This window comes from Arcticibacter tournemirensis (assembly GCF_006716645.1).
Taxonomy (GTDB): domain Bacteria; phylum Bacteroidota; class Bacteroidia; order Sphingobacteriales; family Sphingobacteriaceae; genus Arcticibacter; species Arcticibacter tournemirensis.
Genome location: NZ_VFPL01000001.1, coordinates 1,325,464 through 1,440,806 on the forward strand (window position 1 = coordinate 1,325,464; position 115,343 = coordinate 1,440,806).

Below are 115,343 nucleotides of genomic sequence, written 5' to 3' on the forward strand. Positions count from 1 at the left end.
GATCACTGGTGTGGAGCATCTTTCTGAGGTTATTTAACGCATACCGCATACGGCCTAAGGCTGTATTGATACTTACCTGTGTGACATCGGCAATATCTTTAAAGCTCATGTCGCCATAGTGGCGCATTATCAATACTTCTTTCTGTTCTGCCGGAAGCATCTGGATCATCTTTCGCAAATCCTTATGGGTTTGCTCGCGAACCATCCGCTCCTCGGTACTTTCATCGTGGAAACCAAGAACATCAAAAATGTCAAAGCCGTCGCCGTTTGTGATGAGCGGTGTGCGTTTGTCTTTCCGGAAGTAGTCGATCACCAGGTTGTGCGCAATACGCAGAACCCATGGAAGAAACTTTCCTTCTTCGTTATACTTCCCTGTCTTTAATGTTTTGATTACCTTGATAAAGGTATCCTGAAAGATGTCTTCTGCCAGGTACTGGTCTTTAACCAGCATATAAATAGATGTATAAATTTTGGATTTGTGTCTGTTTATTAGCTCTTCCAAACCCGCCTCGTGACCAGCAACATATAAATGTATCAGTTCCTGGTCATTCTTCCCTTGAAGTTTCATAGGACTCCTCTCTTTTTAATTCCCTTTAATTATTCGTGTAAAAAGTATTAAGTAGAGATTTCTCCAAATATTTTCTCCTGTTTGCTTGGGTTACTGTGTGTGTAAAACTAATTAATATCAAATATAATTAAATATTATAATTGATGCAACATTTTTTATTACAAGTGTCGGGTATCAAGTATCAGGTATCAAGTATCAGGTATCAAGTATCGGGTATCGGGTATCGAGTATCAGGTATCAGGTAGCAAGATGCTGACAGGGGAGTTTCTTAATGATTTATGGATTGTGTCTTGATACTTGATACTTGTGTCCTGCTACTTGTGTCTTGATACTTGCTACTTGTGTCTTGATACTGAATTTCTATTCCCTAACTTTGCTTTTGATGACAGAAGCAGAAAGAGATCCGAAAAAATATATTATCATTAAAGGTGCGCGCGTTCATAATCTGAAGAACATCGATGTTGCCATACCGAAAAACAAGTTAGTTGTGATAACGGGAATGTCGGGTTCGGGAAAGTCATCCCTTGCCTTTGATACGTTATATGCTGAAGGGCAGCGACGTTATGTAGAAAGCCTTTCATCCTATGCCCGCCAGTTTATGGGCAGGATGAATAAGCCTGAAGTTGATTATATCAAGGGAATTGCTCCGGCCATCGCCATCGAGCAAAAGGTTATTACCAGCAATCCCAGGTCGACTGTGGGGACATCTACCGAAATCTATGATTATCTCAAACTTCTTTTTTCGCGGATAGGCCGTACTTATTCTCCTGTCTCGGGAGGTGAAGTGAAGCGTGATACCGTAAGTTCTGTTGTGAATTTTGTGTCGTCGCTGCCCGAGGGTACCTCTGTAACAATTATTTGTCCGCTGCATCCTCATAATAACCGTACTCTAAAGGAAGAGCTCGCGGTGTTGCTGCAAAAGGGGTTTCTAAGGGTATACCTGGATGACCACCTTTCTAAAATCGAAGACCTGCTGGAGGATGAATCGTTGAAAGATGGAAAGCTAAGTGACGACGGAAAACTGAAGATTATAGTGGATCGTATTTCCGTAAGCCAGGACGACGAGACTTTAAGCCGCGTAGCTGATTCTGTGCAAACTGCTTTTTTTGAGGGCAGAGGTGATTGCCTTGTGGAGGAGAATGGAAATACCCATGTTTTTTGTGATCGCTTCGAGCTGGATGGTATTCGGTTTGAAGAGCCTTCGCCTAACTTTTTTAGTTTTAATAATCCTTATGGCGCCTGTAAGCGTTGCGAAGGGTATGGCAAGGTAATAGGGATCGATGAAGACCTTGTAATTCCGGATAAAAGCAAGTCGGTTTACGATGGCGCAGTAGCCCCCTGGAGAGGCGAGAAGATGAGGACGTGGCTGGATGAGTTGCTGAAGCACGCCCTGAAGTTCGATTTTCCGGTACACCGGGCGTATAATCAGCTGACCGAAGAGCAGCGTAGATTGTTGTGGACAGGAAATAAATGGTTCAGAGGTCTTGATGACTTTTTTCTGGAACTCGAATCACAAACATATAAGATACAGTATCGCGTGATGCTTTCGCGTTACAGGGGAAAGACGAACTGTCCGGAATGTAAAGGGAGTCGTCTTCGGCAAGATGCATCCTATGTAAAAGTAGGAGGACGTTCAATTATAGATATTGTGCTGATGCCTTTGGATTCGGCTCTTGATTTTTTTAGTTCGCTGGATCTTTCGGAGAACGAGACGAAGATTGCAAAGCGACTTCTTACTGAAATCACTAACAGAATAAAGTTTTTGAACGATGTTGGGCTTAGTTATTTAACACTTAACAGGCTTTCCAACACGCTGTCGGGAGGTGAATCGCAGCGGATTAATCTGGCTACTTCTCTTGGGAGTTCTCTTGTAGGTTCTGTTTATGTCCTTGATGAGCCGAGTATCGGCCTTCATCCACGTGATACCCATCGATTAATAGGAGTCCTTAAATCGCTAAGAGATGCGGGCAATACTGTGCTAGTGGTGGAGCATGAGGAAGAAATGATGAAGTCGGCCGACCATTTGATTGATATCGGTCCAGCAGCCGGGACTCATGGCGGAGAACTTGTTTTTACAGGTAATTATGAGCAGATCGTAAAGGATGAGACCAGTCTCACCGGCAAATATCTAAGTGGCAGGGAGATGATAGACGTGCCTTCGGGAAGGCGAAAATGGACAGACTTTATCGAGGTAAAAGGCGCCAGGGAAAATAATCTTAAAAATATTGATGTGAAGTTTCCGCTGAACGTCCTTACCTGCGTCACGGGCGTTTCGGGGTCGGGAAAAACTTCATTGGTGAAGCGGATCCTTCAGCCTGCCTTACAGAAAGCTATAGGGAATTATTCGGGAGAGCAGACCGGCGCTTACGATTCTATTGATGGAAGTTACAATAGAGTGGAGCAGATCGAACTGGTAGATCAGAACCCGATAGGACGTTCATCCCGTTCTAATCCTGTTACTTATGTGAAAGCCTGGGATGATATACGTAATTTGTTTGCTTCGCAGTCGGCGGCTAAAGCTGCTGGGTTGAAACCTTCGGCATTTTCGTTTAATGTTGAAGGCGGACGTTGTGATACCTGCCAGGGGGAAGGTGAGGTGAAAATTGAAATGCAGTTCATGGCCGACATTTATCTTCCCTGTGAATCATGCGGAGGCAAGCGTTTTAAACAGCCTGTCCTGGATGTTGAGTATCATGAGAAAAATGTTGCCGATATTCTGTCGATGACTATTGAGGAGGCGCTGGATTTCTTTAAGGATGAACCGAAGATAATCGGTAAGATTCAGCCGTTGGCGGATGTGGGGCTTGGATATGTTAAACTGGGCCAGTCGTCAAATACCCTTTCAGGAGGGGAAGCGCAGCGTATTAAACTGGCTTCGTTCCTAATCAGGGGAAATAACGCCAATAAAACACTTTTCATTTTTGATGAACCTACAACGGGTTTACATTTTCACGATATCAAAAAATTGCTGAAATCGTTTGATGCCTTGCTTGATCAGGGTAATACGATCATTGTAATTGAACACAATGTAGATGTGATCAAATGTTCCGACTGGATTATTGACATTGGTCCCGAAGGGGGGGATAAAGGAGGCAACCTGGTTTTTGAGGGGATACCTGAAGCTTTGGTGAAGGTTCCCGAATCATATACCGGGAGTTTCTTGAAAAGTACGCTTGCTGGGAAGGGCTAGGCTGTCATTTTAAACCAATATTGTTTATTTTGTGTTATAGATTTTATTTAATTCTGCGATAATTAACCAATGACAAAACTAAACCTCGATCAACAGGAAGCTGAATTTCTAGATCAAACCATTACTCACTGGGAAGCAGAGGGCTTAATTACCGCAGATATTGCGACCCAGCTACGGTCGTCTTATGATATTAAGCAGTTCGACTGGAGGCGACTAGCGCAGTATTCATTCTGGATAGCACTTGCCTGTGGCCTGATTGCTGTTGCATCACTGGTTATTGACGACGCGATCATTAACCTTCTGCAAAAGCTTTACGACACCCCGGATATTGTGATCAGTATGATTGCTGCAGGGCTCGCTTCGTGGTTTTATTATTATGGGCAGAAGCAGAAGGACAAACATCCTGAAAGGCTGTTCAGTAATGAAGCAACCGTTTTTACGGGGGTATTGTTTACGGCTATCAGTATCGCTTTCCTTGGAAAGGCTCTTGACAACGGATCGGGACATTTTTCTATACTCTTCCTGATTTCGGTTTTTGTATACGGCATATTGGCGTTTAAATTTAAGTCGAAGCTTATATGGGCTTTCGCCCTTATCTCATTTGGAAGCTGGTTCGGAACGGAAACGGGATATCAAACTCAGTGGAGCAATTACTTCCTGGGAATGAACTATCCTTTGCGCTTTGTTTTCTTTGGCAGCTTGCTTACTGCAGTGGGCTTGTTTCTTGAAAAGTGGCGGCGATTGCCTGATTTTAATACGCTTACCTATATAATAGGACTGTTCTATCTTTTTATTTCACTGTGGCTGCTTTCTATCTTTGGCAATTTTGGAGATATAGAAGACTGGATTAAGGTAAAGCAAACGAATCTGTTCTATTGGGGAATCGTCTCGGCGGTGGTTTCTCTTGGTTTTATGATCTATGGACTTAAGGGAAAAGATGCTCTCGCTCGTGAATTCGGAATAACATTTCTTCTAATTAATATTTACACCCGCTATGTTGAGTATCTGTGGGACATCACTGATAAGGCTGTTTTCTTTGGGGTTCTGGCCATCTCTTTCTGGCTTATCGGTCGCAAAGCCGAGAAAATCTGGAATCTGAGGAGCTAAGTATTTAGTATCAGGTATCTAGTATCAGGTATCAAGAGACGCGATGCAAGAGCCAAGAAAAAGGACTTAAAAAGTGTAATGTTTGGCTTCATATTGAGTATATGAAGCCGGAGGAAATCGTTTCAAATATGCGGGATGTCGACCATCCCGCATATTTGAAACGTCTTAACCCACTTCTGGTACTACCTTTGACTTCGTTAAACATCCACAAAAAAACATGAACAATACATCTCGAATTCACATGGGGGAGATCGTTGAAAAGCAAGTGCGTCTCAGCATGGTTAGCATCACGGAAGTGTCGAAAAGCTTAAATGTTAACCGTAGAACCTTATATAATTGGTTTTCGAAGCCGGTAATTCCTGCGCCTGTTATTCTCAATATCGGAGAATGTATAGGCTATGATTTTTCAACTCTGATTCCTCAGATAGCCGAAAGTAAAGCTCTTTTTACTCCCCGGCCGGGTATAGGGTATCCCAGAGAGGAAGAGAGCGCGTATAAAATGAAATACTTACATTTGCTGGAGAAGTATAACCTGGCGCTCGAAGAGCTCCGGGTATACCGATTTAGTACCTGATGAAATGCTTTTATACCTTGGAATCATTGCCTTACTGTTTACCGTATGTACTGTATTGATTTTTATTCTCACTAGATCCCGTCAAAATACATTTCTGCTTCTTTTCTTAGCCGCAATATTTTTACATGGGCTTGCTATTCTGGCGGACACAGGAATTCCGATTGTTTTGCTGTACGGCCCGTTTATATTTCTTGCTCTGGAGGAATACAGGAAGAGAAAAATCTTGCCTTTAAAGCTATTCAAACACAGTATTCCTTTCGTTTTTTTCTCCCTGTGGTATTTCATCCTGCATACCTTTATTGTTTCGGGCTTGGCCGAGGAGAAAATTCTGGTGTCTTATTATGCTTTATACTTCTTTTCGATGCCTGTATCACTGATCGCCTATGGTGTTTATTGCTTAAGAAGGCGGCTTGAAAAACAAAATGCATTCGAGGTATTGATAGATCAGTTATCGATCATTGAGATTATCGAGGGAGTCTTGATTCTGGTTATGTTTGCGGATTTCCTTTCTCTGCTTCCCGAATTAGGTTTTAATCTCCGGTGGATTGTACTAACTATGTTGGTTGCTTCAGCTGGCCTGATATTGCGATTTTTGATTTATTCGTATAGAAAAGCACGTATAAAGGGAAGTGAAAAGTGGCAAGAACCGGTAATTCCACCACTGCAAGAAAGAATAAAAGCATACAAAGGGTCTATGCCCGAGTTGCGCCTTCTGGAGGCTTACGAGCGGCAGTTAAGGGAATACTTTGAGCGTTCAAAAGCTTTTCTCAATCCTGGCCTCACTGCTGGCATGGTGGCAGCTGAACTCGGAATGCCGAAGCATCATTTTTCGGTGCTCCTTAATGTTTACATTGGCAGAAGCTTTTACAATTTGGTTGCGTATTACCGGATCTTATATGCAATGGAGCTGATTGCTGGCAGCGAATCGTCGTTGAGCATAGAAGCGTTGGCTAACGAGTGTGGATTTAATTCGAAGACTTCGTTTAACCGGTATTTCAGAGAATTCACAGGGTTTAATCCTTCTGAATTTAAGGGGTATCTCGATGGCCCGGATATGGAGGTCGCAATATGATTCTTGCAATTATTATTACAGGGAGTACACTGTCTGCGTGTTCTCTTTGCCTGTTTTTCCTGCTGGACAGTAGGAATAATTTTTATCGATTGTGCAGGGCCTTTCTTGTGTTTATCCTGATTCACTTCCTGCACGTATTAGTATGTGAGCTTTTTTTTAATAGTCCCGATAAACGATATATTGACTGGGCTGCTCCATATGCGTTGTTATACGGCCCTTTTCTGTTTGCAGCTCAACATACCGACAGAGGAAGGTTGAAAAATAGGGCTGGTCTTCTATTACAGATTCTGCCTTTTTTGATCTTTTCTGTGTTGTATATACTTCTTATCTGCCTTCCTGAGTACAGGCACGTCTATCTTCGCGACCATAAAATATGGCTTTTTCGTGTGATCAAGGTATCTTTTCTTGTCTATGCCTTCTTTGTTATTTTTCAGGGAACCAAAGTGAGACGCTTATTGAGCCTTTTCGCGATCATTCTTGCAACGCTAAGCCTGATTTTCATATCAGCGGCGCAGGTATCGTCACCGGGCCTGGGGCCGTATCGCTTTCTCTGGTCGAGGATAGTGATATACCTGGTTATGACCGGTGTGGTTGTCGTTTTGTTCAGGCATGGTTTGCTGACAATTTCGCAACACATAGCGCAAAAAAGGAAGGGGGAGATCCCTCGCCAAACGGCGGAGAATGGAGAACCCGCGTATCAGAAGTCGATATTGCCGGAGGATGTAATGGAGAGATATTATGAACGATTGAAGGATGCTATGGAGACAGATCAAGCTTTTCTGGATCAGGAGCTTTCCCTGGAGGGACTTGCTTCGAAACTTAAAATGCCCAGGCATCATCTGACTCAACTACTGAGTGTCTATCTCGATACCAATTTTTATCAGTTCGTTAATACGTACAGGGTGAATTATGCCTGCGATCTTATTAAATCTGGTGGTGAAGTTAAATCTCTTGAAGATATAGGGCTTCAAAGCGGTTTTAACTCTAAAACCTCTTTTAACCGGTACTTTAGAAACCAGACAGGTTGCACTCCATCAGAGTTCAGGAAGAGGCACAAAGGAAGTTGATATAGCAGGACCGTATCAAAAGAAAGCTACCTTGATAATGTGTATGACAGCGAGGATGAAGAAGATGACGGAGATGCTTCTGTTGATGATCTTCGTGCTGAGATCAAATTTTTCCTGGATATACCGGGCAAAATAAGCAAAAAGAGAGAGGGAGAGAAAGGCTCCTAATCCAGCACCTATAGAAAACAGTTCTATTCCGGGGCCTTCAGTTGTAATCCAATGCTGCGAAATGAGGTAGGTGCCTCCGATCATCCAGAAAGGGATCTGCATAGGATTGAAAATGCCCAGTATGATGCCATATCTTATACTGTCGCGGCGTTTGAACTCAACGTGCTTTGGATGTGTAGAAGCGTGCCAGCTGAAATATCCCATTATAAGAAACACAGCGATCAGAAGATAGTCGATGATGTACAGCCAATTCTTGTGCATGGCGAACCATTCGGCGAAGCGCATCAGAATATATGTAAATATGGTGTCGACTACTGCAAATGTAGTTGTGAAATACAAAGCCTGCTTTATTCCACGGTTTACAGAAATATGAACAGTTGTAAGGTTAATATTACCCGGAGGAATATATCCCAGGAAGTTCATAAGCACTGCGACAAGGAAGGTGAGAAGGAGCATTTCTGAGTTATTGGTTATGAATTGTGAGTTATGAATTAGGGATTATGGGTTATGAATTATGGGGTATGAATTTTACAAAAAAAACTTATAACTCATATCTTATAACTCATAACTAACTAACTACTTACCGCTATTTCATAATTAATTTCAACTCCTCCGGCGGCTAACATATCATGAACGGAGCAATACTTTTTTACGGCCAGCTCAGCCGCTTTTTCTGCTTTAGCTTGATCAACATTGCCGCTTAGCTTAAATTTCATGTGGATTTTGGTAAAAACAGCGGGTATTGCGTCTGCACGCTCGCCTTCAACTGATACGGAAAAGTCCTGAATTTCCTGGCGTTGTTTTTTGAGGATCTGTATAAGATCCAAAGCGCTGCATGATCCGAGGGCCATCAGTACGAGTTCCATAGGGCGTACCCCTTGTCCTTCGCCACCGAGTTCGGGAGAGCCTTCGATGTGAACGTTAATGCTTCCTGATCCTGCGGCTTCAAAATGAACAGCCTCGTTAATGCGGTTTAATTCTATCTTCATTAGCTATTTTGAATTGTCTAAGGCTTGCTTTATATCAGCAATAATGTCTTCAGTATCTTCCAGTCCGACGGAAATGCGTATAGAGCCGGGATATATTCCCAGGTTTTCGCGTTCTGCTTCCGTTAGCTTTGAATGCGTTGTTGAACTGGGATGTGTTGCTATTGATCGCGAATCGCCTAAATTGGAGGTTATAAGGATCATCTTCAACGCGTCAAGGAAGCGTTTAGCTCTCTCAAAACCGCCTCTTACAATGAAAGTAACGATGCCGCCTCCCTGTTTCATTTGTTTCTTTGCCAGCTCATACTGCGGATGGGAGGGCAGATGAGGATACCGTACTATCTCCACTTCGGGGTGTCCTTCAAGCATTTCAGCAAGCTGAAGCGCGCTGCTGCAATGCCTGTCCATCCGGATGGTAAGCGTTTCCAGACTTTTGGAAAAGATCCAGGCATTAAAGGCCGACATCGCCGGGCCTGTGTGGCGAATAAAGAACATCAGCTCTTTTATCAGATCAGCCCGGCCTGCTACGATGCCTCCTAAAACGCGTCCCTGTCCATCCATATACTTGGTGGCTGAATGGCAAACCAGGTCTATTCCATAAGGAATAGGTTTCTGAAGGTATGGGGTAGCAAAGCAATTATCCACGTTCAGAATAATATGCGGGTATTTCTTTTTGAAGCCACCCAGCCATTCAAGGTCTACAAGTTCGAGTCCTGGATTGGAAGGGGTTTCCAGAAAGATCATCTTTGTTTCAGGCCTTATTGCAGCTTCCCATTCTTCCGGTTTTAATGCATCTACATAAGTATAGGTGATGCCCCATCTTGGAAATAGCTGATTCAGCAACTGGTGCGTTGATCCAAATACAGAACGGCAGGATATTATGTGATCTCCACTTTTCAGCAGACCTGCCGTCGATGCAAATACTGCCGCCATCCCTGATGCAAAGGCTAGTCCCGCTTCAGCGCCTTCTAGGTCGCATACTTTATTGATGAGCTCTGTTGTATTTGGGTTAGAATAACGGGAGTATACATTTCCTGCTTCTTCTTCAGCGAAAATTGCACGTCCTTGTTCTGCATCATCAAAAATAAAACTCGAAGTGAGATAAAGGGGAACAGAGTGCTCACGGTGCTGGCTGCGTTCAGCCTGATTGCGAATTAATCTGGATTGTTCGTTCATTATAGTATAGAATCAGATGTCAGATATCAGAGACCAGAGAGAATATTTATCTGTATGAGTATACCTGAGCTGATGAAAAGTATCTGTATTAATTATTGCAAATATAATGAATAGATTTATTTTGACGGGATTAAAGCCATCCGATAATAAAGGTTATGATACTTTTGAGACTCACCAGTATTACAATTATTCCCACGGCAAGCATAATGGATTTAGCAGATATTTTATTTGCAACCCTTGCTGCGATGGGAGAAGCAATTGCGCTGCCTAGAATAAGCCCCCCAATGGCTTCCCAATGAAGGCCCTTCAACATTGTGATAAATGTTAATGAGCTCATAAATGCCACGAAAAATCGTGATAGTTTCACCGATCCAAGTGAAAAGCGTGCATGGCGTCCGCCGGCAATAAGTGATGAAAGTACGATGGAGCCCCAGCCGCCACCTCCCACGGCATCAACGAAGCCGCCAAAAAGACCAAGTCCTCTTATGTTCGTGATCTTTTTTTGCCGTGTTTTTTTTCTTGCTGTGAGGTTCAGCGCTTTGCGGAGTATCACCGCTCCGAGGATCAGGGTATATACGGAAACAACCGGCTTTGTGTACATGCTGTAGTGCTCCAGCGACGACAGAAGATAGGCGCCGGCCATAGCTCCTACAATTCCCGGAATTACGAGCATTTTAAAAAGCTTTATATTTACATTCCCCATCCGGTAGTGCATTACCCCGGCGATGCCGTTGCTAAGAATTTCGGAGAGGTGTACCGCTGTACTTGCCGAAGCAGGAGGTATTCCCATCGAGAGACTGAAAGTAGTAGAGGTGACCCCATACGACATTCCGATAGCTCCGTCGATCATTGCGAAAATAAATCCTGCCACCAGAAAATAGTAGAACATGTGCGGAATTTCTTCGAAGCGTGCCTTAAAGGACGGAACGAAATTCCAGAGAAGGATGAATGCAATTGTAATAACTGATAAAGAAAAAAGCCAGAACAGCCACTTCTGACCGGCAGACTTTGGCGGTTCCTCTAAAGATAAAATCTCTCCGGTAACTTCTTCCTCCTTTGATGGTATTTCCATGTACGTTGGATAACAGAATCTTAAAGTATTTCTAAAGGGAGCAAATATACAAAGTGTTGGAGTGGAAAGTTGAAGGTTGAAAGTTGAAAGTTGCGATTGCAGGTTGAAAGTTGGGTTGAAGGTTGCGTGGGGAAAGAAAAGAAGTATAAGTACAAAGTAGTGGAAAGCATAAAGGCGAAAGCAGAAAGCTTAAAGTTGGTGAAAACGAAACAAACTGAGTGATGAATGCTTACGGTTGAAAGCTAATTGCCAATTATCCGAAATAATCCATTACCGACTTCTTGTCTCTCGAAATCTGTGCCCGAAGCTCGTCGAGCCCGTTGAACTTCATGTCGCCGCGAACAAAGTGATGGAAATGGAGCCTCAATGTTTTGCCGTAGATCTCTTCGTCGAAGTCGAAAATGTTCACCTCTATGTTGCGCAACATGCCGTTAATAGTAGGACGGTTGCCGATGTAGGCCATTCCCTTCCATTCGTTGCCGGTGGTGCCGAACTGTGCTACCTCAATGGTGGCAGCGTAAATTCCATCGGCAGGAATCAGTTTATACGCTTCTTCAACAAGGAGATTTGCTGTCGGGTAGCCTATTTTGCGCCCTATCTGATCTCCTTTGATTACTTTTCCTGTGAGATGAAAAGGGTAGCCGAGGAAGTCGGCCGCCGTTTTAACGTCGCCATGGAGGAGGGCCTCCCGTACTTTTGTAGAACTTACCGCTACGTCGTGTATGTCTTGTTCTGCGATTTTCTCGATTTCATAATTGTACACCGATGAATAATGTTGCAGAAGAGCGAAATTTCCCGCGCGATCTTTGCCGAAACGGTGGTCGTATCCTATGATGATTTTCCTGATCCCTATTCTTTCTATCAGGATCTGTTCGATATAGCTCTCAGGAGAAAGATTAGAAAAGTCGCGTGTAAAGGGGGTAATGATCAGGTGATCAACACCCAGGCTTTCTATTAGTTCAGTTTTCTCCTGTATGGTGGTTATCAGTTTGAGGCTTTCGTCTTCAGGATGGAGAATCATCCTGGGATGAGGGAAAAACGTAAGAATAACGCTCTCTCCTTTCATATTTCTGGCGTCTTCGACCAGCCGGGAGATAATTTTACGATGCCCGATATGCACACCATCGAAAGTTCCGATAGTAGCGACTGCATTGTTTGATTTCTGAAATTCGTTGAGATGTTTGTATACTTTCATTTTGCCGCTGCAAAATTACTAAAGCTGTGTTGATAACTCTTTTTCTTTCTTACTTCTGATATGGCCTACGAGTTCCATGACTTCGTAAGCATCTTCGCTTTTGAAGTCGCCGCTGCGGGTGCGTCTGAGTCGCGATAGGTAGGCGCCATTGTTGAGCGCCTTGCCGAAATCATGAATGAGGGAACGAATGTAGGTACCCTTACTGCACACTACCCTGAAATCAATCTCGGGCAGTGCTATCCTGGTTATCTCAAAAGTATCTATGGTAATACTGCGGGCCCGAAGTTCCACAGTTTCGCCCCGGCGAGCCTTATGATATAGTCGTTCGCCCTCAATTTTCACGGCTGAATGCGCCGGAGGGAATTGTTCTATTGCTCCCCGGAAGTTTGTGCATGCCGCGTGGATGTCTTCTTCTGTAATTCCGGAAATATCGAATTTTGCGTCAACTTCCGTTTCGAGGTCGTATGAGGGAGTGGTTGCTCCGAGGATCATGGTGCCTGTATATTCCTTTTCCTGCGCCTGATACTCATCAATTTTTTTGGTGAGCTTTCCGGTACAGATTATAAGGAGGCCGGTTGCCAGTGGGTCGAGTGTTCCGGCATGACCTACTTTTAGTTTTAAAGGCTTAAATGCATTTCTAATCTTACTGACGACATCAAAGCTTGTCCACCGGTAGGGCTTGTTCACGAGTAACAACTCGCCTTCGGCGAAGTTAAAGTCCGGAAATTCTCTTTTAATCTCTTCTTTATCCATTACACTATTTGCAGGCTCTTTCCTGCAAGCAACAAAATTAATATTATCCCTCCAACCACGATGCGGTACCACCCAAATATTCTGAAGCCATGTTTAGTAACATACCCGATGAACGACTTGATAGCAATGATGGCAACTATAAATCCTACTATATTACCGACAAGGAGAAGCGTTAGTTCATTGTCTTTAAATTCATAACCGCTTTTGTAGAAATCGTAAAGTTTTTTCGCTGTCGCACCAAGCATGGTAGGTACAGCGAGAAAGAACGAAAACTCAGCTGCTGCCTTGCGTGAAAGCTTTTGAGACATACCACCGATAATCGTTGCTCCCGAACGGGATACACCCGGAATCATAGCAAGGCACTGAAAAAGGCCAATCTTAAAAGCCGTAGGATAACTAATCTGCTCGGTTGAATCAATTTCCGGATTGTTGAACCATTTATCTGCGTAAAGCAATACAACTCCTCCAAGTACCAGCGATATAGCGACTGCGAGCGGGCTTTCCAGCAATTGATCGATAGTGTCGCTAAGCAATGCGCCAAATATGATTGCAGGAATGAAGGCCACCAGAAGCTTGAAATAGAAATCGAAGCTCTGGAAAAAACGTTTGAAATAAAGAACAACTACGGATAGAATAGTGCCTAACTGGATGACTACGGTAAACAGTTTTACAAATTCGTTCGACTGGATTCCCATCAGGGAAGAGCCGATAATCATATGGCCGGTAGACGAAACGGGCAAAAACTCGGTCAGGCCTTCAATGATGGCCAGGATAATTGCTTCAAGAATAGTCATTTAATGTTATTTACGCTTCTTTAAAATTGCGAAAAATCCGATAGTGAAGCCAATGAGCACTACAATAGGGGCAAGCACTGTTTTGCGGAAATCGTAGATGTCGGTATCTCCGGCCATTAGTGCAAATCCAATAACGACTACGGCAATGCTGATGAGCATGAGCCTGTAATTGCTTTTATCAAAAATAAAATGAACCTGCCTGTTTTCTGTATTTTCAGAAATTGTTTTTTTTGCCATTATCTGTAGAGGTTATAAATTTTTAACCGTAAATATTTACTGACCGCAAAGTAAGTACTTAAAACTGAGATTAATATCCCGATGCCAATAACAGCGATGAACACAAACCCAAACTCAATCCAATTACGTAGTATAATGAGCTCGGGTATTTGTTGCTGTGCGAGATACAGGGTTAACAACAGTAGAATGATGGCTATAAGGCCGCCAAGGAAACCGTGTAACAGACCATATCCCAGGAATGGTTTCTGAATAAAACTCTTGGTGGCACCCACAAGCTGCATACTTTTTATCAGGAAGCGCTGCGAATAAATGGCAAGACGGATGGTATTGTTAATAAGAGCTACTGCGATCACGAGAAGTACCATCGCAAACGCCAGGATAACCAGTCCGATGACCTTTATATTCTGATTCACCATATCGATGAGTGACTTCTGATAAATAACTTCTTTTACAAGGGGATTCTTAGTAAGCTGGCGACTCAGCGTCTCGATGCTGGCATTATTCGCGTAATCGGCCTTTAAGTAGATGTCTATAGATGAAAGAAGCGGATTATATCCCAGGAACTGAACAAAATCCTCACCCAGGTCTTTTTGAAGATTGCGGGCGGCCAGTTCTTTACTCACGTATTGTGTCTTTAGTACAAAAGGATGGGTATCGAGTTGCTTTTGAAGCGCGAGCACGTCCACTTCTTTCGCGCCATCGCTTACTATAATATTCAATACGATATTTTCTTTAACGTAGTTCGAAAGATTACGTGCATGAACCAGTATCAGCCCGAGTAACCCAATCATGAGCAGCACCAGCGCTATGCTGATTACTGTCGATATATACACCTGTTTGGTCTTTTTAGAAGAAGCACTGCTTTCAAATTCTTCCATAGTCAATTTTAAGATACGCGAAAATAGTGATTTGAGTTGAAAGTTGAACTTTAAAAGTTGAAAGTTAAAAGCTAAACGTTGAAAGAAGCGGGACAAGTTTAGAGTCTAAAGTTGAAAGTGAAGTGTGTTTTACATGCAACTCATCGCTGTTAATCTGCTTCAAATTCAGCTCAAATTGCTATTTTCGCAGCATGGATTACCAGTTTAGAGAAATAGAGAGAAAATGGCAACAGTTTTGGTCAGAAAATCAGACTTATAAGGTTGATAATAACTCCGAAAAGCCTAAATATTATGTGTTAGACATGTTCCCTTATCCTTCGGGAGCGGGCTTGCACGTAGGACATCCTCTAGGATATATTGCCTCAGATATTTTTGCCCGTTATAAACGCCTTAAAGGGTTTAACGTTTTACATCCGATGGGTTATGACTCATTTGGGCTTCCTGCCGAGCAATATGCCATCCAGACCGGGCAGCATCCTGCGGTAACAACAGAACAGAATATTGCTACTTACCGGAGGCAGCTTGATCAGATTGGGTTTTCTTTCGATTGGAGCCGTGAAGTTCGGACGAGTGATCCTTCTTATTATAAATGGACACAATGGATCTTTATGCAGTTGTTTAATTCATGGTACAACCTTGAATCAGACAGAGCAGAGTCGATAAAAGAGCTGGAAATTCATTTTTCGGCATCTGGAAGCGCAGGCGTAAAGGCTGTTTGTGATGAAGATGTTAAAAGCTTTACTGCTGACGAATGGAAGCAAATGACTGAACGCGAGCAGCAGGAAGAGCTTTTGAAATATCGCCTAACCTATTTAAGAGAGAGTACCGTGAACTGGTGTCCTGCACTTGGAACGGTGCTTGCCAACGATGAGGTAAAGGATGGAGTCTCAGAAAGGGGAGGATATCCTGTAGAACAGAAGAAAATGATGCAGTGGAGTATGCGCATCACAGCGTATGCCGACCGGCTTCTTCAGGGCCTGGATACCATAGACTGGCCTGAGCCCCTGAAAGAGATGCAGCGAAACTGGATCGGCAAAAGTACAGGGGCCAGTGTGAAGTTTAAAGTTGAAAGTTCAGAGCCAACTCACAACTCCATAGAAGTGTTCACAACACGTGTAGATACGATCTTTGGTGTCACTTTTCTGGTTATTGCCCCCGAGCATGAGCTGGTACCTTTATTGACCACTCCGGAACAAAAGGAAGAAATAGAAACATATATAGCCCAGGCCAGGAAGAAATCTGAGCTTGACCGCATGGCCGATACGAAGACTGTATCGGGAGCCTTTACGGGAAGCTATGTGCTGAATCCTCTTAACGGTGAGAAGGTACCTGTTTGGATAGCCGACTATGTACTGGCAGGCTATGGTACAGGTGCCGTAATGGCTGTACCTTCGGGTGACCAACGCGACTGGCTCTTTGCAAAGCACTTTAATCTTCCTGTTATTCAGATCCTCGATAAGCAGAAAGATGTTGAGCATGAAGCTGATCCTACAAAAGAAGGCCGTTACATAAATTCTGACTTTATTAATGGACTGACCTACCAGGAAGCGATCCCCGTTTTAATTAATAAACTGGAAGAGATCGGCGCAGGCAGGGCAAAAATACAGTACCGGATGCGCGACGCCATTTTTGGTCGCCAGCGTTACTGGGGAGAGCCTGTCCCCGTTTATTTTAAGGAAAATGTTCCTTACCTGATAGAAGAAAGTGAGCTGCCTTTGGTTTTACCTGAGGTAGATAAATATCTGCCTACGGAAGCTGGTGATCCTCCATTAGGACGGGCAAAAGAGTGGAAGTACAGAGGAGAGGCTCCTTATGAACTTAGTACGATGCCTGGCTGGGCAGGTTCAAGCTGGTACTGGTATCGTTATATGGCATCGCCGGAAGAAAGACAGGGAGATACGTTTGCTCCGCAGAAAGCAATCCAATACTGGAAAGATGTCGATCTGTATATCGGCGGTTCTGAACATGCCACCGGTCACCTTTTATACAGCCGTTTCTGGAACAAATTTCTGAAAGACCTGGCTCTTGTAGAAGAGGAAGAACCGTTTAAGAAGCTGATCAATCAGGGTATGATCCAGGGGAGGTCGAACTTCGTTTACCGTGTTATTAATGACGACGGAGTGGGAACTCATGTTTTCGTGTCGTACGGATTGAAAGACCAGTATAAAACTTCTCATATTCATGTTGACGTTAATATAGTCGAGAATGAAGTGCTCGATCTGGATAAATTCAGGAGCTTCAGGCCTGAATTTGAGAATGCTGAGTTTATACTTGAGAATGGCAAGTATATATGCGGTGTAGAGGTGGAGAAAATGTCGAAATCGAAATATAATGTTGTAAATCCAGACGACATTATAGAACGTTACGGCGCAGATACCCTTCGTTTATACGAAATGTTCCTTGGTCCGCTTGAGCAAAGCAAGCCATGGAATACAAACGGTATAGAGGGCGTATTTAAGTTCCTCCGCAAATTCTGGAAGCTCTTCCATAATGATCAGTTTGAGTTTTTCGTATCTGACGAGCAACCGTCACGCGCAGAATTGAAGTCGCTGCATAAGATCATCAGGAAGGTAGAGGAAGATATAGAGCGCTTCTCATTTAACACCTCTGTATCCAGTTTTATGATCTGCGTAAATGAGCTGACAGATTTAAAATGTAACAAACGCCAGATCCTGCAAGATTTGGTTATCGTTCTGGCGCCCTATGCTCCTCATATTACCGAAGAGCTGTGGACGCTTCTGGGTAACCAGCCGGGAACTTTCTCTGATGCTGCTTTTCCGAAGTTTAATCCTGACTTCCTGGTAGAAGATGAGTTTGCTTATCCTATTTCGGTAAATGGAAAAATGAAGATGAACCTCAATATCTCTCTGGCCCTTGAAGTTCCGGAAATAGAAAAGGTGGTTCTCGAAAATGCTGCAGTTCAAAAGTTCCTTGACGGAAAACCTCCTAAAAAGGTGATTGTAGTTAAAGGCAGAATTGTAAATATTGTGATTTGATATAAACTAACGGTTTAAAATTAGCAGCGTGGTTTGATCTGGACTGCCTCTTTCAATTAGAATTGGTAGCCAGGCTGGAGTGCTATGATTTTGCTGTTTACATTTTACCTGTAACAAATATTCGCCCTTTACAACTAAATAAGGGAACACACATTTAAAAAAATGAAATATCTATTAATTGCTGCCTTGTTATGCAGTACAGTCGCTTTCGCTCAGATGCCTCAGGGTGGATCTCCTTCACTAACAGGTAAGATTTCAGGACTTATTATTGATTCGCTTACCAAAAAGCCAGTAGAATATGCGACGGTAGCCTTATCCAGGGCAGGTGCAGCAAAAAGTACAAATGGTGCCCTTACCGACAATAAGGGTACGTTTAAAATAGAAAATGTTGCTCCGGGAAAATATAAGGTTACGGTGTCTTTCATGGGGTATCAGACTAAAGTTATCGAGGTTTCAACTTCAGCCCATAAGCCTGACGCAAATGCCGGACGCATTATTCTCTCCCCTTCGGCCAATATCCTCCAGGAAGTTGCTGTTACCGGCGAAGTTCCGGTTGTAGAAAACAGGGTTGATAAGGTGGTTTATAATGCAGAGAAGGATGCAACAGTAAGCGGTGGTAATGCCGGAGATGTATTGCGAAAAGTACCCATGGTGTCTGTAGACCAGGATGGAAATGTTTCACTGAGAGGAAGTCAGAACGTACGTATCCTGGTTAACGGAAAGCCTACAGGAGCTGTGGCTGCAAGCACTGCCGATGCCATGAGAATGCTTCCTGCCGACCAGATTAAAAACGTAGAAGTGATCACCAGTCCCTCGGCCAAATACGATGCTGAAGGAACCGGAGGCATCATCAATATCATTACAAAAAAGAAGGAGATGAGCGGTGTGAGCGGATCTGTAAGTGGAGGACTTGGTACGCGTCAGAATAATGGTAACGCAAATCTCAATATCAACAAGAACCGCCTGAGCATTACAGCGAACTTTGGCGGCAACAGCACCTGGCCTCAAACTACTGAAACGTTTAACAGCAGTCTCACGCCAGCTGATAATATATTGAGAGTTCAAACAGGCACAAGTCGTACAAGCAGGTACGGATTCAGGAGTTCGGGTAACGTAAGTTATGACTTTAATGACTATAACAGTATATCGTCGGGGATTACGGTAGGACAGGGCCGTTTTAAGACCGAGGGTGAATCTTTGAGCAACCGCTTTACAAACGATAACCTTAGCGAAGCGTATTCTTTTGACAATCTAAACAAGACAAAATTTGGGGGCTTCGACTGGAACGCTGATTATGTTCACAAATTTAAGACTCAGGGCCATGAGATCAGCCTTGCGGGGCAATGGAGTCACAATAATAATAACACCGATTTCTCATCGCTTTATTCGCTGGAATCGCTTAAAGATAAAACCGGTGAGAATGATGCAACGAATGACGAGTATACCGTACAGTTCGATTATACGCTTCCGGTAAGTAAGGCAGTCAAACTGGAGACCGGTGCCAAAACCATATTGAGAGACATAAACAGCACTTCGGACTTTTATACATCTGTTAATAACAGCCCTTTTGCATTTGATAATGATCTTTCAAATGTATACACCTATAATCAGGATGTTTATTCAGGGTACGCGGTACTTAGTTTTCAGCTGCCAAAAGGCTATGGTTTGCAGGTCGGAGGGCGTTTAGAAAACACGCAGATAGAAGGAACTTCGGCAAATCCCAAGCTTGGAATTGAACCTATTTCTAACAGCTACACCAATTTTATTCCCAGCTTTGCTATTTCCAAAACGCTAAAGAATTTTCAATCGCTTCGCCTGAGTTACAGCAAACGTATTCAAAGGCCAAGCCTTCAATATCTGAACCCTTTCAGAGACGTGAGCAACGATCAGTTTCAACGTCAGGGGAACCCTGACTTATCTCCTGAAGTCACTCAAAGTGTTGAGCTTAACTACTCGGCGATGCTGAGTAAAACTTCGATGATCAATACTTCTGTGTATTTCAGGCATACTACAGACATCATCGAGAGTTTCGTGAAGTCCGACACGTACGAAGGCAGGCCGGTATCACTCACCACATTTAATAATACCGGAAATAATAATTCGGTTGGCGCCAGCTTTTACGGATCCGTCACTCCGGTTAAGAATGTTACTTTCAGAGGAAATGTTGACGTTTTTTCATATAAACCGAACGCTTCCGGGCAGTTTGAAAACTTTGCCGGAAGCAGAAAAACATATGCCCAGTATAAAGCATTCATCAGCGGTTCCTACACTCTTCCTCAGAACTTCGTGATGGAGACCTTTATGATCTTTAATTCACCCCGAAGAACATTTCAGGGGAAAAATCCCTCATTTAATATGTGGCAGCTGTCTTTCAATAAGCAATTCCTGAATAAGAAGGCGAAGATAGGCCTGAATGTAGTTGATCCTTTTAATGAGAGCAAGCATTTTAAATCGGATATTAACACAGCTGGTCTGGTTCAGGTACAGGATTTTTCTATTCCTTTCCGCTCCTTCGGCCTTAATTTTAGCTATTCGTTCGGAAAAGTGAACTATAATCCTCAGCCAAAGAAAAAGCGCGGTGTAAATAATGACGACCTGAAGCAGGACGGTGGTCAGAATGGACAGGGCGTGGGAGGTGGAAATTAGGTTAAGCTTTATACCTTTGCACAAAAAAGATTAATGTCAGCTAAGAAAATTATTTCCCTTCTGCCGTCTGCGACTGAAATTGTTTGTGCATTGGGACTGGAAGATCAATTGGCAGGACGGTCGCATGAGTGCGACTATCCTGAATTTGTTAAACAGCTTCCGGTTTGTTCATATCCGCGTTTTGACACTGATTTATCAAGCACAGATATAGATAGAACTGTAAAGGAATTGACCATGAGCGCCATTTCCCTTTATCGGATTGATGAGGAACAAATTAGAAATATTCAGCCTGATGTAATTATCACCCAGGATCAGTGTAAAGTGTGTGCCGTAAATATAGATGATGTACAGCAGGTGCTTAAGGATGTTACTGGCAACGACACAGAAGTTATATCCCTGCACCCATCATCGCCTGATGATATATTAAAGGATATTTTGCAGGTTGCTTCGCGGCTCGGCGTAAGCGCCAGGGCTGAAGTTTTGGTTGAGTCGCTTAATGAGCGAATAGACATCATTAAACACAAACTGCGATTTGTTGAAGACCGTCCTTCTGTGGCCTGTATAGAGTGGCTTTCGCCTTTAATGATATCTGGCAACTGGATGCCTGAAATTATTGAGGTTGCTGGAGGAAAGCCGGTACTTGCTCAAAAAGGCGGGCATTCCTCTTATGTCGAATTTGAAGCATTGAAAGATGTCGATCCTGATATCCTGATTATTGCCGTTTGCGGCTTCACCATAGAAAGAACAATAAAAGAGATCGGCGTTTTGCTTGAATATGACGGATGGAACGATCTTTCGGCCGTAAAAAATAATCAGGTATATATCGCGGACGGAAACAGGTACTTTAATCGTCCGGGGCCGGGAATAATCGATACGGCTGAAATGCTTGCCGAAATAATACAACCTAAACAGTTTATATTTGGCTTCGAAGGAAGCGCCTGGGTTAAATTCGGAATATAGAAATTTTACAAGGGCACGTGCTGCTCATCGTGGAATGAATATTGCGCAAAACAACTATTATGGCAACACTTTTTAGTCCTCTTAAAATAAGAGGTGTAGAGCTGCGGAACAGAATCGCTGTTTCTCCGATGTGTCAGTATTCTGCAGAAGACGGATTTGCAAATGACTGGCACCTGGTTCATTTAGGCAGCAGAGCAGTCGGCGGAGCCGGACTCGTTATCGCTGAAGCGACGGCGGTATCACCAGAGGGAAGAATAACGCCTGCCGATCTCGGCATCTGGACCGATGACCATGTAGCACCTCTGCGAAGGATCGTAGATTTTATACATGCTCAGGGGAGTGTAGCCGGTATACAAATTGCACACGCAGGGAGAAAAGCCAGTAAAACATCTCCCTGGAACGGCGACAGGTTCCTTGATCTGGAAGAAGGAGGATGGCACACGGTTGCTCCCAGCGCTATGCCATTTTCTGAAGGCGACCGGTTGCCTCATGCTCTTACTCCTGAAGGGATTGAAAATGTTATCATCGATTTCCATGCAGCTGCAAAAAGGGCTCTGGATGCCGGATTTAAAGTACTCGAAATACATGGAGCTCATGGCTATCTTCTCCATGAGTTCTTATCTCCCCTGTCGAATTTAAGAACCGATAATTATGGAGGTTCTTTTGAGAACCGGACGAGACTGCTTCTTGAAGTTACTGAAGCGGTACGACTGGTATGGCCGGAAGAATATCCTTTGTTTATTCGTATTTCGTCGACTGATTGGGTTGAAGGCGGGTGGACAAGCAGCGATTCTGTAAAATTAGCTACCTTTTTGAAGGAGAAGGGCGTTGATTTGATCGATTGTTCTTCGGGCGGGAATATCCCTAATGTTAAAATACCGGCAGGCCCGGATTACCAGGTAGAATTTGCAGAAGCGGTCCGTAAAGGTGCGGGTATCATGACTGGCGCTGTTGGGATTATCACGATGCCCGAACAGGCTCAAAGAATAATAGCGGACGAAAGGGCCGACATTGTGCTGCTGGCCCGTGAACTGCTGCGTGACCCTTATTTCCCCTTGCACGCAGCTAAAGCGCTTGGAGAAGATATCAAATGGCCGGTGCAGTATGAGAGAGCGAAAAGGTAGTTGTTGTAGGTTGTAAGTTGCAGGTTGTGGGTTGCAGGACGAAAGAATTAGGATTTATGCAAGTTTAACCTACAACTCATATAGCATTTAGTCCTGCAACCCATAACACAGAACTCACAACTCATTTAGCTTCCCGCGAGCATCTGCTGGCCTGCGCCAAAATGGCTTACTGCTGATGCTTCATCCAGATAAGACGACGCATATTTAACAGTAGCCGGGCCATTGATAAATAAAGTTGTTTTGTCCTTAATTGTATTGATGATAGCAGGGGTCAGCTCAACAGGAACCGCGGGACAACCATAACTTCTGCCGAGGCGTCCGTGCTGTTTAATAAAATCTGAGCTAACATATTCGGCTCCGTGTACCACTACGGCTCTGTTCAGAGCATTTGTATTGAACCCTTCATCCATCCCGTTTAAGCGGAGGGAAAGACCGTGTTTTCCATGGTAAGTGTTGCTTGTGATGTAAAAACCAAGACTGCTCTGGTGCGATTCGGAAGTATTGGAAAAGCCCGTTGCGAGGTTATCGCCGCTCCCCTGACCGTGTGCCACCAATGTATTAAACAATAATTTCTTACTTGCCAGATCCACTATCCAAAGACGTTTCATGGTACTTGGCCTGTTAAAGTCGGCAATAGAAATAATCTGTTTATCTGAAGAAACAAGTCCGGAAGTCCTGAAATTAAAATAGCCGGTTACAGCTTTGCGGAATACGTCGAAGTCAAGACCAGAGACATCCAGCTTCGCTGTTGTGTATATCTCCGATATATAGGTGTCAAAAGCTTCTGTTGCCGATACCGGCTTAGTTATCACAGATACTTTGCCTGTTGAATCTTTTGTGTTTTGCGTTATTGTTGTGGTGTCATCTTTCAGAGACCAGCTCAAAGCGGTAATACCTAATGCTAAAATGATATAGGTTGCTCCCTTAAAAATCCTCTTTCTCATATTAATCCCTCAGTAATTTAAGTACAGCTTTGTTTCGATAGATAGTATTTAAAAGGTTAGAACTCTAAGTTGTAACAAAGATACGAAGATAAGGGTGAAAATCAAAGGATTAAGCAGGAGTTTTGTCAGATGAAGATAATAAAAAGGTAGAAGCAGATCATGAGGCCCCCCACCTCATGATCTGTAAGAAGCTTATTTGCTTAATAAATTTTCCCAGCTAACCAGTTTGCCTATAATGGAGCCCAATTGGTCGGCAGCAACACGTTCCTGTTCCATAGAGTCACGGTGGCGTATTGTTACAGTATTATCTTCGAGTGACTGGTGATCGATGGTAATGCAGAACGGTGTACCAATGGCATCCTGCCGGCGATAACGTTTACCGATAGAGTCTTTCTCCTCGTACATCAGATTATAGTCGAATTTAAGCCTGTCCATAATCTCTCTCGCCTTTTCAGGTAGTCCGTCCTTCTTTGTTAAAGGAAGAATTGCCGCTTTCACAGGGGCCAGGCAGGGGTGAAGTTTCAGTACCACCCGGCTGTCTTTCTTATCGCCATCGCTGAGATCCTGTTCCTCGTATGCATTGATCAGTGTAAGAAGGAACATGCGGTCGAGACCGATAGATGTTTCTATTACATAAGGAACATAATTCTGATTTATCTCCGGATCAAAATATTGAATCTTTTTACCCGAAAACTTCTGATGCTGGCTCAGATCGAAGTCTGTACGGCTATGTATACCCTCTACCTCTTTGAATCCAAAGGGGAATTCAAATTCGATATCTACGGCTGCATTTGCATAGTGCGCCAGTTTGGTGTGATTATGGAAACGGTATTTTTCTTCCGGGGTTCCTAATCCTTTATGCCATTTGAGGCGCGTTTCTTTCCAGTATTCGTACCATTCCATCTCTGAGCCGGGACGTACAAAGAACTGCATCTCCATCTGTTCAAATTCGCGCATTCGCATAATGAACTGACGTGCAATTACTTCGTTCCGAAAAGCCTTGCCTATCTGGGCAATTCCAAAGGGAATTTTCATCCTTCCGGTTTTCTGAACGTTGAGGTAGTTTACGAAAATACCCTGCGCTGTCTCGGGACGCAGGTAGATCACGTCTGATTCGTCGGCAATAGCACCCATTTTTGTTGAGAACATCAGGTTGAACTGTCTTACGTCAGTCCAGTTGCGGGTGCCCGACACAGGGCAGGCAATTTCGTGTTCGATAATCAGGTCGCGCAGAGCATCCAGGTTGTCCGTTTTCAGCGCTTCGTCCATACTATCCTGAAGTTGGGCTGCCTTATCTGTTTTGCCGTCCTTTTCGTACCTGGCAATCTTATCTTCAAGCAGCTGATCGGCACGGTAACGTTTTTTTGAATCTTTATTATCGATCATCGGATCGTTAAACCCGTCGACGTGGCCCGATGCTTTCCATGTAGTGGGGTGCATGAAAATGGCCGCATCTATCCCTACGATGTTTTCGTGCATCTGCACCATTGATTTCCACCAATAGGTTTTAATATTATTTTTTAGTTCAGAACCGTTTTGTCCGTAATCATACACGGCGCTTAATCCGTCATAGATCTCGCTTGACTGAAATACAAATCCATACTCTTTGGCATGGGAGATAACGTTTTTAAAAAGTTCGTCGTTATTTTTACTCATGATGGTGCAAATATATAATTCAGCCGTTAGCAATTAGCTATCAGCCTTTAGTTTTTCGATCTCCTCTGTACAAAACAAAATAAAGCAATTGTTTTTATTCCAATATATAAATGTTTATAGCAATTTTGAAATCTGAAAGAAAGCTAACAGCTAATTATGAGCATAGAAGTACATCAGCTTACAAAAATATACGGCCAGCAAAAGGCAATAGATAACATCTCGTTCACCGCCGGGCCGGGTGAGATATTGGGCTTTCTGGGGCCTAATGGCGCCGGTAAATCCACTACAATGAAGATTCTATCCTGCTTTATCCCACAGTCCTCAGGCTCGGCCAGTGTATCGGGATTTGATACAAGTCGTGAACCAATGGAAGTGAAAAAGCGACTGGGGTATCTGCCCGAGCATAATCCCTTATACCTGGATATGTATGTAAAAGAAGCACTGGAGTTTGTTGCAGGGGTTTATGGGATACGCAATAAAAGAAGCCGGATAGAGGAGGTAATAGAATTAACAGGGCTCGGAGAGGGGCGTCACAAGAAGATCGGTGCGCTATCCAAGGGGTACCGGCAAAGAGTAGGACTCGCACAGGTTATTTTGCATGATCCGGAAGTTTTGATAATGGATGAGCCTACATCCGGGCTTGATCCGAACCAACTGGTAGAAATCAGGTCGCTGATTAAAGATCTGGGAAAAACAAAGACAATTATTCTTTCAACACACATCATGCAAGAGGCAGAGGCTATTTGCAATAAGGCTGTGATTATCAATAAGGGTAAGATAGTGGCAGATGACAGTCTGACCGCGTTGTATGAAAAGAATCCCGGTAAAACCTTTGAAGAGATTTTCATCGGCTTGACCAACACAGGTTTAAATTAAACTTTATTCAACAATAGCTTTGCAGTCATGTTGTAAACAGGAGAATAATTCTAATTTAAATCACTATCTATGAAACGATTACTGTTATTATTTACACTTAATGTTATTGGAGCCTTCACTGTCGCCGCACAGGTTACAACTCCGCAGACTTCTTCGCCTTCCCAGGAAACTGCAATCAGCGAGGGCAACTGGATGATAGGGGCCGGCCTGGGCTCTACGAATTACAATTTTAGTTCCGAAACCTTTAATCTCAATATTTTTCCAAAGGCGGCTTATTTCATAAGTGATAATGTAGCGGTGGGAGCCGGAGTTACATTAGGCTTAACGTCATATGACGGGGGAACGAATTTTCTGTATGGTGTCGCCCCACTCGTCCGCTATTATTTCCCCCAGGGTGCAACAGCTACCAGCAGATGGTTTGCTGAGGGGAATGTCGGCGTGTCGGGCAATCACGTCAAAGATAGCAGCGCAGATCAGCCCGTTTCGTTATTGCTCGGTGTAAGTGCCGGATATACTCATTTTATTACCCCGAGTGTTGCCTTAGAGGCAACATTGGGCTATAATTATACAAAAGCCGATATTGAGCAAGGCGCAGGAATATCTGGACTAGGTCTGGGATTTGGGTTTCAGATCTATTTGCCGGGGAAAACCATTAGGTAGACGAAAAAACCGGGATTATCCAGGGTGAAATATGATATTATTCCGGTTTTCCCGATTTTAGAAGTACAGGCAACGGGAAAGACAGCGAACATCTCCAAATTATGCGCTAAAAAAGCCCATCGTCTTCGATAACATTTTTTCTTTCAACCTATTGATAGTCAAAAATAAATACTACCTTTGCGTTCCTTTTTAGGATAATAGTGTTTAAAGCAAATTAAATTAAATCAAAAAACGTAAATGCCTACTATTCAACAATTAGTTAGGAAAGGTAGAGTAGCTCTGGAGGATAAGAGTAAATCCCCAGCGTTGGACAGCTGTCCACAGCGAAGAGGCGTGTGTACCCGTGTATACACCACTACCCCTAAAAAACCAAACTCAGCAATGCGTAAAGTTGCACGTGTTCGCTTAACAAACGGAAAAGAAGTAAACGCTTACATCCCCGGTGAAGGACACAACTTACAGGAACACTCTATCGTGTTAATCCGTGGTGGTCGTGTTAAGGATTTACCAGGTGTACGTTATCACATCATCCGTGGAGCACTTGATACTTCGGGCGTTAACGGAAGAAACCAACGTCGTTCTAAATATGGTACTAAACGTCCTAAACCAGGACAAGCTGCGGCTGCTCCTGCAAAGGGTAAAAAGAAATAAGTAAAGGAGGATAACACAAATGAGAAAGTCAAAACCAAAAAAGAGAATTATCCTGCCTGATCCGAAGTTCAACGACGTGATGGTAACCCGGTTCGTAAACAACATGATGTACGATGGGAAAAAATCTATTGCTTATTCTATTTTCTATGATGCTGTAGAACTGGTTGAAAAAAGAACCAGCGAAAGCGGACTGGAAGCATGGAAGAAAGCATTAAATAATGTAATGCCTGCTGTAGAAGTTAAATCCCGCCGTGTTGGTGGTGCTAACTTCCAGGTTCCTACAGAAGTTCGTCCTGAGCGTAAAATTGCTTTAGGAATGAAATGGCTGATCCTTTATGCTCGCAGACGTGGTGAAAAGACCATGATGGAGAAATTGGCATCTGAAATCATTTCTGCTTCAAAAGGCGAAGGTGCTGCTGTGAAGAAGAAGGAAGATACCCACAAGATGGCTGAAGCAAATAAGGCATTTTCACACTTCAGATTCTAACAATAAGATTACACCGATTTAAAGAAGATTACACAGGCTTCGCTTAACATTGCTTACCATGTAATCTTCTTTAATCAAGAAATCAAAAAATATAATGGCAAGAGATTTAAAATATACAAGAAATATAGGTATTGCTGCCCATATTGATGCTGGTAAAACCACCACCACTGAGCGTATCCTTTATTATGCGGGTGTTAGCCACAAAATTGGTGAAGTGCACGAAGGTGCTGCAACAATGGACTGGATGGCACAGGAGCAGGAGCGTGGTATTACCATCACTTCGGCTGCTACTACCGTTAACTGGAAATACAGAGGTCAGACGTACCACATCAATATTATTGATACCCCGGGACACGTGGATTTTACTGTTGAGGTAAACCGTTCTTTGCGTGTATTGGATGGACTGGTTTTCTTATTTTCTGCAGTTGATGGCGTTGAGCCTCAATCTGAGACAAACTGGCGCCTGGCAAATAACTATAATGTTGCCCGTATCGGTTTCGTTAATAAAATGGACCGCTCTGGTGCTGACTTCTTAAAGGTTGTTAAGCAGGTTAAAGATATGCTTGGAAGCAATGCAGTTCCTCTGCAGTTGCCTCTGGGAGCAGAAGACAGCTTTAAAGGTGTAATTGACTTAATTAACTTCCGTGGAGTTGTTTGGAATGAGCATGATAAAGGGATGACCTTTACCGAAGTTCCTATTCCTGATGATATGATTGCTGAAGCAACCGAGTGGAGAGAGAAATTACTTGAGTCTGTAGCAGAGTATGACGAGTCTTTAATGGAGAAATTCTTTGAAGCTCCTGAAACTATTACAGAACGGGAAGTTTTAGACGCTTTACGTCAGGCTGTTCTGGATGCCAAGATCGTTCCTATGGTATGCGGTTCATCTTTCAAGAATAAAGGTGTACAGACCATGCTTGATTATGTGATGGAATTACTACCTTCACCTATGGATGTTGAAGGTATTGTAGGTCATCATCCTGATACAGGAGCTGAAATCCTTCGCAGACCAGATGTAAACGAGCCTTTTTCTGCATTAGCGTTTAAAATTGCTACCGACCCGTTTGTTGGCCGCTTATGCTTTATTCGTGTTTATTCGGGTAATCTCGAGGCAGGTTCTTACGTGTACAATATGAGATCGGCCAATAAGGAACGTATCTCTCGTATCTTCCAGATGCATGCTAACAAGCAAAACCCAATCCCTAACGTAGGTGCTGGTGATATTGCTGCTGTTGTTGGATTTAAAGACATCAAAACAGGAGATACTCTATGCGACGAGAAGAATCAAATTATCCTTGAGTCGATGATATTCCCTGAGCCGGTAATTGGTTTAGCTATTGAACCTAAGACTCAGGCTGACGTTGATAAATTGGGTATGGCTTTGGCTAAATTAGCTGAAGAAGATCCGACATTCCACGTTAAGACAGATGAAGAGACTGGTCAGACCGTAATTTCAGGTATGGGCGAGCTTCACCTTGATATTTTAATGGATCGTTTAAAACGTGAATTTAAGGTAGAAGTGAACCAGGGTGCTCCTCAGGTAGCTTATAAAGAAGCTATCACGGGTACTGTACAGCATCGTGAAACCTATAAGAAACAAACCGGTGGTCGTGGTAAGTTTGCGGATATCCAGGTGGTAATTTCACCTATCGATGCCGACTACGAAAAAGGCGGTCTTCAGTTTGTGAATGAAATTTCGGGTGGTGCTATCCCCCGCGAATTTATTCCATCTGTTGAAAAAGGATTCGCTGCTGCGATGGCTAATGGTGTTTTAGCTGGTTACCCTGTTTCCGACATGAAGGTGCGCCTTATTGATGGTTCGTTCCACGCAGTCGATTCAGACGCGCTGTCTTTCGAGATTTGTGCCCGTTCTGCCTTCCGCGAAGCTTTACCTAAAGCACGCCCGGTATTAATGGAGCCAATTATGAAAGTAGAGATACTTACCCCAGAAGAAAATATGGGTGATGTAATTGGTGATATGAACCGCCGTCGTGGTCAGCTTTTAGGTATGGATACCCGTGCCGGATCGCAAGTAATTAAAGCTACTGTACCTCTTTCAGAAATGTTTGGTTATGTAACTCAGTTACGTACGATCACTTCTGGCCGTGCAACTTCAACAATGGAATTTGATCATTACGAAGAAGCTCCTAAGAACGTTCAGGACGAAGTAATTGCTAAAGTAAAAGGTAAAAAAGCGAATGCTTAATTAAAAGTTGAAAGTTGCAGGTTGTGAGTTGAAGGTCTTGACAGCTTTCTGAAAGGCGTTTAGCATACAACACACAACTTGCAACCCACAACACATAAAAATAATCTGTAGCCGTAATTAATAGCTCTTACGGTTATGTAAAACAAAAATAAAATGAGCCAAAGAATCAGAATCAAATTAAAATCTTACGATTACAACCTGGTTGATAAATCAGCTGAGAAGATCGTTAAAACAGTAAAACCTACTGGTGCAGTAGTAAGTGGTCCGATCCCTCTTCCAACAGAGAAGAAGATCTTTACTGTATTACGTTCACCACACGTTAACAAGAAAGCTCGTGAGCAGTTCCAGTTATGCTCTTACAAAAGACTGCTGGATATCTATAGTTCAAATTCAAAAACTGTAGATGCGCTGATGAAACTTGAATTGCCAAGTGGTGTTGAAGTTGAGATCAAGGTGTGACGGATAAGATTATCTGAAAAAATAAAAGCCCGTATAGTTTATTCTGTACGGGCTTTTTCTTTTAATAGAAGATTATTTTCTGTTTGATAATTCGTCGAGCTTATTTCTTTCGTCCTGTAATTCACGGGCAAGTTTTTTCTCGCGGTCGTTTGCTTTGATCTTGTAGGTTTGAAATTCAGAAGACAGTTCCTCAAAAAGCTTAATGCGATAAGAGGCCTCTCTTTTGTATTTTCCCATTAGAAATACAATAATGGTAAGAGCAAGAGCCAGTAATAATACCAGTCCCCACATAACTAAATTATAAACCGTTTTTTCAACAGGAATGCCGAACAAGGAGATGCTGTTAACCATTTCCAGAGACTGATCCAGGCTTTCTTTATTTTTGGAGAGGCTGTCTTTCATTGCACTCATACCTGCCATTCCCGATGAAAGTTTTTGCTCAGCCTCAATACGCTTTCTTTTCTCGGCTCTTAAAGTATCCATCGTGTTTTTCCAGAGCGTTGTAAGCCTGAAAGGATTGACAAGTTTATACCCCTCCTGCGTTCTCGACCTCATAAGCATATCACGATACTGCCCGTTCAGAGAAGGATCTGCTAATTTAACCGGAGCCTGTGTAACAGGAGCAACTCTTTTGCCAGTAGTATCCTGTGCCGACAAGCTTGTAACGTTCACCAGCATTAGTACAGAAAGAAATAGAGGAACTGCAAAATTTCGTGTCATAGAATTTAGTTTTGGTTCTCTTTTTTTAAGAACACGATTTATAAATATATTGCTGATAACAAGTATAAAGAAAGTTATTGTTTATAAAAATTCGGATTTCAAATCAGCAAAGCAAATCTATAAATATGTTTTGAAGTACTGACGCTTAAAAGGCAATATCCTTTGGTAAAAGAAAATTGTACGTTGCACGCTGCAAATCAATATTTATATTTACAACATGAACATAGGCATAATAGGTCTTGGAGATATGGGTTCTCTCTGTGCCAGGAAATGGGCTCAGAAAGGATACTCCGTATTTGGATGCGATCTGCCGGAACGTTTTGAGATGCTCCAGCGAACATTTGCCGGTACATCGGTGATGATTCTTCCCAATGCGAAGGCGGTGGCGAGGAAGGCTGACTTTTTGCTGTATTCAGTCGAAACTTCCCATATTAGTGATGTTGTTCAGGCGACAGCTGATTCGATTAAATATGGTGCTATAGTAGGGGGGCAAACGTCGGTAAAGCATCCGGAGATAGAAGCGTTTGAAAAGTATCTTGCCGACGACGTACATATTGTCACCTGTCACTCTTTACATGGACCTGCCTTTTCAACAGAGGGACAAAAGCTGGTAGTCGTGCCTCACCGTGCCAACAAGCAGGTGTACGAAAGGGCAATGGTTGTGTACGAGGCTCTGGAGTCGGAAATTATCGAGATAGATAGTTATGAGCAGCACGACCAGATTATGGCCGATACGCAGGCGGTAACCCATATGGGATTCGAAAGTATGGGAACGGCCTGGAAGAATGCCGGGTTTTATCCATGGGATCACGGGGCTTATTCTACCGGAATCGACAATGTTAAGATTCTTACTACATTACGGATATTCAGCTATAAAGCTCACGTCTATGCAGGGATGGCTATACTGAACCCGTATGCGCGTAAGCTGGTGCGACAATATGCACGGTCAGAATCCGAACTGTTTAAAATGATGATCTGCGAAAATGAAACTGAGTTTCGGAACCGTATAAAAGCAGCGAGCGAATTTGTGTTTCATGGGGAAAGAGAGTTTATTACTCTCGATCACGACGTAATGCTGGATTTCAGAATGGCAGAGGAGGCTGGTGAATATATGCCAAATTCTCACCTTAGCTTGCTGGCCATGGTTGACGCGTGGTATCAAATGAAGGTAAATCCGTACGAAAACCTCATTTGTCAGACTCCTCCTTTCCGTTTGCGGCTCGGTATTGCCGAATACCTGTTTAAAAACCCTCTTCTGCTGGAAGAAACGATATCAACAGCACTATACGACAAAAGTATCCGTGCCGACGATCTGGAATTTCATTCAGCGGTGCGGGAATGGGCCTCTATCATAGAATACGGAGACATGGACGGCTATATTGCACATTTTAACCAGGTAAAGGACTTTTTTGACGGACGGCTTCAGGAAGGAGCCCGTCAAAGCGCAAAGCTTATAGATAAGTTAACGCAGTAAAAAGTCTGTTAAGGCAGTGGTGTTTTAAATAGAGGTTACAGGAACTTCGCCGGCTTCCATATACTGTTTGAAGTTTCGTACATCTTCTCTTATAAGATTTTCTACCAGGGGATTGATAAGCCATCCTATTCCCGTGCCAATACCGCCCCCGGGAAGGTGGTAACTGAATACCAGCTGTACTTCGGTTCCCTGACCGTTCGGAGCATCATTAAATTCTACTTTACCGGTATTTACGATTACGGATCCTTTAATAGACTGCCAGCCGATAAAGTGATTCTCTTCCTCTTTAACTATTTCAGCATTCCAGCTTATTGCAGGTACCCCTCCGGCAAATTTTGCTTTCCAATGCCAGAGGTTATCGCCTTTTTTTTCCACGGATTGCAGGTGACGCATAAACATGGGAAGGTTTTCGAACTTACGCCAGAACGCGAAAACCTCTGCCCTGGATTTGTTTATAGTAAAGTATTGTTTGACATTTATGGCTTCGCTCTGCGTACCATCTTTTCCTAAAGCGGCATAAGCAGGGCAATATCCGGAAGTTCCTCTGATGAGTAAAGTTCCTCCCGCTACCGCTTTTGAAACAGCGACAAAAGGATTTTTGAAAAGATGTTTTATTCCAGAGTAAAGAAGAAAGGACCCGGCGGCCACCGAAAAAATCCTTTCGGCAGTATTAATGTTTATATGCTTGTAGTTTTGAGGGTATACCGGATGGGTTTTTCCCTGCTGAAGCAATCGTGGATATATCAGAGCCATAGTTTACAGGTTTCTGATAAAAACGCCTCTGCCTCCTTAGAGTTTCGTTTAATTTAAAAAAAAGTAAAAATCGCTTTACAAACAATGCTCTTTTTAAATAGTTGTTAAATTTATTGAATCGCTTTATAACAGCGTGCACAACAAGCCGCAAATATGTATAGAAAAACCCTTCCCCTGATATTCATAATATTACAAACGGCTCTGCTGAGAGCGCAGGAAAATCCTGGAGATACTACAAATCTGCTGAGGCCTGTCGTCGTAAATGCTTATTTTGGAAGCCAGCCCGCCTTAACAATGCCTTCGACGATAAGTGTTGTAACAGCCGGGCAGATTGAGGCGCTGCAGTCTCATTCGTTATTGCCAGCCATGAATGCGGTACCTGGGGTAAGGATGGAAGAGCGGTCGCCGGGGAGTTATCGTCTTTCTATAAGAGGAAGCCTCCTTCGTGCGCCTTTCGGCATAAGGAATATAAAGATGTATCTGGACGACTTTCTTCTCACCGATGCAGGAGGCAACACCTATTTTGGCTCTCTTGATGCAGTCGGAATAGGACGGCTGGAGATATTAAAGGGACCGGAAGCAAGTGTATTTGGCGCTAATACAGGGGGCGTGATCCTGATAGGAACAGGAAGTACTGCAGCCGATGGTGATGCTTCTGTGAAAGCAGATATCGGAGGGGGCTCCTACGGCTTGTTTCGTCAGAGTGTTTCTTTGCGAAAGTCGTGGAACCAGGTAAGCTTAGACGTTAGTCAGGCCTGGCAGCGATCCGACGGTTATCGCGAAAACAGCGGTATGGATCGTAAATATATCCATGCTGTACCACGCTGGGCTTATTCAGAAAAGGGAAGCGTAAAGGTGCTGTTACTTTATACCGACACAGATTATCATACCCCGGGAGGATTAACAGAAATGCAGGTTAGTCAGAACCGGCGCGCGGCCCGACCTGCATCTGGTCCTAACCCTGGCGCCGCGGAGCAGAAGGCTGGCATTATGAATACGACCTCACTTGGCGGTATTGCGCATGAGTACAGGTTTTCAGACAGGCTACGACACGTTGTTTCATTCACCGGCTCCCATACCGACTTTAAGAATCCTTTTATTACAAACTATGAAGTGAGGGACGAGAATACTGCGGGCTTGAGGACGTATTTTGAGTTGAAAGGGTCAAAGCAGTCGGTCATACCATGGCAGGGACAGGTCGGCTTTGAAGCACAGCGCACCGGTACCGATATTAGTAATTACGGAAACAGGCAGGGCGTACGTGATACGCTCCAGGCAGCCGACCGCTTAACGGCCACTCAGCAGTTTGCCTTTGTTCACTTATTATTCAACTTAACGCCAAAACTGGTGGTTGAAATGGCTGGAAGCCTGAATTTCTACAATTATAAGTATGCCGCATTGCAGCCAGCCACGCCTGAGTCGAAAAAAACCTTTAAAGAACAGCTCATGCCAAGGCTTGCGTTTTCTTATTTGCTAAGCACGAATGTCGCCTTGCGTGCATCTGCAAGCCGTGGATATTCGCCTCCAACCATTGCCGAAGTTAGAGCATCGGATAATATTATCAACACGGCTCTGCAGGCGGAAAGGGGATGGAATTATGAAACCGGACTTCGTCTGTCATTCTTTAATAACCGCCTTTATTGGGATGGGGTGGTATTTAATCTTAATCTGGATGATGCGATCGTAAGGCGATTAAATGATGGAGGAAATGAGTTCTTCATGAATGCCGGAACCAGGCAGACCGGTGTCGAATCTCAAATCTTCTGCTGGATCATTCCACCGGGCAGCCCGGGTATAATCACTGGATTACAGCTTGGCAATGCGTATACATTCAGTTCTTTTTATTTTCGGAATTACAGCGATGAAGGTAACGACTATACCGGTAATCGTTTAACAGGCGTACCGCGCCATATTCTCGTGAATTCTTTGTCGGTTCAGTTTACCGGTGGGTTTTATTTAAACGGACAGCACAATTTCACGTCTTCACTCCCTTTAAACGATGCAGGTAGCGTATATGCGCGCAGTTATCATTTAGTTCAGCTCAAGGCTGGCTTGAACAGAAAGCTCAGTACTAAATATGGGTTTTCAATTTACGCCGGGGCCGACAACCTGTTGAATCAAGAATATAGCCTGGGAAATGATCTGAATGCTTTCCGCGACCGGTATTTTAACCCCGCTCCCGGCCGGAACTTTTTTGCGGGTATATCCACTAAATTTTAAACGTATATAATGTCAACTTATATAACGCTGATCATCTTAAGCGGACTGGTAATTTGCTCTTATATGTTTGAGCTTCTTGCCAGTAAAACAAGGCTGCCTTCCGTGCTTTTGTTGTTGTTTTTAGGTATTGGCTTACAACAGGCTTTTACTTATTTTCATATTCAGACTTTCAACTTTCAGTCGGTACTTCCTGCCTTAGGCACCATTGGGCTTATTCTGATTGTGTTTGAAGGGTCTCTTGAGTTACGATATGAAAGTCACAAGAATAGGCTTATTTCCCGGTCTTTCCTGTCGGCGCTTATCATTCTTCTAGCCACTACAACAGCAATAGCAATCATCATTCAGCATTTCTCTGGCTATAACTTCTATGTTTGCTTTACCAATGCAATTCCCTTAAGTATTATTAGTTCGGCCATTGCTATACCGTCGGCTTCTGGCCTTGATAAACAAAAAAAAGAATTTATAGTGTATGAGTCCTCATTTTCTGATATTCTCGGCATCATAGCCTTCAACTTTGCTATCAACAACAGGAATATTACCTTTTCGTCGTTTACCCGGTTAGGGGCAGAAATTGTTCTTATCCTTGTTATTTCGGTGATATCGTGTTTGCTGTTGCTTTATCTCATGGGGCGTATCGGCCATCATATTAAGTTCTTTCTGATAATTTCTATTCTGATATTGGTATACGCCCTTGGTCAGAAGTATCACTTATCTGCTTTGATCATTATCCTTGCGTTCGGCCTTTTTTTAAATAATGCAGATAAAATCAGGATACCGCTTTTTAGAAAAGTTTTCCTTTATTCTCATCTTCCTAAAGACCTTGTGCAACTTCTGCAGCTTTCGGCTGAGAGCGCTTTTATCATCCGTACTTTTTTCTTTGTTATTTTCGGTTTTACCATGTCAGTAAGCGACCTGGGCCAGATAGAATTGCTGATGCAGGGCGTAATAATACTCTTCGCTGTTTACATGATCAGATTCATTTATTTGAAATTCGTTGCCCGAGGCGATGTCTTTCCGGAAGTTTTTATCTCTCCCAGGGGACTGATCAGTATCCTTCTTTACTATAATTTGCCAGCCTACCTTCAGATTGAGGAGGTTGGAAAGGGACTGTTATTTGTCATAATACTCCTTTCGAGTATCATTATGAGTATCGGTCTTTTATTGACGCGGAAGCGTACTCCCGTTTAAGAAAAATTAATGTGTGTTAGACGAATAATGAATTATATTTATACATTCATTTCGTAATAATGATGCAGACCATTGCATTCCTAAATCCTTATGGATCAAAAAATGACAAAAGACAAAAACACCGGGTTAGCAGCAAACAATACAGTGAATGGCATTCGCCAGGATAACAATAACTTAATGCATTCATTAACAGCGCTTCTCAATAGTATTCCCGATCAGTTACTTAGAATTACGGATTCAGGTGAGTGCTTTTTATATGCAGCTAACAATGCTGGCGAGGATGATATGGAGAAGGATTGTTTTGAGCAATTGGAATTACGGGAGATTTTTGGCACTTCGGTTGCAGAAAGGTGTCTTCATTGTGCGAAGAATGTAATCAGATCAGGCAAAGCCGAAACATATGAATACAGTTCGGAGGGCGAAGATGGAAATCCGCAGTATTTTGAAGCAAGGTTCGTAAAGAACTCTGAACGTGATGCTCTGGCCATAATCAGGGATATAACAGAGTCCGCCCGTCAGCGAGTACAGAACAGCGCCGACAAAGAGCTATACGAGAATGTTATCAACAGCGTAAATGTTAGCATTGCGGTACTTGATGACAAAAACAGGTATATACTCGTTAATAACGCTGCGCTGAAAGATGATGATGTAAGAAAATGGATTATCGGAAAGGATGATTCTGATTATAGCAGGATGAAAGGAAAGCATCCGGAAATCGCAGAAGCCAGGATGAAAATGTATTCACTCGCTGACGAACTTAGGGAGCCGGTAGAGTGGATTGAAGAAATCCCTGATGGCAAATCGAATAAGCGTTTTTTCGCAAGAACACTAAGGCCATTCAATTCAGGAAATAAACACTACAAAATAGCGTACGGAGTAGATATTACAGCGTTAAAGGTTGTACAGGATGAACTTCTGCGCAGGGAGCATCTGCTTTCTTTTAGCCATAAGCTTGCCCGAATAGGTTATTGGGTGTATTATCCACGTCTCGGAAAACACGAGTGGAGCGATGGGGTATATGATATACTTGGACTGGAGCGAAATTATATTCCACCCTCATTGGAAACTTATTACGGTTTTATTCATCCCGACGACAGCGAATCTGTAAAGCAGAACAAAAAGCTTTCAGCAGAAAGCGCCTCCTCCGTTTCAGCAGAGTTCCGGATCGTTACGAAGGGGGGAGAAGTGAAGTATATTAAGGAACAGTCATCATCCCGACATTCTGATACTGAAGAGTATGTATTTGGCGTAATCCAGGATATAACTGAAATCAAACAGCATATTGATGAGAAGGAGCGGTTGATAAAAGAGATCAATCACAAGTATAACGATCTCATGCAATTCAATTATATCATTTCTCACAACCTTCGTTCGCCGGTGGCAAATATTCTTGGAATGTCATCGCTTTTTGAGATGGATCTTAGCGACGAAGAAAGATCACAGATCTACGAATACATCTTAGAGTCGGCAGAGTCCATTGATAGCGTAATCAAGGATCTGAACCATATCCTTTCATTTAAGTCTGATCTAAATGAAATGAAAGAACGTTTCAGATTATCAGAGATCGTTAAAATGGTATGTTCTAATCTTAAGAAACAGATTAAAGAATCAGACGCTGCTATCTTTGTTGATATTGCTGAAGACGCCGACATCATATTTAGTATTAGAAGTTATATCCAAAGTATTATTTATAACCTGATATCCAACTCTATAAAGTATAAGGCAGCCGAAAGGTTTCCCGAAATTATTATCACGTCGAGAAAAGAAAGTAATACAATACTGATTAAGGTAGCAGATAACGGGATAGGCATAGATATGAACCAGCATAAGAATGAGCTTTTTGGCCTTTACAAACGGTTTACCGACCAAAAAGAAGGAAGGGGGCTGGGCTTGCATATGACCAAAGTGCAGGTCGACTCCCTCGGCGGTACAATCAGTGCTGAAAGTATTCCCGGCAGGGGAACAACTTTTACCGTTTCATTCGGGCTGTAGGCTGTGCATTATTTTTATCTTTGCAGTCAAAATTCAATAGCCTCTTTAAAGCTGCCTATTTGATGTTTATAAAATTAGTAAGAGGCTAATGTGGAGTTAAGGCGAAATAGGCTTTTGTAAACAAGCATTTTAAATGGCTTGCACTCAACTTACAACTTAACAACGGCGGCTCATAGTCACCAAGAAACATTTTAATGAACAGGAAAACACTGTGGAACATAGCTAAGATAGCCTTCAAATTAGGATTTACGGTCTTACTGGTTTATCTGGTCTTTAGGAAAATAGACTTTCAGCAGGTCAAATCTATATTTTTGAAGAGCGACCCATGGTACATTCTTGCAGCTTTGCTTACCTATTTCTTTTCCCAGGTTATTTCGTCATGGCGTTTGTTAAGCTTTTTACGCAGCATCGGACTCCCGCTTAAGTTCAGTTTTAACTTCAGGCTTTACCTCTTAGGCATGTTCTATAATGTGTTCCTACCCGGCGGCGTAGGGGGCGATGGCTATAAGATATACCTGTTACGGAAGAAGTTCCAAAAGCCAACCCGGAAAATATTCTTCTCCCTGTTTTTCGACAGGGTAAGCGGTTTGTGGGCTATCGCAACCTTAAGTGTTGCCCTGATAATACTGATTCCGCGGATAGATATCCCAAGGGCCTGGCCCTTGGCGGCCCTTATCGTCGGCACCGCGGTTTATTATTTGGTTATGCGGCGGTTTTTTGCCGATTATATAAAGTATTTTGCAGAAGCTCATCTTAAGGCGGTGCTGGTGCAATCGCTTCAGCTGTTAAGCGTTGTTTTTATCCTTCTCTCTCAGGACTTCGACGGGAAATTCTCACCGTATCTTTTTAGCTTTCTGGTGTCGTCCCTGGCAACGATCCTCCCTTTAAGCATAGGCGGCTTCGGTATCAGAGAATATGTGATGACGCATGCCTCGACTGTTTTCGACATGAACCAGGCTTTGGCAGTCTATACAACCATTACATTTTATATCCTGTCGACAATAGCGGCCCTGCCAGGAATCTGGTTTGTATACCGGTCGAAAGAATTTGATCCTATGCCGGATGAAAAGGAAGTAAGCGCAGTTGAGAATGATATAGACGATGTTATTGAATCACACCACACTACCCCCTAAGCTTGTTTTATGTGCAGCTTTATGTAAACTTGCATATAAAATAAGTTTAACTTAGTTTATTGATTATTTCTTTTTCTGGCAGATATTTTGTCTTTGATATAGTCATTTCGACAAGCCTGAGATAAATGGAGGTTATAATTCTTTAAATATGAAAATTCTCATAACAGGAGCAAGCAGTGGAGTAGGATTTGAAGCTGTGCTCGACTTAATTCTTAACAGTGAACATGAGGTGATTGCTTTAGCCCGGTCGGATGATAAGCTGAGAAGGTTATTTGAGATAGCGAAGGGACTGAATCCCGACTGCAAACTTTTCCCCGCTAAGTTTGATATTGTACATGATGATTATGCGTCTCTCGTTTCCTTTGTAAAAGAAAGAGCAGGCTCCCTGGATATTTTGATAAACAATGCAGGTCAGCTAATAAATAAACCGTTTGAGCAACTGACCCAACTGGACTTTGCTCAGATGCTGCAGAGCAACCTTCTTGGCCACGTCAAATTGGTCCAGCATATGCTGCCTTTGCTGAATGCAAATGCCCATGTTGTCAATATAGGAAGCATGGGTGGATTTAGTGGCAGTGTGAAATTCCCTGGCCTGGCAGCCTATTCTGCCAGTAAGGCGGCTTTGCACACACTTACAGAATGCCTTGCAGTTGAATATACCGATCGTAATATTCACTTTAACTGCCTGGCGCTTGGCTCGGCACAGACCGAAATGCTGGAAGAAGCGTTCCCCGGTTATCAATCGCCTGTGATGGCTTTTGAAATGGGTAAGTATATCGCTGATTTTGCATTAACGGGAAACAAGTTTTTTAACGGGAAGGTGTTGCCCGTTGCGGTAACTACTCCGTAATTCGAAATACAGAAGCCCGGTAACCCGGGCTTCTGTATTTCGAATTACGGAGTAGCGGTTGGCTATTGGCGATTGGCTTTCAGCAATCAGCGATCAGCAATTTTAGACTTTCGGCTTTTAAGGCTTTCAACTTTCAACTTTTGAGGCTTTAACCTTTTGGCTTTGAACTCTCTACTTTTAACTTCCAGGGGCTTTCAACTTTGAGCCTTCAACTCTTGACGCTCCTACATTTGCTTAAGTTCAGTTACGAGTTTGGTGATCACACTTTTGGCGTCTCCAAAGAGCATTGATGTCTTTGGATTGTAGAAGAGCAGGTTATCGATACCCGCGTATCCTGCATTCATCGATCTTTTATTAATGATAATATTTCGTGCGTTCTCTGCTTCCAGGATCGGCATGCCATAGATCGGTGAAGACGGATCCGTTTTAGCTGCCGGATTCACTACATCATTCGCACCTACTACAAATACGACGTCGGTATTAGGAAATTCAGGATTAATGTCGTCCATCTCGCTAAGCTTGTCGTAATCTACATTAGCCTCTGCAAGCAGCACGTTCATATGTCCCGGCATTCTTCCTGCTACGGGATGAATGGCATACTTCACTTCCACACCGTGATCTTCAAGGATAGTCTGAAGTTCGTGTATGGCATGCTGAGCCTGCGCTACAGCAAGTCCGTAACCCGGAATGATCGTCACCTTTCGCGAGTAGTTCATTAAAGCAGCTGTATCTGCCACAGAAATATCTTTTACATTACCCTTTGCAGTCGCTGCAGAAGCAGATGCATGAGTTCCAAATGCGCCGAAGATAACTTGCATGATAGGGCGGTTCATAGCCTTACACATCACAATGGTTAGCAATGTTCCGGCTGATCCAACGAGGATACCTCCGGTTAACATAACGTGGTTATCGTAAAGGAAGCCTCCGAAGGCAGCAGCAACCCCTGTAAAAGAGTTCAGCAATGAGATCACGACCGGCATATCAGCGCCCCCGATAGGCAGTACAAGAAGCACTCCGTATAGCAAGGCTAAAGTGAGCAGTGTATAAATAACTGCTACGTGCCCCGTGAAAAAAAGTTGAATGCTGACACCTACAACAAATGCAAGTATAACCAGATTGATATAGTTATACCGTGGTAGCCTTACTGGTTTTTCAAGCGTTCCATTGAGCTTTAGAAAGGCGATGATACTGCCGGCAAAGGAAACGCTCCCGATAACCAGCCCGGATATGATGCAAACTAATGTGCCCGTTGAAACGCTGCTGACTTCAGTATAAATCCCCTCAGCAGGGTGCAACGGAAAAAGATGATGAAATTCTATGAGAGATATAAGCGCTGCGCAGGCCCCGCCCATTCCGTTAAACATGGATACCAGCTCGGGAATTTTCGTCATTTGGACGCGCTTCGCGGTCAGCCAGCCAATAACGGTACCAATTAGGATAGCCAGAAATATAAGGATATAGATGATAGAGCTTATTTCACCTTCGTGAAGAAAAATAGTTCCGGCAATAGCCGCCGTCATTCCCGCTGCACTGATAAGATTTCCTTTTCGCGCTGATTTCGGGTTCCCCATCATTTTTAATCCCACGATAAAAAGAACCGATGCAATGATGTAAATAGCCGATAATATGTGATGCTGCATAGTTTATAATAGTAAGGTATAAATTGTGAAAGCAGATTTAAATGATCTGCAGGTTTAACTTCTCTCCAGTCCCTTCAGCCGGAGAATGTATGGTAATTGTGTTTGTTTATTTCTTTTTGAACATTTCAAGCATGCGGTCAGTAACAACGAAACCTCCTACCACATTAAGTGTTCCGAGCAGGACTGCGAAGAAGCCAAGTGTTAGTGATATATAGTCGTCCGGTGAAGTATTGAGCATTACGAAAATAGCGCCTACAATTACTACTCCATGTATCGCATTCGCGCCGCTCATTAGGGGAGTATGTAAAACCGTCGGGACTCCACCAATTACTTCGATTCCAACGAAAATGCTTAGAATTACGAAATAAATCATTTGCTCATTCTCCCCGAGCAGGGTAAAAAAACTCTGTATTTGTTCCATGTTTATATTAGTAGTTTTATAATTTGCTGGTGTAATATTGGTTTAAAGAGGGGTAGGGGGGATCTCTGCATAAGGTTTGGTTTGGCTTTAGTTAATCCGCTCGCTTTCTGTGTCACGTGTGAGGCTTTTTAAACCAGCACCGGTGGCAAGAATTACCCGGCTTCTTTTAGTCCAGGTTCTTGTTGGAACGACTGTTCTCACTGCGAAATTGAATTTATATAGTGCTAATTAACATTATTTGATCCGTATTTCAAAACAACTGACAACTCTTCCCGAAATATTTTTCTATTCATTTATGCTTCCCTGAGCTTCTCAGGTCGTGCCGATTGTAACAATTTCCTTTCAGTAAGCAGATTCAGGAAGCACTGATGCAACCATCGTTGTATTCTGGCGTCTATAATACAAAGACACACAAATATGAAAGCAATATTTACACTCGTGCTCCCTTTGATGCTGGTATTAACGGCATGCGAGCAAAATGAATATCAGGTGCCTAACCGGACCGTCATTGTGGATATCGATCGCAATAGCTGGCAAGGGGATGCTTCTCAAACTTTCTATTCAACAGATATAGATCTCCCCGAATTAGATACCTATCTGCATGAACGTGGGGGAATACTTGTATATCTTTCTTTTGACGGCCGGTCTTACGAGCCGATTCCGCAAACTTATCTGGGCGCATCGTTTAGCTTCGAGGCACGTCCCGGGGTACTCAGACTTAGAATTGAAAGTACAGATGGTGTTACAAAAATTAGCCGCCCGTCTTTCCTCACAGCAAAGATTGTCCTTATTGAATCAGATTATTGATGTTTCGATAGTTTAAGGTATAAAAAAAGCAGAGGCCGCATCTTATGACGCGGCCTCTGCTTTTTTTATAAATGACGTTTATTACTCGCCTAGTTTTTTCATTACGTCGATGCTCACCCCAGTGGAAGAATAACCTCCATCATGGAACAGGTTCTGCATGGTTACCATTCTTGTAAGATCGGAGAATAGTGTGATACAATAGTCGGCACACGATTCTGCATCAGCATTACCCAAAGGTGCAATAGCATTAGCATATTCGAAAAAGTCGCCAAAGCCTTTAATGCCGGTACCGGCTGTAGTTTTGGTAGGCGATTGAGATACCGTGTTTATACGAACCTTCTTCTCAAGTCCGTAATGATATCCAAAGCTACGTGCGATTGATTCCAGCATCGCCTTAATGTCGGCCATATCTGTATAAAAAGGGTATGTGCGTTGAGCAGCCATATAGGTTAAAGCCACAACGCTTCCCCATTCGCTGATTGCATCAAGCTTTTTAGCCACACTTAACATTTTATGAAAAGACAAAGCGGATATATCGATGCCCTTCATGAAAAACTCGTGGTTCGATTCTGTATAGGGAATGCTCTTGCGCATGTTAATGCTCATACCAATGGAGTGCAGCACAAAATCGATCTTACCCCCCAATATCTCTTGTGATTCGGTGAAGAGATTGGTCAAATCGTCAATGCTTGTTGCGTCAGCGGGAATGATTTTAGAATTTGTTTTTTCTGCCAGGGCATCCATCTCACCCATACGCATAGCAACCGGTGCATTCGTTAATACAAATGTTGCACCTTCTTCATGTGCTTTCTCGGCCACTTTCCAGGCAATTGAGTTCTCATTTAATGCGCCTGTAATAATACCGCGTTTACCTTTTAATAAATTATAAGCCATGTAGTAATAATTTGGCGACTAAAATAAGGAAAGTTTCTTGAATTGGAGCTTAGAAATAGGAGCGCCATTTAATTGAAATTGCTATTCGTTTGATTATCAGCGCTACGCGAAGCTTAATATCCGGTTTCAAGTAGTTCGCGGGCATGCTGAAGAGCAAACTCTCCCGGATTTTCTCCGCTCAGCATTTTGGCAATCTCCGTAACCCGTTCTTCTTTACCTAATAAACTGATGTTGGTATGTGTCCTGTCCTGTCTCTCATCTTTATAAACAAAGTAGTGAGCATCGCCCTTGCTGGCTATCTGAGGCAGGTGAGTGATAGCAATAACCTGCATCCCATCGGCTAGCTTTTCGAGGATCCGGCCAACTTTCAAAGCAACTTCTCCTGATATTCCGGTGTCTATTTCATCAAATATGATAGTTGGAAGAGCCGTATGCCGGGAGATAAGCGATTTTATGCTAAGCATCAAACGCGAAAGCTCCCCTCCGGAAGCTACCTTATTTACAGGGGCCGGTTCCTGTCCTTTATTGGCTGAGAACAGGAATTGGATCTTGTTGCGGCCTGTATAGTTTAACTGGTCTTCATCCAAAAGGATGTTCTCGATTTTCAATACTGCATGAGGCATTCCCACCTCTGTAAGCATCTCTTTAATCCGATCCTCAATAGACGGGATCACCTCGTTTCGGCTGGCCGATAAGGTATCCGACAGTCCTATTAATTCGGCTTTGAGTTTAGAGCATCCGGCCTTTAGCTTTTCTATCTCATCGTCGGCAAAAGAGATGGAATAGAGTTTATCAGAAAGCCTGGCTTTGATATCTGTTAATTCCTGTATAGTAGTTACGCGGTGTTTTTTCTGTAGATTGTAGATAATGGCAAGCCGCTCATTTATCTCCGCAGATCGCTCCTCATTAATTTGTGTCTTCTGCTCAAGTGTCTCTATTTCTGCTGCAATGTCTTTTATTTCTATTATCGTGCTTTCCAGTCGCTGGCTAAGCTCCTTAACAGAGGGGAAAAACCTTTCAATATGCTGCAACTGGGAGAGCGACTCCTTTAACTGGACAACAGCAGCCTGATCGTTGTTGTTTAACAGATAAGTTGCTGCAATCAGATTTCTCTTTATCTCTTCGGCGTGGCTCAGAGCAGTAAGCTCCTGTTCAAGAATTTCCTGCTCATCGTTAATAAGCGAAGCCTGCTCGAGTTCGTTAAACTGATACTGATAATAATCGAGGTCGGCTTTTGCCTGCCGGCTTTCTTCTTCAAGTTCCTTTAAGCGTGCTGTATCCTTCCTGTAAGCCAGGTAGTTTTCCTGATAAGCTGTCAACAATGTGGCGTTGGCGGCAAGCGAATCTACTACCAGGAGCTGGAACTTTTCGTCGTTAATTTCCAGGGTCGCATGTTGCGAATGAATGTCGATAAGCAGTTCTCCTAATTCACGTAGCACTGTAAGGTTAACAGGTGTATCATTTATAAAGGCTCTTGATTTGCCGTCAGCAGAGATTTCACGCCGTAATACTGTTTCGTCTTCATAATCCAGATCTTTTTCTACGAAGAAAGAACTCAGGTTGTATCCCGAAACAGCGAAGATCCCTTCAATGACACACTTCTTCTGCTGATTATAGAAATACCTGCTTTCTGCCCGTTGTCCCAGAAGCAGCGACAATGCGCCCAGAATAATCGATTTTCCGGCCCCGGTCTCGCCGGTTAATATGTTCAATTTATGAGAAAAGGATATGTCCAGATCTTCAATAAGGGCGTAATTGCGAATAATTAAACGGCTTAGCATCTCTTAATACTGCTTGTTTCTTTATTTATAAACAACTGAGTAATTCATAAACGGAAGTTTATAGCTTCTCTCAATTTTTCCTTAGTAGTTCGTATTTCGTAATATTCGAAGGATCTACTGCACTTAGTATGTTATAAGCAGCCATGCGGTCCTTCGGCGCCGCCTGACTTATAATGTTAACGAGCTCATCGGCTTTAGCGGTGAAAAATACCTGGTTAAGCATCGATCCCTGTCGTTGTCTGTCAATTTTTTGCAACTGGGGGAGTACATCAATTATCTGTTTGCGGCCTTTAGCCTGGTTTTCGGCCATAACATCCAGTCCATTTCGATGATAATCATACAGTGCCTGTCGTAGAGGCGTGTACGCCTTGTTTGTGAAGTTTTCTACTAACCAGTAACGGTTCCTGAGAGTCTCAAAGGCTTTCCATCCTGGAAAGGAGGTGTTTTGTGCGTTGTTTACCACGGTTTGCGCCTTGGTATAATACGGGCTTCCCGAGAACTTCGAAAATGTATCGTAGTCCAGCCCCGTTATAATATAAGCATAATAGGCAAGCAACGAAGTGAGGTTACTGTTATAAACCTGGTCGGAATAATCGAGCGGCTGCCCTTCGGTATAACTGAAATTAAACTCCTTGTCGCTAAGATTCAGAATCGTTGAATTGTAGCTAGTGCCATACACGGGCCTGCTTGACACAATCTGTGCTTCGGCTTTGAAGTTGGAAGATCCGTCCCATTCGATGATATTAATTACAAAACTGCAGTCAATTCTTTCCTGGTTTTGCAGGATATCTGCCGACCACTTCCGGCCATTTAGAAAGTCGCGAATCGCTCCCTCGAGCACTCCAAGGACCCTTTTGTTGGTATTCTGTACTTGTGGAGACAATATCTGTACCCTTGCATTTAAATCCTGCGCTGAAACAACTGTCACCGAAAGAAGTAACAGAATGAGCGTTGCAAATCTCTGCGTTATATTAGTCCCGTTATTTTTTTGCATATATCTATAGCTACATCCTCTTTTGTTTTCAGCGGAAATCTTTCTGTGTTAAGATACCGGTCTATGATAGTTATTTTATTCGTATCGCCTTTAAACCCTGCGCCTTCATCATTTAATGAATTAAGAACAATAAAATCGAGATTTTTCTTTTCGAGTTTTTTTATTGCGTTTGCTTCCTCATTCTGCGTCTCCAGTGCGAAGCCGATAAGTATCTGTCCGGCCTGTTTCATTTGTCCTGCCCGGGCAAGAATGTCCGTTGTCTTTACAAGCTCCATTCCGAATTCTGACGAATCTTTTTTGATCTTTTCAGTCGAGACGTACTTTGGCTTATAATCAGCAACGGCAGCGCTCATTACCGCAATATTGCTTTCTGGGAAATGTTTCTCCACTGCTTCAGCCATCTCATCAGATGATATAACATTGATCCTGCGGATACGTTTTCCTTTGAGTTCCAACGCCGATGGCCCACTAATGAGTGTTACGTCGGCCCCTTGTTTCGCGAGTTCTTCTGCAATAGCAAAGCCCATCTTTCCAGAGGAGTGATTCCCAATAAAGCGCACTGGATCGATTGCTTCATAAGTAGGCCCGGCTGTAACCAGCGCCCGCTTTCCACTTAAGGGCAATGATGTACTTAAACTGGTTTCCAGGAAGCGAATGATGTCCTCAGGTTCTGCCATTCGGCCCTCACCGGTAAGTCCGCTAGCCAGCTCGCCGTATCCCGGGTTTATCTGTATGTTTCCGTAATTGCCAAGAATTGCGACGTTCTGTTTAGTAGAAGGATGCTGCCACATATCTAGATCCATGGCAGGTGCGAAATATATAGGGCACTTTGCCGATAGATAAGTAGCAGTAAGAAGATTATCACAGATCCCGTGAGCAAACTTAGCGATGGTGTTCGCACTTGCCGGCGCAATAAGCATCAGGTCAGCCCAAAGGCCAAGCTCCACATGGCTGTTCCATTCGCCGGTGTCTTCCTTGAAATAGCTGCTTAGAACGGGGCTTTTGGAAAGAGTAGAAAAGGTAAGGGGACTAACAAAATGCGACGCATCCTTAGTCATAATTACTTTGACGTTTGCACCAGCTTTCACCAGTAAACGAGTTAAAGTAGCAGATTTGTAACTGGCTATGCTGCCACAAACGCCCAGTAATATCTTTTTTCCTTCAAGCATAATACATAAAGTCTAAAATGAAGCTTTAGCTTTATGCCTTCAACCACCGGCTTTTCAGCTATAATGGCTTTCAGACATTGAAGGTTCAAATATAGAACAATTAGCCTTGTTCTTTTGAAGGATTTCTGAAGTAAACTTTGTCGTTTAAGAATTCGTCAATAGCAATAAGCGTAGGCTTTGGCATACGTTCGTAGTGCTTTGATATTTCTATTTGTTCACGGTTCTCAAATACCTCTTCCAGATTGTCGTTCGATGAAGCAAACTCAGAGAGTTTTCCATGAAGCTCTTCTTTAATGTTATTTGATATCTGGTTAGCACGTTTTGCAATGATCACCAGTGATTCGTAAAGATTATCTGTTGTTGTATCTAACTGGCGCAGATCGCGTGTAATCGTGGTTGGCGCAACTGTGCTATTTTTAGTATTACTCATTTTTACTTGTTTTATTTTCCTGATCTGTTTCGTTATTCTTTTCTGTGTCCTTGCTCTTAGGCGCGGGCTGCTGTTGTGCTGCCAGTAATTTCTGTACTTCTGAAATGCCTTCCTCAGCTTTTTTCTTATAATTCTGAACCTCTTTTAAGTATTTGCTGCTTGGATAATCTTCAGCAAATTCAGTAGCGAGGCTCACAACTTCTTCGTAACGTTCTTCCTGCCGTATCTCTATACTGTTTTCGGCATATAGATATTGTGCCTGCACTGTAAGATATTCCATCTCTTCAGCGTACTTGGTATCCGGATAGTCCCTCAGAACATTTTTAAATGCAAATACAGCCGACCGATAATTCTGAACGTCGTAAGCTCCAATATCAAGATAAAGCTTTGCATTTGCAAATGCTTTCCTCTCCAGTTTGTCACGAAGGTTTGCAATCAGATTACTAGCTTCTGCAACCCTGTCACTCTTAGGGTAAAGATTGATAAACAGCTGAAGCGATTCTATTGCCCTTGCCGTGTTTTCCTGGTCAAGCGAGAAATTAGGGGATTCAAGATAATAGCAGTAAGCAGACATAAAACGACAGTCTTCTGCTCTTGCACTGTTAGGATAAGTATCAGCAAAAACCTTAAACTGATATCTTGCAGTTGTATAATCTTTTAGCTGATAATTAGTGTAAGCAAAATAATAAGAAAGATCCTCTGCTTCAGAGCGACCTCTGTATTTTTGCATCAACCCGTCGAACAGGATCAGCGCCTTGCTATAATCTTTTTTGTTGTAAAGCCGTATTGCTTCCTGATACTTCTTACCAGTATCGTTACTCTGTACGAGTTTTTCGAATTTACTTTTACAGCCTGCAACTACTGCTAACAATATAAGTAAGCACCATGTTATTAAATGCTTGTTTTTAAACATCCTGCAAAGATACATTAAATATGATAATGAGTCAATCCTATATTAACTGGAGCGAAGGTAATATATTATCATTATTTGCTTGTCATTTTAACATACCTTAACGTTTGTTCTGACCGGGCGTTGTTCATGCCGTGTACTTATTAGTTACTTTTATGGATACGGCTCTTAGGTTATGCTCTCTATTATCCTTGTGCGGTTTAATTAATTAGACACTACCTCTAAGCGTTGATACACTTAATTGAACACTACCCACGCTGAAACTACCTTTAACAGTCTCCTGAAAAGGTACTGATTCGCTGCGGTATGGCTGCGCATCAGGAATGGCTCTCCTACGGATCCCGGTCGATATTTTTACAACAAAAGTCAAATAAGATGCGTCAGATAATCGTACCAAAAACGTTGTAAAAGCGTTTCTGCAGCGCAGCCATACCGTCGGCTTCCCGAACGCAACCCCTGGCCAGTTACCAGCGTGCCTTGTCTTATCCTGGAATAGCTATACAGGTTAATGAATAAATCCTGAATTAATTATACACTATGGTTTGTTATTCCTGATTGGATTATACACTGCAATTTGGTAATCCTGATTGAACTATACAAGGGCAAGTTCCTCCTTTTTTGATTTTTTATTCTTCCAGCGTTTCATCAAGACTCCTGCCCGCAAATGAGCCTGATCTGGAGTGAGGTAATCACAACTGGCATGAGGTCTTAACTCATTATATGCCCGGATGCTTTCGGCGATCTTTCTTTTAGTGTCATCAAAGCCCAGTCCTGAGTGGTGCAGGTTGAATTCTTCTTTGAGGATCCCGTTCACCCGTTCAGCCAGTGCATTTTCATAGGGATCGCCATTTTCAGTCATACTGATGGCAATCCTGCTGCCCAGTAATACAGATACATACTCTTTGCTGCAATACTGCGATCCCCGATCTGAATGATGGATCAGTTCATCCTGATAGATCCGATTGTCCAGGGCCATTCTCAGAGCCTGTGCACATCCCTGAGCAGCCAGATCTTTATGAAAGCAGTACCCCATGATCTTCCTGGAATAAGCATCCGTCACCAGGCTGAGATATCCCCATCCGCTGTTCATGCGGATATAGGTAATGTCACTCACCCATACCTGCTCGGGACGGTTAATCCTCAATTCTTTCACCAAATTGGCATATTTATGCATCCAGTGCCGCGAATCGGTCGTCACTACCCGCCGCTTTCTGCGCCGGATATCCAGTCCGTGCTCCCGCATCAGATCAAATAAATAGTCCCGCCCTATTCGGATGTCATGCTCAGCCAGCATGGGAGTGAGCATGTAATGTAATTTAAGGGTGCCTGTCCGCGGCAGGGACTCACGGACCTGATGGACATGCTGCAGGATGATCTCCTCTTTTAATCCAATATCCTGATAGCGCCACTGGTGGTCATACCAGGCATGGCGGCTCTTGCCAAACAGTCTGCACAGTTTCTTTATTCCCATTGCGGGTTCCTGCTGTTTCATTTTGGTGACTGTTTGGCTCCAGACTTTTTTCGGATATCGATTTTGAGCTGTTCTTCGGCAATATCGATCATCGTCTCCAACGCCCGGATCTTTAACTGGGCCTCTGCCAATTGTTCCTTCAGCGATTTGGTTTCGCCCGCGGAAACTTCTTTTTGTTGTTTCTTTTTTGATTTCACTGGTGGTATTTGACGGCTAAGTTCGGCATTTTCTGCTTTCTGTTGCTTCACCCAACGGTCTACTACTGTCCTGCTTTTGATGCCAAAAGCCACACATGCTTCCCGTACAGACATTCCTGACTCTACTGCCCGCAGCACCGATCGCTTCTCTGAGGGGCTATACCGCCGGCTGCGTTCTGCATAATAGTCCTTCGATCCATAACGGGTCATCCAATTGGTCAAGGTCGATTCATGCATCCCGTACTCACTCAGTATCTCCCGACGGGGAATTCCTGATTCGATCTGTTCTACTATTTCCTTGATTTTACGCTTGTCAAAGGGTACGTTCTTTTCCGCTCTCTTTGATTTAAATTTCACTCTTCTGGTTTCCATACACTGCTTGTTTGGTGTATAGCTTTTTTAGGAATCGACACCTTATGGAAGGACCATAGATTAAATCGTACAACGTTTATTATTATATATAAATGGGTATTATTGTATAGGGAGACCTAGCTCCGGTAGATGTTCAATCCCCAAGCAAGATATCACTTTGCGTAGTGAACCATTCCTTATTGATAAGTCGTCGGCAATTCGTCAGAACTTCACTGGGACTGCTGGCACTTTTCCGGCAGACTGGTGGCAGACTGACGGCCGGAGCGATGCAAGGCGCTACGGCATTTCGAGCCAGTTTATTCGACTTTCTGTCGATAAAAAGTCGATGAAACCAGCATAGCGAGTCGATGAAATGACGACCAATCCGGCCGCAAGCCTGCCACCGTTGTGCCCGTTGTGCGCCACCAGTCCCCCGATCGGGCCCCGATCCGGGGCCACCCCGGGTCACCCGTGACCATCAGTCCTCTGCCCGGGGCCACCGCCTCCCGGCATCCGCACCACACCACCCATCCGCCCGCCAGCATTTTGCCGTACCCTTGCCGTACCCGTGCCGGGACAGGTTCCTGATTTGCCTAGCAGCGTATCGGAAAAGCAACGGGCGGGTATCGGTAATTCATCGGTAGCTCCCGTAGTCCGCCCGTAGCTTTTCCGATACTTTTCCGATGGCGGCCCGATAAAAAGAGGGGGTAGAGTGCCTTCAGGTACGGCCATGGTACGGCCCGGGGCAACAGCAGACAAAAAAAAGAGGGGTGTTAGAGGCCTGAAGATGAGCAAAGTGGGAAAAGGAAAACCCCTCATGCGGGAAAAGGTTTGAAAAAAAGGGAAAAAAGATTTGCAGGGGGCCAAAAAAGTGTGCATCTTTGCAATCCCAAAACGGGAGATACGGCGCAAGGCTGTTGAGGCAAAAAGGCTGAGAGAAGGGTACCGGGAGGCCAGAAAAGGGGGAACGGAAGCGGAGAAAGGGGCGAGAAAAAAAAGTAAAAAAAGTTCTTGCAGAAAAGAAAAAAGATTCTCACCTTTGCAGTCCCAAAACGGGACAACCGAAAAGGGAAAAACAAAGCAGAAGGCGCGACGCTGGAAGCCAATAAAAAAGAGATCAAAAGCTGCAAAGCTTTGAAGATAGCCAAGCCGTGAGGGGGAGGCGCAAAAGTTCTTAAAAAAGAAATGTCATGTAGCGTAACAGGTAGGAATATCTGTTAACAAAACAACAAGAAGTTAACGAAATCCCAAGTCAATTCAGCAAATAGCATTAATACAAACGATTCTATTTGAATAATACTTAAATAGGGTCAGAGAACAAAAACTTCATTACAATGGAGAGTTTGATCCTGGCTCAGGATGAACGCTAGCGGCAGGCCTAATACATGCAAGTCGAACGAGATTGAAGAGCTTGCTCTTCATGAAAGTGGCGCACGGGTGCGTAACGCGTATGCAATCTACCTTACTCAGGGGGATAGCCCGGAGAAATCCGGATTAACACCGCATAACATAATGATATGGCATCATATTATTATCAAATATTAATAGGAGTAAGATGAGCATGCGTGACATTAGCTAGTTGGTAAGGTAACGGCTTACCAAGGCGACGATGTCTAGGGGATCTGAGAGGATGACCCCCCACACTGGTACTGAGACACGGACCAGACTCCTACGGGAGGCAGCAGTAAGGAATATTGGTCAATGGAGGCAACTCTGAACCAGCCATGCCGCGTGCAGGAAGACGGCCCTACGGGTTGTAAACTGCTTTTGTACCGGAATAAACCCTCTTTCGTGAAAGAGGTTGAATGTACGGTAAGAATAAGGATCGGCTAACTCCGTGCCAGCAGCCGCGGTAATACGGAGGATCCAAGCGTTATCCGGATTTATTGGGTTTAAAGGGTGCGTAGGCGGCTTATTAAGTCAGGGGTGAAAGACGGTGGCTCAACCATCGCAGTGCCTTTGATACTGATGAGCTTGAATCTACCTGAGGTAGGCGGAATGTGACAAGTAGCGGTGAAATGCATAGATATGTCACAGAACACCAATTGCGAAGGCAGCTTACTAAAGTGGTATTGACGCTGAGGCACGAAAGCGTGGGGATCAAACAGGATTAGATACCCTGGTAGTCCACGCCCTAAACGATGAACACTCGATGTTGGCGATATACAGTCAGCGTCTAAGCGAAAGCGTTAAGTGTTCCACCTGGGGAGTACGCCCGCAAGGGTGAAACTCAAAGGAATTGACGGGGGCCCGCACAAGCGGAGGAGCATGTGGTTTAATTCGATGATACGCGAGGAACCTTACCCGGGCTTGAAAGTTACTGAATGACTCAGAGATGAGTCAGTCCTTCGGGACAGGAAACTAGGTGCTGCATGGCTGTCGTCAGCTCGTGCCGTGAGGTGTTGGGTTAAGTCCCGCAACGAGCGCAACCCCTGTGAATAGTTGCCAGCATGTAAAGGTGGGGACTCTATTCAGACTGCCTGTGCAAACAGAGAGGAAGGCGGGGACGACGTCAAGTCATCATGGCCCTTACGTCCGGGGCTACACACGTGCTACAATGGATGGTACAGAGGGCAGCTACGTAGTAATACGATGCCAATCTCAAAAAGCCATTCACAGTTCGGATTGAGGTCTGCAACTCGACCTCATGAAGTTGGATTCGCTAGTAATCGCAGATCAGCAATGCTGCGGTGAATACGTTCCCGGGCCTTGTACACACCGCCCGTCAAGCCATGGAAGCTGGGGGGTACCTGAAGTATGTAACCGCAAGGAGCGTCCTAGGGTAAAACCGGTAACTGGGGCTAAGTCGTAACAAGGTAGCCGTACCGGAAGGTGCGGCTGGAATACCTCCTTTCTAGAGGCTGGAAAGAGCCTGTTATGCTACAGATATTCTTTTAGAGTTACAAGTGGAAAGTAGAAAGTTAAAAGCTGAAAACTGAAAGCAGAAAACGATAAAAGAGAAAGACATTTCAAAAGAAACACAAGAAGAAACACCCGCAAGAGGAAAGCCAGAACAGTGGCAATAGCCAGAAGAGCTGGCGTGATTGGAAAAACAGTCCCGTAGCTCAGTTTGGTTAGAGCACTACACTGATAATGTAGGGGTCAGCAGTTCAAATCTGCTCGGGACTACAGGCGAGGAGTTTAAAGTTGAAGGTTGAAAGTGAAGCGTAGCAATACGGTAACTTTAAACTCGGAACGTTAAACGAAAAACTCAACACGGGGGATTAGCTCAGCTGGCTAGAGCACCTGCCTTGCACGCAGGGGGTCAACGGTTCGAATCCGTTATTCTCCACCGGTAAGCAGAAAGAGGGCAGTAAAAGAGAGAAGACGATGTCTTGATACCTGATACTAGCTACTTGATACTGTTTAACAACGTTCTTTGACATATTGGAAGAAGTAATTGAAGAGAAAACAACAGAAAGAGTCTCTTAAGTTAAAAGTAGAGAGTTAAAAGTAGAAGGTAGCGATACACGAAACTTTAAACGTTGAACTTTAGACTTAGAACTCAAAAAAAGCATTGTTTGCTGAGCAAAAGCAGCAAACAAGAAGAAAGTAAGAAAGGGCACACGGGGAATGCCTTGGCTCTCAGAGGCGAAGAAGGACGTGATAAGCTGCGATAAGCTGCGGGGATCAGCAAATATGAATTGATCCGCAGATTTCCGAATGGGGAAACCTAACTAGTTGAAGACTAGTTGCAATAGCGCGAACGTGCTGAACTGAAACATCTAAGTAAGCATAGGAAGAGAAAATAATAATGATTTCCTGAGTAGTGGCGAGCGAAAGGGAAAGAGCCCAAACCAGCTATGTTACGGCATAACTGGGGTTGTAGGACCACAACATGATTAGTAAAGCGAAGAAGAACGGGATGGGAAGCCCGGCCATAGAGCATGATAGCTGCGTATTCGTAAGCAATACTAAACTAGTGGAATCCTGAGTACCGCGAGGTCGGAGACGCCTTGTGGGAAACTGCCGGCACCATCCGGTAAGGCTAAATACTCCTGAGAGACCGATAGTGAACCAGTACCGTGAGGGAAAGGTGAAAAGAACCCCGAACAGGGGAGTGAAATAGAACCTGAAACCGTGTGCTTACAAGCGGTCGGAGCAGACTTGTTCTGTGACGGCGTGCCTTTTGCATAATGAGCCTACGAGTTACTCTTCTCTGGCAAGGTTAAGCGGTTAAGCCGCGAAGCCGAAGCGAAAGCGAGTCTGAATAGGGCGTATAGTCAGAGGAGGTAGACGCGAAACCTTGTGATCTACCCTTGAGCAGGTTGAAGGTGCCGTAACAGGTACTGGAGGACCGAACCGATAAGCGTTGAAAAGCTTCCGGATGACTTGAGGGTAGGGGTGAAAGGCCAATCAAACTGGGAAATAGCTCGTACTCCCCGAAATGTTTTTAGGAACAGCGTGGATGTTAAGTTTTATAGAGGTAGAGCTACTAATTGGGTGCGGGGGAGTCACATCCTACCAAATCCAGATAAACTCCGAATGCTATAAAATATAATCTGCAGTGAGGCGCGGGGTGCTAAGGTCACGCGCCGAGAGGGAAAGAACCCAGACCATCAGCTAAGGTCCCAAAATTAACGCTAAGTTGAACTAACGAGGTCCGATTGCACAGACAGCTAGGATGTTGGCTTGGAAGCAGCCATTCATTTAAAGAGTGCGTAACAGCTCACTAGTCGAGCGATCGGGCATGGATAATAAACGGGCATTAAGCGTTATACCGAAGCTATGGATGCAGCAATGCGTGGTAGGGGAGCATTCCAATATCAGTGAATCAGTACCGTAAGGTATTGTGGAGAGATTGGAAAAGCAAATGTAGGCATAAGTAACGATAAGGCGGGAGGGAAACCCGCCCACCGAAAGACTAAGGTTTCCTGATCAACGCTAATCGGATCAGGGTTAGTCGGGACCTAAGGAGACGCCGGGTGGCTCATCCGATGGACAACTGGTTAATAATCCAGTACTTTCTTTAACTGCGATGTGGAGACGGAGTAGTGACACTGCCGCGATCTGACGGAATAGATCGTTAAAAGGCGTAGGTATATCAGAGACAGGCAAATCCGTCACTGATGCTGAAACCCAATAGTACCGCGAACCTTCGGGGGAGCGGATAGAGCAGGTAACCAGACTTCCAAGAAAACCCGCTAAGCTTCAGGTTAAAGAAACCCGTACCGTAAACCGACACAGGTAGTCGAGGAGAGAATCCTAAGGTGCTCGAGTGAATCATGGCTAAGGAACTCGGCAAAATGGCCCTGTAACTTCGGGAGAAGGGGCGCTGAGAGTAATCTCAGCCGCAGTGAAAAGGCCCAGGCGACTGTTTAACAAAAACACATGGCTTTGCAAAATCGAAAGATGAGGTATAAGGCCTGACACCTGCCCGGTGCCGGAAGGTTAAGAGGGGATGTCATCTGTTAAAGGAGAAGCATTGAATCGAAGCCCCGGTAAACGGCGGCCGTAACTATAACGGTCCTAAGGTAGCGAAATTCCTTGTCGGGTAAGTTCCGACCTGCACGAATGGTGTAACGATCTGGGCGCTGTCTCAGCCATGAGCTCGGTGAAATTGTGGTATCGGTGAAGACGCCGGTTACCCGCAACGGGACGGAAAGACCCCATGCACCTTCACTACAACTTAACATTGATACTGGGTACAGAATGTGTAGGATAGGCGGGAGGCAGTGAAGCGGTGGCGCCAGCCATCGTGGAGTCAACCTTGAAATACCGCCCTTTCTGTACACGGTGTCTAACTCTCTTGAGGGAGGACATTGTTTGGCGGGTAGTTTGACTGGGGTGGTCGCCTCCAAAAAGGTAACGGAGGCTTTCAAAGGTAAGCTCAGTACGCTTGGTAACCGTACGGGGAGTGCAATAGCATAAGCTTGCTTGACTGTGAGACAGACAAGTCGAACAGGGTCGAAAGACGGATATAGTGATCCGGTGGTTCTGCATGGAAGGGCCATCGCTCAAAGGATAAAAGGTACGCTGGGGATAACAGGCTGATCTCCCCCAAGAGCTCATATCGACGGGGAGGTTTGGCACCTCGATGTCGGCTCGTCACATCCTGGGGCTGGAGAAGGTCCCAAGGGTTCGGCTGTTCGCCGATTAAAGTGGCACGCGAGCTGGGTTCAGAACGTCGCGAGACAGTTCGGTCCCTATCTGTTGTGGGCGCAGGAAGTTTGAGTGGGGCTGTCCTTAGTACGAGAGGACCGGGATGGACAAACCACTGGTGAATCTGTTATGGCGCCAGCTGTACTGCAGAGTAGCTACGTTTGGAATAGATAAGCGCTGAAAGCATCTAAGTGCGAAACTAGCCACAAGATGAGACTTCCATATAGGGTCGTGAGAGACTATCACGTTGATAGGCTACAGGTGTAAAGGTAGTGATACCATAGCCGAGTAGTACTAATTACCCGAAGCTTTCAAGGCAGAATATTCTGTTGGGCGAATCTTCAACTACTTCTTCTGATTATGTTAAATTAAGGCAGCAAGCTGAGAGCCGAAAGGTGAAAGCTACTGTTAAAGAGATAAAGGGAATGCTTTAAGCTTTGCGCTTTTGGCTTTCACCCTGAAAGATCTTCAGGTGCCTATATCGGCGGTGTCCACCTCTTCCCATTCCGAACAGAGAAGTTAAGCCCGCCAGAGCCGATGGTACTGCGGTAACACGTGGGAGAGTAGGTCGGTGCCAACCTTTCTAAAGCCCGTTAGTTCATTCTGACGGGCTTTTTTTGTGCCCTAGATTTAGCTATTGCGAGATTCCATGAACATGCCTCCTCAGATATTTGGCAGTTGCAGACACTTTATCTTCCATTAATCTTTTAACGGTTCCTTCAAATACCAGTTGTCCGCCATATTTACCTGGACCGGGCCCGATATCTATCACCCAGTCGGCCTGTGAAATAATATCGAGATTGTGTTCAATCACAATCAGAGTGTTCCCACTTTCCACCATTCGGTTAAGTATCGCCATGAGTCTCTTTGTATCAGCAGGATGCAGGCCCGTAGTTGGCTCGTCTAATATAAGGACCTTACCTTTCCCGTTCAGTTCTATTGTTAATTTTAACCGCTGTCTCTCACCTCCTGAGAAAGTGCTCAACCGTTGTCCAAGTGTTACATAGCCTAGTCCTAACTCAATCAGCAGGTTGAAATGATGAGAGAAAACCTGATTCATAAAAAAGACCGCTGCTTCCTCTACAGTCATATTCATAACCTGCACAATGTTTTTCTTTTGATAGCTGTACTGCAGAACGTCATTACGAAATCCGCTTCCATGACATGCTTCACAGGGTTCCTCTACGTCGTCCATAAACGCCATGTCGATTTTTTCTATTTCTAATCCTTTGCAAAAGGGACAGGCCCCCTCGCTATTGCGACTAAAAAGCTTGTTGCTTACTTTGTTGGAGGTCGCAAATAGGTCCCTTATTTCATTAGAAATATCCAGATAGGTTAGTAAGTTAGCCCTTGAATTGCCAATAATAGCTGACTGATCTATAATAATAACTTCAGGAAACTGAGAGGGGAGAACCTTGCCGACCAAGGTGCTTTTACCCGACCCTGCTACACCGGTGATAACCGTCAGTATATCTTTTGGCAGTTTAACGGAAATCTTGTTAAGATTATATAAACTAGCGTTCTTAATCTCAAAGATTTCAGTCCATTTGCGGGGATGCAGTTTAAAAGTTCTTTTATCAGAGAAGTACTCGCCGGTTTTACCAATTGATGTTTTTAAGTTTTCAAATGAACCTTCATATACTATTTCCCCACCATGGATTCCCGACAGGGGGCCCATATCAATAATATGATCGGCAATTTTTATCAGATCAGGATCATGCTCGACGATCAAAACGGTGTTCCCTTTTTCTTTTATTTGTTTAATAATTTGAGAAATATTGTCGAGATCTTTAGGATGAAGGCCCACACTAGGTTCGTCAAAGATGTATAACAGGTTTTCCAGACTGTTTCCAAGATGTTTGACCATCTTAATGCGTTGCGATTCGCCTCCCGATAATGTGTTGGTTGTTCTGTCTAAGGTTAGGTACTGAAGTCCTATCGTAACGACATTCTTGAGCTTTTTTTCAAGCTCATGGAGTATTGTTTGATAAAGGCTGGACGACAATGATTGTATAAATATTAACAAATCATCTATAGGGAGGGCGGCGCAATCGGCAATGTCCTTATCAACAATCTTACAGTATAGTATTTTGTTGTTCAATCTTTTTCCATGGCAATCGGGACATGCGCCAGAAGAAATGATTTTTTGGAGATCGGTTCTTCTTAGCGTGTGCTCTCTTGAGTCCTTCTTTAAAATACTGTTTTTTATCCGGGGCAGCACGCCTATATACTGCACGGTCTTCCCCCATTCCTTCGTGGGACGCGGCGGTTTGTGCTCTGGGGCATGGAGTAGTAGTTCCCATTCTTCCTTTGTGTAATCCTTTAGCTTTTTTTCGTTGTCAAAATATCCCGAATTGGCATATCTCAGCCAACGATACCCCCCTGATTGAAATGTGGGGAAGAGGATAGCTCCTTCATTTAAAGACTTATTTTTATCGAAGAGCTTGTCGATATCTATGCTGTTGATATAGCCCAGTCCGTCGCACGTTGGGCACATTCCCTGCGGGTGATTGAATGAGAAAACGTTAGAGTAGCCCACAAATGGCCTTCCCATTCTGGAAAACAACAGTCTCAACGAAGCATAGATGTCGGTCGCTGTTCCTACGGTAGAGCGTGCGTTTCCGCCTAATCGCTTTTGGTTTATAATAACCGGAACATTTAGGTGTTCTATTTTATCGACATCTGCTACACCGAGATGCATTAATCGATTTCGGACGAAGCTATTCTGGGTTTCATTTATTTGGCGTTGAGCTTCTGCTCCAATGGTTTCAAAAACCAGCGATGACTTCCCCGAACCTGACACCCCTGTGAAAATGGTTATCTGATTCTTAGGAATTTCCAAAGAAATGTTTTTCAGGTTGTTTTGACGGGCGCCAAATATTTTAATTGTTCTCTCTTCAATCATTTTGGACTTACAGACGTAATCGGATAGCTATTTGTTTATTATAGCAGATGTTATTCAAAGGTACAAAATGTTGCTGAATAGGTGTTTTCATGATTCCTTAGCTATGTTAATAATAATACCGAAAGGTATATTATTTTGTGTACCTTTGGGTGTAAGTCGTGACTAAGGCTTCGAAGCATTTTAAAATATACAAGTATGACCAATCGCGTTGTAGTAACAGGCATAGGTGCTCTGACACCCTTAGGAAATAATGTAAAGGATTTTTGGAGCGGTGTTAAGAGCGGAAAAAGCGGAGCCGCACCGATTACCAGATTTGATGCATCGCTATTCCGGACAAAGTTTGCGTGCGAACTGAAAAATTTTGATCCTACACTTTTCCTGGATCGGGCGGAAGTTAAACGAATGGATCCATTCACTCAATATGCCATTGTCGCATCAGATGAAGCCATAGCGGATTCTGGTTTCAATGTGAATGAGATGGATCCGTTTGATGTAGGGGTGATCTGGGGCTCGGGACAGGGCGGAATGCAGACCTTTGAAGAGCAGGTCGCCGAATATGCTCTTGGTAACGGACAACCACGATTTAGTCCCTTTTTCGTGCCGAAACTCATTGCAAACATGGCCTCAGGTATGATCTCAATCCGTAACGGTTATATGGGAATCAATTATACAACCGTTTCGGCTTGCGCCACCTCGAATAGTGCAATTATGGACGCCTTCAACTATATCCGCACAGGGCAGGCCAAGATTATAGTAACCGGCGGATCTGAAGCGCCCATTACAGCGGCATCGATTGGCGGATTCTGTGCGATGAAGGCCATGTCTGTAAGGAATGATGATCCTGCAGTGGCTTCCCGTCCCTTTGATGTAGCCCGAGATGGCTTCGTTATGGGAGAAGGTGCAGGTGCATTGGTGTTGGAAGATTACGATCATGCGAAAAGCAGGGGCGCACATATCTATGCAGAGATCACCGGTGCAGCAATGACCGCAGATGCTTACCATATGACGGCTACACATCCCGAGGGACTGGGTGCAAAGCGGGCCATGGAAATTGCATTGAAAACTTCAGGAATGAACTTTCAGGATCTCGATTATCTGAATGCACATGCGACATCGACACCTGTGGGCGACCTTTCGGAAATCAAAGCGATTATAAGCCTCACAAAAAATGAAAAGAATAAAGTGCAGGTCAGCGCAACGAAATCAATGACGGGGCATCTTATGGGGGCAGCCGGAGGAATTGAAGCACTCATTTGTATCCTGGCTATCCGCGACAGGGTAATCCCTCCAACGATTAATACAACAGAAGTGGATCCGGACATTCCGCAAAGCGTGAATCTGGTTTTAAAGGAAGCTATAGATTTTCCCGTGAAGGCAGCGATGAGTAATACCTTCGGGTTTGGGGGGCATAATAGCATTGTGGTTTTCCGGGAGCTTGCCTGATCCGGATGAGGGCGTCCCAGGACTGGCTGTCAGCGGCCAGGCCTGGCATACCTGGAAATCCATTAGTTTGCCAGTAAGCGCCGACCGGTATGAGATTATGCTTTGTTAATTTGAATCTGGGAAAGGATCAGCTGCACGGTGCGGGTAATATGCTCAAAATTGCTGTTATCATCAGTTACCTTCGTAATCATAATACCTCCCTCTATTAGAGCGACAATCGATATGGAAAGTTGATGTACGTTGGTTTCCGGGTGGAATTCGCCATTCTCAATGCCTGTGCGCAGCAGCTCAGCTATCCTGGATCTCCACTGATTTATAGCAATTGCAGCTTTGTTTTTTAATAGTGCATGAGTGTCGTCGGCTTCGACAGCTGTGTTCAGTACAGGACAACCGCCCCTGGGAGAACCACTCCTGTTGATTTTGTCGTAAACATTTACAAAGGCCATTAACTTTTCATAGCAGGAGCTTGCTTTCGCCATATTCTGATCAACCAGCGTCTTCACCTGATCAAGATTAAAATCAAAAGCTGCTAATGCAACCTCGTCCTTGTTCTCGAAGTTTCCGTAAATACTACCTTTTGTTAACCCTGTGGCCTCAGTAAGATCGGTCAGAGAGGTGCCCGCGTATCCTTTCGTATTGAAGATACCGGCTGTCGTTTGGATAATGAATTGACGGGTACGTTCTGCTTTCGAAAGTTTTTCTGCCATGCAGCAAATATACCAATTAGTATATATAATAAGTTACAGATGGATCGTACAGATGACCGGACCCGGTCCTGAGCTATTCGCGGGTCAGATGATAATAAATTATCAAGTCAGTTGAAGAATGTTTTGTAAAGCTGATCTGTGTGGTATATAATATGAAACTATTACAAACTCTATAAAGAAAAATGCTCTGCAAGTGATACCCTTAGTATAGACATTGGAAGACAGCAATCAATAAAAGCGCAACGGTTAGTGCCGTTGCGCTTTCGATCATTAATGAACAAAGAGGTGTTTACTTTTTGCTTTTGGAATAATCGCTCCACTGTGCAGTGCCTTTGGGTTCAGCGTTCCTAACTTCAGCACTTCGTTCCTCACTCAGCTGTTCGTTTAGTTTTTCAGTTTTTGCAAGCTCGCTTTTCTTGTTGTCTTCAGTTTCAGTTAGCCCCTTAGTATCCTTCACGTGCGCCACCGGATCAGCAATATATTCCCAATCTTTTCCCATATCCGGCATTTCTCCGTCATTCCATGGGCCTCTTGGACTTTTTTCCGGAGAGAGGTTGAAATATTGTTGCGTAAAACGAGGGTCTGCCTGTAATACGCCCGGAGGGAAGTTGGGCTGGATGGTTGCTAATGCTGCTTCGAACATTTTATAATGAGCAACTTCACGGGTCATCAGAAAAGATAGCGTTTCTTTTACATATGGGTCATCCGTAAATTTCATCAGGTGCTCGTATACTAACTTAGCTCTCGACTCCGATGCAAGGTTACTTCGCAGGTCGACAGTAAGATCACCATTTGAGTGGATGTAGGAAGCGCACCATGGAATACCCTGGCTGTTTCTTAGGGTTGGACCGCCTCCGGTAATAATCGGGAACTGAGGATTAGCGGTCAGAGCAGCATGAATGATGTTCTCTTTAGCTGCTTTTCCGTCCAATACCTGCATGATCTCACTTTGGTCTGCAGCATCTTTAAGCTCTCCGTTTACGCCTTTTAGTAGCATCTGGATTGTGGCACCAACGATCTCCAGGTGTGAAAATTCTTCTGTGGCAATATCCATAAGCATGTCGTACTTGTCCGGATGAGGCTGCTTAGCGCCGAAGGCTTGCGTGAAATACTGCATTGCGGCAGCAAGTTCGCCATTTTCTCCTCCAAACTGTTCTAGTAGGATATTCGCAAATGCCGGATCAGGTTTTGATACCCGGGCATTAAACTGCAGGTCTTTTGAGTGATGAAACATAGTTTTTCTTTTAGAAGATGTAAATTGTTATCTAATACAACCCTCATCGGTAGTATTGGTTTTGGGATTCGCCTATTAAGATCGATTACAAGGAATGTATGGATGATTGCTCATTCCTGCGATAAATATTGTTTAGAATACCTTCCCGGGCAACACTCGGATCGTTGAACAGATCTGACAAATTGTTTTTAACAAGCAGATAAGCCTGCTTGATCCAGAAATGATTACTATGTAGGATTCAACGAGGAAAAGAGATGCTAAAACAAAAACCCCTCAAACTATTGTTTGAAGGGTTTAGTGGTGTTTGATATTCACCCAGTGGAGCCGGAGGGATTCGAACCCTCGTCCAGATACGGAACAAATTATGCTTTCTACATGCTTATCTGCCATTTAATTGTAGGGAAGGGGAAGGCTGGCAGATTGCCTGTACCGTCTTCCTTAGGTGCTTTATCTCGCCTGGTCACCACACCACTAACCAAGCCAGTTCTGTTGATCGATGCCCCGGTTACTGGTTTAACAGAACAGAATACCAGCGGGACAAAAGCTGAGCTAATTCTAAATTAGGCAGCTAAGGCGTAGTTATTTTCGCCAATTATAGTTTGAGAGTTCAGATTTAAGCGCTAGTCTCACAACGCGCTGCATGCTTACATACCTGCCACCATCCTGTCAATTCCGGTCGGCCCCATGTATGTGTTGTTATATTCTCACTTCTTCTTTCAGTGTTTCAGTTTCTCCCTTTACAACTCGTCCGGGATATTCTATTAACGCTTTCTCCAGGCAAATCATTGCCTTCGCTAAATCCTCCTTGTTCAAAACATATGCCAAACGTACTTCATCTCTTCCAGCACCCTCCGTACAGTAAAAACCTGCCGCAGGAGCCATCATTACTGTCTCATTGTCATAAGAGAACTTTTCAAGTACCCACTGGCAGAACTTTTCGGTGTCATCCACCGGCAGGCGGGCGACTACGTAAAAAGCGCCTTTCGGATTGGGACAGAATACCCCTTCCATCTTATTAAGAGCCTGTACGAGGAGGTCGCGCCTTTCTGTATACTCCTTATTTACTACTTCGAAGTACGATTCAGGCGTATCCGTTCCTGCTTCTGCGGCAATTTGATCCACCATACCCGGACTAAGTCTTGCCTGCGCAAATTTCAGTGCGGTGGAAAGCACCCGCTTGTTCTTCGTTACAAAACAACCAATACGTGCTCCGCAGGCGCTGTAACGCTTCGAAATACTATCGAAAACAATAACGTGGTCGTCCAGACCTTCAAGATGCATCGGCGAATAGAACTTATTGCCGTCGTAGCAAAACTCACGGTAGGCCTCATCTGCGAACAGATAAAGATCATACTTGAGGCATAGTTTCTTTAATTCTACAAGTTCTTCGTAGGAGTAAAGGTAGCCCGAAGGATTATTGGGATTACAAATAAATATAGCTTTTGTCTTCGCGGTGATGAGCTTTTCAAACTCGCTTACGGGTGGAAGCGCAAATCCTGTTTCTATAAACGAAAGCACGGGTTTGATCACGGCGCTGCTCATCCAGGCAAAAGCGCTGTAATTGGCATAGAAAGGCTCTGGAATGATTACCTCGTCTCCCGGATCTAAGCACGATTGCATTGCAATAACTATCGCTTCCGAAGCCCCGCTGGTTACCAGGATGTCTCCGGCATCAACGTTATACCCGGCGCGATTATAGTATTCTGCAAGTTTGGTACGGTAAGATTCTGTTCCTTCTGACTGGGTATAAGCCCATACATCGAAGTCTACAGAGCGGATGGCATCCATCATTACCTGGGGTGTATCGATATCGGGCTGGCCGATATTCAGATGATAAACCTTCTTTCCTTCGTGTTTTGCCTGTTCTGCGTAAGGTGTAAGCTTACGAATTGGAGAAGCCGGCATCCCATTCCCCTTCTTTGAAATCTTTGGCATTTGTGCAAAAATAAAAAAACCTCTCCGGTTCCAGAGAGGTTTTTGATTCTTTTGAGTTTTTATTTTATTTCGACTCCGGTACTACCTCTCCTTTGATGTATAAATATTTAACCGGGGTCTTCGCATTTGATTTAATGGTAAGCACCTTGTTAAACGAACCAGGGGCCGCTGCATTGAAAGTTACAGTGATTGTACCCGCTTCTCCTTTTTTAATTGGAGTGCTGGTATATTTAGGCACTGTACAGCCACAGCTTGATTCTACCGTGCTAATGATCAGCGGCAGATCGCCGGTGTTATTGAATTTGAATTCGTATGTAACAGGCTTCCCCTGTGCTATTTTACCAAAATCATTCGTTTCCTTTTCGAATTTGAATTCGGGCTGCTGGTCTGCGCGTAAAGCTGTCATCACAACAAATCCCATAATCAGCGTACATAAGGCTATGAATCTTTTCATTTTATCAGTGTTTGTTCAAATATATGTAAAGTTACCAAGTATTTTGTTTATTCAAAAATAATACCAATTATGTTTACGTAACAATCATCTTGGGGTTTCATAATGCTGGTATTTTATTAATTTTGACAAAATCGCATGAAGGATATATCAGTTCAAATGAAAGCAATAAGTCAGTCCGATACTTCTGAGTTAAGCTTCGACGATTTCAAGCAGATAGTGATCAATGATTATCGTATTTGTTTTGAGAGCCGCCAGGCAAGTTTACTTGGACGTAAGGAGGTATTAACAGGAAAAGCGAAGTTCGGCATTTTTGGTGATGGCAAGGAAGTAGCCCAGGTGGCTATGGCCAAAGCATTCAAAAAAGGCGACTGGCGATCCGGCTATTACCGCGATCAGACTTTCATGTTCGCTACCGGTATGGCTACCCTCACCGAGTTTTTTGCGCAGTTATACGCGAATACCAATGTAGACGAGGAACCTTTCTCGGGCGGAAGGCAGATGAACAGCCATTATGCTACCCGCATATTAAATGAAGACGGAAGCTGGAAGGATCAGACGCAAACAAAAAATACTTCGTCTGACATATCAACCACGGGTGGGCAGATGGCCCGGCTGGTAGGTCTTGCTCAGGCTTCAAAACTTTACCGGGAGAATCCAGACCTTAAATATCTTACTCATTTTTCCGTAGATGGGAATGAAGTGGCATTCGGCACTATCGGAAACGGGTCGACTTCTGAGGGTGTATTCTTTGAGGCGATAAATGCTGCCGGAGTACTACAGATTCCGATGGCTATTTCTATATGGGACGATGCCTACGCCATATCTGTTCCTTCAGAACTTCAAACTACAAAACAGGACATTTCGGAAATACTAAAAGGTTTCCAGCGCGACGAGAAAGGAGACGGCTTTGAAATATTTAAAGTGAAGGGCTGGGATTATCCCGGTCTGTGCGAAACCTACGAGAAGGCCATTCAGGTGTGCCGCGAAAAGCATATTCCTGTAATGATCCATGTATATGAGCTCACCCAGCCACAGGGGCACTCTACGTCGGGCTCTCACGAAAGATATAAAAGCAAGGACCGCCTCGACTGGGAGCTTGAATATGATTGCCTGGTTCAGATGCGCAGATGGATGCTTGAGTCGGCGCTGGCGACCGAAGAAGAAATTTTAGAAATTGAGGCTAAAGCGAAGGAATATGCCCGCTTATGCCGCAAGAATGCATGGAATAGTGTACAGGAGGTGCTCAAAAGCGAAGCCAGAGAAGCCGTACAGTTGCTGAGAGAGTTCAAAAACGAAAGTATACAGCAGCTTGCACACCAGTTGCATTCAACGGTTGAAATGTCCCGCCGCGATATTATGGAAACAGTAAGGAAGGCGATCCGTATGCTTGCCGGCTCTGATTCTCCGGAACGCAGCAACCTTCTGGACTGGTACCATAAGCAGATGGACCTTAACAGCGAGAGATATCACTCGAAGCTTTTTACCGAATCGGTTGACTCTCCTTCAAATATACCGGTGGTACCTGCCGAGTATGGCGATGATGCGAAAATGGTCGACGGACGTGAAGTTCTGAATGCCTGTTTCGATGCCAACATAACCCGTGACCCCAGGATCCTTGCTTTTGGAGAGGATGTTGGAAGTATCGGCGACGTTAACCAGGGATTTGCGGGCTTACAGGCTAAGCACGGCAAACTTCGCATCGCTGATACCGGCATCAGGGAAAGTACGATCATCGGGCAGGGTATTGGTCTGGCACTGCGTGGACTGAAGCCGATAGCTGAGATCCAGTATCTTGATTATCTGCTGTACGCCATTAACGTCATAAGTGATGATCTGGCTAGCTTAAGTTACCGCACGAAGGCAGGGCAAAAAGCTCCTCTTATCATACGGACCCGCGGTCATCGCCTGGAAGGGGTTTGGCATTCCGGGTCGCCGATGGCGATGATACTCGGCATCATGCGAGGTGTTCATATTTGTGTGCCGCGTGATATGACGCAGGCTGCAGGACTGTATAATACGCTGCTAAGAGCTGATGAACCTGCTCTTGTGATTGAATGTCTGAACGGCTACCGCCTTAAAGAAAGGCTGCCTGCTAATGCAGGTGAGTTTACCGTTCCTTTAGGCCATTCTGAAGTTGTGAAAGAGGGAAGCGACCTCACCGTTGTGTCTTATGGATCAACCTTGCGTGTTGTACAGGAAGCCGCGGTTGAACTCGAAAAGATGGGAATCTCCATAGAGATAGTCGATCCGCAAACCCTTCACCCATTTGACCTGAATGAAGTGTGTGTGGCCTCATTAAAGAAAACGAATAAGCTGATCGTAGCCGACGAAGACGTGCCCGGAGGTGCGTCGGCGTTTATACTTCAGCAGATTATTGAGCGACAGAAAGGATATTTTCACCTCGACAGCGCGCCAAAGACTATAACAGCTCGTGAACACCGCCCTCCGTATGGTTCTGATGGCGATTATTTTACCAAACCGTCGGTGGATGATGTTATAGAAGCAGTGTATGAAGTAATGAGCGAAGCTGATCCCGACAAGTTCCCGGCGCTGTTTTAAGTTATAGGTAATAAGTTGTAAGTTTTAAGTACAAAGCAGCTGATAGTCTTTGTTCTGTTCCAAAACAAGTCATTTACCATATAACATAACACTAGTGATTAGCTGTATTGCCAACAGCTACAAGCTGATCGCCTCCTGCCTCAGCAGGTGGTCGGCAATAACGAGTGCCGCCATAGCCTCTACAATAACCACTGCTCTTGGTACCACACATGGATCATGACGTCCTTTCCCTTTTATTTCGGCCGCATTTCCATCCTTGTCTATTGTTTGCTGACTTTGCATGATGGTCGCTATGGGCTTAAATGCTACTCTGAACATGATATCCATGCCATTGGAGATGCCACCCTGGATGCCTCCGGAGAAATTGGTGAGTGTACTGACGGGTGCATCGCCTTCAGGAGCTATAAAGATGTCGTTATGCTCCGAGCCTCTCATTTCAGAGCCGGCGAACCCAGACCCATATTCAAAGCCATGAACCGCGTTGATGCTCAGCATAGCCTTTCCAAGATCGGCATGAAGCTTATCGAATACCGGTTCGCCGAGGCCTACCGGGCAGTTCCGGATGATGCAGGAAATCTTTCCGCCGATCGTGTCGCCCTGCTTCCTGACGCCGTCGATCAGCTCAATCATTTCGTTCGCCGTAGCGGGGTCGGCACAACGCACGATGTTGCTTTCGCGTATTTCAAGCAGCTCGGCGAGATTTCTACTCGGGACATTCGGAGCATCGATCGCTCCGGCAGACGAAACATGGGCAAATATCTCAATGCCTTTTTGCTTTAAGAATAGCCGTGCCACAGCTCCTGCGGCCACACGGGCTGCCGTTTCGCGGGCAGAAGAGCGGCCGCCGCCACGATAATCGCGGTTGCCGTATTTCGCCTGATACGTAAAATCCGCATGCGAAGGCCTGAATATATCTTTGTTGTGGTCATAGTCCTTCGACCGTTGATCCTCATTAGGGATAACCATGGCAATCGGCGTCCCAGTACTCTTACCCCCAAACACCCCGGACAAAATCTTAGCGGTATCGCTTTCTTTTCTTTGCGTAGTGATCTTCGACTGCCCCGGCTTCCTCTTATCAAGTTCGCCCTGAATAAACTCCAGATCGATCTCCACATTAGGAGGGCATCCGTCAATAATCACCCCTATAGCTTCACCGTGTGATTCCCCGAAGGTTGTAATGCGAAACAGTTGTCCGAAAGTATTTCCCGCCATTTGAGTTTTACGTTATAAGTTGTAAGTTATAAGTTGTAAGTAGTAAGTAGTAAGTTGTATGTTGTGAGTTATAAGTTGTATGTTGTGAGCTGCAAGTTTTAGAACCAAGTATTCTCATCCTCAATTGTCAATTATAAAGAATCCCGCCTTCTCCAGGTCATTCCAGAACGAAGGGTACGACTTACCAACAACCGCCGGGTCCTCAATAATTACTTTGGGGATTTTTAGCGCCAGAGGAGCAAAAGCCATAGCCATCCGGTGATCTTCGTATGTGTCAATTCTAACAATTTCAGGGAAGTGGAGGCCAGAGCAGTCCAGGTGATAGAACCCGTTGTCTTCATGAAGTTTCACGCCGATCTTGCCGAGCTCATTCTGCAGCGCCGCGATCCTGTCGGTCTCCTTGATCTTCAAAGTTTCAAGACCTGTAAATGTAGCGTTATGGCCTAAAGCAGCACTGCAAACGATCACTGTCTGAGCCAGGTCGGGGCAGTCTTTCAGATCGAACAGATCACCCTTGATCCCGGTCGCCACTTTAGATATCTCTATCCCGCCGTCGGTAAACTCAGTACTCACGCCAAAGTGTTCCATGATGCTGCTGATCCTGCTGTCGCCCTGCAGGCTGCTCTTCTTAAGCCAGGGCAGTTTAATGGCGGCTGCGTCAGACAAGGCTGCAATCGAGTACCAGTAAGACGCTGCGCTCCAGTCGGGTTCTACCGTGATCAAAGCATCTCCGAAATCCCGGGAAGGGATCAGAATAACGTTCTCCTTCCATTGATAACTGATACCCGCCTCGCTTAGCATGGATAAAGTCATCTCTACGTACGGCCTGGAAGTAAGCTCTCCTTCTATATTAAGTTCCAGTCCTTCGGGAAGAGCTGCCGCCACGAGCAATAATGCCGTGATGTACTGTGAACTCACATTGCCCCTGATGTTTATCTTGTTGTTCTTTTGGCTGAAGCCTTTATGAAAAGCAAGAGGAGGGAAGCCTTCTTCTTCGGCATAGTCCACTATAGCTCCCAGCTCTCTCAGCGCATTAACAAGTATGCCGATCGGGCGCTGTTTCATTCTTTCAGTACCCGTAAGAGTCGTCTCTGTGCCAGTTACCGCAAAATACGCACTAAGAAATCGCATAGCCGTTCCCGCCGGACCAATATTTATCAGAGGTGCATGGTCGGCAGCATTCTTCAGGCTCTCCTGCATCACCGCCGTATCATCAGCCGAAGAGAGGTTTCTAATACCGACCTTCCCCTTGCTAAGGGCGTTGAGGATCAGTGCGCGGTTGCTTTCGCTTTTCGATCCCGTAAGTTCAATAGAACAGAAAGATTCGGCCGATGGCTTTGAGAGAGTTAAAGACCTGTTCGTCATTTTTCAGCAACAGGGGCTTTTGCGTTCATGATCTCAGTCTGCCTGCGAATAGATTCCGCATGTATCAGCTCAAGCATTTTTGTGGTAAAGTCTTCGTCAAGCTTCAGGGCCTTGCCAAAACTTGCACGCTTTTGAATAATCTCATCCCATCGGTTTAACTGGAGGATAGTAATCCCGTTATCTCTTTTATACTCACCAATTTTATCTACTATCGACATCCTTTCAGCCAATTTCTGGATTACCAGGTCATCAATCTTGTCGATCTGCTTACGTAATTCAGCCAGCTTGTCAATCACTTTCGGATTTACCGGGTCAGGCTGACGAATAGTAAGGTGATCGATCAGCTCAGAAAGGGAAGACGGAGTAAGCTGCTGTTTGGCATCTGTCCATGCTACCGAAGGATCGATGTGCGACTCGACCATTAATCCCTGCATTTCAAGGTCAAGAGCCTTTTGTGAAATATAAGGGATCAGCTCGCGGTTGCCGCAAATGTGACTAGGGTCGCAGATTACAGGCAATTGCGGACAAAGAGTTTTCAGCTGGATAGTAAGCTCCCACATCGGCTCATTCCTGAAGGCCGACTTTTCGTAAGACGAAAATCCACGCGATATGGCAGCCAGCTTGGTGATACCCGCGTTGTTAATGCGCTCCAGTGCGCCGATCCATAAAGAAAGATCAGGGTTCACCGGATTCTTTACCATTACAGGTACATCAACACCCTTTAAAGCGTCGGCTATTTCCTGAACCGTGAAAGGATTTACCGTTGAACGGGCTCCAACCCATAGAATGTCCACACCAGCTGCTAACGCCTCTTCTACGTGTTTGCCTGTAGCTACCTCTACCGTAATAGGCAAACCGGTTTGTTCTTTAGCACGTTGAAGCCATTTCAAGCCGATGCTTCCAATACCTTCAAACTCTCCCGGCCGGGTGCGCGGTTTCCATATTCCTGCCCTTAGTACAGATATCTTACCTGTTTTAGCTAAAAGGTCGGCAGTTGCTAAAAGCTGTTCTTCAGTTTCAGCGCTGCAGGGACCTGCAATTACCAGTGGCTGATGCTGCGGCTTCAACCAGTTGCTTAGTGGTTCTATGTTGAGATTAAGTTTCATACTATATATACTTTTTGTTATTTGAGAGATTATTTCAACAGACTTTATAAAATTGATTTAAGATTCTTTACTTAAAACCTAAAACGTATTACTTAAAACTTTAAACGCGGTCGTTCTTAAGATACTCGCCCATCAGCGTGAAATTCACGGTATGCCGTAGCACCTTACTGATTGCTTCCTGGTAATGTGCTGTTTTATCCCATTCAACGTCAACATAAAAATTATACTCATTTCGTCTTCCTAAAACAGGCATCGACTGGATCTTGGTGAGGTTTACCTCATTTTCGGCAAAGATATTTAACACTTTAGCCAGCGATCCCACTTCGTCGGTGGTCTGAAAGGAAATAGATGCTTTATTAGCCCCCGGTATATCCGTTTCCTTATGATCTGTGAGGATCAGAAAACGTGTGTAATTCTTCTTGTTCGATTCGATACGCCGTTCGAGGATCTCGAGGTTGTACAGCTTGGCAGCAAGCTGGTTGGCTATGGCTACGGTATCAGTAAGCTGCTCATCCCTTATCCGTTTGGCACATGCCGCGGTATCGGTGCTCTCTTTAATATTCAGATGCGGATATTCATCAAAAAAGTCGATACACTGACGTATAGCAATCGGATGTGATTCAACATTCTTTATCTGTTCAAATTTAACGCCGGGCAAAGCGAGAAGGTGCAGCTGGATGCGCAGATACACTTCGCCGATGATCGAGAAGTGGTAGTCGCGCAGAAGAGTGTAGTTCGGAAGAAGGCTTCCGGCAATCGAGTTCTCAATGGCCATCACTACGTAGTCGGCCTTTTTGTTTCGCAGAGCCTGGCAGGTCTGCTTAAACGAACTGCATTCGATCGTTTCAATATCGTCGCCGAAAAACTTTAAAGCCGCTTCCTCGTGGAAGGACGCCTTAATTCCCTGTATTGCTACTCTTTTTTTATCCATGGTTAAAAAAAAAGTCCCGGCTGTTGGGCCGGGACTTTATATATAGTTCTTTTGGTCAAAACATATCAGTCCCGGCTTTTACCTAAAGTAGTAAAAGTAACCGAACCAGTATGCATTGATATTTCTCATTTACTGTTTTGCTTGAGCCAAATATACGCGTATATTTTTATGTGTCAATAGGAAAAGGAAAAATTTGATAAGGAAAATGGCGTTTATATAAATAATGATATTTCATTTTGTTTTTAATTCTTTTTTATCTTATTTCGAATACGAGCAAACTGAAATATAAAATTATAAATCGTAATTAAAAACGGCTGTGCTTCTAAAGCAGGGCGGGTTTTTTAACATCACAATCTACAGAAGAAGTTTAACGTATTAACCAATTAAGAAATAATGGAAAGTTACATTCTAGCTCTTGATCAGGGCACTACCAGTTCCAGGGCAATTGTTTTTGACCACAAAGGCGAGATCAGATCAGTCGCGCAAAAAGAATTTACACAGATCTTTCCCCAGCCAGGATGGGTTGAACACGACCCTAACGAAATTTGGTCGACACAGGCGGGTGTAGCTGCAGAAGCAACGGTGAAACTTGGCCTGAACGGGACGAACATAAAAGCCATCGGTATTACCAATCAGCGTGAAACAGCCATTGTGTGGAACCGCACTACCGGAGAACCTGTATACAACGCCATCGTTTGGCAGGACAGGCGCACAGCGCCTTTTTGCGATCAGCTGAAACGCGACGGGTATACCGACACGATACGTTCTAAAACCGGACTGGTGATCGATTCGTATTTCTCGGCTACCAAGGTAAAGTGGATCCTGGATAATGTAGAAGGAGCAAGGGAGAAGGCAGAGGCAGGTGAACTGGCTTTCGGTACCGTGGACAGCTGGCTGATCTGGAAGCTTACACGCGGACGGGTACATGTAACCGATGTGACCAATGCCAGCCGTACCATGCTCTTCAATATCCGGACTCAGCAATGGGACCCTGAACTGATGGATATCTTCGGGATACCGGCAAGCATGCTGCCGGAGGTAAAACAATCGAGTGAGATCTACGGTGAAACGGCAACAACCATCTTCGCTTCTAAAATTCCTATTGCAGGCATCGCCGGCGATCAGCAGGCCGCCCTTTTTGGCCAGATGTGCATCGATAAGGCGATGGTAAAGAATACCTACGGAACCGGCTGTTTCATGTTGATGAACATTGGCGACGAGTTTATTGAATCGAAGAATAATCTGCTCACTACTATCGCATGGAAGATCGACGGAAAGATCCAGTATGCTTTCGAGGGAAGTATATTCATTGGCGGTGCAGTGGTACAGTGGCTTCGCGATGGGCTGGGCATCATTAAGAACTCGGGTGATATTGAAGAGCTGGCGCTCAGCGTTCCCGACACGGGCGACCTGTATTTTGTTCCCGCCTTCGCGGGACTTGGAGCGCCTTACTGGAATTCGGATGTGAGAGGAACAATTGTTGGTCTCACCCGTGGAAGCACCGCCGGACATTTAGCCCGGGCAGCTATTGAGTCGATCGCCTTACAAACCATGGATGTGTTAAAAGCAATGGAAGCCGACGCTGGCATGAAGATCCAGGAGTTAAGAGTAGACGGCGGCGCCACCGTTAATAATCTTTTAATGCAGTTTCAGGCAGATATTTTAAATTGCAAGGTGATCAGGCCTAATATCGTCGAAACCACAGCTCTTGGAGCTGCGTATCTGGCAGGTCTGGCCGTTGGATACTGGAAGGATGTGGATGAAATTCAGCAGCTTTGGCAAACCGAAAGAACCTTTGTTCCTGCATCGGGTACCGAAGAGATACAGAAAACGATCAAAGGCTGGAAAAAGGCGATACATGTAGCACAGTGCTGGTGTGATGATAAAATTGAATCACAAACCATTTAGTTAAACATAAAAATCATAAGATGACGCCGTTCATAGCCGAATTAATAGGTACCATGCTGCTCATCCTTTTAGGGGATGGGGTAGTGGCCAATGTTGTGTTAAACGATACCAAAGGGAACAATGGTGGCTGGATTGTAATTACCACGGCCTGGGGACTGGCGGTATTTGTAGGAGTGGTGGTAGCTGGTCCGTATAGTGGCGCCCACCTCAATCCCGCTGTTACTATAGCTCTCGCCATGGCCGGGAAGTTTGCCTGGGGGAGTGTCCTTTCCTATATCACCGCGCAGATGCTTGGCGCCTGTCTCGGTGCCTTCCTGGTATGGGTAATGTATTATGATCATTTTCAGCGTACCAATAAGCCCGACTCTGTACTGGCTGTTTTTTGCACAGGTCCTGCTGTACGCAACTACATTTCGAATATTTCGAGTGAGATCATCGGCGCCTTTGTTCTCATCTTTACCATCTTCTACATTTCCGGTGCAGAGATCACGCCCAGTAAGACACCGGTTGGCCTGGGTTCAGTTGGAGCTGTGCCCGTGGCGTTCCTCGTTTGGGTAATCGGACTGTCGCTTGGTGGAACTACCGGATATGCTATCAATCCTGCGCGCGACTTAGGCCCGCGTTTGATGCATGCCATATTGCCCATTAAGAGTAAGGGGAGTAGTGACTGGTCCTATTCGTGGATCCCGATTGCCGGACCTGTCATAGGTGCCGCAATAGCTGCGCTGCTTTACATGCAACTTAGATAAAGTAATGATCCCGGTTCTGCCGGGATTATTGATTTAAAAGGCTGTTATAATAATTGAAGCTTTCGATAATCTGCGTTTCCTCCAGGTATATATTGTAATCGCATTGCCCTATCTCTTTCAATAATGCAAAGCCGATATTTCCGCTGATATTCTTTTTGTCGTTTTTCATGAACTCCATCACATCACTATAAGAAGATGGCTTAAAAGAATAATCAGGAAAAACAGAACGGATATAGCGGATAATTTCTTTTAAATCCTCTTCACCTAAACCATTGTGTTTGTGCGAGAGAAAACTCTCGCAGATCATTCCCAAAGCAATTGCCTCGCCGTGCAGAAGCGGGTCGCTGTCGTTTTTGAGAGAGTATGTTTCGACCGCATGTCCGATAGTATGACCGAAATTAAGGGTCTTCCTTAGTCCTTTCTCGAAAGGATCGGTAGTGACCACGTGATTTTTAATTTCCACCGAACGGTAAATAGCTTCAGCGGGCGGGTCCACAATATCAATATTCTGGATTTGATAGTAATAATCCTTATCGGCAATCAGGCCATGTTTCACAATTTCAGCAAAGCCCGATACCAGCTGTCTTTTGCTTAAAGTCTTCAGGAATTCCGTAGAGATGAACACCGCCTTAGGCTGTGTAAAAGTGCCTATAATGTTCTTTATGCTGCCCAGGTCGATGCCCGTTTTACCGCCCACAGAAGCGTCTACCTGCGAAAGCAGGGTGGTAGGGATCTGTATAAAGTCAATCCCCCGCTTAAAAGTAGAAGCAGCGAAACCACCCATGTCGGTAATAACACCACCTCCAAGGTTAATCAGCAAGCTGTTCCGGTCGGCGCCAAAGTCGAGGAGCATCTGCCATACGCCAATGCAGTAATCGATATTCTTGTTCTCTTCACCGGGATCTACTTCGATGATGTCGTAATTATCCAGTTCCGGAAGATATTTGCCGATCAGCGGCAGACAATGTTCCGACGTGTTAAGGTCTGTCAGGAAGAAGACCTTCGAATAGTCAGACGTGTTCAGAAATTCTTTAAGTGAGGCAAGGCTGTTATCAAAAAAGACGGAGTATCCGTTGCTCTGTATTGGAAGCATATTATTTTACGACGATTTTTTTACGGTCAAATTCAATTATATCACCCCTTTTAACTTTCAGACGTTTCCTGTATTCTACTTCTCCGTTGCACTTCACCAATCCGTCAGAAACGACTATCTGGGCTTCGCCGCCTGTTTGCACAAGATTCGTAGCCTTCAGCAATTGTATCAGCGGAATAAATTCTCCTGCAAGCTCAAATTCTATCATAGGCACAAATGTATAAAGAATGAATAATACTTGATTGGCTAAATAAATGATATTACTCTGTCGTTCTGGCGATAAGTTCAGAATCAGGATCAATTTCCGTAAATTTGCTTAATGAATCAGAACTTAGGAGAAACAATTTCAACAAATATAGATCTTCCGGATTTTAACGATACCGAAATAGCGTTCAAAGGTAAAACCAAGGAAGATCTGAACCGGGCTTATTGGCTGTTTAAGATCATTTCCAGTAACTTTCTAACGAAAGTGGGGCCGTACCTCACCAATAGCGCAATTAAGTTCGGCCTGCCTGTAATTCCCCTGATAAAGAAAACCATCTTTGCGCAGTTCTGCGGGGGCGAAACAATCGAAGAATGTAATGCTACCATCGCGCAGCTCGACAGCGGGAAAGTAGGCACTATACTCGATTATTCGGTAGAAGGCGAACAACAGGAGAAGAGCTTTATTCATACTACGGAAGAGATCATGGCGATCATCAGGAAGGCAAAAACAGACCCGCGGATTCCGCTTACTGTTTTCAAGCCTACCGGTGTTGCCCGGTTTGAACTTCTAAAAAAGGTTAGCGCTAAAGCTTCTCTGAGCACGGCAGAGCAGGCAGAATATTTTAAGGTTAAAGCCCGCATTAACCAGATCTGCCGTCTGGCATATGAGTTAGATGTGCCGGTAATGATTGATGCCGAAGAGTCGTGGATACAGAATGCCATAGATGATATCGCCACCGAAATGATGCGCACGTATAACAGGGAGCGGGCCATCGTGTATAACACCTACCAGCTTTACCGTAACGACAAGCTCGCCTCCCTTCAGGCCGATATTTATCTGGCTGAAACCGATGGCTTTATACTCGGCGCGAAGCTAGTCCGCGGAGCTTATATGGAGAAAGAACGCGAGAGGGCACAGCGTATGGGATATCCCTCGCCGATCCATGCAAGTAAAGAAGCTACAGACACTGACTACAACGAAGCTATCAAACGTTGTATGAAGCATATTGAACATACTGCATTTGTTGCAGGTACGCATAATGAGCAAAGCTGTCGTTTGCTTGCAGAGCTGATAAATGAATACAGGTTGCCCCATAATCATCCTCATATCTGTTTCTCGCAGTTACTAGGGATGAGTGATAATTTGAGTTTTAATCTCGGAAGCGCGGGATATAACGTCACCAAGTATGTGCCGTACGGACCGGTGAAGTCGGTATTGCCCTACCTGTTTCGCCGCGCAGAAGAAAATACGGCGATAGCAGGGCAGACCGGTAGAGAGCTTAAACTGATAGCAGCAGAAAAGGAAAGGCGACGGACGAATTAATCCGGCGTATTCAGTTTCTTTAAAAGTTCTTCGGAAATGTCGTCAGAGTAAACTCCATAGGCGTTTACAAAAACTCCTTTTACATTGTACTTATCCGACCTGATTCCATAAACGATGGAATTGTCACCAGGATCAGACATCCCTTCAAAGCGGTGAACCTCGCAAATGCTGAAGTCTTCGGGCTGAAGGACTATGTTTTCGCTGCTGTTGTGTAAAACTCCATTAGCAAGATTGAAATCTAGGGTAAAGCCCCGCTGTTTTAAGCCGTCGAGGGCTTCAACCATTGTTTGATAATTTTCCATACCGCAATAACAATGGTTTCAAGATTTTTGTTTAACAAGTAAACCAGGCCTTTATGGTTTTAGCAGTCCCGATCTGTAAAGGAATTTTTCCAGTGAATCGTCCTTTGTCCTCAGATGCGTATGAAGACCAAGCTCCTGACCGGTTTTAAGGTGTTGGGGACTGTCGTCGATAAACAGCGTTTCAGCAGGGTTGAGATTATTTTCATTTAACACCAGCTCAAATATTTCGCGGTTAGGCTTACGCATCCTCACGAGGTGCGAATAGTAAACCTTCTCGAAGAAGACATCGTTCGATTCCACCTGGTATTCGCGTTTTAAGTAATCGGAAATGTAGTCGAGATGAATCTCATTAATGTTGCTGAGCAGGAATGTGCGGTATTGCGCTTTTGCTTTCAGTAACAGTTCGTGGTGGACCGGCGGCACACCAATCAGGAGGCTGGTCCATGCGTTGTCAATCTGCTCGTCGGTAAGCTCCGGCTTTTGGGTGATCCTTCTGATGCCGTCGCGAAACTCAGCCGAAGTAATGTTTCCCTTTTCAAACTCATCGAACAGCGGATCATGTCCGGAGTGAGCAAAAAAGCGCTCCACGTTTTTAATTCCAAGGTCAGTAAAGGTGTGTTGAGTCTTAAGAAAATCGATCAGGAAGATCACGTTACCGTAATCGAAGATGATGTTTTTAATATGCTGCATACCGCAAAGTTAAGAGGCTGCGACGAAAAAACCGTCCATGCTTAACGATAACGCACATTTTTGCCTCTTTTTTATTTACAGTTTTGCGAAATTGAAAGGAATAACTACATTTGCACACGCAAAAAATGAAAGTTTTAGCAGCTGCGCCTATAGCTCAGTCGGTTAGAGTAGAAGACTCATAATCTACGGGCTAAAGTATTGAAAGCAAGGGATTTAGATGCAATATCTTTGAAAATCATTTGGAGTTTTTCAAAGGACAAGAATGGTGTTGCGAAACTAAAAAAATTGCCTAAATTTGCCTCACGCAGGTAGCAAAAAAAATGCGTAAGGGCCTATAGCTCAGTTGGTTAGAGTAGGAGACTCATAATCTCTTGGTCGCTGGTTCGAGCCCAGCTGGGCCCACTATAAAACCGCCTAACGAAGAAATTCGGAGGCGGTTTTTTTGTTTTTCTGGTGCTGATTACCGTCAGCAACTATGCTTTGAGGAAACCCCTTTAAAGCAGGTTTTACATAATTTTTTGTTAAACTTTACGCAAAACCGTAACAAATACGTAACGGAAATTTTTGCGTGCTAAAAAGAAAATTATGGCAACCGTAAGCGCAAAGGTTTATGAACACCACAAGAAAGCAGATGGCACCTACAACGTAAAAATCTGTGTCCATCACAAAGACCAAAGAAAGTTTATTGACACCAATCATTATGTAGTCAAGAAACAATTAACGGCAAAACTAAAGATCAAAGACAACTTTGTCATTGATCTGATCGACGACCAGCTGAAAGGCTACCGCAAAATCATCGGCGAACTCGGCGAAAAACTCAACTTCTTTAATGCGGAATCTTTAAGGGATTACCTGCGGGACAAAGACGCCGACGTAGATTTTATCAAGTTCTGTGCGGTACATATCGAACAGAGCGAAAAAGACGGAAGAAAGGGTACTGCGCACAACCATCGTGTGGTACGTAACAGCCTGGTCGATTATTTTAAAAGGGAAGCTGTATCCGTAACAGAAATCAATTCAAATATGCTGCTTTCCTATGAGCGCTTTTTGAGAAGTGAGCGTATAATGATACGCCCAAGCGGACAGAAAAACATCACTAAACAAACAAAAAGTAAGGGATTGTCTGATAGTGGACTTTATAATCACATGCGTGATCTGCGTACCCTGTTCAATGCCGCCCGCGATATGTATAATAACGAAGACCTGGGCATTTACCGAGTCAGACATTACCCATTTAAAAAGTACAAAATAGGCTCCGCCCCACTTACAAAAAAGAGGAATAATACTTTAGAGCAAGTAAGGATCATCCGCTATTGTGTAACCAAACCCGGAAGCCGGGTAGAATTGGCGAAAGAACTCTATATGCTTTCGTTCTACCTATGCGGCATGAATGCGGTGGATTTGTATCATTTGACAAAAGAAAATATCAGGAACGGAAGAATAGATTATAATCGTTCCAAAACAGAAGGCCAGAGAAAGGATAATGCTTTTATTAGCATCAAAATAGTCGATGAAGCCAGACCTTTGCTGGAAAAATACATAGAAAGGCTTTCTGTACGCTATGTAAATTCTGATGGACTGAACAAAGCCCTAGGAATGGGAATGAAACAGCTGCGGAAGATTACAGGCTTAAATGAACTTACAGTTTATTGGGCAAGGCACACTTTTGCTACTATCGCCCGCAATTCCTGTAGAATGAGTAAAGACGATGTAGCCCAAGCGTTAAATCATATAGACAGCGAACACACTACTACTGACATCTACATTGAAAAGGATTGGGGCATTGTTGACGAAGTGCAAATTAAGGTCATCACCTTACTAAGAAAGTTAGATATGAAGATCGTTGCTCAGCAAAGGAAATTAGCTGCATCAAAGCAGGCCGCATAAAAACTGACACCTGCATGGTTCAAAAAATAACCCATGCAGGTCTATAAACTTAATTGAAAACTCTAAGTTTGAAAATCATGAAAACTCTGATTTTGTTTTTCCTAACCTGTATCATAGGTACGGGCGCATTTCTGGCCGGAACAACTATGAAAAACCCGTTACCTGCCTTTATAGTGGCATTCGGTATGGACGCTGTTTCTTTATAGAATAGGTAAAAGATAGTCTATAACGAACCTAGGATGTGAGCACCGAAGGAGCCATTCCATACAGCTCTTGAAGCGTAAGAAAAAATGCGAGAGATTCTCAAATCCCAAATCTGGTTATATTTCTGACGCCGTTTTTCTTCTTCCGTTATTAGATAATGAGCCTCTTTTAACCTTCGCTTCCGTAACCATCGATGGAGCGTATTATCAAATAGTTGTTTAAATCACGTTTGAATGTTGTAATACCTTGAACGGCTAGATAAGCAACCTTTCTAAAAAAACATTTAAATGATAGCTCTTAATAGATTCTTCCGGGTTTATCTTATAAGGTTCCGTAAAATCAAATAAGATGTTATTTAAATCGGGCTTTGATTGACGAACATGATAGCATCACATGTTTCATATAGTTCTACACTTTCTCGTTCATGACAGTTGTTGCTACTGTGATTTATATTTCAATTTAATGTGATGCGCATCATTTTAATCTTACTAACAAAAAGACTATCTTTGGTATAGTAAGAGTCCTTCAAGGAAGGATTCTTACAAAGAAACCAATCGAGAAATAATATATATTGGTAATGAAAAAGTTTACAATCACATTGATAGCGATCTTGTACCTTGGGGTATCCTCAGGAGCAAGTATAACTTTTCATTATTGTATAGGACAAATTATTTCTTGGAGTTTTTCCTCCAAAAATTTAGATAACTGCAAGGGATGTGGTAATCATACCGGAGATGCAAAATGCTGCAAAAACGTTCGGCTGGAACTGAAAACAAAAAGTGAGCAAAGCAAACCTGATGATTCCTTGCTGTTTGGAAATTTTTACCATCTCCAGTCTTCAGAAGCCTTTAACTTTAAGATTGCGGAAACCTATTCCACTGTATTATGTGGAAGTGTTCATAGTAAGGACTTAAGATCGACTTCTGTTCCGATCTTTATACGCAACTGCACTTTTCAAATTTGATCTCTCTCTTCTTTCAACCAGTTTAAATTTTAGCAGGACGAAGCAGTATGCCCTGTTATAAGCTCTTTATTCTGCAAAGGTGTAGTTCTATTGTGCCATTAGGGCACAGCGACTTGCCATACACACTATTTCATTAAATAATATTAAAAACATGAAAATAACTAAATTTATAGGTATGATCTTATTATGCCTTATAGGACTTAATTCGTTTGCACAATTAACTAAAACCTCATTTGAAGTATCTGGCAAGTGTCTGGAATGTAAGAAGAGAATTGAAAATTCACTAAAAGTACTAGGCGTGACCAGCGCAGATTGGAATGTAAACAGTCAGATTTTATCTGTTAGTTATGATCCGAAAGCCATTAAGCTTAATAAGCTACAGAAACTCATATCAAACGCGGGGCACGATACTCCCAAATTCAGGGCAGATCAGGATGTGTATAATTCACTTCCTGCTTGCTGTAAATATGAACGTATGACTTATTCCAAGTCAAAAAACGAAGGCAGTGCTAATGATATGCCGGGTATGCCAGATATGAGCGGCCATTCGGGGCATCATTAAATAAGGAAGAAGAAAAGAAAAGGAGAATAGGCAGTTGCTTATCCCACAGCTAAAGAAAGCTGTGGGATATAAGTTTCAAGTAAGCTATTCAGCCACTTAAGAGCAATTATAAAAGAATGAGCATACAACGTTATAGGTGTCAAATCCTCTAATCCACTAGAAAATTTATAAAATCGAAAACATGAAAAAGTCTAAAACAGGTATATTAATAATCCTTGCAGTATTAAGTGTACTTACTGCAGTTGCACAAGGGGATCAAAACTCAGATAAAAAATCAAGCGCTTTCCTTAATAGAAAAGGTGGCGTGCACGATCACGGCTGGACATCACTAGGCTTTCTGGATAAAGAGAGTGTTACCAGAATTTACAGTGGCAGAAAAATAATTTTTCTTGACCAAAAAGGAAATGCTGTTGACTCCAAAGGAAATAATTTAGGCCGAGCCCCTAAAAATGCCGTTTACTTTAAATTCAATGGTGAAAATGTAGTTCAGCAAAGAGGTTCACTATCTGAAACCTGTGCGACTCTAGACCCGAAGGGACACTACAGTGGACCTGATCACAACAATTACAAGCTGCACAATTGTATTACCCATTGCTACTTTTTGACTAACAAAAAAGATACGTTAAATCAAATGGCTATGTAAGTAACACAGTAAAGCCTTGGCATTTATTACATCTTAATAATTTATAAAATGGTACAAGCCCTTATAACATTCTCCTTAAAAAACCGGATGCTGATCTTGCTATTGGCAGTCCTCTTATTTGCGTGGGGAATATATTCTGTAAAAAGAAATCCCATTGATGCTATTCCAGATCTATCAGAAAACCAGGTAATTGTATTTACCGAGTGGATGGGACGAAGCCCACAACTAATAGAGGACCAAATAACTTTTCCTCTGGTTTCCAATCTTCAGGGAATACCCAAGATAAAGAATATACGAGGCACGTCGATGTTCGGGATGAGCTTTGTGTACATCGTTTTTGAAGATGATGTTGACATTTATTGGGCTCGGACGAGGGTGCTTGAACGACTAAACTATGCTCAACGACTGTTACCGCAAGGTATAACACCTTCACTAGGACCGGATGGGACCGGTATAGGCCACGTATTCTGGTATCATTTAGATGCTCCCAGACTGAATCTGGGCGAACAAAGGGCCTTACAGGATTGGTATATAAAATTTGCTTTGCAGACGGTGCCTGGGGTAGCTGAAGTAGCTTCCTTCGGCGGATTTGAAAAACAGTATCAAATAGTTATCGACCCGATAAAGCTTCAATACTACAAAGTATCCCTGATGGACGTAATGAAGAGAGTACAATCAAATAATAACGATGTCGGAGGAAGGAAATTCGAAATGAGCGATATGGCCTATGTAATCAGAGGACTGGGATATATAAAGAACAAGGATGATATTGAAAATATCGCAGTGGCGCAATATAATGGAATACCTGTAAGGATTAAAGATCTCGGGTCTGTACAAATGGGGGGAGATCTACGGCTGGGGATTTTTGACCAGAACGGTGAAGGCGAAGTCGTTGGCGGTATCGTGGTAATGCGGTATGGCGAAAATGCCGATAACGTAATTAATTCAGTAAAAGAAAAAATAAAGGAACTGGAAAAGGGACTACCCGAAGGAGTAACTCTTAAAGCATCCTATGACCGAAGTGGGTTGATTGAGGCTGCAATAGAAACGGTAAAGGGAAAGCTGATAGAAGAAATTATTGTGGTTTCTTTAGTGGTCTTAGTATTTCTCTTCCACTGGCGCAGTGCATTGAGTATTATCCTTCAAATACCCTTGACTATTGCAGCCAGCTTTATTCTGCTAAATGCGTTTGGTATGTCGTCGAACCTGATGTCTTTAACCGGAATTGCACTGGCAATCGGAGTAATTGTAGATAATGGAATTATAATGTCTGAGAATAGTTATCGGCAACTTTCCGAGTGGCAGAACAGTGATAACCCTGAAAAATTTAATTAAATGGATTTTATAAAAAGAGTCAAAGAAGGTTTCAATAAAAAACTGAAGCCTTCATACCGAAAAATTCCCGAAAATATAAGGATGTCCATTATCGAGAGGGCATGTAAACAAGTATCCAGAGGGGTATTCTTTTCGACAATCATTATTATTGCTTCATTTTTGCCGGTGTTTCTGTTAACTGGCCAGGAGGGTAAGTTATTTCACCCGCTCGCATATACCAAAACGTTCATACTTGCTATCGACGCGGCATTAGTTTTAACTCTTGCGCCTGTACTTATTTCCTTCTTTATGAAGGGAAGATTTTTACCTGATCATGCCAATCCTGTCAATCGATTTTTAGAACGGGTATATGAACCGATTATTAAAGCATGTATAAAAAGGCGGTGGATAACAATTGGTGTTAACTTAGCCGCACTTGCCATAAGTATTCCTTTGGTAATGAGTCTGGGACGGGAATTCATGCCTCCACTAGATGAAGGATCCTTGTTATTTATGCCAGTGACTATGCCTGATGTATCCAACTCAGAGGCAAAGCGGATATTACAACTACAGGACAAAATCATTAAAAGTATTCCCGAAGTGTCACACGTATTGGGTAAGGCAGGTCGTGCTAACACTGCTACCGATAATTCCCCAATAAGCATGATAGAAACAATTATTATGCTAAAACCGAGCGATGAATGGAGAAAAGGGTTTACCAAAGACAGTATTATCAATGAGCTAAATTCTAGGCTGCAATTACCCGGTGTTACTAATGGCTGGACACAGCCTATCATTAATCGAACTAACATGCTTTCAACGGGCATACGTACGGATGTGGGAGTTAAAATATACGGGCAAAATCTGGACACTATTTATTCGTTTGCTCAGCAAATCAAGAAAGCGCTCGACGGTACCCCTGGTGTCAAAGACCTGTATGTTGAGCCCATAACAGGAGGCAAGTATTTAGATATCATTGTGAAGAGGGAGGAAATCGGGCGTTATAACTTAAGTATAGACGATGTGAATTCTGTTGTAGAAACGGCACTAGGAGGTATGAGACTTACCACTACAATTGAAGGCCGCCAACGTTTTTCTGTTAATTCAAGGTTCGGTCAGGACTTCAGGAATAATATAAAAGCAATTAAAAGACTGCAAGTACAAACAATGGATTACGGTCCCATCCCTTTGGAAGCTGTGGCAGATGTCCGATTGACAGAAGGGCCTCCGATGATTAATTCAGAGAATGCGATGCTGCGCGGTACTGTGCTTTTTAATGTAAGGGAAAGAGATTTAGGCAGCACTGTACAGGAAGCACAGGAAAGGCTGAATAAAATGATACTTAAAATGCCTAAAGGGTACTTTTTGGAATGGAGCGGACAGTATGAAAATCTAATACGCGGCGAGAAAACGTTGAAAATGATTTTACCTGTCGTACTGATCATTATATTCATGTGCATGTACTTCGCCTTTAATTCAGCTCGTGAAGCTTTCTTTAGCCTTATTTCTATTCCTTTTGCCTTGATAGGAGGAGCCTACTTTGTGTACTTCTGGGACGTTAATCTCTCCGTAGCCGTATCTGTTGGCTTTATTGCATTATTTGGTTTGGCAGTAGAAACCGGGATAGTGATGGTGATCTATCTCAATGATGCTATGCAAAAACTGGTAGCCCTTAAAGGAAATTCAAGTGAAACAATTACCACAGAAGATTTAAAGGAATATGTAATTGCTGGTGCAGCAAAAAGACTGAGGCCAAAATTAATGACAGTAAGCGTGTCTCTATTTGGCCTGGTGCCGATTCTCTGGAGTACCGGGGTTGGAAGTGATGTTATGATACCCATTGTTCTACCAATGATTGGCGGAGTACTGACGTCTTCTACACATATACTCCTGGTAACTCCTTTGATATTTCTGATGCAGAAGGAATATGAGTTGAAAAAGTTGGGAAAAATAGAGGTGTTGGAAGCTAATCATTAATTCTTTAAACAATGAAAGTAACTCGAACAATAGCAGGTGTTATGCTTTTCGTACTACTCTTTTTTTCCTGTAGTCCAGAAAGACATGCCAAAAATAATCATGATTTGTCAAAGGGGACTCCAGTAAATGCATTTGCCACAGACGTTCGGAAAATTGAAGCCAGTAAAGTATGTATGGTAAATGACAAATATATGAACACTGACCAGATTGCCATTGAGGTAGATGGAAAAATTTATTATGGATGTTGCCAGGCGTGTATAAATACGATAAGAGACAATCAGGCCTCCCATATGGCTAAAGATCCCCAAACAAACGAACAAGTTGATAAAGCTACGGCATTTATTGTTGTCGAACCGGGCAGCAAAGATGAAGTACTCTATTTTAAATCTTTGGAAAATGCTCAAAAATATTTTAGCAGGCACTATAACGGCGGATAGTTTTTATAAACAGACAAAAAGTATAAATATCGCCGGTAGTACATGTGCGGTTTAACCTCGGATAGAGGAGATGATTTAAAAAATGAATTCATGAAAAGGTTTTTTTATATAGTTTTTGCATTGGCGATCTTCACTGCTCTCCAGGCGAGTGCACAGGAAACGATTGCTCTTAATTCAATTTTTGATTCAATAAGAGCAAATAATCCTTCCCTAAAGATGTATGATGCAGAAATTCGCTCGTTAGACGAAGCTGCAAAGGGAGCAAGAAGCTGGATGGCTCCGGAATTGTCAACGGGTTTTTTCATGGTGCCCTACGCCCCTCGTTATTGGAAGGCAATGGATGGTCAGCCCGGAATGGGACAGTATACTATATCGGCTCAGCAAACTATCCCAAACCCTAAACGGTTGAATGCCGATTTTACATATATGTCTTCTATGTCTTCTGTTGAGAAGGAGAAAAAAGGATATACATTAAATCAGCTTTACGCCGAAGCAAAGAAGAGTTATTACCGATGGATAATTATCAAAAAGCAACAGCGCGTATTAGACGACAATGAAAAGCTTCTTAACTACATGATTCAAAGCGCTGCTTTACGGTACAAAAACGGTCTTGATAAAATTAATGCCTATTATAAAGCAAAAGCAGCATTGGCTGATGTACAAAGCACGAAGATAATGCTGGCCAATGAAATAAAGCAAAGTCGGTATACTCTCAATACCCTAATGTTTCGCAATAAAACCATTGACTTCGATATAGACACCTTGTATCAGTTGAAAGACTATAAGTATCTATCGTTTGATACCACTTCGTTTTTATCCAGTAGGAGCGACCTGAAAGCTCTCGAAAACGAAATGAAGTTAAATACATTAAAGCAAGAGACCGAAAGAGCGAGGTTACTGCCTGAATTCGGTGTGCGATTTGAGAATGCCTACGGTTGGGCAAGGCAACCGATGCAGTTTACAGCCATGGCTATGGTACGCTTACCAATGACCCGCTGGTCTGCCAGAATGAACAAAGCGAATATCGAAAGCCTGAATTGGAAAAACGAGTCATTAAAACAGCAGAAACAGATGATTTTGAATGAGTCCATCGGGATGGCCTATGGAATGCGAACGGACATCCTTAACAAATTAAAACAATTAAAGCTGTATCAGGAGAACATCTTACCTGCATTACGAAGGAATTTTCAAACATATCAATTAGCATACGAACAGAATTCTGAAGAACTGTTTGAATTGTTTGACTCCTGGGAAACCTTGAATAAGACCGAACAGGAGTATTTAAACGAACTGCAGGAGGTACTCCTGATGCAGGTTGAGTTAGAACGAGTCTTGCAAACCTAAACGTTTGCATATGAATTCAGTGAGATAGAAAACATTAGGTACTAAAGTTAGGAACCGTTTTGGTTAGAACTATCAGTTATGAAAAAGAAAAAAATAATAGGAATCATTGTCTCAATGCTGCTATTCTCAGTGGCAGTTTGGATATACTTTAAGCCGACAATTACCAATAATAGCAATGTAACTCATGAGGGAATGAGCGATATGAAAACGACAAGTAGTCGGGGGCATGAAATACATTCTCATCAAACCAGTGAGAAAGCTGAATATACTTGTGCCATGCACCCTCAGATTATCCGGTCAGAACCGGGGAACTGCCCCATTTGTGGCATGAGTTTTGTTAAAAAGGCTGGACTGAGCAATGAAATTCACAATATATCATTGCATACAGTCCTCCAGTCCACAAACCGTTTTGCCATATCTTCTATCCCTTCTGTAACTTTAACAAAACGTGAAGTCCCTGTTGAAATTAATGCGCTTGGATACACCGCATATAATACCACACAAGTTGGCGCCATATCAGCACGAATAACAGGAAGGATTGAAAAATTATATGTCAGATATCGCTTCCAGCCTGTAAAGAAAGGTCAAAAGATAATGGATATCTATAGTCCTGAGTTACTTACCGCACAACAAAATCTACTATTCCTGTTAAAAAGCGATCCTCTAAACACTTCCTTAATTGATGCTTCCAGGGAAAAGTTGCTGTTACTTGGGTTTACAAACCAACAATTAAAAGAGGTGGAGAGCCGTCGCAAGCCATTATACAGGGTGGCAATTTACAGCCAGTATAGCGGGCATATACACGAAGCATCACGAAAAGAAATGGGTGGTAATACACCTCAGCCTGTCTCCATGAGTGATAACAGCTCGCTAATAACTAAAGAGCTTAATCTGAAGGAAGGGATGTATCTACAAAAAGGTCAGACGATATTCGACGTATATAATCCAAATAGAATATGGGCATTGCTAAATATTTATCCAGCTGAACAGTCCCACATTAAAGTCGGGAACAAAGTCAGAATTGTATCAGAGACAGGGTCAGGACAAGAAGTTGATGGTTTAATTTACTTTATCGAACCTTTCTTCAGGGAAGGAAGCAAGTCCTTAATAGCAAGGGTAAACATTAATAATAATGAACTTCAATCTACGATAGGAGGTCAGGTTAGGGCAACTATTTCAGGAGGGCGTGTAGATGCACAATGGCTACCAAAAGAGTCGGTGCTTTCGCTTGGTCTTCAAAGTATTGTCTTTCTGAAAAACGCTAATGGCTTTAGGGCGCAAAAAGTTTCTACAGGGATAGAATACAAGAATTTGATACAGATAACCGCTGGGATCAGACCTTCAGATTCCGTAGCGGCTAACGCTCAGTTCTTAATGGATAGTGAAAGTTTTATTAAGACGGATAAATAATACCGGCAATTGGCTTTACTGATTTAAGCCCGTTGAGCAGGTATATATAGAGGGGTAGATGATAAAAAGGGCAGACATAATTTAAAAAAAAAATGAAAAAGGTACAGATGATTCTAGTGCTAATACTAATAATTGCAGCCTGCAAAAACGCTGAAGTAAAAGATGCAAAAAAAGCAGTTCATAAAGACCATAACGTGGATTATTATACGTGCTCTATGCATCCGCAAGTTATAAAGGACAAACCTGGTAATTGTCCCATCTGCGGAATGAAACTGATTAAAGTTTCGCGAAGTTCAGCCAAAGACACTGAAGGAATACAATTAAACGAGCAACAAATGCAGCTTGGGAACATTATAACTGATACCATTGGAAACAAGATGATAAGTGATGAGATGGTACTTACCGCAACTATCAATGTAGACCAGCGAAATATAAATGCAGTGAGTGCAAGGGTGATGGGAAGAATTGAACGTCTATACTTTAAAAATACTGGCGACTATGTAAGGAAAGGAGACAGATTATTTGACATATATAGTGAAGACCTGAATAATGCCAAACAGGAATACATTTTGGCCTTAGAAAAGCAAAAGTTATTGCATGGTTCTGTTATAAATCCTGAAGTGCTTGTTGAAAGTGCGAAGAAAAAACTTGAACTATGGGGACTGTCCCTATCACAAATTAAGGAGCTGGAAGTTAGAAAAACAACGACGCCTGTTACTACTTACTATAGTCCTGTAGCAGGATATATATTATCAAATGAGTTACGAGAAGGCGAATATGTAACGGAAGGAGGAACGGTTGTTCGATTGGCTGATCTTTCGACATTATGGGCCGAGGCTCAAATTTATTCCTCAGAACTCTACCAGATAGATAGGCACGCAGCAGCCTCCGTACAATTTCTAAATATACCAGGCAGACAAGCCATTGGAGCAGTTCAGTTTGTTGCACCTGAAATTGCCGATCAAAGCCGGATTATTCTATTAAGAGTGCAAATCCCTAACTCAGGACTCTTGCTCAAACCAGGGATGCCTGCATCTGTGACAATAAAAAGTAAATCTGTAAACACATTAACCCTACCTTCTGATGCAGTGCTTAGAGTGGGCAATACTGCATCAGTGTGGGTGCAAACGGGTAATTATCATTTTAAGAACAAGATGGTTGAAACAGGAATGGAAGAGGGTGAAATGGTTGAGATAAAATCAGGACTGCAGGCAGGGGATATTGTAGTTATACAGGGAGCTTATCTCTTAAATAGTGAATATATTTTCAAGCAAGGTGCTAATCCTATGGAGGGAATGAAAATGTAAAGTTTAATTTTCATCAGATCAGGATCAACTGTATTTATAAGTTTTGATAATGAAAACGGATATGTCCAATATTAAGCTCGATTACATCTTTATAAAGGCATTTAGATGTTTGACTTTTGAAATTGAATTTGAAGAAGAAGATTGGCTTCAGTTTGAAAAAAAGCTGCTTAAGAAGTCATCTCGACATTCTCGGCAGAGAATATCGCTTTCGGTTTCCTATAAAAGTCGAAAAAACAATGACAGACGTTAATAAATATTCTAGATGAGAATTATTTATATTAGAAACATGATCTCACTCAGCTGCATTTATGTAGTAAGACATGAGTTTGAAAAATTTGGCTTTACTATAGAAATGATTAAATTAGGCTTAGTACAGATAAGAGAACCGTTGGACGATAATGTACGAAAAGAGCTATCGGTTCAACTTCGAAAATATGACTTAGAGATAACAGAGGAATGGAATCCAGATGTGGAACAAATAAAGAGAGTAGTAATAGAGTATTTTCAGAAAAATGAAAATATATCAGGAAAAATAAATTGGGCTGATCTTTTAAAAGGCAGTATTGGAAAAAAATGTACTTATAGTTATATCAGCCACCTCTTTTCAAATATGGAGGGAGTTACTCTAGAAAGATATATTATAAAGCAAAAAATTATAGCTGTAAAGCGCCTTTTGTTAAATCAGCAACTTAAGCTGAAGGAAATCACCAAGAAGATGGGATATAAAAATATTTCTCACCTTTCATACCAGTTTAAGAAAGTTACAGGTCAAACTCCTTCTGAATTTAAGAAATCAAAATTTGATACAGGGATTCGTGAATAGTATGGATCAGGTTATTATCCTGAAACTGTAGGGGTGCTCGCTTTACCGGGAAAAAGTCAAGGAACTACTTTGAGATATATTCATATCCTGCTGGGTAATATAGTATAACCATTGAACGAGACTGCACTTTTAGGTAAGGACAAAGCATTATCAGTTCCCGAAACTCCGGATGGACTAAGGGAAATCGTAACAAAGCTGACACTAAGTTAAAAGACTGCGTTCCATACAAGTCAAGGTTTTATCTAGGGTTTTCTTTTTTTGTTGTTAGTTAAAAAACATCAGAAGAAGCTAAGGTAGCTTATAAAGAGTAGTTCACGAGATGAATAATAATCGTAGGAGGTAACGATTTAGTAATGGGTGCTTACGGCATTCATTTTAGCAGACTTTCCTTTAAATCTGTTTCAAAAATACAAAAGATGAAAGCACATTAGCTTTTAAACTGTGGGATTTACAGACATCGTTTCACTCCATTTAACTGTAAGTCAAGTCGATAATTTTGAACTCTGAGCCGTTCTTTGGATTCATTGTACATTTCACCCACTTCGTCCCAAAAGGGAGTTTTATTCGATAAAGAATTAATGACATCAATGGGCGCTTTACCGTTCAGGGATCTGTGGACCCTGAACCAGTTATAGTGAAACTGCCATTGTGATAGCAGGTCAGGAAGTTCCGGATCTTTGAGGTCCACCGTCGAGTAGAACTCGTCAAGATCGGTACGCTGGGATCGTTCAACCTTTCCATTCAGGCGGGGAGAACGCGGTTTGACCGGACGGAATTTAATGCCATACTCCATCAAGGTCTTCTGGAATTTCTCAGCGAAGAATTCATTGCCCCTGTCCGTTTGAATTCGTTGAATGGGAAAAGGCATCTGCTCAAGAACAATTTCAAGGAAACGCAGGGTGTTGGCCGCTGTCCGTCGTGGGTACAATGCCAACACCCTGAATCTGCTACTGTCGTCTATAGCTGTATACTGGTAAAGTCCCGGTCCAATCTTACAGACATCCATCTGGACACGGTCCCCAGGAATGGGCCTGCTATAGCGGTTTGTCTTTTTCCTGTATCCACGTTTAATTTTCAGGTATTTACAGTTATGCTGCTCAAGGATTTTTTGTATCGTGGCGGTAGAGAAAGAACGTCCGTGCAAACGTTTCATCTCACTGACAATGCTTCTATGACCAAGTTTTCTGCTTTTCCTCAGAATAAGGATATTGGAAACATCCTGGGGAGTAACCTTGGCTTTAATGCGCAGGGGACGTCTGCTATGCTCGGATAAACCTGCAACGCCAAGTTCCTTATATCTTTGTATCCACTTACGGAGTGTCGGTCTGCTGATACCGCAGCGGCGGCATGTAAGTCCTAAATTGCCTGTTGATTCATATAGTTTTATCCAGCCAAGTCGTTTCTTGACATCGCTTTCCATTGTTGTTGTTGATTATGTTAAAAATGTGGTAAAGCCGTAGGCTTTTCCATATTTTAACATAAAGTTATGGAAACGATCTATATGAATCACACATTTAAACCAACTATTCGCTCTCTGTTTGTCAATCTTCGGGAGTGCGGCCATATTCTTCATCCGTTACCGATTTCAGCCATATAGCTCCTCCTGCATTGGTATTTGTACCTATTGCAATATGTGTCATTGCCTCGGTTGGTGTGGCACCGTGCCAGTGTTCAACATTGGGCGGGCATTTTATTACATCACCTTTTTTTATGACCTCAACCGGTTTTCCTTTTTCCTGGTATAACCCTTCACCTTCGGTTACCAAAAGTATCTGACCTCCTTTATGAGAGTGCCAATTGGTTCTTGCTCCCGGTTCAAAAGTCACCGAGCCGATATTGACATTGTAGGTAGTATCATTTTCCGCCAGATAATTAAGCCAGACTGTGCCGGTAAAATTATCGTTCGTCACTTTTTCTCCTTTAGGTGGATATTCCGGAACATGTTGGTTCTTCCCCACTTTTGGTGGTTATGAAGGTGCCATCACGAGTCTTTTCTCCAGTAGGCGGAGCGAACAACGGCCGTACATCTGTCTTTTCAAGGTCTTCAACTTGTTTACGTTTCCTTCAACAGGCCCGTTGCTCCATGGTAGATCAAAGGCGTTTTTGACTGCTGCTAGATCCTGTTGGAGCCCTTTGGCAAAACCACATAATTCAGGAATCGAAGATTCGCTTACTCTCCGGATCCAATCATTTAGACCTGCGCTACATTGATCTTTAAACATCATTTGACGAAACTGCCTGATGAAAGACAAAGATTGTTTCAAGACAACCGAAGCTCTGCAGAGTTGGTTTAATATATTCGATTCATCCTTAGAAAGTTTCTGGGGATCATTAAAGAAAAGCATGGAACTCCTTGATGGTCTCCAAAGGTTCAGATCTGAGGGCAGCACTGTTTTTGTTCCCTTTTTCTTACCCACTGCCAGGCTATGCCTTGCCAAACCGTCGGATAAAGTTGAGTATGCACCTTGATACCCGCGAGCTTTAAGTTCAGCGTGTAACTGTCTGAGCTGGATTTCAGGATCCTCCTTTCTTCTTTTCTTTACATAGTTAAGATGCTTTTCCAGCCCCGTAGGTGAGATGTATATTTTTCGTGGAAGTTCCGTGCAGTGTTTATATTTTCTGATTGTTATCCGACTCATTCTGAACCTTCTGGCTATCTCTCTGATCGGAACGTCCTGTTGTAATAGTTGCTTAACTTCCAGGAATTTTTCCTTTTGACGTGGGGAAGCCATGCTTTTCAATACACGTGGAGTAGGCAGTATTGTTTCCCTCTGGCTGTTCCTTATCCTTTTCAAAGCCGTATGTTCTCTCTCCAGGATTTTCCGGACTGCCTCACCAAGGTTTTTCAGCAGGTGCCAGCGATCCGTTACCTGGATAGCCTGCGGCGCCCCCTTCGTGGAGCCTCGTTGATAATTACCATACCTGTCTCTGGAAATGACTTGTATTTTACCCCGCTCTTTGAGCCAGTAGGAAAGCGTGTCTTCTTCCCGATCGCCAAGTAGGCCAATCGGCCTATTTGTTGCAAGGTCCACGAGTATACTGCCGTATCGCTCCCGCTTTCGGATAGCCCAGTCATCTACTCCTAATGCTATAACTTCTTGACTTTTGGGTAGTTCCACCCGGTCTACTATACGTAACAAGGTTGTATCGCTTACAGGTATAGAAAACCTGCTACAAATCCTTTCCGCTGACTTTCCTCCAGTCTCAATGGCGATGTTCAACAATCTATCATGCAATCTTTCCGTTCTTCTCTGGTATGGCCTGAAATGATTGTCAAATCTTTCAGTGAATACCTTTAATGGACATTCGTCAGTGCAGCAATAGTACTTACGTGCCCTGAGAAATAGCGTAGAAGATTTTCCAAACGATGGCAGATCATTCAACCTTCTGGTGTAGTAACTGTGTACCTTTAGATCTCAGACAACAATTTGGACATAAACTGCCTTTCTGAGTGCTTTGCACGTATATATTTAACATATCTATCTGATTATCCACAGAAATAACCCGGAACTTGTCACCTGTATTGAAAATCATTTTGGAAGCATTCATGGATAATACAACGAATCCAAGAGCTTGATCTCATAAATCTACCACCAAAAGTGGGGAAGAACCAGCATCTCCGGAATCTCCATTTAGGAAAAACCATATCTGTACTTGTTTTGGTCGGTGAAGAATTTTGTTTGTTTCCACTGTTGCACGACATTGTTCCCAGTGAAACACAGAGGACAGAAAAAATCATCAAGCCCGTTTTAAAATTGATATATCTCATTACAAAGTTCCTTTAGTTATTCGCTAATTTTCACCGCCTCAAATTTTACAGTAAGGGGATCGGGACTGCTGAATGTTTCTATTCCTTTTTCCAGCCGTGCCAAAACAATAAGCCCTGCTTTCACTTCACTGTTGTCCTGATGATAGAAAACAGCAATACCGCCACTGTACTAGCCCCCTAAAAGACTGGACTAAATTTAGAAAACAATTTAGAACCATTAAATTAGGGAATCATGAAAAAAGAAAGAAGGATCTTCACGCCCGAAGATCGGTTGGCTATCATCCAGGAAGGAGAGCGGGAGGGTGCCACAGCCACCTGCCGCAAGTATAATTTGGCGCCCTCATTGTATACCCGCTGGAAGAAAAAGTATCAGAGTAAAGGCATGGAAGGTTTGAAGCCAGCTTACCACCGTGTGGATCCTGAGGTAAGAGCCTTGGAAGAGGAGAATGAGCGGTTAAAACGGATCATTGCCAGACAGGCTCTGGAGATAGAAGTAAAGTCTGAGCTTTTAAAAAAAACTCCCATTCAAACCAGGACAAAAAGATGATCGTCTCCCAGTTCAAACATTTAGTGCCTTGCAGGACGCTTCTGTCCTGGATGGATATGCCCGGCAGCGTCTACTATTACAGGAATAAAAACGGCAAGCGGGGGGCAAAGCCCAGTACCCATACGTTTAAGCTGGATGGTTCCATGGTGGACAATCAGGTGGTCATTGAAGAAATAAAAGATATTCTGTCGCAGGAATTCTGCTGCTACGGGTATGAGAATGTCACCCAGGAACTGCGTAAGCAGGAATATTATATCAATGAGAAAAAGGTATACCGGTTAATGAATGAACAGAACCTGTTATTAGGCAAAGTGATCCGCACAAGCGGAAAACGCAACTTCGTTCAGCATCGCAGAATACAGGCCTCTTACCCATGGAATATCTTTGTCTGGACATTAAATACATCTATGTGCATGCAGACAAACGAAATTACTACCTGTTAACCATCCTGGACGTATTCTCTCGTAGAACAGTCGATCAGATCTTTCAGAAAAGCATCAGGCTGGTTGATGTCATTAATGCCTTGAGAAGAATCAATCAGGAGTATGGCATTAAAGGGGTAACCATACGCAATGATAACGGCTCGCAATTTATCGGCAATAACGTCAAACAGTATCTTAAGACAGCGGAAGCAAACCAGGTGTTCACTCATATCGCCACACCCGAAGAAAACGCTTATATTGAAGCTTTTCACAGCATCGTTCAAAGGGAGGTGGTTGACCGCTTCGAGTTCGACAGCTTTTACCATGCTAAACATACACTGGCGGCTCATAGAAACTGGTATGATAACAGAAGGTTACACCGTAGTATTGGAATGACCCCAGTTCAAAAGTGGAATGAAAATATTCATATTACCCAACGTAAAAGAGCAGAACTGAAGAGCTTTCAGAATACCACTGAAATATCCGCTGATACCAACAATTATTACACAACTAATTCATTATTATTGTCCAACTAATAAGGGGTCGGTACAATAGGTAAGTGTCCTCTTAAAAAATTATGGGCTATGAAATACTCTCTACAAAACGTCATTTTAGAAATTCAAAACAAGGAAGACAAGATTTCATCACAAAGCAAGAGACTGATTGATGAAGCTTATGAGATGACACTGTACCTACAGGACTTGTTATTTACAGTTAAGAAACATATAGTTGAATAAGGCTTTAAGAGTGAAGCAAAAGAAATACAATTTTTCCGTAATATAAAACCTCAGATACTCGGTAAGCTGATACTATAATAAGGAATACAGGATAGAAACCACCTTCCCAGTGAGCAACGGCAAAATGTATTACATTTATTTTTCGGGTCAATTGTCAAGTACATGATATTGTACTTGTTCAATGTGCTTTGGGAACGCTTTTTCTTGTCGACCATTTTTTTATAGTCTTCATCCTGCTGTTAAATACTTTCATTATAGCATCGTCCATCACGCCAACACTCAGAAAGGCAAGTTTTACTTTCTGTGCTGTGGCAAAGCGATGATCTTTCATTATGTCTTCATCTTATTGATCCATAACTGAATTCTATCCAACTTTAGAATAATGTTGATGGCTAAATTGCTTTTGCCCAAAACACAACCGTGTTTCAAATCTCAACCTTGAAGGTCAATTTCCAGTTTGGTTCCAAAAAATGTTGGAGTTCCGTCAATGGTAATGCGACCCATTACGGGCGCATTACTATTTTTCTTAGGCTCGTTTTAGGTAGAATAACAGATTGAACGTAGATCTTTTTGCTTACTCCATAACTCAAAAATTTAATGTCTAAAATTAATGAGTTACAAGGAAGCATAAAATGGCATACAAAATACTGAAACACAATACTTAACCCGTTGTGCGGTTTAAGCGGCAAGGGCATGTTTTAAGTGATTAATGGGTTTGTTGTTTTTGAAATTGATCAACTGCAGAACGGCTACGCCACTTATCTTTGAACACATCCTTGTGAAGAGCCCGCTGAGCGATTTTGCATAATTCCTTTTGATGTAAAGGTGGTCGCAAAGCTGAGAAAACAGAGTTTCCACTCTCTTGCGGACGTATCGGTAAGAAGGATTCCAGAGCGTTGTTCTTTTCTTCATATTATTCCTTAAAGGGGTGATTAACCGAATCCTGTCCTGTTCAAAAAGAGTGGTTTGATAGGGCAGGGATAAATATCCTTTATCTGCAATTAATTCACATTCATTTAGTTCCAGATTTTCAAGCTGGCTGAGATAGTGTACATCATGTACATTAGCAGCCGTTATTCCCATTGATACCGGAACACCGGCTTTCGAAATAATCAGTTGCATTTTGAAGCCGTAATAATGCAGCCTGTGAGATGCATGATACCCTCTGGAAGGTTGTACATGCAAATCTTCTCTGCAAATGCTGGTCCTGGAAATCCTTACATTCTGACAAATAGGAACAGGTACCGAATCTATAATAAACTGGCGGTTATCGGGATTGATTATTTCCGATATAGGTTGAGCCACCAGGGCAATATAATCCTGAAGTCTCTTTCGCCTTCTGTTGTAATTAGACCGGTCTATTAAATTAGGAAACTCCCCGCTATATTCTGTTCTAAGTTTAGAAAACAGCAGGTTTTCCGAGTCAATACCCAGTGCTTCGGAAGTAATAGACAAAGCAACTATCTCTATATCTGACAGTTTTGGCAAATTCCTGTACTTGAAGAAGTTGCCATCCGCTAACATATATTCTGTCAAAGCAAGTTTGCTAATCTCAAGAATCTTATCGAAATTGGTCTTTAAGTTGTGCATGTAAGAAAATGTCGAATACTTTCTTAATTTACTGCTTATCAGTAACGTGCACAACTTTATTCCTTCTTCTTTTTTCATTTATTTACTTTTACTCAAACCGCACAACGGGTAATACTTATAATATTGTTTGCCTGTTTGTAGCCGGAAATAATTTAGTAACCCAACTTGGTCATTTTAGCCCAAAACTTATCGGACACCGACTTTCCAATTTAAACTGCTGTTTTATAAGTTGTTGAATATGAACGGACTTAACCGTTTTTCTTATTTTTGCTTTTTAACGAATTTTAAAAAAAAATGTGTAACTTGTCTTAACGTTTCGTATATCCTTTTAATCATTCAGTTTATAAGTTTGGCATGTGATATAAGCGAGACTAAGCTCTCAGATCATTTTACAGTGTAAATTGTATAAATCAATTCAACATGATAGTACCCATGCATGAGAAATAAGTACTTTAATATGCATCCTGCTGATCTTCGAATGTCTCGCTTAATGCGTCTTCTATCAAGCGATTGCGTTCTGAAAAGGGCCAGACCCGATTGGCTAGTTTCAGTCATTAAGTAAACAAACAATTAATTTAAATTAAAATAAAGATGAAAACGTTGTATTTTTTCTTTCTGGTACTTTTATCAGTTTTCGGTGCTTCGTCATTTGATGCAAAGGCACAAAGCACCTCAGCTTCCGAAAGATCTATCATTATCAACAAAAAGGGTGAAATCTTTGATCATGGATGGAACAAACTTGGATATATCACCAGTGATAATATTGCCAAAAACAATAAAGGGAAAACCATCTATTTTATAAATAAAAATGGAAATGTTATCGACGCAAATGGGAAGAATCTAGGCAGGGCAGCTAAAAATGGCAACTATTACAATTTAAGCGGGGAAAATGTAATAACAGTTCGGGATAAAAATGCCGAGGAATGCGATATACTTGACCCTCAGGGTCACAAACTGGGAACTGTTCATAAGAATTATAAGCTTCATGCCTGCGCAACCCATTGTTTTTTCTTGGCAAAAGAAAAGGAGAAGAGGGTTGGTAATTAGAACGTAACATAACGATAAATTGGTACCGTAAATAAGACTGTACCAATTTATCGTTATGTTACACCGGTATTAATGTTTCTATATTATTTCTCAATAACTGATATTTATGGCAACGATTATCCTGCGGAAGCTATTGTCCTTCATTTAAAACAGGAAAACATTGGTTCGATATCGGTGAACAAATTTGAAAGTCTGAACAGGAAAAGATGCGAAGGCGGAGTTTGGAGGAGAAACCTATTGGACAGGAAGCCATAAGATCTTAAAAAAACCAGTTACTCTCGGTAAGCGAAACTTTACAACGGAAGTAGGCACGCTACAACAACAAGTGAAAACGGTCATTTATTATTTTGACAAAAGCCAAATATTGGCCGTCACCATTGCAAACCAGATTAAAGAATGTTCCAGAGGCGCTGTAGACGAATTGATAAACTATAAATAGCTGTGTCTATGCTTGCCGGAAATAATTATCAAACCGTCGCCGGCGTAGCTTTGCGGTCAGGAATACCGATTATAGGGCAGAGGTGTTTCCCTCAGATGAAGCCGGATTTTTTAGTAGCTTCAATCGCAAGTCAAGGTGATTGCAATGATTGCAGCGGCATTAATGATAGCTAAGCATTGGCACAGGCAGATGTATCTATAGCGATGTGTAAGGATTCCAATATTGCAATTGATGTAGCTAAAATTATGCTGGTATCATCCAACCTTAATACAGGTGTCCAAAGCGTTGCGTTTATCCAAATTACCATGCGTACCACACGGCAAAGCCTATTTTAGGCATTCATACTTTGATAGGTATTCCAACTGCCATTGGAGTTCTATACCCTGGTAAACGGCTTTTTATTACACATGAGGATTGCAGGTGCGGCAATGGAATTAAGCTCGGCGCCGGTTATAAGCAATAACCTTCGTCTTATATTTTCTCAGTTAATATCAAATAATAATAAAAATAATAAGTCATGGAAACATTAAATTTAAAACCAATATCGAATATGGCAGATGTATAGCTGCTATACCCCCCCATTTAAACAAACTTGTAAGTGTAGAAAATGGGAAGCAGACAACGAAAACCCTGATAAGATACTAACTATCCAAGACAAATCAGGATTAGATGCCTGGGAAGTAAGTGACCGACACTCTTGAACATGCAGGCAATAAGGCGGAAAAGCTTTGATATATTAGCGTAATAGTTAGCGAACATCAAGCTGTTAGTCTGGCTTGGTATTGTTGCATTACAAAACTAAAATTTTAGAACAAACATATCATTTATTTGTAATTATGATAATTACCCGGTAATGAGAAAAACGTGTGCCATAGGTTTTGCAGCGTTCTACCTGTTGTTAACAACGGGAATGTTTGTCTGCATCTTTCATTGTGTGTCCGAGTATTTTTTAAAACCACAGGTAAGCATCAGTCTACATAGCGAAGAAGCCAGATCTCATGACGAGAATAAACTTCATTCGCTTAAAGACGGGAGTAAACCAGATATCCATAAAAAGAAACCATGTTCCGATGGTAAGGATTGTAAATGCTGTAACGAGCATGGTCAGTACACCATTAATGAAAATATCCAGCCTGATGACCCATTTTTCTCAGCTGTTTCAGCTTTAACTTTTCCACTCAATTTTGAAGAGATTTTTATTTCTCATAAAGAGGTAAAATCTATTGATTGGCCAAAGGGCAATGCCCCGCCCTGCGTCTTAAAAACACCACTTTATATTTCTAATCGTACCCTTCTGATTTGATCAAGCTTTGACTATTTTTTAGTCCAGGAACCCTCTGTGTCCTATTTTCTCATTTAGCTTGATCTTAAAAATGTTATTACATATAAAAAATATGGTTTGCGACCGCTGTATAATGGTTGTACGCCAACAATTACAACATCTGGATCTTCAGGTTTCAGAAATCTCTCTTGGCACAGCTTTTATAGCACCTGAGCCTTCCGAAAATAAATTAACGGAGATCGCCGCTTCATTGAAAGTACTTGGTTTTGAGTTGATTGATAAGGATAAGGATAAGTTGATTGAAAGTATCCGAAACGCGATTATAGAAATTATACACCATTCGGATTTAGCTGAACACGTTACTTTCAGTAAGCTATTAACTGGCAGGCTGCATAAAAATTATAACTATCTAAGCCGCTTATTTTCTGAAAGCGAAGACCTGACCATTGAAAAGTTTATTATACAACAGAAGGTCGAAAAAGTTAAGGAACTTCTGCAATACGGTGAACTCAATCTCTATGAGATTGCATTGAAAATGGGTTACAGCAGCAGCGCACATCTTTCCAACCAGTTTAAGTCAGTTACCGGCCTATCTCCGAGAGAATTTAAGACTATAAAATCGAATGGCCGAAAACCGCTTGATAAAATATGATTAGGGTGAGATCTTACATTTTTACTGTCATAACCGGCAGGGAGAAATTACGTAAGTTTTTTACGAAATTCTGTAACTTTTAAAATAGCTTTTCGGCTATTTTTGTAATAATGCGAGATTATAGGGTATACTATACATAAAATGAAAGCCTGTTCATCCATACGCTTTAAAGCAGCGCTACTAACCTTTGTATTCCTGTTGAATACGATAGTAGGCTTTGCTTGTGCTGTCGGAACCGACATGGGCTTCAACAGTGGGCATCACATAGAGCAGAAAGCAGTTCATTCAAGCGAACATACGGATAAACATAATAAGCCTCATACACATGGTAAACATACCCATAGTAGGCATGCGCATAGTAAACATAATCATGGTAAGCATAAACACGATAAGGATGCCGCTAACCATCATACTTCGAAAAGCTCAAAGGACAACTGCTGTAAGGACGAGGTAGCAAAACTGACAAAAGCCGATAAGCTGATTCAGCCCGGTTTTGATTACAGCCTGCTGTCCTTGTCTACTTTCATTTTGCCTTCACCTGTGTATGGTATGGGCAACTCAGGTATACTTCTGGTAAACGTTCCTAATGCGTATTTCGTCAAGCATTGCCGTCCTCCTATTTCCGACGTTCGGATCGCCATACAAAGTTTTCAGATTTGATTTAAGGTTTAATTCTACCGGATGGTCTAACTATCCCGGCTAAATAATTATTTACCTTAAAATCAATACAATGAAAAAGATATTTTTAATGGTCGCTCTTATAGCAACTGCCTTTGTGCAAACAGGATTTGCACAACATGATCATGCTACTCACCAAACGCAATCATCAGCATTGCTTCCCCTATATTATAACATTAAAGACGCGTTGGTTGTCGGTAATGCAAGCCTCGCAGCTGCTAAGGCCGGAGAATTCGTCGAAGCCCTGAAAAATGCCGATGCCAAGATTGTCACTGGAGCTAATCGCGACGGACTATTGGAACACTCTGGAAAAATTGCCGGGAGCAAAGACCTGAAAAGTCAGCGTGAGCATTTTGCTGGTCTTTCGACCGACATGATCGCTCTGGCCAAAGGATCGAAACTATCGACTGAACCGGTTTACCAGATGTACTGTCCGATGAAAAAGACCAGCTGGCTGAGCAGCGAAAAAACCGTAAAAAACCCCTATTACGGCAGCGCTATGCTGACCTGCGGAAAGGTAGTAGAAACTATAAAGTAGTTTCTCTTATTTCCAGTGCCCTAAGCGAAAGCTTGGGGCTTTACCCATTTCAATTCTTCAGCCATGAATAAAATGACCAGTATTCTAAAAAAGATCTTCAAGTTTTTATTTGTCAAAAAGTGCTGTAGGTAATGATGAATTTAAAATTTAAAAAGCACATGAAAGTAACAATATTAAGTATGGCTATGTCCATTCTTCTCTTTGCCGCTTGTAATAACGGAGCAAAGACACCAGATAATGCAAATAATCAAAACGATAGCACTCTTACGCCAAACAAAGGCGACGTTGGCGCAAAAAGCACAGCTTCCACGGGTGATGTCCTCGACTCATATTTAGCGCTAAAAAATGCCCTGACCAGAGACGATGATAAGAGTGCTGCGCAGGCCGGTAACCAGTTGGTTCGGGCAATAGAATCGATAGATAAATCTTCTCTGCCTGCTACTCAATCCAAAGTATTTGCTGACGTCGCCGACGACGCAAAGGAACATGCTGAGCACATCGGCACTAACGCGGGAAACATCAAGCACCAACGGGAACATTTTGAAACACTGAGCCAGGAGATCTATGACCTGGTTAAAGCTGGTGGGAGCGCGGGAAGAAAACTTTATTATGACAACTGTCCGATGTACAATGACAGGAAGGGCGGTAACTGGATCAGCGAAACTAAAGAGATACAAAATCCCTACCTGGGGAAGGGGATGCCAACCTGTGGCAGCGTTAAGGAAGAACTGAATTAAGAATGGGTTGGGTAAAAAAAGGATTTTTATTTCTGTCAGGTGTACTGGTTTTTATCCAGTTCATCCAGCCTGTGCACAATATAAGCGTGCAGGCTGGCCCAGCCGATATCAGCCGAATTTATCCAATGCCGGCGACGGTTCAGGGAATATTAAAAACGTCCTGTTATGATTGCCATAGTAATAATACCAATTACCCCTGGTATGCAAGTATTCAGCCCGGCGGATGGTGGCTCGATTCACATATAAAAAAAGGAAAACAGGAACTCAATTTTAATGAGTTCGGAAATTACTCTTTACGCAGGCAGCAAAGCAAGTTAAGAGCAGTTTCTAATAGTATAAAAGATGGAACGATGCCTATAAGCTCTTATACATTGATCCACATAAACGCGAAACTTTCAAAGGCTGAAAGGGAACTAATCCTGAACTGGATAGCAAAAACGAATGACAGCCTTCAAATAAATAAATGATGAAAAAATTAATCTTATATACCCGTTGTGCGGTTTAAGCGGCAAGGGCATGTTTTAAGTGATTAATGGGTTTGTTGTTTTTGAAATTGATCAACTGCAGAACGGCTACGCCACTTATCTTTGAACACATCCTTGTGAAGAGCCCGCTGAGCGATTTTGCATAATTCCTTTTGATGTAAAGGTGGTCGCAAAGCTGAGAAAACAGAGTTTCCACTCTCTTGCGGACGTATCGGTAAGAAGGATTCCAGAGCGTTGTTCTTTTCTTCATATTATTCCTTAAAGGGGTGATTAACCGAATCCTGTCCTGTTCAAAAAGAGTGGTTTGATAGGGCAGGGATAAATATCCTTTATCTGCAATTAATTCACATTCATTTAGTTCCAGATTTTCAAGCTGGCTGAGATAGTGTACATCATGTACATTAGCAGCCGTTATTCCCATTGATACCGGAACACCGGCTTTCGAAATAATCAGTTGCATTTTGAAGCCGTAATAATGCAGCCTGTGAGATGCATGATACCCTCTGGAAGGTTGTACATGCAAATCTTCTCTGCAAATGCTGGTCCTGGAAATCCTTACATTCTGACAAATAGGAACAGGTACCGAATCTATAATAAACTGGCGGTTATCGGGATTGATTATTTCCGATATAGGTTGAGCCACCAGGGCAATATAATCCTGAAGTCTCTTTCGCCTTCTGTTGTAATTAGACCGGTCTATTAAATTAGGAAACTCCCCGCTATATTCTGTTCTAAGTTTAGAAAACAGCAGGTTTTCCGAGTCAATACCCAGTGCTTCGGAAGTAATAGACAAAGCAACTATCTCTATATCTGACAGTTTTGGCAAATTCCTGTACTTGAAGAAGTTGCCATCCGCTAACATATATTCTGTCAAAGCAAGTTTGCTAATCTCAAGAATCTTATCGAAATTGGTCTTTAAGTTGTGCATGTAAGAAAATGTCGAATACTTTCTTAATTTACTGCTTATCAGTAACGTGCACAACTTTATTCCTTCTTCTTTTTTCATTTATTTACTTTTACTCAAACCGCACAACGGGTTCTTATATATCTTATTGATGGGTCTGGTGCCGTATGCGTCGGCGCACGGATGGCACATAAGTTCACCACAACAAAAGCAGCAACCGGTCATCTATACTTGCCCCATGCACCCTGAAATCCAGAGCGCCAAGCCGGGCAACTGTCCCAAATGCGGAATGAAGCTGGTTGCGCAAAAGAAAACGAGCGTCCAGCCAAAAAAAGCTGCCCCCACCAAAAAGAGTCCGCCTGCGAAGATGAACGGTCAGAGCGGAAAGAATATGCCCATGCAAAAACAAGCTGCTGCGACTCCTTCAACAGCTGTAACCTACACGTGCCCCATGCATCCGGAAATACATACATCTGAGCCAGGGAACTGCCCAAAATGTGGGATGAAACTAGTGAAAGTGACCACAAAGACCACTCCAGGCGAACACCATGGAATGGAAATGCAGATGGAAACGGAGACTAAACAGGGTATTACGGGCGACATGAACGGAATGCATACGAAAGATGACAATGCCACGATGGAGAATATCAAAAAAGCAAAATTGCAACTAGGCAATATCAAAACCGTTTCGAGTAAAACACCTCCCAAAACGGTTCGCTACGATCTGTACGTTGCAGACACTACAGTAACCTATGGTAAGAAGTCGAAGCGGGCGATTGCTGTGAACGGCCAGATCCCGATGCCCACGCTGACCTTCACTGAAGGAGATACTGCATTGATATATGTTCACAACAATCTCGATGAGGAAACATCCCTACACTGGCATGGATTGTTCGTACCCAACCAGATGGATGGCGTGCCCTTTCTTACTCAAATGCCTATAAAACCGCACAGTACCTATATCTATAAGTTCCCAATTGTTCAGCATGGTACGCATTGGTACCATAGTCATACCAAGCTACAGGAACAGATCGGCATGTACGGTGCATTTATAATGAATAAAAGGGCGGATGAATGGGATATTCCCACTGTTCCTGTCGTGATCAGTGAATGGACTGATATGAACCCTGAAGAAGTTCACCGCAGCCTGAGAATGGCAACTGACTGGTTTGCCATTCAAAAGGGCGCAACCCAGAGTTATGCCGAAGCGATTAAAACCGGCCACTTCAAAACTAAAGTGAACAATGAATGGAAACGCATGAATGCAATGGATGTCAGTGATGTCTATTATGATACATTCCTGATCAATGGCAAGAACCAAAACGAGCAGCCCCAGTTCAGGGCAGGCGATAAGGTCAGGTTAAGGATAGCAAACGCAGGCGCGTCTGATTATTTCTGGCTGAAATATGCCGGTGGCAAAATTACCGTGGTAGCTACAGACGGGAATGATGTTGAACCGGTCGAAGTCGACAGGCTGATCATTGCCGTATCCGAAACTTACGATGTAATGGTGACTATCCCTGAGAATAAGAGTTATGAGTTTTTGGTGACACCGGAAGATCGTACCAAATCCGCCTCGCTTTGGTTAGGTAAGGGAGAAAAAGTGCCAGCGGGAGCAATGCCGAGGCTGAAATATTTTGCAGGCATGAAGATGATGAACGAGATGATGGATATGAACGGGAACATGATCGAAATGGAAGGCATGAAAATGCAGAACCAGATCATGGACATGAACACCGTCATGTATCCTGAAATTACCGGTGAGGAACTTCAGGAGTCTGCTAATAAGAAAACCGATACTTCGGGTGCGAAAATGCCTACCGGAATGGATATGGGAAACGGCACCCCCGATATCGTTACCCTGAATTACAATATGCTGAGGGATCCTAAGAAAACAACCCTGTCTAAAGGGCCGTGGAAGGAAATGAAGTTCGAGCTTACTGGTAATATGAATCGTTACGTTTGGACACTGGATAACAAAACCGTTTCAGAAAGCGATAAGATCCTGATCAAAAAGGGCGAAAATGTACGCATCATTTTATTCAACAACAGCATGATGCGCCATCCCATGCACCTGCACGGTCATGATTTCAGGGTGCTGAACGACCAGGGAGAGCATGCGCCCATGAAGAACATCATCGACATTATGCCAATGGAACGGGACACTATTGAATTCGCCGCTAATGAACCCGGCGGCGACTGGTTCTTCCACTGCCATATACTCTACCACATGATGAGCGGTATGGGCAGGGTATTCAGTTATGAGAACTCTCCGGCCAACCCTGAAATTACAAACACGAAGGTAGCCACGCGCGGACTAAATTCAGACGAAAAGGCATTTCACCCAATGGCCACTATAGGATTGGAAAGCAATGGCAGTGACGGGGAATTTATGCTCTCCAATACCCGCTACCGTCTCTCAACAGAGTGGAGAATCGGCCTAAAGGCGCATCATGGCAATGAAAGCGAGACCTATTTCGGGAAGTACATCGGCAAGATGCAATGGCTTTTCCCTTTTATCGGGTTTGACTACCACTATAACGGTATGAGCAATGAGAGCGAGAATAATCTGTTCGGTCAGATCAGCAACCAAAACAACCGGAAGGCTGCGGTAATAGGGTTTCAGTATATTCTGCCTATGCTGGTCACTGCTGAGGCAAGGCTGGACAGTAAGGGGAAACTGCGCTTTCAACTGGGCCGGGAAGACGTTCCGGTAACCAGCAGGCTACGGCTAAATTTCATGGGCAATACCGACAAAGAATATATGGCGGGGCTTAGATATATTGTTACCAAATACTTCTCCTTTTCCACGCACTATGACAGTGACATGGGCTACGGAGGCGGAATCACTATAACTTATTAAAATAAACAGAATCATGGAACATACCTATAAAATGACCGAATGAGCAGCGAAGACTGCCGCGCCAAAGTTGAACAGGCACTGAATACGGTAGATGGAATTTCAGCTGTGGTCACTTTTGAACCACCAGAGGCAACGATAACCATGAAAAAGCATGTGCCTGCCGAGAAATTGCAGGAAGCACTGTCTTCAGCTGGAAAATATACCATCGCGATGGCAGGCCATCAGGGTTCGGAGATTCATAATGCCCCTCATACAGATCATAAGCACCATGCTGCCGTCCCGGTAAAGATGTCAGAAAATAGTGTCGGAAAATACTATTGCCCGATGCATTGCGAGCGAGACAAAACCTATGATCAACCAGGCAATTGCCCTGTCTGCGGAATGGATCTTATTAAACAGCCGTCCGTAATAAAAACGACGAAATATACCTGCACCATGCATCCGGAAATTATCCGTGACCAGCCAGGTGCCTGCCCGATTTGCGGGATGGATCTGGTTCCTATAATAGCAAATACTGACCAGGAAGATCTGATTTATTATAATCTGGTTCGCAAATTTAAAGTGGCGGCGATTTTTACCGTTCCGATCTTCCTTATCTCCACATCGGAGATGATACCCAATAATCCGTTGTTTAAACTCATGGGCCTGGGGTACTGGAACTGGGTACAGTTCGCGTTGTCAATTCCCGTGGTATTCTATGCAACCTGGATGTTCTTTGAACGTGCATGGCGATCAATTGTAACCTGGCAGTTGAATATGTTCACCCTTATTGGTATCGGTTCAGGCGTAGCCTGGTTGTTTAGCGTAATTGCCCTATTGGTTCCGGGCATTTTCCCGGATCAGTTCAAGACAAATATGGATACGGTCTATGTTTATTTTGAAGCCACTACCGTGATCCTGACTCTGGTTTTACTAGGACAGCTTCTGGAAGCACGGGCGCACGGCAAGACCAATAGTGCCATTAAGGAACTGCTAAAGCTGGCACCCAACGAGGCGACAAAAATTGCGGGCGAAAAAGAAATAAGGGTTGCTATCGATGACATCCAGAAGGGTGATCTGCTGCGTGTGAAACCGGGTGAAAAAGTGCCTGTTGACGGCACGATCAAGATTGGAGAAGTTACCATTGATGAATCTATGATCTCGGGCGAACCTATCCCGGTTGACAAGAAACCGGGTGACAAGGTAAGCTCAGGCACCATAAACGGAAACAAAACTTTTACGATGATTGCGGAAAAAGTGGGTTCAGAGACCTTGCTTTCCCAGATTATTGAAATGGTCAATTCGGCAAGCCGGTCAAAAGCACCTATTCAAAAACTGGCTGATAAGCTATCGGGATACTTTGTTCCCGTAGTCGTTGTGATCGCGGTAGCGACTTTTATAGTTTGGGCCGCCTACGGCCCTGAACCCGCTTACGTGTATGCATTTGTAAATGCCATTGCCGTATTGATTATCGCCTGTCCGTGTGCGCTTGGTCTTGCTACACCGATGTCGGTGATGGTTGGTGTTGGAAAAGGCGCAAAGTCCGGCGTACTCATCAAAAATGCCGAATCCCTCGAGAAAATGAATGCTATTGAGGTGGTGATCATTGATAAAACCGGAACGGTTACCGAAGGGAAGCCATCCGTTGAAAAGATCATCAGCGCAAATCCCGGTCTTACCGAAAACGACATCCTTCAAAGGATCATATCATTAAACAGTAGCAGCGAACATCCCTTAGCGCAGGCCACACTTCGCTATGGAGAATTGAAAAATGTACAGATCCAGCCCGTTTCAGATTTTGAAGCCATTACAGGAAAAGGAGTTGTCGGCGTAATGGGAAAAGAATCTTTGGCGCTTGGAAATGAAAAATTGATGGAACAGGTCAAGGCAGAAATCACGGCTGATTTACGGGAGCAGGTCAGAGTAGAGCAAAAGCAGGGTAAGACAGTCTCTTATTTGGGAGTTGGGAATTCCGCCGTTGGTTTTGTAGTAATTTCTGATAAGATCAAAGAATCGAGCAGGGAGGCTATCCGCAAACTTCAGGAGGAAGGCTTACTGGTAATGATGTTTACAGGCGATAATGAAGATACTGCAAAGGCGGTGAGCGATACCCTTAAACTGGATGGATATAAGGCACAAATGCTGCCGGAACATAAGCTGGAAGAAATTAAGCGGCTGCAGGCCGAAGGAAAGAAAGTAGCAATGGCTGGCGATGGCATTAATGACGCTCCGGCGTTGTCTCAGGCTGATATTGGTATCGCAATGGGAACAGGTACAGATGTAGCTATTGAAAGTGCGGCAATCACACTAGTGAAAGGCGATCTAATCGGAATTTCAAAAGCAAGGCAGCTAAGTCGTAAAGTAATGCGGAACATTAAAGAGAACCTGTTTTTTGCGCTGGGCTACAATGTTTTGGGAATCCCGATTGCAGCTGGGGTTTTATATCCATTTTTCGGGATCTTACTTTCTCCCATGATAGCGGCACTTGCAATGAGTTTTAGCTCCGTATCAGTTATTCTAAATTCATTACGGTTAAGAAGCACAAAGTTGAACTAATTATTAAAACTAACGACTATGAAACACGAGAATCAAAAATCCCATCACGATGCAATGAAACATGAAGGCAATCCATATTACAGGCTATTGATCATGTTAGCGCTATCTTTTATTGCCATGTACATTTTAATGTATGCTATGGTAAACAGCTTGCAAAATGTCTATCCAAATATTAACCAGTTTTATATGGCCTCTTTAATGACCATGCTAATGATGATCATCGAAATTATTTTAATGGGTAAAATGTATGTTAATAAAAGACTGAATGCATTACTTCTCTCTTTCGGTTTTGCAGGTTTGATAGGATTTTTCCTATTAATTCAATATCAAACTGGCGTCTCGGATAAGCAATTTTTAAAGGGAATGGTCCCTCACCATGCAGCGGCGATCCTAATGAGTGAACAATCTAAATCACAGGATCCTGAAATAAAAAAATTGCAACAGGAAATTATCTCCAGCCAACGAGAGGAAATAAAAGTAATGAAAGCCAAATTAAAAAAACTGCAAGAGTAACTAACTGCAAAAGAACAGCGACAGGCCCTGTGACACCAGAATAATATTTAACACCTAAAACAAACTAAAAGTTATGAAAAACGCAGGATACAACAACAAAGAATTAATAGTAGACATACTCACGGAATCATTTCAAGATAACCAAAGTGTCAACTATATCGCAAAACGGGATGAAAAAAGATTAAAGCGCATTGAAGCACTGATGGACTATTCTTTTGACGTCTGCAATCTATTTGGCGATGTGTTCCTATCAGACGACAATAAGGCTTGTGCTTTAGTGTTGTATCCCGACAAAAAGAAAACCACACTCAAATCTATAATGCTGGATGCCAAATTGATTCTATTGTGTGTGGGTATCGAAAACATAAAAAAAACCCTGGATCGGGAAGCGATGATTAAAAAGATACAGCCCAAAGAACCCATGTATTACTTGTGGTTTATTGGCGTCGATCCGGCATATCAACATACCGGTATTGGCAGTGAGTTTCTAAAAGAAATTATAGAACATGCCAAAGAAAAACAACGCCCGATTTATTTGGAAACCTCTACAGTTAGAAATCTACCGTGGTATAAAAAATTTGGATTTACCATATATCAGGCGGCAGAGCTGAGCTATAAATTATATTTTCTGAAGAAAGTTTGATTAACAACATTGTGTATGCTGGTATTTGGAACTGAAATGCACATTGTAACGTTTATCTTTTCGTTACTAGAGGGACTGATGTTTGTTTTTCTGCTCCTTGGTTATCTAAACTGGCCAGATGATAGGCCACGCTTCTGGTACCTAATACTGTTACTGTTATTAATTTGGTATAATGTAACCGGAGGGCTACTACCGGACCCTGACTATAATATACCCATATACATACAGAATATCATCGCTTACGGCAGTGGTTTTTTGATGGCATCTTATTTTCCGTTCTATTTTTATAAAGCGTTTAACCTGAAATTGCTCAGATTTCATGCTCTGTATGGCGTGCCGCTATTTTTGTTAGTTCCATTTGTACTGTTCTTTGTAGTCTCATATTCTATTCAGGGTGACTTGGCTTTTGCCGTGCGATATGGTATAATTGTTCCGTTCTTTTATTCGATCGTATTGCTTTGGGCAATATTTCGGGCTATTAGGGTTGCCTATAAAGGAAATAGGCAAAAAAAACACTATATAGAGGAAATTGCCGTTTACACCGCCGTTGCTCCTTGGGGATCTATGACCGTCATTGCTTACTTTAGCTTTGGCCAGTTGACCGAGGCACTTTTCACCAACTTGGGCTTTCTTGCGGTGACCGGAATGTTCATTTTTAAATCCATTCAGCAAGACCGAAACGCGATTAATAAACTGAGGGAAATTTCTACTAATGGTATTAGACCAGAATTATTCGCGGAAAACTGTGTCCGTTTTCAGTTTACCAATAGGGAAACCGAAGTCATTATTCTATTGCATGAGGGCTACTACACTGGGGAGATAGCTTCCCGTCTGCATATTGCAGAGCGGACTGTAACCACCCATATCCAGAACATGATGACAAAAACAAATACGCATGGCCGCCTGGAACTACTGAGAAAGCTAGAATATGAAATTTTCGAGGTCTGATTCTGACTTAATATATTACGTGATGAGTAGCGATCATCTGATCGTATAGAGCAGATTTCAGGAAGTTGGTTTTACGAAACAAGTATCTGGCGTTTAATAAATCATAGACGTCATAACCTAAGTTAATTTACGTAGTCAAATCTCCTATTAACGTATTTTGTATGTTATATCAGATTCCGATTTTTGTCTTTCGGTTTATTAACAAATCATCTATGTAAACTACTGACCTATGAATAACGGACCTGTTGTACTGCTGAATTGGGTTGAGGAAACGATCCATCCACAGCAAATAACCATTTCACCATTAACCGAAACTGATCTCCAGACCTTAAGGAAGGAGTTCACTACTGTAGTTAAAACGTTCAGGAAAAAAGTATTCGAACAGCTTATTTTTTCCGAAAAGCAAACTGCTTCTGTTATGAAACAATTGGTTAAAATCAGTGATACTGTCCATCACTACCTTTGGCGTTTGGCACCTTGCTGGAAACGGAGTTTATCAGCCCCACAAATTAAATCCTTTTATTTATTTGCGCTTAATTTTCTAGAAGCAGTACTGGAAGAATTAGGTAGACTGGCGCCAGAAATTCTTATGCAAATTCCTGTTACGCAATACAGTCAGCCTAATCTGATAGTGGAATTGAAAGGGAGATATAAATTTTTTGAACTCCACTTGGACCAGCTAGACATTGATGACGATTTAAAAAATCTTGTGAAAAAAGGACTTAACCAGCTAATCCAGAAAAGAGAGATCAACCTTATGAATGTAGAATACAGCCGTAACTTAATGACAGCAGTTACTGCCAAAGAAAAGTTAGACACGGCAACTTTCAGACGACTACTCTTCCTGTATGGTTTTAACCTGCCGGAGTTTTTTCTGTACTGTATAAGCAGTTATAAGGATGTGATGGAAAATACTCCCGGCCTGCATGAACAGTTGGAAATGCTGATGACGGAACAGGACAAGTTGGACAGCTTGCTAGTAAACTGCAAAATACAGATGCTAACAGATGTAGCATCTATTA

General features: G+C 43.1%; 97 protein-coding genes, 3 tRNA genes, 3 rRNA genes, 1 other RNA gene and 2 pseudogenes (2 of these 106 only partly in view). 61 read left to right on the forward strand and 45 right to left on the reverse strand.

Annotation, left to right across the window (positions count from 1 at the left end; translation table 11 throughout):
- Positions 1-568: the 5' portion of an RNA polymerase sigma factor gene (locus BDE36_RS05660; protein WP_128769599.1), read on the reverse strand. The gene continues 20 nt to the left of window position 1, outside the view; the window shows 568 of its 588 coding nt (coding positions 1-568); the start codon lies at positions 566-568; its stop codon lies beyond the left edge, outside the window.
- A 382-nt stretch (positions 569-950) separates the two neighbouring features.
- Between BDE36_RS05660 and uvrA the strand changes: the two genes are divergently transcribed.
- The 5 genes from uvrA to BDE36_RS05685 all read left to right on the forward strand — a co-directional run bounded on the left by uvrA (position 951) and on the right by BDE36_RS05685 (position 7,578).
- Entirely contained in the window at positions 951-3,758 is a 2,808-nt protein-coding gene (uvrA, locus tag BDE36_RS05665) for an excinuclease ABC subunit UvrA (RefSeq protein ID WP_141814078.1), read from the forward strand.
- A gap of 69 nt (positions 3,759-3,827) precedes the next feature.
- Positions 3,828-4,865 (forward strand): V-type ATP synthase subunit I, encoded by a 1,038-nt coding sequence (locus BDE36_RS05670; protein ID WP_141814079.1) that lies wholly within the window; start codon positions 3,828-3,830, stop codon positions 4,863-4,865.
- A 217-nt stretch (positions 4,866-5,082) separates the two neighbouring features.
- Complete coding sequence (locus tag BDE36_RS05675; protein ID WP_141814080.1) at positions 5,083-5,439, forward strand: hypothetical protein; 357 nt, start codon at positions 5,083-5,085, stop codon at positions 5,437-5,439.
- A 361-nt stretch (positions 5,440-5,800) separates the two neighbouring features.
- Positions 5,801-6,511: a helix-turn-helix domain-containing protein gene (locus tag BDE36_RS05680; RefSeq protein ID WP_211360909.1), complete on the forward strand. Its 711-nt coding sequence runs from the start codon at positions 5,801-5,803 to the stop codon at positions 6,509-6,511.
- A 386-nt stretch (positions 6,512-6,897) separates the two neighbouring features.
- Positions 6,898-7,578 (forward strand): helix-turn-helix domain-containing protein, encoded by a 681-nt coding sequence (locus BDE36_RS05685; protein WP_211360910.1) that lies wholly within the window; start codon positions 6,898-6,900, stop codon positions 7,576-7,578.
- A 15-nt stretch (positions 7,579-7,593) separates the two neighbouring features.
- Here BDE36_RS05685 and BDE36_RS05690 read toward each other — a convergent pair whose 3' ends face one another.
- From BDE36_RS05690 to BDE36_RS05730, 9 genes are all read right to left on the reverse strand, one after another.
- Positions 7,594-8,202, reverse strand: a complete 609-nt coding sequence (locus BDE36_RS05690) for a LysE family transporter (protein WP_128769593.1) — start codon at positions 8,200-8,202, stop codon at positions 7,594-7,596.
- Positions 8,203-8,318: 116 nt separating this feature from the next.
- Positions 8,319-8,735, reverse strand: a complete 417-nt coding sequence (locus BDE36_RS05695) for an OsmC family protein (protein ID WP_128769592.1) — start codon at positions 8,733-8,735, stop codon at positions 8,319-8,321.
- 3 nt (positions 8,736-8,738) lie between these two features.
- The gene (locus tag BDE36_RS05700; RefSeq protein ID WP_128769591.1) at positions 8,739-9,908 is read right to left on the reverse strand and encodes a trans-sulfuration enzyme family protein; all 1,170 of its coding nucleotides are present in this window, start codon (positions 9,906-9,908) and stop codon (positions 8,739-8,741) included.
- A 130-nt stretch (positions 9,909-10,038) separates the two neighbouring features.
- Positions 10,039-10,980: a sulfite exporter TauE/SafE family protein gene (locus BDE36_RS05705; RefSeq protein ID WP_141814083.1), complete on the reverse strand. Its 942-nt coding sequence runs from the start codon at positions 10,978-10,980 to the stop codon at positions 10,039-10,041.
- A 253-nt stretch (positions 10,981-11,233) separates the two neighbouring features.
- Positions 11,234-12,175: a bifunctional riboflavin kinase/FAD synthetase gene (locus BDE36_RS05710; protein ID WP_141814084.1), complete on the reverse strand. Its 942-nt coding sequence runs from the start codon at positions 12,173-12,175 to the stop codon at positions 11,234-11,236.
- 18 nt (positions 12,176-12,193) lie between these two features.
- Positions 12,194-12,928, reverse strand: a complete 735-nt coding sequence (truB, locus tag BDE36_RS05715) for a tRNA pseudouridine(55) synthase TruB (RefSeq protein ID WP_141814085.1) — start codon at positions 12,926-12,928, stop codon at positions 12,194-12,196.
- Positions 12,928-13,722 carry an undecaprenyl-diphosphate phosphatase gene (locus BDE36_RS05720; RefSeq protein ID WP_141814086.1) on the reverse strand — a complete coding sequence of 265 codons (795 nt, stop codon included), beginning with the start codon at positions 13,720-13,722 and terminating at the stop codon, positions 12,928-12,930. The genes truB and BDE36_RS05720 overlap by 1 nt, the downstream gene beginning before the upstream one ends.
- A 6-nt stretch (positions 13,723-13,728) precedes the next feature.
- A complete protein-coding gene (locus BDE36_RS05725; protein WP_141814087.1) occupies positions 13,729-13,959 on the reverse strand; it encodes a DUF3098 domain-containing protein in 231 nt (76 codons plus the stop codon).
- A complete protein-coding gene (locus tag BDE36_RS05730; RefSeq protein ID WP_128769585.1) occupies positions 13,959-14,837 on the reverse strand; it encodes a cell division protein FtsX in 879 nt (292 codons plus the stop codon). The genes BDE36_RS05725 and BDE36_RS05730 overlap by 1 nt, the downstream gene beginning before the upstream one ends.
- Before the next feature lie 191 nt (positions 14,838-15,028).
- Between BDE36_RS05730 and leuS the strand changes: the two genes are divergently transcribed.
- From leuS to BDE36_RS05750, 4 genes are all read left to right on the forward strand, one after another.
- Positions 15,029-17,833, forward strand: coding sequence for a leucine--tRNA ligase (gene leuS, locus BDE36_RS05735; RefSeq protein WP_141814088.1), 2,805 nt, complete (start codon positions 15,029-15,031; stop codon positions 17,831-17,833).
- A 162-nt stretch (positions 17,834-17,995) separates the two neighbouring features.
- On the forward strand, positions 17,996-20,479 hold the full coding sequence (locus BDE36_RS05740; protein ID WP_141814089.1) for a TonB-dependent receptor: 2,484 nt from the start codon (positions 17,996-17,998) through the stop codon (positions 20,477-20,479).
- A gap of 33 nt (positions 20,480-20,512) precedes the next feature.
- Positions 20,513-21,439, forward strand: coding sequence for a cobalamin-binding protein (locus BDE36_RS05745; protein ID WP_141814090.1), 927 nt, complete (start codon positions 20,513-20,515; stop codon positions 21,437-21,439).
- 59 nt (positions 21,440-21,498) lie between these two features.
- Complete coding sequence (locus BDE36_RS05750; RefSeq protein ID WP_141814091.1) at positions 21,499-22,563, forward strand: NADH:flavin oxidoreductase/NADH oxidase; 1,065 nt, start codon at positions 21,499-21,501, stop codon at positions 22,561-22,563.
- Between the two features lie 125 nt (positions 22,564-22,688).
- Here the strand turns inward: BDE36_RS05750 and BDE36_RS05755 are convergent, their stop codons facing one another.
- Together BDE36_RS05755 and BDE36_RS05760 are read right to left on the reverse strand one after the other, a co-directional pair.
- Positions 22,689-23,507: a murein L,D-transpeptidase catalytic domain family protein gene (locus BDE36_RS05755; protein WP_128769580.1), complete on the reverse strand. Its 819-nt coding sequence runs from the start codon at positions 23,505-23,507 to the stop codon at positions 22,689-22,691.
- 192 nt (positions 23,508-23,699) lie between these two features.
- On the reverse strand, positions 23,700-25,163 hold the full coding sequence (locus tag BDE36_RS05760) for a glycine--tRNA ligase (protein ID WP_141814092.1): 1,464 nt from the start codon (positions 25,161-25,163) through the stop codon (positions 23,700-23,702).
- Between the two features lie 156 nt (positions 25,164-25,319).
- On the opposite strand from BDE36_RS05760, the gene BDE36_RS05765 reads away from it, so the two are divergent.
- From BDE36_RS05765 to rpsJ, 6 genes are all read left to right on the forward strand, one after another.
- Positions 25,320-26,039, forward strand: a complete 720-nt coding sequence (locus tag BDE36_RS05765) for an ATP-binding cassette domain-containing protein (protein ID WP_141814093.1) — start codon at positions 25,320-25,322, stop codon at positions 26,037-26,039.
- Positions 26,040-26,108: 69 nt separating this feature from the next.
- Positions 26,109-26,699: a hypothetical protein gene (locus BDE36_RS05770; protein WP_141814094.1), complete on the forward strand. Its 591-nt coding sequence runs from the start codon at positions 26,109-26,111 to the stop codon at positions 26,697-26,699.
- A 237-nt stretch (positions 26,700-26,936) separates the two neighbouring features.
- Complete coding sequence (rpsL, locus tag BDE36_RS05775; RefSeq protein WP_128769576.1) at positions 26,937-27,350, forward strand: 30S ribosomal protein S12; 414 nt, start codon at positions 26,937-26,939, stop codon at positions 27,348-27,350.
- A gap of 19 nt (positions 27,351-27,369) precedes the next feature.
- Complete coding sequence (rpsG, locus tag BDE36_RS05780; protein WP_141814095.1) at positions 27,370-27,837, forward strand: 30S ribosomal protein S7; 468 nt, start codon at positions 27,370-27,372, stop codon at positions 27,835-27,837.
- 94 nt (positions 27,838-27,931) lie between these two features.
- A complete protein-coding gene (fusA, locus tag BDE36_RS05785) occupies positions 27,932-30,043 on the forward strand; it encodes an elongation factor G (protein WP_141814096.1) in 2,112 nt (703 codons plus the stop codon).
- A 153-nt stretch (positions 30,044-30,196) separates the two neighbouring features.
- Positions 30,197-30,502: a 30S ribosomal protein S10 gene (rpsJ, locus tag BDE36_RS05790; RefSeq protein ID WP_040627320.1), complete on the forward strand. Its 306-nt coding sequence runs from the start codon at positions 30,197-30,199 to the stop codon at positions 30,500-30,502.
- Between the two features lie 72 nt (positions 30,503-30,574).
- Here the strand turns inward: rpsJ and BDE36_RS05795 are convergent, their stop codons facing one another.
- Positions 30,575-31,222 carry a hypothetical protein gene (locus BDE36_RS05795; protein ID WP_141814097.1) on the reverse strand — a complete coding sequence of 216 codons (648 nt, stop codon included), beginning with the start codon at positions 31,220-31,222 and terminating at the stop codon, positions 30,575-30,577.
- 217 nt (positions 31,223-31,439) lie between these two features.
- On the opposite strand from BDE36_RS05795, the gene BDE36_RS05800 reads away from it, so the two are divergent.
- Entirely contained in the window at positions 31,440-32,696 is a 1,257-nt protein-coding gene (locus BDE36_RS05800; protein WP_141814098.1) for a prephenate dehydrogenase, read from the forward strand.
- Between the two features lie 24 nt (positions 32,697-32,720).
- Here the strand turns inward: BDE36_RS05800 and BDE36_RS05805 are convergent, their stop codons facing one another.
- Complete coding sequence (locus BDE36_RS05805) at positions 32,721-33,449, reverse strand: YgaP-like transmembrane domain (protein WP_141814099.1); 729 nt, start codon at positions 33,447-33,449, stop codon at positions 32,721-32,723.
- A gap of 153 nt (positions 33,450-33,602) precedes the next feature.
- Between BDE36_RS05805 and BDE36_RS05810 the strand changes: the two genes are divergently transcribed.
- The 5 genes from BDE36_RS05810 (at position 33,603) to BDE36_RS05830 (ending at position 40,832) form a co-directional block, all read left to right on the forward strand.
- Entirely contained in the window at positions 33,603-35,669 is a 2,067-nt protein-coding gene (locus tag BDE36_RS05810; RefSeq protein ID WP_141814100.1) for a TonB-dependent receptor, read from the forward strand.
- A 9-nt stretch (positions 35,670-35,678) separates the two neighbouring features.
- Complete coding sequence (locus BDE36_RS05815) at positions 35,679-36,857, forward strand: cation:proton antiporter (RefSeq protein ID WP_141814101.1); 1,179 nt, start codon at positions 35,679-35,681, stop codon at positions 36,855-36,857.
- A gap of 102 nt (positions 36,858-36,959) precedes the next feature.
- The gene (locus BDE36_RS05820) at positions 36,960-38,849 is read left to right on the forward strand and encodes an ATP-binding protein (RefSeq protein WP_161987551.1); all 1,890 of its coding nucleotides are present in this window, start codon (positions 36,960-36,962) and stop codon (positions 38,847-38,849) included.
- Positions 38,850-39,043: 194 nt separating this feature from the next.
- A complete protein-coding gene (locus BDE36_RS05825) occupies positions 39,044-39,982 on the forward strand; it encodes a lysylphosphatidylglycerol synthase transmembrane domain-containing protein (protein ID WP_141814103.1) in 939 nt (312 codons plus the stop codon).
- Positions 39,983-40,130: 148 nt separating this feature from the next.
- On the forward strand, positions 40,131-40,832 hold the full coding sequence (locus BDE36_RS05830) for an SDR family NAD(P)-dependent oxidoreductase (protein WP_141814104.1): 702 nt from the start codon (positions 40,131-40,133) through the stop codon (positions 40,830-40,832).
- A 224-nt stretch (positions 40,833-41,056) separates the two neighbouring features.
- On the opposite strand, the gene BDE36_RS05835 is transcribed toward BDE36_RS05830, so the two are convergent.
- On the reverse strand, positions 41,057-42,472 hold the full coding sequence (locus BDE36_RS05835) for an NAD(P)(+) transhydrogenase (Re/Si-specific) subunit beta (RefSeq protein WP_141814105.1): 1,416 nt from the start codon (positions 42,470-42,472) through the stop codon (positions 41,057-41,059).
- A gap of 106 nt (positions 42,473-42,578) precedes the next feature.
- Complete coding sequence (locus BDE36_RS05840; RefSeq protein ID WP_141814106.1) at positions 42,579-42,893, reverse strand: NAD(P) transhydrogenase subunit alpha part 2; 315 nt, start codon at positions 42,891-42,893, stop codon at positions 42,579-42,581.
- A gap of 417 nt (positions 42,894-43,310) precedes the next feature.
- Between BDE36_RS05840 and BDE36_RS05845 the strand changes: the two genes are divergently transcribed.
- The gene (locus BDE36_RS05845; RefSeq protein ID WP_128769564.1) at positions 43,311-43,700 is read left to right on the forward strand and encodes a hypothetical protein; all 390 of its coding nucleotides are present in this window, start codon (positions 43,311-43,313) and stop codon (positions 43,698-43,700) included.
- An 81-nt stretch (positions 43,701-43,781) separates the two neighbouring features.
- On the opposite strand, the gene BDE36_RS05850 is transcribed toward BDE36_RS05845, so the two are convergent.
- The 8 genes from BDE36_RS05850 to BDE36_RS05885 form a co-directional block, all read right to left on the reverse strand.
- Positions 43,782-44,594 carry an enoyl-ACP reductase FabI gene (locus BDE36_RS05850; RefSeq protein WP_141814107.1) on the reverse strand — a complete coding sequence of 271 codons (813 nt, stop codon included), beginning with the start codon at positions 44,592-44,594 and terminating at the stop codon, positions 43,782-43,784.
- A gap of 113 nt (positions 44,595-44,707) precedes the next feature.
- Positions 44,708-46,375 (reverse strand): DNA repair protein RecN, encoded by a 1,668-nt coding sequence (gene recN / locus BDE36_RS05855; RefSeq protein ID WP_141814108.1) that lies wholly within the window; start codon positions 46,373-46,375, stop codon positions 44,708-44,710.
- Positions 46,376-46,445: 70 nt separating this feature from the next.
- Entirely contained in the window at positions 46,446-47,369 is a 924-nt protein-coding gene (gene porD / locus BDE36_RS05860) for a type IX secretion system protein PorD (RefSeq protein WP_128769561.1), read from the reverse strand.
- Positions 47,342-48,538, reverse strand: coding sequence for a bifunctional phosphopantothenoylcysteine decarboxylase/phosphopantothenate--cysteine ligase CoaBC (coaBC, locus tag BDE36_RS05865; RefSeq protein ID WP_202618167.1), 1,197 nt, complete (start codon positions 48,536-48,538; stop codon positions 47,342-47,344). Before coaBC ends, porD begins: the two co-directional genes overlap by 28 nt.
- A gap of 100 nt (positions 48,539-48,638) precedes the next feature.
- Positions 48,639-48,968: a DNA-directed RNA polymerase subunit omega gene (locus BDE36_RS05870; RefSeq protein ID WP_128769559.1), complete on the reverse strand. Its 330-nt coding sequence runs from the start codon at positions 48,966-48,968 to the stop codon at positions 48,639-48,641.
- A complete protein-coding gene (locus tag BDE36_RS05875) occupies positions 48,961-49,881 on the reverse strand; it encodes an outer membrane protein assembly factor BamD (RefSeq protein ID WP_141814110.1) in 921 nt (306 codons plus the stop codon). The genes BDE36_RS05870 and BDE36_RS05875 overlap by 8 nt, the downstream gene beginning before the upstream one ends.
- Before the next feature lie 589 nt (positions 49,882-50,470).
- Complete coding sequence (locus BDE36_RS05880; protein ID WP_141814111.1) at positions 50,471-51,370, reverse strand: IS3 family transposase; 900 nt, start codon at positions 51,368-51,370, stop codon at positions 50,471-50,473.
- Positions 51,367-51,918, reverse strand: coding sequence for a helix-turn-helix domain-containing protein (locus BDE36_RS05885; RefSeq protein ID WP_141814112.1), 552 nt, complete (start codon positions 51,916-51,918; stop codon positions 51,367-51,369). Before BDE36_RS05885 ends, BDE36_RS05880 begins: the two co-directional genes overlap by 4 nt.
- A 157-nt stretch (positions 51,919-52,075) precedes the next feature.
- Between BDE36_RS05885 and BDE36_RS05890 the strand changes: the two genes are divergently transcribed.
- Positions 52,076-52,258, forward strand: coding sequence for a hypothetical protein (locus BDE36_RS05890; protein ID WP_141814113.1), 183 nt, complete (start codon positions 52,076-52,078; stop codon positions 52,256-52,258).
- 104 nt (positions 52,259-52,362) lie between these two features.
- Here the strand turns inward: BDE36_RS05890 and BDE36_RS05895 are convergent, their stop codons facing one another.
- Positions 52,363-52,716, reverse strand: a complete 354-nt coding sequence (locus tag BDE36_RS05895; RefSeq protein ID WP_141814114.1) for a hypothetical protein — start codon at positions 52,714-52,716, stop codon at positions 52,363-52,365.
- A 512-nt stretch (positions 52,717-53,228) separates the two neighbouring features.
- On the opposite strand from BDE36_RS05895, the gene BDE36_RS05900 reads away from it, so the two are divergent.
- From BDE36_RS05900 to rrf, 5 genes are all read left to right on the forward strand, one after another.
- Positions 53,229-54,751: ribosomal RNA gene (locus tag BDE36_RS05900) — 16S ribosomal RNA — on the forward strand.
- Between the two features lie 200 nt (positions 54,752-54,951).
- A tRNA-Ile gene (locus BDE36_RS05905) sits at positions 54,952-55,026 on the forward strand.
- A gap of 89 nt (positions 55,027-55,115) precedes the next feature.
- Positions 55,116-55,189: transfer RNA gene (locus BDE36_RS05910), tRNA-Ala, on the forward strand.
- Positions 55,190-55,443: 254 nt separating this feature from the next.
- Positions 55,444-58,316, forward strand: a 23S ribosomal RNA gene (locus BDE36_RS05915).
- 151 nt (positions 58,317-58,467) lie between these two features.
- A 5S ribosomal RNA gene (rrf, locus tag BDE36_RS05920) occupies positions 58,468-58,579 on the forward strand.
- The 16S, 23S and 5S rRNA genes sit together here with 2 tRNA genes alongside, the layout of an rRNA operon.
- A 54-nt stretch (positions 58,580-58,633) precedes the next feature.
- Here the strand turns inward: rrf and BDE36_RS05925 are convergent.
- Positions 58,634-60,904, reverse strand: a complete 2,271-nt coding sequence (locus tag BDE36_RS05925; RefSeq protein WP_141814115.1) for an ATP-binding cassette domain-containing protein — start codon at positions 60,902-60,904, stop codon at positions 58,634-58,636.
- 195 nt (positions 60,905-61,099) lie between these two features.
- Between BDE36_RS05925 and fabF the strand changes: the two genes are divergently transcribed.
- Entirely contained in the window at positions 61,100-62,347 is a 1,248-nt protein-coding gene (gene fabF, locus BDE36_RS05930) for a beta-ketoacyl-ACP synthase II (RefSeq protein WP_141814116.1), read from the forward strand.
- A 95-nt stretch (positions 62,348-62,442) separates the two neighbouring features.
- Here fabF and BDE36_RS05935 read toward each other — a convergent pair whose 3' ends face one another.
- The 5 genes from BDE36_RS05935 to BDE36_RS05955 all read right to left on the reverse strand — a co-directional run bounded on the left by BDE36_RS05935 (position 62,443) and on the right by BDE36_RS05955 (position 66,677).
- The gene (locus BDE36_RS05935; RefSeq protein ID WP_141814117.1) at positions 62,443-63,054 is read right to left on the reverse strand and encodes a TetR/AcrR family transcriptional regulator; all 612 of its coding nucleotides are present in this window, start codon (positions 63,052-63,054) and stop codon (positions 62,443-62,445) included.
- Between the two features lie 289 nt (positions 63,055-63,343).
- Entirely contained in the window at positions 63,344-64,288 is a 945-nt protein-coding gene (locus tag BDE36_RS05940) for a manganese catalase family protein (protein ID WP_141814118.1), read from the reverse strand.
- A gap of 316 nt (positions 64,289-64,604) precedes the next feature.
- Positions 64,605-64,972: a transfer-messenger RNA gene (gene ssrA / locus BDE36_RS05945) on the reverse strand.
- Positions 64,973-64,984: 12 nt separating this feature from the next.
- On the reverse strand, positions 64,985-66,223 hold the full coding sequence (locus tag BDE36_RS05950) for a pyridoxal phosphate-dependent aminotransferase (RefSeq protein ID WP_141814119.1): 1,239 nt from the start codon (positions 66,221-66,223) through the stop codon (positions 64,985-64,987).
- Positions 66,224-66,287: 64 nt separating this feature from the next.
- Complete coding sequence (locus tag BDE36_RS05955; RefSeq protein WP_141814120.1) at positions 66,288-66,677, reverse strand: DUF1573 domain-containing protein; 390 nt, start codon at positions 66,675-66,677, stop codon at positions 66,288-66,290.
- Positions 66,678-66,812: 135 nt separating this feature from the next.
- Between BDE36_RS05955 and BDE36_RS05960 the strand changes: the two genes are divergently transcribed.
- On the forward strand, positions 66,813-69,236 hold the full coding sequence (locus BDE36_RS05960) for an alpha-ketoacid dehydrogenase subunit alpha/beta (RefSeq protein ID WP_235904519.1): 2,424 nt from the start codon (positions 66,813-66,815) through the stop codon (positions 69,234-69,236).
- Positions 69,237-69,353: 117 nt separating this feature from the next.
- Here BDE36_RS05960 and aroC read toward each other — a convergent pair whose 3' ends face one another.
- The 4 genes from aroC to BDE36_RS05980 form a co-directional block, all read right to left on the reverse strand.
- Positions 69,354-70,448 (reverse strand): chorismate synthase, encoded by a 1,095-nt coding sequence (aroC, locus tag BDE36_RS05965; protein ID WP_141814121.1) that lies wholly within the window; start codon positions 70,446-70,448, stop codon positions 69,354-69,356.
- A gap of 120 nt (positions 70,449-70,568) precedes the next feature.
- Positions 70,569-71,813 carry a 3-phosphoshikimate 1-carboxyvinyltransferase gene (locus BDE36_RS05970; protein WP_141814122.1) on the reverse strand — a complete coding sequence of 415 codons (1,245 nt, stop codon included), beginning with the start codon at positions 71,811-71,813 and terminating at the stop codon, positions 70,569-70,571.
- Positions 71,810-72,919, reverse strand: a complete 1,110-nt coding sequence (locus BDE36_RS05975) for a chorismate mutase (protein ID WP_141814123.1) — start codon at positions 72,917-72,919, stop codon at positions 71,810-71,812. Before BDE36_RS05975 ends, BDE36_RS05970 begins: the two co-directional genes overlap by 4 nt.
- A 100-nt stretch (positions 72,920-73,019) precedes the next feature.
- Complete coding sequence (locus tag BDE36_RS05980; RefSeq protein WP_128770203.1) at positions 73,020-73,850, reverse strand: prephenate dehydratase; 831 nt, start codon at positions 73,848-73,850, stop codon at positions 73,020-73,022.
- Positions 73,851-74,243: 393 nt separating this feature from the next.
- Here BDE36_RS05980 and glpK point away from each other — a divergent pair, with 393 nt between their 5' ends.
- Both glpK and BDE36_RS05990 read left to right on the forward strand, forming a co-directional pair.
- The gene (gene glpK, locus BDE36_RS05985; protein WP_141814124.1) at positions 74,244-75,758 is read left to right on the forward strand and encodes a glycerol kinase GlpK; all 1,515 of its coding nucleotides are present in this window, start codon (positions 74,244-74,246) and stop codon (positions 75,756-75,758) included.
- 20 nt (positions 75,759-75,778) lie between these two features.
- The gene (locus BDE36_RS05990) at positions 75,779-76,507 is read left to right on the forward strand and encodes an MIP/aquaporin family protein (protein ID WP_141814125.1); all 729 of its coding nucleotides are present in this window, start codon (positions 75,779-75,781) and stop codon (positions 76,505-76,507) included.
- Between the two features lie 25 nt (positions 76,508-76,532).
- Here BDE36_RS05990 and aroB read toward each other — a convergent pair whose 3' ends face one another.
- Both aroB and BDE36_RS06000 read right to left on the reverse strand, forming a co-directional pair.
- Complete coding sequence (aroB, locus tag BDE36_RS05995) at positions 76,533-77,600, reverse strand: 3-dehydroquinate synthase (protein ID WP_141814126.1); 1,068 nt, start codon at positions 77,598-77,600, stop codon at positions 76,533-76,535.
- 1 nt (position 77,601) lies between these two features.
- Positions 77,602-77,808: an RNA-binding S4 domain-containing protein gene (locus tag BDE36_RS06000; RefSeq protein WP_141814127.1), complete on the reverse strand. Its 207-nt coding sequence runs from the start codon at positions 77,806-77,808 to the stop codon at positions 77,602-77,604.
- Between the two features lie 111 nt (positions 77,809-77,919).
- Between BDE36_RS06000 and BDE36_RS06005 the strand changes: the two genes are divergently transcribed.
- Positions 77,920-79,128 (forward strand): proline dehydrogenase family protein, encoded by a 1,209-nt coding sequence (locus BDE36_RS06005; RefSeq protein WP_141814128.1) that lies wholly within the window; start codon positions 77,920-77,922, stop codon positions 79,126-79,128.
- Here the strand turns inward: BDE36_RS06005 and BDE36_RS06010 are convergent.
- Together BDE36_RS06010 and BDE36_RS06015 are read right to left on the reverse strand one after the other, a co-directional pair.
- Complete coding sequence (locus BDE36_RS06010) at positions 79,125-79,430, reverse strand: phosphoribosylpyrophosphate synthetase (protein WP_141814129.1); 306 nt, start codon at positions 79,428-79,430, stop codon at positions 79,125-79,127. The genes BDE36_RS06005 and BDE36_RS06010 overlap by 4 nt on opposite strands.
- Positions 79,431-79,481: 51 nt before the next feature.
- Positions 79,482-80,120: an HAD family hydrolase gene (locus BDE36_RS06015; protein ID WP_141814130.1), complete on the reverse strand. Its 639-nt coding sequence runs from the start codon at positions 80,118-80,120 to the stop codon at positions 79,482-79,484.
- Between the two features lie 328 nt (positions 80,121-80,448).
- On the opposite strand from BDE36_RS06015, the gene BDE36_RS06020 reads away from it, so the two are divergent.
- The 12 genes and pseudogenes from BDE36_RS06020 (at position 80,449) to BDE36_RS06070 (ending at position 92,992) form a co-directional block, all read left to right on the forward strand.
- A tRNA-Ile gene (locus tag BDE36_RS06020) sits at positions 80,449-80,522 on the forward strand.
- Between the two features lie 183 nt (positions 80,523-80,705).
- On the forward strand, positions 80,706-82,007 hold the full coding sequence (locus tag BDE36_RS06025) for a site-specific integrase (protein WP_141814131.1): 1,302 nt from the start codon (positions 80,706-80,708) through the stop codon (positions 82,005-82,007).
- Positions 82,008-82,084: 77 nt separating this feature from the next.
- Positions 82,085-82,213 carry a hypothetical protein gene (locus BDE36_RS24240; protein ID WP_262715159.1) on the forward strand — a complete coding sequence of 43 codons (129 nt, stop codon included), beginning with the start codon at positions 82,085-82,087 and terminating at the stop codon, positions 82,211-82,213.
- Between the two features lie 575 nt (positions 82,214-82,788).
- A complete protein-coding gene (locus tag BDE36_RS24325) occupies positions 82,789-83,175 on the forward strand; it encodes an HYC_CC_PP family protein (protein ID WP_420837435.1) in 387 nt (128 codons plus the stop codon).
- A gap of 151 nt (positions 83,176-83,326) precedes the next feature.
- Complete coding sequence (locus BDE36_RS06030; RefSeq protein ID WP_141814132.1) at positions 83,327-83,737, forward strand: heavy-metal-associated domain-containing protein; 411 nt, start codon at positions 83,327-83,329, stop codon at positions 83,735-83,737.
- A gap of 181 nt (positions 83,738-83,918) precedes the next feature.
- A complete protein-coding gene (locus BDE36_RS06035; RefSeq protein WP_141814133.1) occupies positions 83,919-84,380 on the forward strand; it encodes a hypothetical protein in 462 nt (153 codons plus the stop codon).
- A 48-nt stretch (positions 84,381-84,428) separates the two neighbouring features.
- Positions 84,429-87,551: pseudogene (locus BDE36_RS24115) on the forward strand (efflux RND transporter permease subunit); the annotation flags it as partial.
- A 131-nt stretch (positions 87,552-87,682) separates the two neighbouring features.
- Positions 87,683-88,108, forward strand: coding sequence for a hypothetical protein (locus BDE36_RS06050; RefSeq protein WP_141814136.1), 426 nt, complete (start codon positions 87,683-87,685; stop codon positions 88,106-88,108).
- Between the two features lie 90 nt (positions 88,109-88,198).
- Positions 88,199-89,452: a TolC family protein gene (locus tag BDE36_RS06055; RefSeq protein WP_141814137.1), complete on the forward strand. Its 1,254-nt coding sequence runs from the start codon at positions 88,199-88,201 to the stop codon at positions 89,450-89,452.
- 78 nt (positions 89,453-89,530) lie between these two features.
- Entirely contained in the window at positions 89,531-90,862 is a 1,332-nt protein-coding gene (locus BDE36_RS06060) for a heavy metal-binding domain-containing protein (protein ID WP_141814138.1), read from the forward strand.
- 92 nt (positions 90,863-90,954) lie between these two features.
- Positions 90,955-92,169 carry an efflux RND transporter periplasmic adaptor subunit gene (locus BDE36_RS06065; RefSeq protein WP_141814139.1) on the forward strand — a complete coding sequence of 405 codons (1,215 nt, stop codon included), beginning with the start codon at positions 90,955-90,957 and terminating at the stop codon, positions 92,167-92,169.
- Positions 92,170-92,431: 262 nt separating this feature from the next.
- Positions 92,432-92,992 (forward strand): helix-turn-helix domain-containing protein, encoded by a 561-nt coding sequence (locus BDE36_RS06070; protein ID WP_141814140.1) that lies wholly within the window; start codon positions 92,432-92,434, stop codon positions 92,990-92,992.
- 448 nt (positions 92,993-93,440) lie between these two features.
- On the opposite strand, the gene BDE36_RS06075 is transcribed toward BDE36_RS06070, so the two are convergent.
- The 3 genes and pseudogenes from BDE36_RS06075 to BDE36_RS06085 all read right to left on the reverse strand — a co-directional run.
- On the reverse strand, positions 93,441-94,412 hold the full coding sequence (locus tag BDE36_RS06075) for an IS481 family transposase (RefSeq protein ID WP_141814141.1): 972 nt from the start codon (positions 94,410-94,412) through the stop codon (positions 93,441-93,443).
- A gap of 121 nt (positions 94,413-94,533) precedes the next feature.
- A complete protein-coding gene (locus tag BDE36_RS06080) occupies positions 94,534-94,950 on the reverse strand; it encodes a (R)-mandelonitrile lyase (protein WP_141814142.1) in 417 nt (138 codons plus the stop codon).
- A 9-nt stretch (positions 94,951-94,959) separates the two neighbouring features.
- A pseudogene (locus BDE36_RS06085) lies at positions 94,960-96,390 on the reverse strand (ISL3 family transposase); the annotation flags it as partial.
- 603 nt (positions 96,391-96,993) lie between these two features.
- Between BDE36_RS06085 and BDE36_RS06090 the strand changes: the two are divergent.
- Genes BDE36_RS06090 through BDE36_RS06100 form a run of 3 tightly spaced genes read left to right on the forward strand, consistent with a single transcriptional unit; the run spans position 96,994 to position 98,266 of the window.
- The gene (locus tag BDE36_RS06090) at positions 96,994-97,308 is read left to right on the forward strand and encodes a transposase (RefSeq protein ID WP_141814144.1); all 315 of its coding nucleotides are present in this window, start codon (positions 96,994-96,996) and stop codon (positions 97,306-97,308) included.
- A complete protein-coding gene (locus BDE36_RS06095; protein ID WP_141814145.1) occupies positions 97,305-97,751 on the forward strand; it encodes an IS3 family transposase in 447 nt (148 codons plus the stop codon). Before BDE36_RS06090 ends, BDE36_RS06095 begins: the two co-directional genes overlap by 4 nt.
- The gene (locus BDE36_RS06100; RefSeq protein ID WP_141814146.1) at positions 97,682-98,266 is read left to right on the forward strand and encodes a DDE-type integrase/transposase/recombinase; all 585 of its coding nucleotides are present in this window, start codon (positions 97,682-97,684) and stop codon (positions 98,264-98,266) included. Before BDE36_RS06095 ends, BDE36_RS06100 begins: the two co-directional genes overlap by 70 nt.
- 379 nt (positions 98,267-98,645) lie before the next feature.
- Here the strand turns inward: BDE36_RS06100 and BDE36_RS23590 are convergent, their stop codons facing one another.
- Positions 98,646-98,798, reverse strand: a complete 153-nt coding sequence (locus BDE36_RS23590; RefSeq protein WP_161987555.1) for a hypothetical protein — start codon at positions 98,796-98,798, stop codon at positions 98,646-98,648.
- A gap of 347 nt (positions 98,799-99,145) precedes the next feature.
- On the reverse strand, positions 99,146-100,057 hold the full coding sequence (locus tag BDE36_RS06110; protein ID WP_420837437.1) for an IS982 family transposase: 912 nt from the start codon (positions 100,055-100,057) through the stop codon (positions 99,146-99,148).
- 591 nt (positions 100,058-100,648) lie between these two features.
- Here BDE36_RS06110 and BDE36_RS06115 point away from each other — a divergent pair.
- The 7 genes from BDE36_RS06115 to BDE36_RS06150 all read left to right on the forward strand — a co-directional run bounded on the left by BDE36_RS06115 (position 100,649) and on the right by BDE36_RS06150 (position 105,897).
- Positions 100,649-101,104, forward strand: coding sequence for a DUF3659 domain-containing protein (locus BDE36_RS06115; protein ID WP_141814147.1), 456 nt, complete (start codon positions 100,649-100,651; stop codon positions 101,102-101,104).
- 1,292 nt (positions 101,105-102,396) lie between these two features.
- Positions 102,397-102,846 (forward strand): HYC_CC_PP family protein, encoded by a 450-nt coding sequence (locus BDE36_RS06125; RefSeq protein WP_141814148.1) that lies wholly within the window; start codon positions 102,397-102,399, stop codon positions 102,844-102,846.
- 70 nt (positions 102,847-102,916) lie between these two features.
- On the forward strand, positions 102,917-103,477 hold the full coding sequence (locus BDE36_RS06130; protein WP_141814149.1) for a helix-turn-helix domain-containing protein: 561 nt from the start codon (positions 102,917-102,919) through the stop codon (positions 103,475-103,477).
- Positions 103,478-103,618: 141 nt separating this feature from the next.
- On the forward strand, positions 103,619-104,137 hold the full coding sequence (locus BDE36_RS06135) for a hypothetical protein (RefSeq protein WP_141814150.1): 519 nt from the start codon (positions 103,619-103,621) through the stop codon (positions 104,135-104,137).
- Between the two features lie 70 nt (positions 104,138-104,207).
- A complete protein-coding gene (locus BDE36_RS06140; protein WP_235904554.1) occupies positions 104,208-104,693 on the forward strand; it encodes a DUF3347 domain-containing protein in 486 nt (161 codons plus the stop codon).
- Between the two features lie 158 nt (positions 104,694-104,851).
- Positions 104,852-105,430, forward strand: coding sequence for a DUF3347 domain-containing protein (locus tag BDE36_RS06145; RefSeq protein WP_141814151.1), 579 nt, complete (start codon positions 104,852-104,854; stop codon positions 105,428-105,430).
- A 2-nt stretch (positions 105,431-105,432) separates the two neighbouring features.
- Positions 105,433-105,897: a heme-binding domain-containing protein gene (locus tag BDE36_RS06150; RefSeq protein WP_141814152.1), complete on the forward strand. Its 465-nt coding sequence runs from the start codon at positions 105,433-105,435 to the stop codon at positions 105,895-105,897.
- A gap of 34 nt (positions 105,898-105,931) precedes the next feature.
- On the opposite strand, the gene BDE36_RS06155 is transcribed toward BDE36_RS06150, so the two are convergent.
- A complete protein-coding gene (locus BDE36_RS06155) occupies positions 105,932-106,843 on the reverse strand; it encodes an IS982 family transposase (RefSeq protein ID WP_420837437.1) in 912 nt (303 codons plus the stop codon).
- A gap of 127 nt (positions 106,844-106,970) precedes the next feature.
- On the opposite strand from BDE36_RS06155, the gene BDE36_RS06160 reads away from it, so the two are divergent.
- The 6 genes from BDE36_RS06160 to BDE36_RS06185 form a co-directional block, all read left to right on the forward strand.
- Entirely contained in the window at positions 106,971-109,682 is a 2,712-nt protein-coding gene (locus tag BDE36_RS06160; protein ID WP_235904502.1) for a multicopper oxidase domain-containing protein, read from the forward strand.
- A gap of 39 nt (positions 109,683-109,721) precedes the next feature.
- Positions 109,722-112,217: a heavy metal translocating P-type ATPase gene (locus tag BDE36_RS06165; RefSeq protein WP_141814153.1), complete on the forward strand. Its 2,496-nt coding sequence runs from the start codon at positions 109,722-109,724 to the stop codon at positions 112,215-112,217.
- An 18-nt stretch (positions 112,218-112,235) separates the two neighbouring features.
- Positions 112,236-112,730 (forward strand): DUF305 domain-containing protein, encoded by a 495-nt coding sequence (locus BDE36_RS06170; protein ID WP_202618217.1) that lies wholly within the window; start codon positions 112,236-112,238, stop codon positions 112,728-112,730.
- A 73-nt stretch (positions 112,731-112,803) separates the two neighbouring features.
- On the forward strand, positions 112,804-113,373 hold the full coding sequence (locus BDE36_RS06175) for a GNAT family N-acetyltransferase (protein ID WP_141814154.1): 570 nt from the start codon (positions 112,804-112,806) through the stop codon (positions 113,371-113,373).
- 15 nt (positions 113,374-113,388) lie between these two features.
- Positions 113,389-114,321: a helix-turn-helix domain-containing protein gene (locus tag BDE36_RS06180; RefSeq protein WP_141814155.1), complete on the forward strand. Its 933-nt coding sequence runs from the start codon at positions 113,389-113,391 to the stop codon at positions 114,319-114,321.
- 418 nt (positions 114,322-114,739) lie between these two features.
- Positions 114,740-115,343 carry the 5' portion of a hypothetical protein gene (locus BDE36_RS06185; RefSeq protein WP_141814156.1) on the forward strand. It continues 383 nt past the right edge of the window, so only the first 604 of its 987 coding nucleotides appear in the window; the start codon lies at positions 114,740-114,742; the stop codon falls past the right edge of the window.

What these genes read in the sequence shown, in the direction of transcription:
- BDE36_RS05765 (WP_141814093.1), top strand. Translation starts at nt 25,320, where the DNA reads ATGAGCATAGAAGTACATCAGCTTACAAAAATATACGGCCAGCAAAAG.
- aroC (WP_141814121.1), bottom strand. Translation starts at nt 70,448, where the DNA reads ATGGCGGGAAATACTTTCGGACAACTGTTTCGCATTACAACCTTCGGG.
- BDE36_RS05810 (WP_141814100.1), top strand. Translation starts at nt 33,603, where the DNA reads ATGTATAGAAAAACCCTTCCCCTGATATTCATAATATTACAAACGGCT.
- BDE36_RS06135 (WP_141814150.1), top strand. Translation starts at nt 103,619, where the DNA reads ATGAAAGCCTGTTCATCCATACGCTTTAAAGCAGCGCTACTAACCTTT.
- BDE36_RS05745 (WP_141814090.1), top strand. Translation starts at nt 20,513, where the DNA reads ATGTCAGCTAAGAAAATTATTTCCCTTCTGCCGTCTGCGACTGAAATT.
- uvrA (WP_141814078.1), top strand. Translation starts at nt 951, where the DNA reads ATGACAGAAGCAGAAAGAGATCCGAAAAAATATATTATCATTAAAGGT.
- BDE36_RS05980 (WP_128770203.1), bottom strand. Translation starts at nt 73,850, where the DNA reads ATGGATAAAAAAAGAGTAGCAATACAGGGAATTAAGGCGTCCTTCCAC.
- truB (WP_141814085.1), bottom strand. Translation starts at nt 12,928, where the DNA reads ATGGATAAAGAAGAGATTAAAAGAGAATTTCCGGACTTTAACTTCGCC.
- BDE36_RS05670 (WP_141814079.1), top strand. Translation starts at nt 3,828, where the DNA reads ATGACAAAACTAAACCTCGATCAACAGGAAGCTGAATTTCTAGATCAA.
- BDE36_RS05990 (WP_141814125.1), top strand. Translation starts at nt 75,779, where the DNA reads ATGACGCCGTTCATAGCCGAATTAATAGGTACCATGCTGCTCATCCTT.
- BDE36_RS06125 (WP_141814148.1), top strand. Translation starts at nt 102,397, where the DNA reads ATGAGAAAAACGTGTGCCATAGGTTTTGCAGCGTTCTACCTGTTGTTA.
- BDE36_RS23590 (WP_161987555.1), bottom strand. Translation starts at nt 98,798, where the DNA reads ATGAAAGATCATCGCTTTGCCACAGCACAGAAAGTAAAACTTGCCTTT.
- BDE36_RS06065 (WP_141814139.1), top strand. Translation starts at nt 90,955, where the DNA reads ATGAAAAAGGTACAGATGATTCTAGTGCTAATACTAATAATTGCAGCC.
- BDE36_RS05935 (WP_141814117.1), bottom strand. Translation starts at nt 63,054, where the DNA reads ATGGCAGAAAAACTTTCGAAAGCAGAACGTACCCGTCAATTCATTATC.
- BDE36_RS06060 (WP_141814138.1), top strand. Translation starts at nt 89,531, where the DNA reads ATGAAAAAGAAAAAAATAATAGGAATCATTGTCTCAATGCTGCTATTC.
- BDE36_RS05700 (WP_128769591.1), bottom strand. Translation starts at nt 9,908, where the DNA reads ATGAACGAACAATCCAGATTAATTCGCAATCAGGCTGAACGCAGCCAG.
- BDE36_RS05825 (WP_141814103.1), top strand. Translation starts at nt 39,044, where the DNA reads ATGAACAGGAAAACACTGTGGAACATAGCTAAGATAGCCTTCAAATTA.
- BDE36_RS05940 (WP_141814118.1), bottom strand. Translation starts at nt 64,288, where the DNA reads ATGTTTCATCACTCAAAAGACCTGCAGTTTAATGCCCGGGTATCAAAA.
- BDE36_RS05955 (WP_141814120.1), bottom strand. Translation starts at nt 66,677, where the DNA reads ATGAAAAGATTCATAGCCTTATGTACGCTGATTATGGGATTTGTTGTG.
- BDE36_RS05795 (WP_141814097.1), bottom strand. Translation starts at nt 31,222, where the DNA reads ATGACACGAAATTTTGCAGTTCCTCTATTTCTTTCTGTACTAATGCTG.
- BDE36_RS05805 (WP_141814099.1), bottom strand. Translation starts at nt 33,449, where the DNA reads ATGGCTCTGATATATCCACGATTGCTTCAGCAGGGAAAAACCCATCCG.
- BDE36_RS05875 (WP_141814110.1), bottom strand. Translation starts at nt 49,881, where the DNA reads ATGTTTAAAAACAAGCATTTAATAACATGGTGCTTACTTATATTGTTA.
- BDE36_RS06115 (WP_141814147.1), top strand. Translation starts at nt 100,649, where the DNA reads ATGAAAACGTTGTATTTTTTCTTTCTGGTACTTTTATCAGTTTTCGGT.
- BDE36_RS05975 (WP_141814123.1), bottom strand. Translation starts at nt 72,919, where the DNA reads ATGAAACTTAATCTCAACATAGAACCACTAAGCAACTGGTTGAAGCCG.
- BDE36_RS06050 (WP_141814136.1), top strand. Translation starts at nt 87,683, where the DNA reads ATGAAAGTAACTCGAACAATAGCAGGTGTTATGCTTTTCGTACTACTC.
- BDE36_RS06100 (WP_141814146.1), top strand. Translation starts at nt 97,682, where the DNA reads ATGGAATATCTTTGTCTGGACATTAAATACATCTATGTGCATGCAGAC.
- rpsG (WP_141814095.1), top strand. Translation starts at nt 27,370, where the DNA reads ATGAGAAAGTCAAAACCAAAAAAGAGAATTATCCTGCCTGATCCGAAG.
- BDE36_RS05830 (WP_141814104.1), top strand. Translation starts at nt 40,131, where the DNA reads ATGAAAATTCTCATAACAGGAGCAAGCAGTGGAGTAGGATTTGAAGCT.
- BDE36_RS06150 (WP_141814152.1), top strand. Translation starts at nt 105,433, where the DNA reads ATGGGTTGGGTAAAAAAAGGATTTTTATTTCTGTCAGGTGTACTGGTT.
- BDE36_RS05680 (WP_211360909.1), top strand. Translation starts at nt 5,801, where the DNA reads ATGCCTGTATCACTGATCGCCTATGGTGTTTATTGCTTAAGAAGGCGG.
- BDE36_RS05960 (WP_235904519.1), top strand. Translation starts at nt 66,813, where the DNA reads ATGAAGGATATATCAGTTCAAATGAAAGCAATAAGTCAGTCCGATACT.
- BDE36_RS05880 (WP_141814111.1), bottom strand. Translation starts at nt 51,370, where the DNA reads ATGAAACAGCAGGAACCCGCAATGGGAATAAAGAAACTGTGCAGACTG.
- BDE36_RS06030 (WP_141814132.1), top strand. Translation starts at nt 83,327, where the DNA reads ATGAAAATAACTAAATTTATAGGTATGATCTTATTATGCCTTATAGGA.
- fabF (WP_141814116.1), top strand. Translation starts at nt 61,100, where the DNA reads ATGACCAATCGCGTTGTAGTAACAGGCATAGGTGCTCTGACACCCTTA.
- BDE36_RS05690 (WP_128769593.1), bottom strand. Translation starts at nt 8,202, where the DNA reads ATGCTCCTTCTCACCTTCCTTGTCGCAGTGCTTATGAACTTCCTGGGA.
- BDE36_RS05815 (WP_141814101.1), top strand. Translation starts at nt 35,679, where the DNA reads ATGTCAACTTATATAACGCTGATCATCTTAAGCGGACTGGTAATTTGC.
- BDE36_RS05730 (WP_128769585.1), bottom strand. Translation starts at nt 14,837, where the DNA reads ATGGAAGAATTTGAAAGCAGTGCTTCTTCTAAAAAGACCAAACAGGTG.
- porD (WP_128769561.1), bottom strand. Translation starts at nt 47,369, where the DNA reads ATGCAAAAAAATAACGGGACTAATATAACGCAGAGATTTGCAACGCTC.
- BDE36_RS06160 (WP_235904502.1), top strand. Translation starts at nt 106,971, where the DNA reads ATGGGTCTGGTGCCGTATGCGTCGGCGCACGGATGGCACATAAGTTCA.
- BDE36_RS05840 (WP_141814106.1), bottom strand. Translation starts at nt 42,893, where the DNA reads ATGGAACAAATACAGAGTTTTTTTACCCTGCTCGGGGAGAATGAGCAA.
- BDE36_RS05950 (WP_141814119.1), bottom strand. Translation starts at nt 66,223, where the DNA reads ATGCCAAAGATTTCAAAGAAGGGGAATGGGATGCCGGCTTCTCCAATT.
- BDE36_RS05695 (WP_128769592.1), bottom strand. Translation starts at nt 8,735, where the DNA reads ATGAAGATAGAATTAAACCGCATTAACGAGGCTGTTCATTTTGAAGCC.
- BDE36_RS06145 (WP_141814151.1), top strand. Translation starts at nt 104,852, where the DNA reads ATGAAAGTAACAATATTAAGTATGGCTATGTCCATTCTTCTCTTTGCC.
- BDE36_RS06155 (WP_420837437.1), bottom strand. Translation starts at nt 106,843, where the DNA reads ATGCACAACTTAAAGACCAATTTCGATAAGATTCTTGAGATTAGCAAA.
- BDE36_RS05710 (WP_141814084.1), bottom strand. Translation starts at nt 12,175, where the DNA reads ATGAAAGTATACAAACATCTCAACGAATTTCAGAAATCAAACAATGCA.
- BDE36_RS05800 (WP_141814098.1), top strand. Translation starts at nt 31,440, where the DNA reads ATGAACATAGGCATAATAGGTCTTGGAGATATGGGTTCTCTCTGTGCC.
- BDE36_RS06165 (WP_141814153.1), top strand. Translation starts at nt 109,722, where the DNA reads ATGAGCAGCGAAGACTGCCGCGCCAAAGTTGAACAGGCACTGAATACG.
- BDE36_RS06000 (WP_141814127.1), bottom strand. Translation starts at nt 77,808, where the DNA reads ATGATAGAATTTGAGCTTGCAGGAGAATTTATTCCGCTGATACAATTG.
- glpK (WP_141814124.1), top strand. Translation starts at nt 74,244, where the DNA reads ATGGAAAGTTACATTCTAGCTCTTGATCAGGGCACTACCAGTTCCAGG.
- BDE36_RS06175 (WP_141814154.1), top strand. Translation starts at nt 112,804, where the DNA reads ATGAAAAACGCAGGATACAACAACAAAGAATTAATAGTAGACATACTC.
- BDE36_RS24325 (WP_420837435.1), top strand. Translation starts at nt 82,789, where the DNA reads ATGAAAAAGTTTACAATCACATTGATAGCGATCTTGTACCTTGGGGTA.
- BDE36_RS06005 (WP_141814128.1), top strand. Translation starts at nt 77,920, where the DNA reads ATGAATCAGAACTTAGGAGAAACAATTTCAACAAATATAGATCTTCCG.
- BDE36_RS05740 (WP_141814089.1), top strand. Translation starts at nt 17,996, where the DNA reads ATGAAATATCTATTAATTGCTGCCTTGTTATGCAGTACAGTCGCTTTC.
- BDE36_RS06095 (WP_141814145.1), top strand. Translation starts at nt 97,305, where the DNA reads ATGATCGTCTCCCAGTTCAAACATTTAGTGCCTTGCAGGACGCTTCTG.
- BDE36_RS05845 (WP_128769564.1), top strand. Translation starts at nt 43,311, where the DNA reads ATGAAAGCAATATTTACACTCGTGCTCCCTTTGATGCTGGTATTAACG.
- BDE36_RS06075 (WP_141814141.1), bottom strand. Translation starts at nt 94,412, where the DNA reads ATGGAAAGCGATGTCAAGAAACGACTTGGCTGGATAAAACTATATGAA.
- BDE36_RS05925 (WP_141814115.1), bottom strand. Translation starts at nt 60,904, where the DNA reads ATGATTGAAGAGAGAACAATTAAAATATTTGGCGCCCGTCAAAACAAC.
- BDE36_RS06110 (WP_420837437.1), bottom strand. Translation starts at nt 100,057, where the DNA reads ATGCACAACTTAAAGACCAATTTCGATAAGATTCTTGAGATTAGCAAA.
- BDE36_RS05725 (WP_141814087.1), bottom strand. Translation starts at nt 13,959, where the DNA reads ATGGCAAAAAAAACAATTTCTGAAAATACAGAAAACAGGCAGGTTCAT.
- BDE36_RS05760 (WP_141814092.1), bottom strand. Translation starts at nt 25,163, where the DNA reads ATGAGTAAAAATAACGACGAACTTTTTAAAAACGTTATCTCCCATGCC.
- BDE36_RS05770 (WP_141814094.1), top strand. Translation starts at nt 26,109, where the DNA reads ATGAAACGATTACTGTTATTATTTACACTTAATGTTATTGGAGCCTTC.
- BDE36_RS05820 (WP_161987551.1), top strand. Translation starts at nt 36,960, where the DNA reads ATGACAAAAGACAAAAACACCGGGTTAGCAGCAAACAATACAGTGAAT.
- BDE36_RS05895 (WP_141814114.1), bottom strand. Translation starts at nt 52,716, where the DNA reads ATGAGGGGTTTTCCTTTTCCCACTTTGCTCATCTTCAGGCCTCTAACA.
- BDE36_RS06025 (WP_141814131.1), top strand. Translation starts at nt 80,706, where the DNA reads ATGGCAACCGTAAGCGCAAAGGTTTATGAACACCACAAGAAAGCAGAT.
- BDE36_RS06010 (WP_141814129.1), bottom strand. Translation starts at nt 79,430, where the DNA reads ATGGAAAATTATCAAACAATGGTTGAAGCCCTCGACGGCTTAAAACAG.
- BDE36_RS24240 (WP_262715159.1), top strand. Translation starts at nt 82,085, where the DNA reads ATGAAAACTCTGATTTTGTTTTTCCTAACCTGTATCATAGGTACGGGC.
- BDE36_RS06180 (WP_141814155.1), top strand. Translation starts at nt 113,389, where the DNA reads ATGCTGGTATTTGGAACTGAAATGCACATTGTAACGTTTATCTTTTCG.
- BDE36_RS06090 (WP_141814144.1), top strand. Translation starts at nt 96,994, where the DNA reads ATGAAAAAAGAAAGAAGGATCTTCACGCCCGAAGATCGGTTGGCTATC.
- leuS (WP_141814088.1), top strand. Translation starts at nt 15,029, where the DNA reads ATGGATTACCAGTTTAGAGAAATAGAGAGAAAATGGCAACAGTTTTGG.
- aroB (WP_141814126.1), bottom strand. Translation starts at nt 77,600, where the DNA reads ATGCTTCCAATACAGAGCAACGGATACTCCGTCTTTTTTGATAACAGC.
- BDE36_RS06170 (WP_202618217.1), top strand. Translation starts at nt 112,236, where the DNA reads ATGAAACACGAGAATCAAAAATCCCATCACGATGCAATGAAACATGAA.
- BDE36_RS06130 (WP_141814149.1), top strand. Translation starts at nt 102,917, where the DNA reads ATGTTATTACATATAAAAAATATGGTTTGCGACCGCTGTATAATGGTT.
- rpsJ (WP_040627320.1), top strand. Translation starts at nt 30,197, where the DNA reads ATGAGCCAAAGAATCAGAATCAAATTAAAATCTTACGATTACAACCTG.
- BDE36_RS06140 (WP_235904554.1), top strand. Translation starts at nt 104,208, where the DNA reads ATGAAAAAGATATTTTTAATGGTCGCTCTTATAGCAACTGCCTTTGTG.
- recN (WP_141814108.1), bottom strand. Translation starts at nt 46,375, where the DNA reads ATGCTAAGCCGTTTAATTATTCGCAATTACGCCCTTATTGAAGATCTG.
- BDE36_RS05720 (WP_141814086.1), bottom strand. Translation starts at nt 13,722, where the DNA reads ATGACTATTCTTGAAGCAATTATCCTGGCCATCATTGAAGGCCTGACC.
- fusA (WP_141814096.1), top strand. Translation starts at nt 27,932, where the DNA reads ATGGCAAGAGATTTAAAATATACAAGAAATATAGGTATTGCTGCCCAT.
- BDE36_RS05705 (WP_141814083.1), bottom strand. Translation starts at nt 10,980, where the DNA reads ATGGAAATACCATCAAAGGAGGAAGAAGTTACCGGAGAGATTTTATCT.
- coaBC (WP_202618167.1), bottom strand. Translation starts at nt 48,538, where the DNA reads ATGCTTGAAGGAAAAAAGATATTACTGGGCGTTTGTGGCAGCATAGCC.
- BDE36_RS05750 (WP_141814091.1), top strand. Translation starts at nt 21,499, where the DNA reads ATGGCAACACTTTTTAGTCCTCTTAAAATAAGAGGTGTAGAGCTGCGG.
- rpsL (WP_128769576.1), top strand. Translation starts at nt 26,937, where the DNA reads ATGCCTACTATTCAACAATTAGTTAGGAAAGGTAGAGTAGCTCTGGAG.
- BDE36_RS05835 (WP_141814105.1), bottom strand. Translation starts at nt 42,472, where the DNA reads ATGCAGCATCACATATTATCGGCTATTTACATCATTGCATCGGTTCTT.
- BDE36_RS05970 (WP_141814122.1), bottom strand. Translation starts at nt 71,813, where the DNA reads ATGACGAACAGGTCTTTAACTCTCTCAAAGCCATCGGCCGAATCTTTC.
- BDE36_RS05870 (WP_128769559.1), bottom strand. Translation starts at nt 48,968, where the DNA reads ATGAGTAATACTAAAAATAGCACAGTTGCGCCAACCACGATTACACGC.
- BDE36_RS05675 (WP_141814080.1), top strand. Translation starts at nt 5,083, where the DNA reads ATGAACAATACATCTCGAATTCACATGGGGGAGATCGTTGAAAAGCAA.
- BDE36_RS05850 (WP_141814107.1), bottom strand. Translation starts at nt 44,594, where the DNA reads ATGGCTTATAATTTATTAAAAGGTAAACGCGGTATTATTACAGGCGCA.
- BDE36_RS06015 (WP_141814130.1), bottom strand. Translation starts at nt 80,120, where the DNA reads ATGCAGCATATTAAAAACATCATCTTCGATTACGGTAACGTGATCTTC.
- BDE36_RS06035 (WP_141814133.1), top strand. Translation starts at nt 83,919, where the DNA reads ATGAAAAAGTCTAAAACAGGTATATTAATAATCCTTGCAGTATTAAGT.
- BDE36_RS06055 (WP_141814137.1), top strand. Translation starts at nt 88,199, where the DNA reads ATGAAAAGGTTTTTTTATATAGTTTTTGCATTGGCGATCTTCACTGCT.
- BDE36_RS06070 (WP_141814140.1), top strand. Translation starts at nt 92,432, where the DNA reads ATGAGAATTATTTATATTAGAAACATGATCTCACTCAGCTGCATTTAT.
- BDE36_RS05885 (WP_141814112.1), bottom strand. Translation starts at nt 51,918, where the DNA reads ATGGAAACCAGAAGAGTGAAATTTAAATCAAAGAGAGCGGAAAAGAAC.
- BDE36_RS05755 (WP_128769580.1), bottom strand. Translation starts at nt 23,507, where the DNA reads ATGAGAAAGAGGATTTTTAAGGGAGCAACCTATATCATTTTAGCATTA.